Origin of the sequence: Mycolicibacter sinensis, assembly GCF_001667945.1 — a bacterium.
Classification (GTDB): Bacteria; Actinomycetota; Actinomycetes; order Mycobacteriales; family Mycobacteriaceae; genus Mycobacterium; species Mycobacterium sinense_B.
This window is the reverse complement of the sequence record NZ_LZJK01000153.1, coordinates 1-82740: the sequence shown is the minus strand read 5'-3', so window position 1 is coordinate 82740 and position 82740 is coordinate 1. Positions and strand designations below refer to the sequence as shown.

Annotated in this window: 83 protein-coding genes and 1 pseudogene; 60 read left to right on the top strand and 24 right to left on the bottom strand. The window is 69.4% G+C overall.

From position 1 onward, the window contains the following. Positions 1 to 217: 217 nt before the first annotated feature. Positions 218 to 877: a TetR/AcrR family transcriptional regulator gene (locus A5694_RS20010; protein ID WP_064924048.1), complete on the bottom strand. Its 660-nt coding sequence runs from the start codon at positions 875 to 877 to the stop codon at positions 218 to 220. A 76-nt stretch (positions 878 to 953) separates the two neighbouring features. Between A5694_RS20010 and A5694_RS20005 the strand changes: the two genes are divergently transcribed. Genes A5694_RS20005 through A5694_RS19995 form a run of 3 tightly spaced genes read left to right on the top strand, consistent with a single transcriptional unit; the run spans position 954 to position 4320 of the window. Next, positions 954 to 1715 (top strand): DUF1989 domain-containing protein, encoded by a 762-nt coding sequence (locus A5694_RS20005; protein ID WP_064924047.1) that lies wholly within the window; start codon positions 954 to 956, stop codon positions 1713 to 1715. Next, positions 1712 to 2329: an urea amidolyase associated protein UAAP2 gene (locus A5694_RS20000; protein WP_064924046.1), complete on the top strand. Its 618-nt coding sequence runs from the start codon at positions 1712 to 1714 to the stop codon at positions 2327 to 2329. Before A5694_RS20005 ends, A5694_RS20000 begins: the two co-directional genes overlap by 4 nt. Next, positions 2326 to 4320 (top strand): 5-oxoprolinase/urea amidolyase family protein, encoded by a 1995-nt coding sequence (locus A5694_RS19995; protein ID WP_064924045.1) that lies wholly within the window; start codon positions 2326 to 2328, stop codon positions 4318 to 4320. The genes A5694_RS20000 and A5694_RS19995 overlap by 4 nt, the downstream gene beginning before the upstream one ends. Here A5694_RS19995 and purU read toward each other — a convergent pair. Beyond that, positions 4317 to 5213, bottom strand: coding sequence for a formyltetrahydrofolate deformylase (gene purU / locus A5694_RS19990; RefSeq protein WP_064924044.1), 897 nt, complete (start codon positions 5211 to 5213; stop codon positions 4317 to 4319). The two genes, A5694_RS19995 and purU, sit on opposite strands and share 4 nt — an antisense overlap. A 141-nt stretch (positions 5214 to 5354) precedes the next feature. Here purU and sepIVA point away from each other — a divergent pair, with 141 nt between their 5' ends. Genes sepIVA through mutM form a run of 4 tightly spaced genes read left to right on the top strand, consistent with a single transcriptional unit; the run spans position 5355 to position 8292 of the window. After that, positions 5355 to 6092 (top strand): cell division protein SepIVA, encoded by a 738-nt coding sequence (gene sepIVA / locus A5694_RS19985; protein WP_019736840.1) that lies wholly within the window; start codon positions 5355 to 5357, stop codon positions 6090 to 6092. Between the two features lie 39 nt (positions 6093 to 6131). Continuing rightward, positions 6132 to 6737, top strand: coding sequence for a YceD family protein (locus tag A5694_RS19980; protein WP_064924043.1), 606 nt, complete (start codon positions 6132 to 6134; stop codon positions 6735 to 6737). Beyond that, complete coding sequence (gene rnc, locus A5694_RS19975; protein WP_064924042.1) at positions 6734 to 7453, top strand: ribonuclease III; 720 nt, start codon at positions 6734 to 6736, stop codon at positions 7451 to 7453. The genes A5694_RS19980 and rnc overlap by 4 nt, the downstream gene beginning before the upstream one ends. A 2-nt stretch (positions 7454 to 7455) precedes the next feature. Beyond that, a complete protein-coding gene (gene mutM / locus A5694_RS19970; protein WP_064924041.1) occupies positions 7456 to 8292 on the top strand; it encodes a bifunctional DNA-formamidopyrimidine glycosylase/DNA-(apurinic or apyrimidinic site) lyase in 837 nt (278 codons plus the stop codon). A gap of 7 nt (positions 8293 to 8299) precedes the next feature. On the opposite strand, the gene A5694_RS19965 is transcribed toward mutM, so the two are convergent. After that, positions 8300 to 9073, bottom strand: a complete 774-nt coding sequence (locus A5694_RS19965; RefSeq protein ID WP_064924040.1) for a PIG-L deacetylase family protein — start codon at positions 9071 to 9073, stop codon at positions 8300 to 8302. 483 nt (positions 9074 to 9556) lie between these two features. Between A5694_RS19965 and A5694_RS19960 the strand changes: the two genes are divergently transcribed. From A5694_RS19960 to A5694_RS19935, 6 genes are all read left to right on the top strand, one after another. Then, positions 9557 to 9871, top strand: coding sequence for a DUF4440 domain-containing protein (locus A5694_RS19960; protein WP_328589442.1), 315 nt, complete (start codon positions 9557 to 9559; stop codon positions 9869 to 9871). 48 nt (positions 9872 to 9919) lie between these two features. Further along, entirely contained in the window at positions 9920 to 10336 is a 417-nt protein-coding gene (locus A5694_RS19955) for an OsmC family protein (protein WP_064924039.1), read from the top strand. Continuing rightward, entirely contained in the window at positions 10323 to 10604 is a 282-nt protein-coding gene (locus A5694_RS19950) for an acylphosphatase (RefSeq protein ID WP_064924038.1), read from the top strand. Before A5694_RS19955 ends, A5694_RS19950 begins: the two co-directional genes overlap by 14 nt. A gap of 19 nt (positions 10605 to 10623) precedes the next feature. Beyond that, complete coding sequence (smc, locus tag A5694_RS19945) at positions 10624 to 14217, top strand: chromosome segregation protein SMC (protein ID WP_064924037.1); 3594 nt, start codon at positions 10624 to 10626, stop codon at positions 14215 to 14217. A 148-nt stretch (positions 14218 to 14365) separates the two neighbouring features. Beyond that, entirely contained in the window at positions 14366 to 15610 is a 1245-nt protein-coding gene (ftsY, locus tag A5694_RS19940; RefSeq protein ID WP_064924036.1) for a signal recognition particle-docking protein FtsY, read from the top strand. Between the two features lie 64 nt (positions 15611 to 15674). After that, positions 15675 to 16646 carry a glycoside hydrolase family 6 protein gene (locus tag A5694_RS19935; RefSeq protein WP_082952768.1) on the top strand — a complete coding sequence of 324 codons (972 nt, stop codon included), beginning with the start codon at positions 15675 to 15677 and terminating at the stop codon, positions 16644 to 16646. 33 nt (positions 16647 to 16679) lie between these two features. Here A5694_RS19935 and A5694_RS19930 read toward each other — a convergent pair whose 3' ends face one another. After that, positions 16680 to 17762 (bottom strand): class I SAM-dependent methyltransferase, encoded by a 1083-nt coding sequence (locus A5694_RS19930; protein ID WP_064924035.1) that lies wholly within the window; start codon positions 17760 to 17762, stop codon positions 16680 to 16682. Positions 17763 to 17944: 182 nt separating this feature from the next. Between A5694_RS19930 and A5694_RS19925 the strand changes: the two genes are divergently transcribed. Beyond that, a complete protein-coding gene (locus A5694_RS19925) occupies positions 17945 to 18574 on the top strand; it encodes a GntR family transcriptional regulator (RefSeq protein WP_064924034.1) in 630 nt (209 codons plus the stop codon). A gap of 251 nt (positions 18575 to 18825) precedes the next feature. Here A5694_RS19925 and A5694_RS19920 read toward each other — a convergent pair whose 3' ends face one another. Further along, positions 18826 to 19602: an SDR family NAD(P)-dependent oxidoreductase gene (locus tag A5694_RS19920; protein WP_064924054.1), complete on the bottom strand. Its 777-nt coding sequence runs from the start codon at positions 19600 to 19602 to the stop codon at positions 18826 to 18828. Between the two features lie 197 nt (positions 19603 to 19799). Here A5694_RS19920 and A5694_RS19915 point away from each other — a divergent pair, with 197 nt between their 5' ends. The 6 genes from A5694_RS19915 (at position 19800) to A5694_RS19890 (ending at position 28456) form a co-directional block, all read left to right on the top strand. Beyond that, entirely contained in the window at positions 19800 to 21131 is a 1332-nt protein-coding gene (locus A5694_RS19915; protein WP_234786431.1) for a PE-PPE domain-containing protein, read from the top strand. Positions 21132 to 21180: 49 nt separating this feature from the next. After that, positions 21181 to 22701 (top strand): hypothetical protein, encoded by a 1521-nt coding sequence (locus tag A5694_RS24195; protein ID WP_165605206.1) that lies wholly within the window; start codon positions 21181 to 21183, stop codon positions 22699 to 22701. Positions 22702 to 22734: 33 nt separating this feature from the next. Continuing rightward, the gene (locus A5694_RS19905) at positions 22735 to 24144 is read left to right on the top strand and encodes a phytoene desaturase family protein (RefSeq protein WP_064924052.1); all 1410 of its coding nucleotides are present in this window, start codon (positions 22735 to 22737) and stop codon (positions 24142 to 24144) included. Positions 24145 to 24304: 160 nt separating this feature from the next. Then, positions 24305 to 25777: an ammonium transporter gene (locus A5694_RS19900; RefSeq protein ID WP_109535770.1), complete on the top strand. Its 1473-nt coding sequence runs from the start codon at positions 24305 to 24307 to the stop codon at positions 25775 to 25777. Then, positions 25683 to 26021: a P-II family nitrogen regulator gene (locus tag A5694_RS19895; RefSeq protein ID WP_064924031.1), complete on the top strand. Its 339-nt coding sequence runs from the start codon at positions 25683 to 25685 to the stop codon at positions 26019 to 26021. Before A5694_RS19900 ends, A5694_RS19895 begins: the two co-directional genes overlap by 95 nt. A gap of 32 nt (positions 26022 to 26053) precedes the next feature. Continuing rightward, positions 26054 to 28456 carry a [protein-PII] uridylyltransferase gene (locus A5694_RS19890; protein WP_064924030.1) on the top strand — a complete coding sequence of 801 codons (2403 nt, stop codon included), beginning with the start codon at positions 26054 to 26056 and terminating at the stop codon, positions 28454 to 28456. 621 nt (positions 28457 to 29077) lie between these two features. Here the strand turns inward: A5694_RS19890 and A5694_RS19885 are convergent. Together A5694_RS19885 and A5694_RS19880 are read right to left on the bottom strand one after the other, a co-directional pair. Then, the gene (locus A5694_RS19885; protein WP_064924029.1) at positions 29078 to 30259 is read right to left on the bottom strand and encodes a PPE family protein; all 1182 of its coding nucleotides are present in this window, start codon (positions 30257 to 30259) and stop codon (positions 29078 to 29080) included. 28 nt (positions 30260 to 30287) lie between these two features. After that, positions 30288 to 31109 carry a PE family protein gene (locus tag A5694_RS19880; protein ID WP_064924028.1) on the bottom strand — a complete coding sequence of 274 codons (822 nt, stop codon included), beginning with the start codon at positions 31107 to 31109 and terminating at the stop codon, positions 30288 to 30290. Between the two features lie 337 nt (positions 31110 to 31446). Between A5694_RS19880 and ffh the strand changes: the two genes are divergently transcribed. Together ffh and A5694_RS19870 are read left to right on the top strand one after the other, a co-directional pair. Continuing rightward, positions 31447 to 33006 (top strand): signal recognition particle protein, encoded by a 1560-nt coding sequence (gene ffh / locus A5694_RS19875; protein ID WP_064924027.1) that lies wholly within the window; start codon positions 31447 to 31449, stop codon positions 33004 to 33006. A 1-nt stretch (position 33007) separates the two neighbouring features. Further along, positions 33008 to 34075 (top strand): amidohydrolase family protein, encoded by a 1068-nt coding sequence (locus A5694_RS19870; protein ID WP_064924026.1) that lies wholly within the window; start codon positions 33008 to 33010, stop codon positions 34073 to 34075. 11 nt (positions 34076 to 34086) lie between these two features. Here the strand turns inward: A5694_RS19870 and A5694_RS19865 are convergent, their stop codons facing one another. Beyond that, positions 34087 to 34959: a D-alanyl-D-alanine carboxypeptidase family protein gene (locus A5694_RS19865; protein ID WP_064924025.1), complete on the bottom strand. Its 873-nt coding sequence runs from the start codon at positions 34957 to 34959 to the stop codon at positions 34087 to 34089. Positions 34960 to 34996: 37 nt separating this feature from the next. On the opposite strand from A5694_RS19865, the gene A5694_RS19860 reads away from it, so the two are divergent. From A5694_RS19860 to trmD, 5 genes are all read left to right on the top strand, one after another. Beyond that, positions 34997 to 35416 (top strand): nuclear transport factor 2 family protein, encoded by a 420-nt coding sequence (locus A5694_RS19860; RefSeq protein WP_064924024.1) that lies wholly within the window; start codon positions 34997 to 34999, stop codon positions 35414 to 35416. 154 nt (positions 35417 to 35570) lie between these two features. Next, positions 35571 to 36062: a 30S ribosomal protein S16 gene (rpsP, locus tag A5694_RS19855; protein WP_064924023.1), complete on the top strand. Its 492-nt coding sequence runs from the start codon at positions 35571 to 35573 to the stop codon at positions 36060 to 36062. A gap of 8 nt (positions 36063 to 36070) precedes the next feature. Beyond that, positions 36071 to 36313 (top strand): RNA-binding protein, encoded by a 243-nt coding sequence (locus A5694_RS19850; RefSeq protein WP_019736217.1) that lies wholly within the window; start codon positions 36071 to 36073, stop codon positions 36311 to 36313. A gap of 11 nt (positions 36314 to 36324) precedes the next feature. Beyond that, positions 36325 to 36846 carry a ribosome maturation factor RimM gene (gene rimM, locus A5694_RS19845; protein ID WP_064924022.1) on the top strand — a complete coding sequence of 174 codons (522 nt, stop codon included), beginning with the start codon at positions 36325 to 36327 and terminating at the stop codon, positions 36844 to 36846. 3 nt (positions 36847 to 36849) lie between these two features. Then, positions 36850 to 37539 carry a tRNA (guanosine(37)-N1)-methyltransferase TrmD gene (gene trmD, locus A5694_RS19840; protein ID WP_064924021.1) on the top strand — a complete coding sequence of 230 codons (690 nt, stop codon included), beginning with the start codon at positions 36850 to 36852 and terminating at the stop codon, positions 37537 to 37539. A gap of 18 nt (positions 37540 to 37557) precedes the next feature. Here the strand turns inward: trmD and A5694_RS19835 are convergent, their stop codons facing one another. Continuing rightward, on the bottom strand, positions 37558 to 38454 hold the full coding sequence (locus A5694_RS19835) for a hypothetical protein (RefSeq protein WP_064924051.1): 897 nt from the start codon (positions 38452 to 38454) through the stop codon (positions 37558 to 37560). 390 nt (positions 38455 to 38844) lie between these two features. On the opposite strand from A5694_RS19835, the gene rplS reads away from it, so the two are divergent. From rplS to A5694_RS19780, 11 genes are all read left to right on the top strand, one after another. After that, positions 38845 to 39186: a 50S ribosomal protein L19 gene (gene rplS / locus A5694_RS19830; RefSeq protein WP_019736221.1), complete on the top strand. Its 342-nt coding sequence runs from the start codon at positions 38845 to 38847 to the stop codon at positions 39184 to 39186. A 69-nt stretch (positions 39187 to 39255) separates the two neighbouring features. After that, on the top strand, positions 39256 to 40104 hold the full coding sequence (gene lepB, locus A5694_RS19825; RefSeq protein WP_064924020.1) for a signal peptidase I: 849 nt from the start codon (positions 39256 to 39258) through the stop codon (positions 40102 to 40104). Positions 40105 to 40107: 3 nt separating this feature from the next. Further along, positions 40108 to 40827, top strand: a complete 720-nt coding sequence (locus A5694_RS19820) for a ribonuclease HII (protein WP_064924019.1) — start codon at positions 40108 to 40110, stop codon at positions 40825 to 40827. After that, a complete protein-coding gene (locus A5694_RS19815; RefSeq protein WP_012393608.1) occupies positions 40824 to 41129 on the top strand; it encodes a DUF2469 domain-containing protein in 306 nt (101 codons plus the stop codon). Before A5694_RS19820 ends, A5694_RS19815 begins: the two co-directional genes overlap by 4 nt. Before the next feature lie 41 nt (positions 41130 to 41170). Beyond that, positions 41171 to 41836, top strand: coding sequence for a GNAT family N-acetyltransferase (locus tag A5694_RS19810; RefSeq protein ID WP_064924018.1), 666 nt, complete (start codon positions 41171 to 41173; stop codon positions 41834 to 41836). A gap of 121 nt (positions 41837 to 41957) precedes the next feature. Beyond that, positions 41958 to 42329, top strand: a complete 372-nt coding sequence (locus tag A5694_RS19805; RefSeq protein ID WP_064924017.1) for a YraN family protein — start codon at positions 41958 to 41960, stop codon at positions 42327 to 42329. Further along, positions 42326 to 43837 carry a YifB family Mg chelatase-like AAA ATPase gene (locus tag A5694_RS19800; RefSeq protein WP_064924016.1) on the top strand — a complete coding sequence of 504 codons (1512 nt, stop codon included), beginning with the start codon at positions 42326 to 42328 and terminating at the stop codon, positions 43835 to 43837. Before A5694_RS19805 ends, A5694_RS19800 begins: the two co-directional genes overlap by 4 nt. Then, on the top strand, positions 43834 to 44970 hold the full coding sequence (dprA, locus tag A5694_RS19795) for a DNA-processing protein DprA (RefSeq protein WP_064924015.1): 1137 nt from the start codon (positions 43834 to 43836) through the stop codon (positions 44968 to 44970). The genes A5694_RS19800 and dprA overlap by 4 nt, the downstream gene beginning before the upstream one ends. Before the next feature lie 40 nt (positions 44971 to 45010). Further along, a complete protein-coding gene (locus A5694_RS19790; RefSeq protein ID WP_064924014.1) occupies positions 45011 to 45868 on the top strand; it encodes a siderophore-interacting protein in 858 nt (285 codons plus the stop codon). Between the two features lie 4 nt (positions 45869 to 45872). After that, a complete protein-coding gene (locus A5694_RS19785) occupies positions 45873 to 47033 on the top strand; it encodes an alpha-hydroxy-acid oxidizing protein (protein WP_064924013.1) in 1161 nt (386 codons plus the stop codon). A 31-nt stretch (positions 47034 to 47064) separates the two neighbouring features. Then, positions 47065 to 47964, top strand: a complete 900-nt coding sequence (locus A5694_RS19780; RefSeq protein ID WP_064924012.1) for a tyrosine recombinase XerC — start codon at positions 47065 to 47067, stop codon at positions 47962 to 47964. 79 nt (positions 47965 to 48043) lie between these two features. Here A5694_RS19780 and A5694_RS19775 read toward each other — a convergent pair. Beyond that, positions 48044 to 48508 (bottom strand): annotated as a pseudogene (locus tag A5694_RS19775) (M23 family metallopeptidase); the annotation flags it as partial. A gap of 257 nt (positions 48509 to 48765) precedes the next feature. Here A5694_RS19775 and rpsB point away from each other — a divergent pair. Genes rpsB through A5694_RS19760 form a run of 3 tightly spaced genes read left to right on the top strand, consistent with a single transcriptional unit; the run spans position 48766 to position 51870 of the window. Continuing rightward, positions 48766 to 49593: a 30S ribosomal protein S2 gene (rpsB, locus tag A5694_RS19770; protein ID WP_064924010.1), complete on the top strand. Its 828-nt coding sequence runs from the start codon at positions 48766 to 48768 to the stop codon at positions 49591 to 49593. A 15-nt stretch (positions 49594 to 49608) separates the two neighbouring features. Next, positions 49609 to 50424, top strand: coding sequence for a translation elongation factor Ts (gene tsf, locus A5694_RS19765; RefSeq protein WP_064924009.1), 816 nt, complete (start codon positions 49609 to 49611; stop codon positions 50422 to 50424). A gap of 36 nt (positions 50425 to 50460) precedes the next feature. Beyond that, the gene (locus tag A5694_RS19760) at positions 50461 to 51870 is read left to right on the top strand and encodes an amidase (protein ID WP_064924008.1); all 1410 of its coding nucleotides are present in this window, start codon (positions 50461 to 50463) and stop codon (positions 51868 to 51870) included. A 45-nt stretch (positions 51871 to 51915) separates the two neighbouring features. Here A5694_RS19760 and A5694_RS19755 read toward each other — a convergent pair whose 3' ends face one another. Genes A5694_RS19755 through A5694_RS19720 form a run of 8 tightly spaced genes read right to left on the bottom strand, consistent with a single transcriptional unit; the run spans position 51916 to position 59658 of the window. Further along, the gene (locus A5694_RS19755; RefSeq protein ID WP_064924007.1) at positions 51916 to 52338 is read right to left on the bottom strand and encodes a MarR family winged helix-turn-helix transcriptional regulator; all 423 of its coding nucleotides are present in this window, start codon (positions 52336 to 52338) and stop codon (positions 51916 to 51918) included. Positions 52339 to 52377: 39 nt separating this feature from the next. Continuing rightward, positions 52378 to 53850, bottom strand: a complete 1473-nt coding sequence (locus A5694_RS19750) for an NADH-quinone oxidoreductase subunit C (protein ID WP_064924006.1) — start codon at positions 53848 to 53850, stop codon at positions 52378 to 52380. Continuing rightward, positions 53850 to 55316 carry a proton-conducting transporter membrane subunit gene (locus A5694_RS19745; RefSeq protein ID WP_064924005.1) on the bottom strand — a complete coding sequence of 489 codons (1467 nt, stop codon included), beginning with the start codon at positions 55314 to 55316 and terminating at the stop codon, positions 53850 to 53852. Before A5694_RS19745 ends, A5694_RS19750 begins: the two co-directional genes overlap by 1 nt. Continuing rightward, positions 55316 to 55969: a hypothetical protein gene (locus A5694_RS19740; protein ID WP_064924004.1), complete on the bottom strand. Its 654-nt coding sequence runs from the start codon at positions 55967 to 55969 to the stop codon at positions 55316 to 55318. The genes A5694_RS19745 and A5694_RS19740 overlap by 1 nt, the downstream gene beginning before the upstream one ends. After that, on the bottom strand, positions 55966 to 56919 hold the full coding sequence (locus A5694_RS19735; protein WP_109535772.1) for a respiratory chain complex I subunit 1 family protein: 954 nt from the start codon (positions 56917 to 56919) through the stop codon (positions 55966 to 55968). Before A5694_RS19735 ends, A5694_RS19740 begins: the two co-directional genes overlap by 4 nt. A 5-nt stretch (positions 56920 to 56924) precedes the next feature. Beyond that, positions 56925 to 58844 carry a proton-conducting transporter membrane subunit gene (locus A5694_RS19730; protein WP_064924002.1) on the bottom strand — a complete coding sequence of 640 codons (1920 nt, stop codon included), beginning with the start codon at positions 58842 to 58844 and terminating at the stop codon, positions 56925 to 56927. A 14-nt stretch (positions 58845 to 58858) separates the two neighbouring features. Further along, positions 58859 to 59332 carry an NADH-quinone oxidoreductase subunit B family protein gene (locus A5694_RS19725; protein WP_064924001.1) on the bottom strand — a complete coding sequence of 158 codons (474 nt, stop codon included), beginning with the start codon at positions 59330 to 59332 and terminating at the stop codon, positions 58859 to 58861. Then, entirely contained in the window at positions 59329 to 59658 is a 330-nt protein-coding gene (locus A5694_RS19720; protein WP_109535768.1) for an ArsR/SmtB family transcription factor, read from the bottom strand. Before A5694_RS19720 ends, A5694_RS19725 begins: the two co-directional genes overlap by 4 nt. 177 nt (positions 59659 to 59835) lie before the next feature. Here A5694_RS19720 and pyrH point away from each other — a divergent pair, with 177 nt between their 5' ends. Genes pyrH through rlmN form a run of 4 tightly spaced genes read left to right on the top strand, consistent with a single transcriptional unit; the run spans position 59836 to position 63184 of the window. Continuing rightward, positions 59836 to 60585: a UMP kinase gene (gene pyrH / locus A5694_RS19715; RefSeq protein WP_064923999.1), complete on the top strand. Its 750-nt coding sequence runs from the start codon at positions 59836 to 59838 to the stop codon at positions 60583 to 60585. Between the two features lie 42 nt (positions 60586 to 60627). Next, positions 60628 to 61185: a ribosome recycling factor gene (gene frr, locus A5694_RS19710; RefSeq protein ID WP_064923998.1), complete on the top strand. Its 558-nt coding sequence runs from the start codon at positions 60628 to 60630 to the stop codon at positions 61183 to 61185. 22 nt (positions 61186 to 61207) lie between these two features. Then, positions 61208 to 62065, top strand: coding sequence for a phosphatidate cytidylyltransferase (locus A5694_RS19705; RefSeq protein WP_064923997.1), 858 nt, complete (start codon positions 61208 to 61210; stop codon positions 62063 to 62065). Positions 62066 to 62089: 24 nt separating this feature from the next. Further along, positions 62090 to 63184, top strand: a complete 1095-nt coding sequence (gene rlmN, locus A5694_RS19700; RefSeq protein WP_064923996.1) for a 23S rRNA (adenine(2503)-C(2))-methyltransferase RlmN — start codon at positions 62090 to 62092, stop codon at positions 63182 to 63184. Positions 63185 to 63190: 6 nt separating this feature from the next. Here rlmN and A5694_RS19695 read toward each other — a convergent pair whose 3' ends face one another. The 4 genes from A5694_RS19695 to A5694_RS19680 are packed head-to-tail and all read right to left on the bottom strand — an operon-like array spanning position 63191 to position 65419. Further along, entirely contained in the window at positions 63191 to 63442 is a 252-nt protein-coding gene (locus A5694_RS19695) for a DUF2631 domain-containing protein (protein ID WP_064923995.1), read from the bottom strand. Positions 63443 to 63493: 51 nt separating this feature from the next. Continuing rightward, the gene (locus A5694_RS19690) at positions 63494 to 64108 is read right to left on the bottom strand and encodes a TetR/AcrR family transcriptional regulator (RefSeq protein ID WP_064923994.1); all 615 of its coding nucleotides are present in this window, start codon (positions 64106 to 64108) and stop codon (positions 63494 to 63496) included. Positions 64109 to 64112: 4 nt separating this feature from the next. After that, on the bottom strand, positions 64113 to 64346 hold the full coding sequence (locus tag A5694_RS19685) for a hypothetical protein (protein ID WP_064923993.1): 234 nt from the start codon (positions 64344 to 64346) through the stop codon (positions 64113 to 64115). Continuing rightward, positions 64343 to 65419, bottom strand: a complete 1077-nt coding sequence (locus A5694_RS19680; protein ID WP_064923992.1) for an oxygenase MpaB family protein — start codon at positions 65417 to 65419, stop codon at positions 64343 to 64345. Before A5694_RS19680 ends, A5694_RS19685 begins: the two co-directional genes overlap by 4 nt. A gap of 169 nt (positions 65420 to 65588) precedes the next feature. On the opposite strand from A5694_RS19680, the gene A5694_RS19675 reads away from it, so the two are divergent. From A5694_RS19675 to A5694_RS19605, 15 genes are all read left to right on the top strand, one after another. Beyond that, positions 65589 to 66428, top strand: coding sequence for an AraC family transcriptional regulator (locus tag A5694_RS19675; protein ID WP_064924050.1), 840 nt, complete (start codon positions 65589 to 65591; stop codon positions 66426 to 66428). Continuing rightward, complete coding sequence (locus A5694_RS19670; protein WP_234786428.1) at positions 66409 to 66783, top strand: VOC family protein; 375 nt, start codon at positions 66409 to 66411, stop codon at positions 66781 to 66783. The genes A5694_RS19675 and A5694_RS19670 overlap by 20 nt, the downstream gene beginning before the upstream one ends. A 19-nt stretch (positions 66784 to 66802) precedes the next feature. Beyond that, positions 66803 to 67984, top strand: a complete 1182-nt coding sequence (gene dxr, locus A5694_RS19665; protein ID WP_109535767.1) for a 1-deoxy-D-xylulose-5-phosphate reductoisomerase — start codon at positions 66803 to 66805, stop codon at positions 67982 to 67984. Beyond that, positions 67981 to 69198, top strand: a complete 1218-nt coding sequence (locus A5694_RS19660) for a M50 family metallopeptidase (RefSeq protein ID WP_064923989.1) — start codon at positions 67981 to 67983, stop codon at positions 69196 to 69198. Before dxr ends, A5694_RS19660 begins: the two co-directional genes overlap by 4 nt. 13 nt (positions 69199 to 69211) lie before the next feature. After that, positions 69212 to 70363 (top strand): flavodoxin-dependent (E)-4-hydroxy-3-methylbut-2-enyl-diphosphate synthase, encoded by a 1152-nt coding sequence (gene ispG, locus A5694_RS19655; RefSeq protein ID WP_064923988.1) that lies wholly within the window; start codon positions 69212 to 69214, stop codon positions 70361 to 70363. A gap of 27 nt (positions 70364 to 70390) precedes the next feature. Then, entirely contained in the window at positions 70391 to 71242 is an 852-nt protein-coding gene (locus A5694_RS19650) for a GNAT family N-acetyltransferase (protein WP_064923987.1), read from the top strand. Positions 71243 to 71296: 54 nt separating this feature from the next. After that, positions 71297 to 73099, top strand: coding sequence for a penicillin-binding transpeptidase domain-containing protein (locus tag A5694_RS19645; protein WP_064923986.1), 1803 nt, complete (start codon positions 71297 to 71299; stop codon positions 73097 to 73099). A gap of 37 nt (positions 73100 to 73136) precedes the next feature. Beyond that, entirely contained in the window at positions 73137 to 73730 is a 594-nt protein-coding gene (locus tag A5694_RS19640; RefSeq protein ID WP_064923985.1) for a DUF1707 SHOCT-like domain-containing protein, read from the top strand. 20 nt (positions 73731 to 73750) lie between these two features. Further along, the gene (gene map / locus A5694_RS19635) at positions 73751 to 74608 is read left to right on the top strand and encodes a type I methionyl aminopeptidase (protein WP_064923984.1); all 858 of its coding nucleotides are present in this window, start codon (positions 73751 to 73753) and stop codon (positions 74606 to 74608) included. An 82-nt stretch (positions 74609 to 74690) separates the two neighbouring features. Then, a complete protein-coding gene (locus A5694_RS19630; protein WP_064923983.1) occupies positions 74691 to 75254 on the top strand; it encodes an alpha/beta fold hydrolase in 564 nt (187 codons plus the stop codon). Between the two features lie 92 nt (positions 75255 to 75346). Beyond that, entirely contained in the window at positions 75347 to 77086 is a 1740-nt protein-coding gene (locus tag A5694_RS19625) for an AMP-binding protein (protein WP_064924049.1), read from the top strand. A gap of 63 nt (positions 77087 to 77149) precedes the next feature. Further along, positions 77150 to 78514 carry a glutamine synthetase family protein gene (locus tag A5694_RS19620; RefSeq protein WP_064923982.1) on the top strand — a complete coding sequence of 455 codons (1365 nt, stop codon included), beginning with the start codon at positions 77150 to 77152 and terminating at the stop codon, positions 78512 to 78514. A gap of 13 nt (positions 78515 to 78527) precedes the next feature. Next, positions 78528 to 79241, top strand: coding sequence for a gamma-glutamyl-gamma-aminobutyrate hydrolase family protein (locus A5694_RS19615; RefSeq protein ID WP_064923981.1), 714 nt, complete (start codon positions 78528 to 78530; stop codon positions 79239 to 79241). Beyond that, entirely contained in the window at positions 79238 to 80599 is a 1362-nt protein-coding gene (locus tag A5694_RS19610) for an aldehyde dehydrogenase family protein (RefSeq protein WP_064923980.1), read from the top strand. The genes A5694_RS19615 and A5694_RS19610 overlap by 4 nt, the downstream gene beginning before the upstream one ends. Further along, positions 80600 to 81376: a 3-oxoacyl-ACP reductase gene (locus tag A5694_RS19605; protein ID WP_064923979.1), complete on the top strand. Its 777-nt coding sequence runs from the start codon at positions 80600 to 80602 to the stop codon at positions 81374 to 81376. Positions 81377 to 81380: 4 nt separating this feature from the next. Here the strand turns inward: A5694_RS19605 and A5694_RS19600 are convergent, their stop codons facing one another. Together A5694_RS19600 and A5694_RS19595 are read right to left on the bottom strand one after the other, a co-directional pair. After that, positions 81381 to 82052 (bottom strand): hypothetical protein, encoded by a 672-nt coding sequence (locus A5694_RS19600; RefSeq protein WP_064923978.1) that lies wholly within the window; start codon positions 82050 to 82052, stop codon positions 81381 to 81383. Positions 82053 to 82086: 34 nt separating this feature from the next. Continuing rightward, a partial coding sequence (locus tag A5694_RS19595) for an HNH endonuclease signature motif containing protein (RefSeq protein ID WP_131809621.1) occupies positions 82087 to 82740 on the bottom strand: 654 nt, incomplete at its 5' end.

Here is an 82740-nt window from a genome sequence, read left to right as displayed (position 1 = left end):
CGGTCAACTCCGCGAGTTCCTCGAATAGCACGTCAAGGCGCTGGGCGGGGCCCAACGTCTTGGTGCCGGATGGTGCGATCGAGGACATGGCTTCATCATCGCAGTAGGGTCCGACAGTTGGCTTTCGCGCGAGTCCGCGGGCGTGTGAGCCGGCGACAACAACGCCGAGTCGATATCGCCGGCGATACCGACGCATGTGACCGCGGCGTCCGGCGAGCTATCCCGGCGACAACCCCAAACGGTCCGCCGTGCCCTGCCGCATCCGCGCGAAACGACCACCGCAGCCCAGCACCCGCAACGCGGCCTCCGCGGTGGCCCACGGGTACTCCGGCGGACAGGCGCCGTCATCGGAGCGGCGGTTGATCACCGCCTCCACCAACCGGAACGCAAAGTCGTCGGCCTCGGCTGGTCCGTTGTGCTCGGCGATCACCACCCGCGACAGCTCCCGGTAGTAATCCCGTAACTGGCCCCGGCGCCGGCGGAACGCGGCGAAGCGCTCGACCCGAAGCTCCGGAAGCAGATACAGGGTGCCCAGATTCCAGCTGCCACCACATAGTTGGGTGGCGTCGGCGACGACGAGCGTGTGCAGCCGGGGCGCCCCGGGTCCGCCTTCGGCCAGCAGCTCGGCGGCCAGTGCGACCGAGGTGTCCACGGTGCCGGCCAGCAGCGCGTCGAGGATGTCGTCTTTCGCGGCGAAGTGGTGATACAGCGAGGCCTGCTGGATGCCGACACTCTCGGCGATGCGCCGGGTTGAGGTGGCGGCATAGCCGATGGTGGTGAACAACTCTGCTGCCGCATCAAGAATCTCATCGCGCGCGCTGTTGCCCGGCCGGCGAGACGCCACCAGCCGCGGACGTCCTCGTCGGTCGGTCTGCACGCCTTACTGCCTATCACGCGGCGGCCTTCGCGCCCTAAAAACTATCGATCGATAGAAAATGTGTTACCGTCCTGGCATGGACGAAGTACGCACCGACTCCACCCGCGGGGCCCGCTCGCACGCCCGCGCCCAGGCGCACCGGGCCCAGATGCGCATCCCGGTGGCCCCCGATGACGTCGACTCGTCGTCTTTGGTCTGGGCCGAGTCCATCCCGGCCAACGGCTACGCCACCAAGGTGCTGGCTCGGGGCAGCCGGATCCGGTTAATCGACGTCGACGGCGGCGCCTGCGCGCATCTGCTGCTGTATCGCGCTGAGGCGCCCTGGGAACGGCTCAACGTCGCCGACACCATGAAGGTGCCCTGGCAGGCCTACCTCGGCGCCGGCCATCCGCTGCTCTCGGACCAGGGCCGGGTACTGGCCACCGTCGTCGCCGACTCCTCGGGCCATCACGACATGCTCTGCGGGCCCGACGCCACCGGCCGCCAGCTGTTGCTGCTGGGTGCGATCAAACACGGCCTGGACATCCGTGACGTGGCCCCATCGGTGTCGCTGTTCCGCGGTGTCCGCGTCGAACCGGGTAGCGGGGCACTGGAATTCACCGGATCCGCGGGTGCCGGGGCAGCGGTCGACCTGCTGATCCACCTTCCGGTGTTGCTGGTGGTGGTCAACGCCGCGCACCCGTTGGATCCCGACCCGCCCGCGACCGCGCTGGACGTACTCGGCTGGAAAGCCGGCGAGCAGTTGGTGACACCGGCCAACCAGGACCCGGAGTATCTGCGCGCTCGGGAGAACACCGAGGCGGCGTGGGCCGCGGGAGCGGGGGAGCGGCGGTCATGACCACCCAGTTACCGGCCGTCTCCGACGAGGTGGTGCCGGCCCGGGCGCCCTGGTCGGCGGTGGTGCGCGCCGGGGATCAGCTGCAGATCATCGACCTGCACGGCAACCAGGCGGTGGACTGTCTGCTCTATGACGCCGCCGATCACACCCGGCGCTACAGCGCGCAAGCCACCGTCGCCGCCCAGCGCAACATCTTCGTGGGCACCGGTTCGGTGCTGCGCGCCGCTGACGGGACGGCGCTGATGACCGTCGTCGCCGACGATGTCGGGAACCACGACACCATCGCCGGGGCCTGCTCGCAGGAGTCCAACACGCTGCGCTACGGGCATCACACCGCCCACCAGCACGCCTGCGTGGAGAATTTCCTCGCCGAGGGCGCACGCTGGGGCTTAGGCAAGCGTGACATCGTCTCCAACATCAACTGGTTCATGAACGTGCCCGTCGAGGCCGATGGCACCCTGGGCATCGTCGACGGCATCTCGGCTCCGGGTAAGAGCGTGACGTTGCGTGCGGAGACCGACACCCTGGTGCTGGTGTCGAACTGTCCGCAGATCAACAACCCGTGCAACGGTTTTGACCCGACGCCGGTGCGCATGGTGATCAGGCGGAGATGATCGGCATCGAGGTGGTCCGGCCCGGGCTGTTCACGACGGTGCAGGACTGGCCCGGCCGGGTGGGCTATTGGCACGTCGGGGTTCCACCGTCCGGGCCGATGGACGACGTGTCGTTTCGGGTCGGCAACCAGGTGCTGGGAAACCCCGAGGGGGCGGCCGGCCTGGAATGCACCAAGGTGGGTCCCAGTCTGCAGTTCTCGAGCCCCGCCTGGGTCTGCGTGACCGGTGCCCCGGTGCCGGTCACCCTGGACGGCGCCCCGGTTCCGCAGTGGCAGTCGGTGCAGGTGCCCGCCGGCGGCGTAGTTGAGATCGGCACGATCGCCGGACCCGGTATGCGCTGCTATGTGCTTGTCGAGGGAGGACTCGTCGAGCCGGAATTCCTCGGCAGCGCAGCCACCTTCACCCAAGGCGTGTTCGGCGGGCATCACGGTCGCGCACTGCAAGAAGGCGACCAGCTTCGGGCCGCCGGCCGTAACGGTGCAGCGCCGGCACTGCACCGTGCGCCCGGGCAGAGTCAGCCCAGCATCGGCCGGCATTGGGAACTCGCGGTGACCGAAGGCCCGCACGCCGCACGAGAATTCCTGACCCGCGCCGACATGACCACCCTGACCACCACCGACTACACGGTGCACTTCAACTCCGACCGCACCGGTGTGCGGCTGGCCGGACCGAAGCCGCACTGGGCCCGCCCCGACGGCGGGGAGGCCGGCCTGCACCCGTCGAACATCCACGACACCGCCTACACCGTTGGGGCACTGGACTTCACCGGTGATACCCCGATCCTGCTGGGGCCCGACGGCCCCAGCCTGGGCGGCTTCGTCTGCCCGGTGACGGTAGTGCGCGGCGACCGATGGAAACTCGGCCAACTCGCGCCCGGTGACACCGTGCGGCTGGTGCCCGTCCGCGCGGACCACGCCCCGCCGGTGTCGTCGCTGGGCGCGCGCCGACGGGCGGCGCTGCCCGTTGTGCACTCCCGCTCCGGCGACGGTGACGACGGGGTATTGCAGCATCACACCGGACACGACGGGACCGCTGTCACGCTGCGGCGCGCCGGTGACGGCGGAATCCTGCTCGAATACGGCCCTATGACACTGGATCTGGCGCTGCGGGCACGCGTGCAGGTGCTCTACGACCAACTGCGGCAGCGTGAACTGCCCGGGATGCAGGAACTGACGCCCGGGGTGCGTTCACTGCAGGTCCAGTTCGACACCGAGCAGGTGTCGTGCGACGAGGTGGTCGCGGAGCTGGTGGGCATCGACGAAGCGCTGCAGGCCTGCGGTGAACTCGTCGTGCCGAGCCGGTCGGTGCGCTTGCCGCTGAGCTGGGATGACCCCGCCACCCACGAGGCGATCCGCCGTTACACCTACGGCGTGCGGCCCGATGCGCCATGGTGTCCGTCGAACATCGAATTCATCAGGCGCATCAATGGACTGACCGACATCTCGCAGGTCTACGACATCGTCTTCGACGCGCAGTACCTGGTGCTCGGGCTGGGCGATATCTACCTCGGCGCACCGGTGGCCACCCCGCTGGACCCGCGCCAGCGGCTGGTCACCACCAAGTACAACCCGGCCCGCACCTGGACCCCGGAGAACGCTGTCGGGATCGGCGGAGCCTACCTGTGCATCTACGGCATCGAGGGCCCCGGTGGCTACCAATTCGTCGGACGCACCACCCAGGTGTGGAACCACCGGCACGCCACCGCCGGCCTGTTCGATCCCGAAACACCGTGGCTGCTGCGCTACTTCGACCGCATCAGCTTCTACCCGGTACAGGCCGAAGAGCTACTCGAGATGCGTGCCGACATGGCGGCCGGCCGTGGCCGGGTATCGATCAGCGACGGCGAGTTCTCGTTGCCCGACTACCGCCGCTTCCTGACCGACAACGCCGAGACGATCGCCGAGTTCCGTCGCCAACAAACCGAGGCGTTCAGCGCGGAGCGCAACGCGTGGCACCGGGCCGGTGAAATCGGCGCCGCAGCAGCGGTTTAGAGCACCACCGTTTCATTGCCCACCCGGATCACCCGGTCCTGGCAGTGCCACTGCACCGCCCGTGACAGCACCGCCCGTTCCACGTCGGCGCCCAATCGCACCAAATCGCCCACACTGTGCGTGTGGTCCACCCGCACCACGTCCTGTTCGATGATCGGCCCCTCGTCGAGGACCTCGGTGACGTAATGCGCAGTCGCGCCGATCAGCTTGACGCCGCGTTCCCGGGCCCGCTGATAGGGGGCCGCGCCGATGAACGCCGGCAGGAAGGAGTGGTGGATGTTGATCAGCGGGCAGCCAAGCGCCTCGATGAACTCACCGGTGATGATCTGCATGTACCGGGCTAGCACGACCAAGTCCACGTTGCCGCACAGCAACTGCAGCTGACGCTGCTCGGCCTCGGCACGGATGTCGCGGTTGGCGGGGATGTGAAAGAACGGCACCCCGAACGGGCGCACCTGCTCGGCCAGATCCGGGTGGTTGGAGATCACCATCGCCACCGTCATCTCCAGCTCGCCGCGGCGGTTGCGCCACAGCAGATCCAGCAGGCAGTGGTCGGCTTTGGAGGCCATGATCGCCACCCGTTTCGGTTTGGCGGCCTCGGCGAACCGGTAGTCCATCGCGAACCGCTCGGCTACCGTGGCGCCGAACCGCCGGCGAAGGTCATCGATGGCGGCGGGCAGGCCGGGCAGGTGAAAGATCGCCCGCTGCACGAACGTCCCGCCCTCGGGCGCGGTCGAGTGCTGATCCAGCGAGATGATGTTGGCGCCGGCATCGGCCAGGAAGGCGCTGACCGCGGCGATGATGCCGTGGCTGTCGGGACAGCGCAGCAGCAATCGGCCGATGTCGGTCGCGGAACCGCTGGAACCTCGAGACTCCCCGGAACCGTTTGTCATGGCCGCCTTTCGCTGGTCCGGATTCAACGGGACAGGCTACCGGTGAGGCGGCCCAAAATCCGACACACCGAGTCGCTAACGCAGTCACATACGTAACAGAGGGCACACTAGTAACAACGACTATGCCTGGAGGGTGCTGCCGTGTACCGAGTGTTCGAAGCCCTTGACGAACTGGGCTCCATTGTTGAAGAAGCCCGTGGCGTGCCGATGACGGCCGGCTGCGTGGTGCCCCGCGGCGACGTCCTGGAATTGATCGACGACATTCGGGATGCGATCCCCGGCGAACTCGACGACGCCCAGGATGTGCTCGACGCCCGTGACTCGGTGCTCAACGAGGCCAAGGAACACGCGGACTCGATGGTCAGCTCCGCCACCGCCGAAGCCGAATCGCTGGTCAGCCACGCCCGGGCCGAGGCCGACCGGCTGCTGGCCGACGCCAAGGGTCAGGCCGACCGGATGGTGGCAGAGGCGCGCGGGCACAGTGAGCGGATGCTCGGCGAGGCCCGCGAGGAAGCGGCCCGGCTCAGCGCCACAGCCAAGCGCGAGTTCGAGACCGCCACCAGCCGTGCCCAGGCCGAATGCGACCGGCTGGTCGAGAACGGTAACGCCGCCTACGAGAAGGCCGTTCAGGAAGGCATCAAGGAGCAGCAGCGGCTGGTGTCGCAGAACGAGGTGGTGACCTCGGCGCGGGCCGAAGCCACCCGGCTGATCGACTCGGCGCACGCCGAAGCAGACCGGATGCGCGGCGAGTGCGACATCTACGTCGACGCCAAGCTGGCCGAGTTCGAGGACTTCCTCAACGGCACCCTGCGCTCGATCAACCGCGGTCGCCACCAACTGCGGACCGCCGCGGGCACCCACGATTACGCGACCCGCTGACCCGCGAACGCGGCAATGCCCGCTGCGTAGAATCGCGGCATGGCGAGGCACCCGGGTATTGGCGTGAAGGGCGGGCAGCGGCAGCTGCCTTCGCCGTTCGTGGTGAACGTCGCCCGGCTGGGCCGGCGTCCCGGCTCGATGATCGCGCTGCACGAGCAGCGCTCCAGCCGGGGCCGTATCGGGTTGGACCTGGTGGCGATTCCCCCGGACACCGCCGTCGAGCTGGATCTGCGGGTGGAGTCGGTGTCCGAAGGTGTGCTGGTGACCGGGGCGGTCTCGGCGGCCACCGCGGGCGAATGTGCGCGCTGCCTGCAGCCGCTGACCGGCGACATAGAGGTCGAGTTGACTGAGCTGTTCGCCTACCCGGACAGCACCACCGACGCCACCACCGACGACGACGAGGTCGGCCGGGTCGTCGCCGACGCCGTGGACCTCGAGCAGGCGATCGTCGACGCGGTCGGGCTGGCGCTGCCGTTGTCGCCGCTGTGCGATCCGGACTGTCCGGGACTGTGTCCGGACTGCGGGGTCGCGTTGGCCGGCGCCGAACCGGGACACCACCACGACAAGATCGATCCGCGCTGGGCCAAACTCGCCGGGATGGTGGGTCCAGGGTCGGCTCAGTCCACTGATGACGGTGACCGGTGAGCCGTCCCCGGCAGGCGGTGCTGGATGCGCTCGGGGTGGACTTGCCCGACGATCTGCTCACGCTGGCGGTCACCCATCGCAGTTTCGCCTACGAGAACGGCGGCTTGCCCACCAATGAGCGGCTGGAGTTCCTCGGCGACGCCGTGCTCGGCTTGACCATCACCGACGAACTGTTCCACCGCCACCCCGACCGGCCCGAGGGCGACCTGGCCAAACTGCGCTCCAGCGTGGTCAACACGGCGGCCCTGGCCGATGTGGCGCGCGGGCTGACCGAGGACGGCTTGGGCGCCCACCTGCTGCTCGGCCGCGGTGAGGTCAACACCGGCGGGGCCGACAAGTCCAGCATCCTGGCCGACGGCATGGAGTCGCTGCTGGGTGCGGTCTACCTCGAACACGGCATCGATACCGCGCGCGAAGTGATCCTGCGGCTGTTCGGGCCGCTGCTGGACACCGCGGCCACCCTGGGTGCGGGCCTGGACTGGAAGACCAGCCTGCAGGAGCTGACCGCGGCCCGCGGGCTCGGCGTGCCGAGTTACCAGGTCAGCTCGACCGGGCCCGACCACGATCGGGAGTTCACCGCCGTCGTCGTGGTGTCGGACACCGAATACGGATCGGGTGTGGGCCGGTCGAAGAAGGAAGCCGAACAGAAGGCGGCGGCCGCGGCCTGGACGGCGCTGGATGCGCTGGACCCGACCGACGACGCGCCGCCCGCCTGACGATGCCGGAGCTTCCCGAGGTCGAGGTGGTACGCCGCGGCTTGGACGCCCACCTGGTGGGCCGCACCCTCAGCGGCGTCCGGGTCCACCATCCACGTGCGGTGCGCCGGCACGAGGCCGGTCCCGCCGACCTGACCGGCCGGCTGCTCGGCGCCCGCATCACCGGCACCGACCGGCGCGGCAAGTATCTGTGGCTGCTGTTGAGCACCGACGAGGCGCTGGTGGTGCACCTGGGCATGAGCGGACAGATGCTGCTGGGGGAGTTGCCCGACACCAAGCACCTGCGGATCGCCGCGGTGCTCGACGACGGGACGAAGGTCAGCTTCGTCGACCAGCGGACCTTCGGCGGCTGGCAGCTCACCGAGCTGGTCACCGTCGACGGCAGCATGGTGCCGCTGCCGGTGGCGCACCTGGCCCGCGATCCGCTGGACCCGCGCTTCGACGCCGAATCGGTGGTGAACGTGCTGCGGCGCAAACACTCCGAGATCAAGCGTCAACTCCTCGACCAGACCGTGGTGTCCGGGATCGGCAACATCTACGCCGACGAAGCGCTGTGGCGTGCCGGCATCCGCGGCACCCGAATGGCCGACACGCTGTCGCGCCCGCGGTTGCGAGCACTGCTGCAGGCCGCCGGGGCGGTGATGGGTGATGCGCTGGCCGCCGGAGGCACCTCGTTCGATTCGCTCTATGTCAACGTCAACGGCGAATCCGGCTACTTCAGCCGGTCACTGGACGCCTACGGCCGCGAAGACCAGCCGTGCCGGCGGTGCGGGACGCTCATACGGCGGGCCAAGTTCATGAACCGCTCGTCGTACTACTGCCCGAAATGCCAGCGCTGACGCCGGGTCACTCGAAGATGTCGCGGTATACCCGCCCCGGCGGCAGCGTCGGGTCGACGAACCATTCCCGGCCGAAGATCAGCCCGGCGACCTGCGGTGGACATCGCATCAGCACCGCGAACAGGCGGGCCGCCGCGCCGCTGGTGCCGATCTGCGAACGGTGCGCGGCAAACGCGTCACGCTTCTGCCGGGCGTACCGAAAGACGTTGATCCGGTGGGTGATCGACGATCCCGGCGCGTAGGCGGTGCGAACCACGTCACGGCCGTACGGCGCCGGCAGCCGCAGCAGCCGAGCGGCGGCACTGATGCGGGCGAGCAACTCCCGGGGCATGGTGGCCTCCAGCACGCGTGGTGTCGCCGCGAGTTCGGCGGCCCGCTTGCCGACCTGATGCACCTGCACATGGTCCCGGTGGCCGTAGCCGCCGTTGGCCTGGTAGCTCAACAACAGATCCGCGGCTTCCTCGCGCAGGATGGCGGCCAGCCGCTGCGCGGCCTCCTCGGTGTCTGCGCGGGCGAACCTGACCCGGCCCGGGGGATCGGGATAGAACTGCGCACCGAAGCCGCTATCGGCATAGCCGAGGCATTCCAGCCGGTGTACGCCGAGCGCATCGGCGCTGGAACGTAGTTCAGCGAGGCGTTCCACGTCGTCGTTGTGCACCCGCCCATCTGTCGCTGTCACCACGACCACCCGATGTCCCTCAGCCGCCGCACGTGCCAGGGTCCCGCCGGTCAGCACCGCCTCGTCGTCGGGATGGGCGTGGAATGCGACGAGGGTGGCCATGAACGGTCAGTATGCCCCGGTGCGGTGCACTTTGCCGCGAGGCGGCTGCCGTCAGGTCCGGCGGTTTTGTCGAAAACATGCCGCAGGTGGGTCTTGACGGTGGTCAAGGACACCGACAACCCCTCGGCGATCGGCGTCAAGCCCTCGCCGCGCAGCACCAGCAGGGCCAGCTGCGATCTCATCCGTTGGGATGAGGCAATTTTGCGGCCGCAGTGCTTGCCTTGGGCGTGTGTTCGCAGCTGCATCACGGACACGAAGCCACCGATGACCCGAGGAGGTGTCAATCGTGTCGCGCGTGGTCATCGCACCGACTCCGAGCCGGCCCGACAGGGCCCGGACGTCACCGGAGGTGTGCCGGCAATGGCGCTGAAAGCTGGCCGGGACAACAGAATTTACCCATGAAAGGAATCGAAGGATGTCTGAGCAGAACATCGAACTGGAAGCGGTTATCAAGCATTCGCCAGCGGTGATACCGAAGCCTTGATGGCGCTCTTCGACGACGACATCGAATGGGTGCAACCGGGTGACAGCGCGGTGAGCGGAACCTACCGGGGCCAAAAGGAACTCAGCGAGTTCGTCACGGCTCTGGCCGCGAAGGCGCCGATGATCGCTCCGCACGCTTCCTGGCCGACGGCGACACGGTGGTGGTTCTCAGCGAGGCCTCGGTCGGTGGAGAACGCGGGCCACAGCGCCGAGGTTTACACCATCGGCAACGGCAAGACGCTGCGCGTCCAGGTATACGGGGACACCGCCATGATGGAACGCCAATACGGCAGAAAGAACGTCGCGGCACTCTGATCTCCCGCCGGCGTAGCCAGGCGACGGCCTGGCGGTGAAAATGTCCCCATGACGAAATTGTGGGTGGAACGAACCGGTACCCGGCGCTACACCGGCCGCAGTTCCCGGGGCGCGCAGGTGCTGGTCGGCAGCGAGGATGTCGACGGCGTTTTCACCCCCGGCGAACTGCTCAAGATCGCCCTGGCCGCGTGCACCGGCATGTCCAGCGACGCCCCACTGGCCCGCCGCCTCGGTGACGACTACCCGGCCACGATCCAGGTCTGCGGTCCGGCCGATCGTGAGCAGGAGCGTTACCCGCTGCTGGCGGAGACCCTGGAGCTGGACCTGTCAGGTCTGGATGACGCCGAGGTGCAGCGGCTGCTGACGGTGGTGCACCGCGCCGTCGAGCAGGTGTGCACGGTGGGCCGCACGCTGCAGTCCGGCACCGAGGTGCGTTTCGAGGTCGCCGACCGTGGCCGGCCCTGACGTGCGGCTCACCGCCTGGGTGCACGGCCACGTCCAGGGCGTGGGCTTTCGGTGGTGGACCCGGTCGCGGGCGCTGGAGCTGGGGCTGACCGGGTACGCCGCCAACCGCCCCGACGGGCGGGTGCAGGTCGTCGCCCAGGGGCTCCGCGCGGACTGTCAGCGCCTGCTGGAGTTGCTGCAGGGCGGCTCCACACCGGGCCGGGTAAGCACCGTCGTCGTCGATTGGTCCGATGCCGGCGAGCCGATCGACGGCTTCGCCGAACGCTAGACCGGTAGTCTCACACCCCGTGCACCTCAAGAGTCTGACGCTGAAGGGCTTCAAGTCCTTCGCCTCGCCGACGACTCTGCGCTTCGAGCCGGGTATCACCGCCGTGGTCGGGCCCAACGGGTCGGGCAAGTCCAATGTGGTCGACGCCCTGGCCTGGGTGATGGGGGAGCAGGGCGCCAAGACGCTGCGCGGCGGCAAGATGGAAGACGTCATCTTCGCCGGCACCTCCTCGCGGGCCCCGCTGGGCCGTGCCGAGGTCACCGTCACCATCGACAACTCCGACAACGCGCTGCCGATCGAGTACGCCGAGGTGTCGATCACCCGGCGGATGTTCCGCGACGGCGCCAGCGAATACGAGATCAACGGCGCCAGCTGCCGGCTGATGGACGTCCAGGAGCTGCTGAGCGACTCCGGTATCGGCCGCGAAATGCACGTCATCGTGGGCCAGGGCCGGCTGGCGCAGATCCTGGAGTCGCGGCCCGAAGACCGCCGGGCGTTCATCGAAGAGGCCGCCGGGGTGCTCAAGCACCGCAAACGCAAGGAAAAGGCGGTCCGCAAACTCGAAGCGATGTCGGCCAACCTGGCCCGGCTGACCGACCTGACCACCGAACTGCGCCGCCAGCTCAAACCGCTGGGCCGCCAGGCCGAGGTCGCGCGCCGCGCCGCCACCATCCAGGCCGATCTGCGCGACGCCCGGCTGCGGCTGACGGCCGACGACCTGGTCACCCGGCAAACCGAATTCGCCGGGACCACCGAAGCCGAGGCGGCGCTGCGCCGCGAACACGACCAGATCACCGAGCGGCTGACGGTGGCCGCCGACGAGCTGACCGCCCACGAGTCAGCGGTCGCCACCTTGACTCAGCGCGCCGAAGCCGCACAGCAGACCTGGTTCTCGCTGTCGGCGCTGGCCGAGCGGGTCAGCGCCACCGTGCGGATCGCCAGCGAACGCGCCCATCATCTCGACGAGGAGCCGATCACCACCGGCGGCGTGGACCCGGACGCGCTGGAGGCCGAGGCCGAGCAGGTGGCCGCCGCCGAGCAGCAGCTGCTGGCCGAACTGGCCGAGGCCGGTACCCGGCTCGAGGCCGCCCGCGCCGAGTTGGCAGAACGCGAGCGTCGCAGCGCCGAGGCCGAGAAGGCGCACCTGGCCGCGGTGCGCGCCGAAGCCGACCGCCGCGAGGGTTTGGCCCGGCTGACCGGTCAGGTGGAGACGATTCGGGCGCGCGTCGAGTCGATCGACGCCCACGTCGCACAGCTGTCGGCGCGCATCGAGGAGGCCGCCGCGCGCGCCCAGGCCGCCCAGGCCGAGTTCGAAACCGTGCAGGGCCGGGTCGGCGAGCTCGACCAGGGCGAGGTCGGCCTCGATGAGCAACACGAGCGGACGGTGGCCGCCTTGCGGCTGGCCGATGAGCGGGTCGCCGAACTCCAGGCCGCCGAGCGCAGCGCCGAACGGCAGGTCGCCTCCCTGCGGGCCCGCATCGACGCGTTGTCGATGGGGCTGGAACGCCGCGACGGCGCCGCTTGGCTGGCCCAGAACCACAGCGGCGCCGGCCTTTTCGGGTCGATCGCCAAGCTGGTCAAGGTGCGCTCGGGCTACGAGGCGGCGCTGGCCGCGGTGCTCGGGTCGGCCGCCGACGCGCTGGCCGCGGAGAACGCCGGTGCAGCCCGCGCGGCGCTGAACGCGCTGAAAAGCGCCGACGGCGGGCGGGCCGCGATCGTGCTGGGGGACTGGCCGCTGCCACCGCCCCCCGAGGGCACCAGGGCCCTGCCCGACGGCGCGCAGTGGGCGCTGGAGCTGATCGAGGCCCCCGACCGGCTGCGCGGCGCGATGACGGCCATGCTGTCGTCGGTGGTGGTGGTCACCGACCTGCCCGCAGCACTGGACCTGGTGGCCGCCCGCCCAGGGCTGCGCGCGGTGACGGTCGAGGGCGACCTGGTCGGCGCCGGGTGGGTCAGCGGCGGATCGGACCGCAAGCCGTCCACCCTGGAGATCAACAGCGAGATCGACAAGGCGCGCGCCGAGCTGGACGCCGCCGAAACGCAGGTCGGACAGCTCAGCGCGGCCCTATCGGGGGCCCTGGCCGAGCAGGCCACCCGCCAAGACGCCACCGAGCAGGCACTGGCCGCGCTCAACGAATCCGACGCCGCGATTGCCGCGACCCACGAGCAGCTGGGCCGACTGGGGCAAGAGGCGCGCGCCGCCGAGACCGAGTGGCGCCGCCGGCTGCGGGAACGCGAAGAGCTGGAGGCCGGGCGGGCGCAGGCCGTCACCGAACTCGGTGAACTGGAGGCCCGGCTGCGCAACGCCGAACAGGACGAGCCGACCGCCGCCGCGGAGCCGGTCGACCGCCAGCAGATCGCGGCCGCCGCCGAGGCGGCCCGCAGCGTCGAGGTGGAGGCCCGGCTGGCGGTGCGCACTGCCGAGGAGCGTGCCAACGCCGTTCGGGGCAAAGCGGATTCGCTGCGCCGGGCGGCCGCCGCCGAACGCGAGGCGCGGGTGCGCGCCGAACAGGCCCGTGCCGCCCGTGCGCTCGCCGCGACCACGGCCGCCGCGGTGGCCGACGCCGGGACGGCGTTGGCCCAGCGCCTGCAGCTGGTGGTGGTGGCGGCGGCGCGGATCAGGGACGGGCTGGCCGGCGAGCGCCAGCAGCGGGCCGCCGCGATGGCCGCGGTCCGCGATGAGGTGAACTCCCTGAGTACGCGCATCACCGCGCTCACCGAGTCGCTGCACCGCGACGAAGTCGCCAAGGCGCAGGCCGCGTTGCGGATCGAGCAACTTGAGCAGACGGTGCTCGAACAGTTCGGGATGAGTTCGGCGGATCTGATCGCCGAATACGGGCCCGATGTGCCGTTGCCGCCGACCGAGCTGGAACTCGCCGAATTCGAGCAGGCCCGGGAGCGCGGTGAGCAGGTGACCGCGCCCGCCCCGATGCCCTTCGACCGGCCCACTCAGGAGCGTCGTGCCAAGCGCGCCGAACGGGAACTGGCCGAGCTGGGCCGGGTCAATCCGCTGGCGCTGGAGGAGTTCGCCGCACTCGAAGAGCGCTATAACTTCTTGTCCACGCAGCTCGAGGACGTCAAAGCGGCCCGCAAGGACTTGCTCGACGTGGTGTCGGAGGTCGACGCACGCATCCTGCAGGTGTTCACCGATGCCTACGCCGACGTCGAGCGCGAATTCACCGAGGTGTTCGCCGCGCTGTTCCCCGGCGGGGAGGGCCGGCTGCTGCTGACCGACCCCAGTGACATGCTGACCACCGGCGTCGACGTGGAAGCCCGTCCGCCCGGCAAGAAGGTCAAGCGGCTGTCGCTGCTGTCCGGTGGGGAGAAATCACTGACCGCGATCGCCATGCTGGTTGCGATCTTCCGGGCCCGCCCGTCGCCGTTCTACATCATGGACGAGGTCGAGGCCGCGCTCGACGACACCAATCTGCGGCGCCTGCTGGCGCTGTTCGAGATGCTGCGGGCCCGCTCACAGCTGATCGTCATCACCCACCAGAAGCCGACGATGGAGGTCGCCGACGCGCTGTACGGGGTGACCATGCAGGGCGACGGGATCACCGCGGTGATCTCCCAGCGCATCCGCGGCGAGGAGCTGGTCTCCAGCCCGGGCTAGCTGTGATGTCCGGAATACCGTCCGGGCCCGGCGCCGTGGGTCGCCCGCAGCTGGATTGGCTGCGGAGTACCCGCGTCGGCGTCGTGGGCGCGGACTGCCGGGCACCACCGGCAGGCCATGCTCACCTTGGCCCTGAAACAATGGCGGGGTGACTGAAGGTCTCTGGATTGCCATCGCGGTCGCCGCCGCACTCGTCGTTATCGCCGCACTGATCTTCGGCCTGCTGCGCCACCGCCGGCGGCGCATCAGCTTGTCCGCGCCGCAGCGCGAGAGCCTGGACCGCTCGGGCGGCTACGCCGCCTCCTCGGATATCACGTTCAGCCGTACCGAGCCCCCGGCCCCCGTCATCGGAGACGACGCCACGGAGCCCCGGGATGCCCCCCGGCGCACGATCACCGAGGTCGAATTACCCGAAGCGCCCCCCGAACCCCCGGCAGCGCCCGCCGCCGTCGAGACCGTGGAGCCGGAGATCGAACCGGTGGACGGCCGGCTGCAGCGTCTGCGGGGCCGGCTGGCCAAGTCGCAGAACGCGTTGGGGCGCAGCATGCTCGGGCTGCTCGGCGGCGGAGACCTGGACGACGACTCCTGGCAGGACGTCGAGGACACCCTGCTGGTCTCCGATCTGGGGCCCACCGTCACCGAATCGGTGGTCTCGCAGCTACGCGAACGGCTGGCCGGCGGGCAGGTGCGCACCGAGGCCGAAGCCCGCGCGGTGCTGCGTGACGTGCTCATCGGTGAGCTGCAGCCCGGCCTGGACCGCTCCATCCGGGCGCTGCCGCACGACGACCACCCGTCGGTGCTGCTGGTGGTCGGGGTCAACGGCACCGGCAAGACCACCACCGTCGGCAAGCTGGCCCGCGTGCTGGTGGCCGACGGCCGGCGGGTGGTGCTGGGCGCTGCCGACACCTTCCGGGCCGCGGCGGCCGACCAGTTGCAGACCTGGGCGGCGCGGGTGGGCGCCGAGGTGGTGCGCGGACCCGAGGGCGCCGACCCGGCCTCGGTCGCCTTCGACGCCGTCGACAAGGGCGTGTCGTCCGGCGCCGACGTGGTGGTCATCGACACCGCCGGCCGGCTGCACACCAAGACCGGCCTGATGGACGAACTCGGCAAGGTCAAGCGGGTGGTGACGCGCCGCGCGGCGGTCGACGAGGTGTTGCTGGTGCTCGACGCCACCATCGGGCAGAACGGCCTGGCGCAGGCGCGGGTATTCGCCGACGTCGTCGATATCACCGGGGTGGCGCTGACCAAGCTGGACGGCACCGCCAAGGGTGGCATTGTGTTCCGGGTGCAGCAGGAGCTGGGGGTGCCGGTCAAGCTGGTGGGGCTCGGTGAGGGGCCCGACGACCTGGCGCCGTTCGAGCCGGCCGCCTTCGTCGACGCGCTGCTCGGCTGAGCAGGCCAGTATTCGATCGTGACCGTCTTGTGACCACGGGTCGGCCATAAGGTAATTTCTGCCTGTGCTCCCCTCAGCATTCGGCGCGATCGCGCGCTGCCTCACCCCCCTCTTGGCCGCTGCGACCCTGGCCGGCGCGGCCCCGGCACTGGCCGATGAGGGCAACCCGCTGGCCGGGATGCCCTTCTACGTCGATCCCGTCTCGAAGGCGATGCATGCGGCCAACGCGCAGCCGGAGAGCGCCGAGTTGGCCCGGGTGGCCAACACTCCGCAGGCCTACTGGCTCGACCAGGCGTTCGGGGTCGGTAGCGTCGGCGCGACGGTGGCCCGGCACACCGGGGCGGCGGCCGCGGCCGGTGCCATGCCGGTGCTGGTGCTCTACGCGATCCCGCACCGTGACTGCGGCAGCTACGCCGCGGGCGGATTCTCCTCCGGGGCGTCCTACCGCGCCTGGATCGACAGCGTCGCCGACGGGATCGGCGGCAACCCGGCCGCGATCATCGTCGAACCCGACGCGTTGGCGATGGCCGACTGCCTGTCAGGCGATCAGCGCCAGGAGCGTTTCGACCTGATCAGCTATGCCGTCGACACTCTGGGCCGCAACCCGGCGACGGCCGTCTACGTCGATGCCGGGCATTCGCGCTGGGTCAGCGCCGGCGAAATGGCCAACCGGCTCAACCAGGCCGGGGTGGCGCGTGCGCGGGGCTTCGCCCTGAACTCCACGAACTATTTCAGCACCGAAGAGGAGATCGGCTACGGCGAAGAGATCTCCGGGATGACGGGCGGTGCCCACTACGTGATCGACACCTCCCGCAACGGCAACGGCCCGGCGGAAGGCGATCCGTTCGGGTGGTGCAACCCCAGCGGACGGGCGCTGGGTACGCCGCCGACCGCCGACACCGCGGGCGCGCACGCCGACGCCTACCTGTGGGTCAAGCGGGTGGGGGAGTCCGACGGCAGCTGTGGTTCCGGTGAACCGGCAGCGGGCCACTTCGTCAGCGAGTACGCCATCAACCTGGCGCGCAACGCGGGCTGACCCAAGGCACCGAGCCCGGCGCCGCGTGCACCGTCACAGCTTGCGGGCGATGTAGTAGTAGTTCGACGGGTCCTCGTCGATCTCAGTGCATTTCACCTCGGTGAACCCGGCGTCGGCCAGCATCGACATGGCGAGCTGGCGGCCCCACATGGTGCCCAGTCCGGCACCGTCCAGCGCCAACGAGACGGGCATGCAGTGCATCAGGGAGACCGTGTAGCGGTAGGTGTTGGTGGGCACGCCGATGTTGTCTTCCAGCTGGCTTGATGCCCGCGAATCAGCCATCAGGAAGGTGCCCCCGGGCCGTAGGGATCGATAGATGTTCTCCAGCACCCGCGCCGGGTGTGCCTGATCGTGAATGGCGTCAAACGCGGTGACGAGGTCGTACGCCGAAGCGCGGTCGAACGTCGTCAGGTCGTGGCTCTCGAAGGTCGCATTCCGCAGTCCCCGTTGGGCCGCTTCCCGGGTCGCCCGTTCGATGCCTTCGGACGAGAAGTCGATGCCGGTGAAGCGGCTGTTGCCGAAGGCCGCCGCCATCACGTTGACGGCGTGGCCGCTGCCGCAGCCGAAATCGGCCACCTCCGCGCCGTCGCGCAGCCGTTGCGGTAAGCCGTCGACCAGCGGTAGGACGGTGTCGACCAGCGCAGTGTCGAACACTTCACCGCTGCGTTCTGCCATCACGGCATGGAAACGTGGGTAGTCGCTGTAGGGCAGCCCCCCGCCGTGCTGGAAGCACCCCAACACTTTCTGTTCGACCTCGCCGAGCAGGGCGATGTACTGCGCCACGCGCGCGAGGTTGGCGGACCCGGCAGCACGGGTCAACGCCGCAGCATGGTGCGGCGGCAGTCGATATGACGCGGTTGCGGCGTCGTAGTCCACCACACCGGCCACGGTTGTGCCCCCCAGCCACTCGCGGACATAGCGTTCGTTGAGCCCGGTGACAGCGGCGATCTCAGCGCTGGTCGCGGGTGCTGACAGGTTGGCCAACGCATCGAACAGGCCGCTTTGGTGACCGAGGCTCAGCAGCAGCGCAAGGCTGGCGGCGTCCAGCGCATCGGTGATCCGATCGGCGAACGCCGTTGCAGCGGCAGCAGATTCCTCCGGCTGATGCGCGCCCATTGGTGTTGTCACCGCACTCCTCAATTTCCCCGCGCCGGCAGGCGCAGCTCGCCGGATCAGGCCCGAGCTTCGAACCACAACTAGGATACTAGCGGTATCCTAGCGGGTGCGAACCGTCGGCCGGATATCATCTGCCGGGCCCAGGCTTGGACGCGAACCATCGAGATCCGGAGAGGAGGCGCATGGCCGCCGGGTCTACCAATTCCGCGCAGCACGCCCATGCGGTGATCCGCGCGGGCATCCTCAGCGGCGAATACCCCGCTGGGACCATGCTCAGCGAGTCGAGCCTGGCGGCGTCGATGTCGATGAGCCGAACGCCGGTGCGTGCGGCTCTGGGCCGTCTACAAGACGAGGGACTGGTGCGCATCTACCCCAAGCGCGGCGCGCTGGTATGCGAACTGAGTGTCGACGAGATCCGCGAGTCAGCCCAGGTGCGGCACGCCTTTGAATGCGCCGGGGTGCAACTCGCCGATCCGGAAGCTCGCCGACTCCTGGGTGCGCGTCTCCTGGGCAACCTTGACGGACAACAGGACGCATTGCGTCGGCGCGACTATCCGGGCTTCGCGGCCTTGGCCATGCAGTTTCACCGGGCCTTCGTGGAGCTTGCCAACAACTCCACGATGCTGGCGTTCTACGACCGCCTTCAGGACCGCCAGTATCTCTCGATCATGCGCAGCTCGACGGTCAGCGGAGACCCCGACCTTGTGCTGGCCGAACATCGGAGCCTGCTGCGTGATGCCGAATCCGGTGAGTGGATGACCTTCGCGACCCGGCTCCGCGAACACCAGTCACGCGGTAACGAGTTCGAATAGTCGACCGGGGCCCCGGGTGTGGCGGAGTCGGCTGGAGAGGACCGCATCCTTCGGCGTTCAAACGCGTCGCAATCGTGTCAGACAAGGGCCGCTCACGTTCGGCGCGCGCTGGAGTGGAGGATTCCCGGAGAGCTGGCGGTGTTCGGCCGTGACGAACTCGACCCCGCCACGGAATGGGCCGCCGGCTCAGTGATCAGGTGCCCGACGCAGAAGGCCCCCGATTACCGGGGGCCTTCGGGGTCGGAATCCGGCTACTTCGGCGGCATCCGGATGCCGCCGTCCACCCGGACGACCTCGGCGTTCATGTAGGAGTTGGTGAGCAGCTCGACCACCATCGACGCCAGCTCCTCGGGCTTGCCGAGCCGGTGCGGGAACAGCACGGACTCACCGAGTTTGGCCTTGAACGCCTCGGAGGCCTCGCCTTCGCCGTAGATCGGGGTGTCGATCAGGCCCGGTGCGACGGTGTTCACCCGGATACCGACCGCGGACAGGTCGCGGGCCACCGGCAGGGTCAGACCCACGACCCCGCCCTTGGACGACGAGTAGGCGGCCTGGCCGATCTGGCCGTCGAAGGCGGCAACACTGGTCATGTTGACGATCGCGCCCCGCTCGCCGGTGTCGGTCAGCTCGTTGCGGCTCATCGCGGTGGCCGCGATCCGGATGCAGTCGAAGGTGCCGACCAGATTGATGTCGAGCACCTTTTTGTACAGGTCCAGGTTGTGCGCCGACTCGAACTGGCCGTCTTTGCCGATGGTGCGCTGGGCCCAGCCGATACCGGCCGAGTTCACCAGTGCCCGCAGCGGTCCGAGGTCCGCCGCCGTGTTGACGGCGTCGATGATCTGCTCGGTGCTGGTCACGTCGACCGGCACGAACACCCCGCCGATCTCGTGGGCCAGCGCCTCACCCTTGTCGGCCTGCAGGTCGGCGACGACGACCCGGGCACCTTTGGCGGCCAACTGGCGGGCAGTCGCCGCACCGATTCCTGATGCGCCACCGGTAACGATCGCGCTTGCTCCATTAATATCCACGGCAGACACTTTACGCGGACGCCTTTCCGGCCCGGGTTTCGGCCGATGGAAATGGCCGACATTATCACTACGTCCCAATAAGCGAAGTTATGTCAGCCTGGCTGGCATTCCGCGGAACTACTGACTAAAACTGTTGCGGGTGATCTAATTTCGATCAGGTAACGGTTCGGTCGCAGGGTCAGGGGTTGGGAGCTTTCATGGCAGAACTGGTCGCGGCGTCGGGTCCGACCGGCGCGAGCGCGCCGCGTCGTAGACACGTACTCGTCGCTGCCGTAAGCGTTTTCGCCGTCTTCGCCGGCATACTCGGCCTGTCGCCGCTCACCGCCCGGTCGTCTGCCGCGTCAGCGCCGGCGGTGCAGTTGACCGGGGGATCCATCGCATTCGTTATGGGCGGCAGCGGGATTCCATTGCCGTCGGACGGTTATGTCAACGCCGCTAACCTCTTCTATTTGCAGCCGCACGGCTTCACCGGCACCGCGCAATCACTGTTCACGCCGCAGTTGTACTTCCCGGGAAACCTCTCGGAAGTCCAGGGCGCCCAGATCCTGGCCGAGGCGATCAACAAGGAGGTCGCCACCGGCGAAGTGAACGCCGAAAACCCGGTGTATGTGTTCGGCTACTCGCAGAGCGCGGCGATGTCGGCGATGACCATGGAGCAGCTCCAGCATCAGGGCGTGCCGGCTGAGGACGTCCACTTCGTGCTGGTCGGCAACGCCGCCAACCCCAACGGTGGCATTGTGGAAATGCTCAACCTATGGGGCGGCGACCTCACCTTCTGGAACGGATTGACCCTGGGGCACCCGACTCCGGACTACTACACCACCGACGTCTACACGATGGAATACGACGGGTACGCCGACTTCCCGAAATACCCGCTGAACCTGCTGTCCACGCTCAACGCCATCGCCGGCATGTTCTTGATCCACGACGGATACCTGGGGCTGAGCCACGAGGACATCGCCAACGCAATCCCCTTGGACTCCACCGACCCCTCGGGCCTGACCAACTACTACATGATCCCCACCGAACACCTGCCGCTGCTGGATCTGTTGCGGCTCAACCCGGTCTGGGGCAGCCCGTTGGCGGCTCTGCTGGAACCGAGCATGCGCATCCTGGTCAACCTCGGCTACGGCAGCCTCACCGAAGGCTGGAACCAGGGCCCGGCCAACGTACCGACCACCATCAGCTGGGACCTGCTGCCGAGCAACATCAGCCTGACCGACATCAACGCCGCGCTGTCCAATGCTTGGACGCAAGGGGTCCAGGACATGTTCAAGGAATTGCAGGACCCCAAGACCTACATCCCCGGGGGATTCCTTGGGGAGGAACCGTTCTCGATGCTGTGGACCGCGGCGCAGCGGGTGTTCTTCGACATGCAGGACGCCGGCTCGCTGTTCGGCGGTTCGGCAGAGGCCACCGACCCCGCGGACACCGACTTCCCGAACTCCCTCGGGTCTGTCGTGGACGGTAACCCCGACCTTTCGTGGATCGCCGACTTGCTCGGCCTCGACACGATCGACCCCGCCTAAGCCAGCCTCGGCCAGTCGGCGCAGCACAGTCTCAGAAAGGTCAATCCCCATGAATCGTCGTCATCGTCGCGCTACCGGGCAGCGTGGTCGCACCGCGGCCGGCCGGTTCTGTCGTGCCGTGGCGGGCGCCGCAGCGGCGTTGGCGCTGGCGCTGACGCCCATGGCGACCGCGCCGTCGGCCCAGGCGGATTTCGACGTCTTCGACCCCGGCACGTGGTTCGACCTGTCGGCGTTCGATCAGGTCGACATCGGCATGGCCAGCGCCGATCCGATCGATATCGGCTCGGTCGACTTCAATGCCTTCGAGCCGGCCGACTGGGCGCAGCTCTACCAGGACGCCTTCTACCTCCCCATCCACGATGCCCTGGAGAGCTTCCTGCATAACGCCGGTAACCAGCTGCTGATCGACCTGATCAATACGCCGTGGGTGTTGATGTTCGGCCGCGATCTGATCGGCGACGGCATCGACGGCTTCAACGGCGTCAACAACTCGCTATTCGGCTGGCTCGGTCTGGGCGACCTCGGCGACGGCGGCTTCCTCTTCGGTGACGGGGGCACCGGTGCCGCCGGCGTGGCCGGGATCAACGACGGCATGGGTGGCGCCGGCGGCGATGCCGGCTTGTTCGGTAACGGTGGTGCGGGCGGTCAGGGAGCCGCCGCCTACCTCGCCACCGACGGCACGGTGGTCGAAGCCGGTGCCGGTGGCCAGGGCGGCTCGGGTGGCTTGTGGTTCGGCGACGGCGGTGCCGGCGGCCAGGGCGGTACCGGGTTCCACGACACGCTGGACGGCTCGACGCTGGTGTCGCACGACGGCGGCGACGGCGGGGCAGGCGGCGACGCCCTGGCCGGTTGGGGCTTCGGCGGAGCCGGTGGCCGCGGCGGGTCGGGTTGGGCCGGGGTCAACGGATCCGAGGTCACCGCACTCAACGGCGGTGACGCGGGCAACGGCGGTGTCGGCGGCAAAGCCGGCTGGTTCCTGGGTATCAGCGGTGACGGCGGTGACGGCGGCGCCGGTGGAGCCGGAGCGGCCGGTGCCGCCGGCACGGCTTCTCAGCCGATGGGCGGCAACGGTGGCAACGGCGGCGACGGCGGTCGCGGTGGAGCGGCCGGCGCCAACAACGCATGGATCGGCGGGGCGGGCAAGGCCGGAGTAGACGGTGATGGCGGCGCCGGTGGCGCGGGCGGTGCCGGCTTGAACAACCCGCTCGGCGTGGGAGGCCGCGGCGGCGACGGTGGCTCGGGTGGAGCCGCCGGTCACGGCACCACCGGTGGCACCGGCGGCGCCGGAGGCGTCGGCGGTGCCGGCGGCAGCGGCCTGACCGGTGCTAACGGCGGTCGCGGCGGAAACGGCGGCGCGGCCACCAACCTGGTGGACAGTGCCGGGGGTGCCGGGGGTGCCGGTGGCGCCGGCGGTAACGGCATCGTCGGTCCCGGCGGCGACGGCGGGCACGGGGGCAACGGCGGAGCGACCGACGGAGCATCCGGTAGCCCCGGTGCGGCCGGTCTACCCAACGACGGCGGGACGGGTGGCGCCGGCGGCGCCGGCGGTGCACCGGGCAAGCACGCCTAGCGCCGCCGGGTGCTGCCGGCCGGAGGTGTCGGCGTGAGCACAGCGATTGTGGTGGGCGGCGGGCCCAATGGGCTCGCCGCCGCCGTGACCCTTGCCCAGCACGGCGTGCAGGTCACTGTGCTCGAGGCCGCCGACGAGGTCGGTGGTGGCACCCGCAGCAGCGAAGCCATCCTGCCGGGCCTGCTGCACGACGACTGCTCAGCGATCCACCCGATGGCCGTCGGCTCCCCGTTCCTGTCCAGCCTCGACGTGGACCGCTACGGCTTGCGGTGGCGCTGGCCGCAAATCGATTGCGCCCATCCGCTCGACGACGGCAGCGCCGGGGTGCTGTACCGCTCGGTCGAGCAGACCGCCGCGGGCCTGGGCCGCGACGGCGGCCGCTGGCGCCGACTCTTCGACCGCCCGGTCGCCCGGTTCGATGCGCTCAGCACCGACATCATGGGCCCCTTGCTGCGACTGCCGCACCATCCACTGACCCTGGCCCGGTTCGGCGCGCCCACGATGCTGCCCGCCGCGGCGTTGGCTCGCTGGTTTCGCACCCCGCAAGCCCAGGCCTTGTTCGCCGGCGTTGCCGCGCACGCGTTTCGGCCACTGCATTACCCGATGACCTCGGCGATCGGGCTGGGCATCCTCACGGCCGGCCACCGGCACGGCTGGGCGGTGGCCGCCGGGGGATCACAGGCGATCGCCAACGCCATGGCCGCCGCGCTGACCGAGCTGGGCGGCACCATCGAGACCGGGGTGCCGGTGACCTCTGCGGCGGAACTGCCGCCCGCCGACGTGACGCTGTTCGACCTGGCTCCTGAGGCTGTGGCCGGGATCCTCGGTGACCGGCTGCCGCCGCGGGTGTCCGCGGCCTATCGGCGGTTCCGGCGCGGGCCGGGGGCCTTCAAAGTCGACTTCGCCGTCGAGGAGGGTGTGCCGTGGACCAACCCCGACGCCCGGCTGGCCGGCACCGTGCACCTGGCCGGCCCGCACCGCGAGCTGGCTGCCACCGAACGCGACATCCACGCCGGACGCATGCCCGAGCGGCCCTTCGTCCTGGTGGGTCAGCAGTATCTGGCCGACCCGCAACGCTCCGTCGGCAACGTGCACCCGGTGTGGACCTACGCCCACGTGCCCAACGGCTACACCGGGGATGCCACCGCGGCGATCATCGCCCAGATCGAGCGGTTCGCCCCGGGTTTCCGCGACCGCGTCATCGGCCACACCGTGCGCAGCACCACCGAAATGTCGCGCTACAACCCCAATTTCGTGGGCGGTGACATCATGACCGGGGCAAAAGACCTCCGCCAGTTGACCTTTGGCCCGCGCGTGACGCTGTCGCCCTACAGTACGGGCATCCCCGGCGTGTATATCTGCTCGGCGGCAACCCCACCGGGGCCGGGCGCGCACGGCATGTGCGGCGCCAACGCCGCTCGCCTCGCGTTGCGCCAGCTGTAGCGAACATCCCTGCTGTCGCGGCCCGCATACGGCCCTGCTGTGTGAGCAGGTTGTGACATGCCCGCAACAGCGCAGCGCTGCAGGCGAAACAACAACTCCGCATTGTTTGACCAACTTGGTCTACGTACCGGGCAGCTGGTCGGCGAGGAGGTCTGGACTCTTGGATCGTTTTCCGATTATGGGGGTGCCGGACACCGGCGATTCCGCCTGGATGCTGATCAGCGCCGCGCTGGTACTGCTGATGACACCGGGCCTGGCGTTCTTCTACGGCGGGATGGTGCGCGCCAAAAGCGTGCTGAACATGATCATGATGAGCGTCAGCGCGATGGCGGTGGTGACCGTGTTGTGGGTGCTCTACGGGTACTCGCTGGCCTTCGGCGACGACGTGGGCAATGTGCTGGGCCGCCCCACCGACTACTGGGGCCTGAAGGGCCTGATCGGTGTCAATGCCGTGCCCGTGGGTTCGGGCGGCACCGGCTCGGCGGTTGAGATTCCGGTCGTCGGTACGGTGCCGCAGAACGTCTTCGTCGCCTTCCAGTTGATGTTCGCGATCATCACGGTGGCCTTGATCTCGGGAGCGGTTGCCGATCGGTTGAAGTTCGGAAGCTGGCTGCTGTTCGCCGCTCTGTGGGTGAGCGTCGTCTATTTCCCTGTCGCGCACTGGGTGTTCGCGTTCGACGGAGCGGCGGCAGCCCACGGCGGCTGGATCGCCAACAAGCTGCACGCGATCGACTTCGCCGGCGGCACCGCGGTGCATATCAACGCGGGCACCGCAGCGCTGGTGCTTGCCGTCATCCTGGGCCGGCGCCGCGGCTGGCCCGCGGCGATGCGTCCGCACAATCTCCCGTTGGTGATGCTCGGAGCCGCCATGCTGTGGTTCGGCTGGTATGGGTTCAACGCGGGCTCGGCGGTCAGCGCCAACGGTGTCGCGGGGTCGACCTTCATCACCACCACGGTTGCGGCCGCCGCGGCAATGCTCGGTTGGCTGTTGGCCGAGCGAATTCGAGACGGGCATGCCACGTCACTGGGTGCGGCATCGGGAATAGTCGCCGGTCTGGTTGCCATCACCCCGTCATGCGCCTCGGTGAACGTCGTCGGCGCGCTGGTGATCGGTGTCGTCGCCGGTGTCGCCTGCGCTTTGGCGGTGGGGTTGAAATACCGTTTCGGCCTGGACGATTCCCTTGATGTCGTGGGGGTGCACCTGGTCGGCGGGCTGGTCGGCACCGTGCTGGTGGGTTTCCTGGCGGCACCTGCGACCGCCGCGATCGCAGGCGGTGCCGGCGTATCGCCCGGCTTGCTCTACGGAGGCGGTACACAGCAGTTGTGGCGCCAGATCATCGGCGCGCTCAGCGTTGCGGCCTATTCGGCGGTGGGCACAGCTGCCGTGGCATGGATCGTCAAGTACACCATCGGACTGCGTCTGGACGCAGAAGCCGAGGCCTCGGGCATCGACGAAGCGCTACATGCCGAAAGCGGCTACGACTTCGCGGTCGACGGCAGCCCGGCCCCCGCCTACTCCGCCGAAGAGAGAAGAGAGTATGAAGCTGATCACCGCGATCGTGAAGCCGTTCACGCTGGAGGACATCAGGACCGGCCTGGAACAGGCGGGCCTGCAGGGTATGACCGTCAGTGAGGTTCGGGGTTACGGGCGGCAGAAGGGCCACACCGAGGTCTACCGAGGGGCGGAGTATTCGGTTGACTTCGTCCCGAAGTTGCGGGTCGAGGTACTGGTCGACGACGTTGCGGTAGAGCAGATTCTGGACATCATCGCGCGGGCGGCGCGCACCGGAAAGATCGGCGACGGCAAGGTGTGGGTGAGCCCGGTGGAGACGGTGATGCGGGTGCGTACCGGTGAGCGCGGAGCAGATGCCGTATGAGATCCGATCCGAGTTGACCTCGGTGGGCCGCGATGACGCAACGCGAAGGGAACCCCGCCACACGGTCGGTGCGATCTTCCCGCACCACCATGGATTTGGCGCGGGCACGGGCAGCGCTTCGCTCGGAGTCCGCGGGCCGGCTGGACTCCGTCGCGCTGCGTGATGAGTGGCGACGGCTGCACGAGCGCTGGTTGACCGCGAAGGCGACGGAGATCGGCATCGCGGCGGACAGCGGATTCGCGATCGTCGCGACCGGTTCGCTGGGCCGGTGCGAGTTGCTTCCCCACTCAGACCTGGACCTGCTGCTGCTGCACGACGGCAAATCCGCCGACGCCGTCGCAGAGGTTGCCGCGCTGTTGTGGTATCCGCTGTGGGATGCCGGAGTTCGCCTCGACCACAGTGTGCGCACCGTGGCCGAGGCGATCGAGGTCGCCGGTGCCGATCTGTTCGCCGACCTGGGCATGCTGGACGCGCGCCATATCGCCGGTGATGAACGGCTCTCGACGCAGCTGATCCACGAGGTGCGCCACCGGTGGCGGTACGGAATCCGCTCCCGTTACAGCGAACTCATCGAAACGACGCACGCACGGTGGCGGCGTAGCGGCGAAGTAGCGCATCGCATCGAGCCCGACCTGAAATGCGGACGCGGAGGGTTGCGCGACGTGCAGTTGCTTGACGCGCTGGCAATCGCGCACCTTGCGGACCGTGCGACGGTCTGCCGCTTGGAGGCCCGAGGAGGTTTGGTCGACGCGTCATACCTCCGGCTGCTGGATGTCCGTACCGAATTGCATCGAGTCTCCGGGCGCGGACACGACCTGCTGATGGCCCAGTACGCCGACGAGATCGGTGCTGCACTGCGCATCGGCGACCGGTACGACCTGGCGCGCAGCCTGTCCGATGCGGCGCGCACCATCACTTACCGCGTTGACATGGGCCTGCGAATCGCTGCCAACGCTCTGCCGAGACGCGGAATCTCAGCGGTGCGGCCGCGGCTGCGGAGACCACTGGATGACGGCGTGGTCGCATTCGCCGGAGAGGTGGTACTGGCCCGCGACGCCCGGCCTGAGCGCGATCCCGGTCTGCTGTTGCGGGTGGCGGCCGCCTCGGCCCGCACCGGATTGCCCATCGCGCCAGCCACGTTGAGCCGGCTGGCTAGCGATGCGCCCGACCTGCCGGTGCCGTGGCCTCGGGAGGCCGTCGACGACCTTTTGGTACTACTGGGCGCCGGCCCGGCGACGGTGACGACCATCGAGGCGCTGGATCGCAGTGGGCTGTGGGGCCGGCTGTTCCCGGAATGGGCGATGATCCGCGACCTGCCGCCCCGCGACCCTGTCCACATCTGGACCGTCGACCGTCATCTCATCGAAACCGCTTCTCGGGCTGCGGCGTTCACAACCCAGGTGGCACGTCCGGATCTGCTGGTCCTTGCGGCTCTGCTGCACGACATCGGCAAGGGCCGCAGCGGCGATCACAGCCTGATCGGTGCCGAGCTGGTGGCCCGGATCGGTACTCGGCTGGGCTTGTGGCCCTGTGACGTCACGATGCTCGCCACTTTGGTGACACATCACCTGCTGCTGCCGAAGGTCGTCACCCGGCACGATCTGAATGATCCGAACGTCATCGCCTGTGTTGCGGCGGCACTGGGCGGAGACGTAGTGACGCTCGAGGTATTGCACGCGTTGACCGTGGTCGACGCGCTGGCCACCGGCCCGGAGGCATGGAGCGGCTGGAAGGCAACTTTGGTCACCGACCTGGTTCGACGCTGCCGCCTCGTGATGGCCGGTGAGCCGCTGCCGCAGGGCGACCCGATCGACACCGAGTACGTCGTGCTGGCGAAGGCGGGTGATGTACACGTGGATCTGCGCCGCGACCCCGGTGGACGCACCTACCGCGCGGTCATGATCGCCCCCGCCCAGCGCGGTCTGCTGTCGAAGGCTGCGGCGGTGTTGGCGATGAATTCGTTGCGGGTGCACGCGGCGACGGTCAACATTCGGGACGGGTCGGCGATCACCGAGTTCGTGGTGTCTCCGCATTTCGGCGCCCCGCCGGTCGCCCAGCTAGTTGGCGAGCAGCTCCGTCTTGCGCTCTCAGGCGGTATCGACGTCCAGGCCAGGTTGCAGCGACGTCGGGACGAATCGCACCGGATCACCTGCGGTGAGGTTCCCGCCGGCGTCCCGGCGAGCGGCCCGGCGGCCCCGCCTCGCATCTTGTGGTTCGACAGCACGCCCGGCCGGCTGATCGTCGAAGTCCGCGCCGCGGACCGCCCCGGCCTCCTGGCACGGCTTGCCGCGGCGCTGGAACGGGCCGGCGCCGACGTCGTGTGGGCGAAGGTCACCACCAGGGGATCGACGGCAGACGACGTGTTCTGTGTCGTCCCGCCGGCGCCGATGGATCGAACGGTGATCGAGAAGCATCTGCTCAGCGCGTTGGTCTGAAGCTCTACTTTTCGCCATTGTTCAGGCCGCGGCCCGCCGTTTTCTGATGCCGAGCGGACGTGGAGTTCATCGATATTGCGGGGGTACCGATCAATTGTCGCCCGCGCATGAAGCAAAGCCGCTTGCCAGTTTTCTGTATCGCGCGCGAGAGATGCCCACGAATTAATCCAATAACGATTCGGTAGTTTACGTTCTCGCGAAATTAGATGCTGGGACCGCGCAAGGCACTGGGTGAGTGAGCCGCTGGGAGTCAGGAACTTGCCAGGAATGACCCGTAGCGTGTGAGCACGGTGAAACACGGGCGAAACATCGCGACGATGCGCGACGGCAGCAGGATGACGCGTGCCGGGCTGGCCGTAGCCGGCGCGGTCTTGGCCGTCGGGTTCAGCGGTGTCGGCGCGTTCGGCACCTCGGCGGCGACTTCACCGCCGAGTCGGGCGGTAGCGGCGCCGAGCGCAGGTTCTCCCGGTCCTCAAGCGTGCATCATCGGCCTCAACTGCGGCTGCATCCGCCACCGAACCTGTCCGAAGTATCGACGTCCGTCGGCCCCCATACCTGAGCCCCAGATGGAGGGCGAGGTCCCCGCGGTGAACCGAGACCACGGGGTCGCTCCGGCCGCTGTCAGACGAACACCTGCTTGGGCATCACGGTCGGCTTGACGCCGTAGCGGGGCAGACCCGAACCGAACCCGGAGCGTCCGGCGCAGGCCGCTGATCCGATCCCGGCCGGTACGGCGTGCATCGGCGCTGCCTCCTCGGCGGCAGCGGTCCAGCCCGAGCCGGTCGATGCCGCGACTTCAGTGCTCGCCGTCGCCGACCACGAGGCTGGCACCGACACCTCGCCGACGGTGGCGGCCTGGCCCAGTCCGGCCACCACCGGCGCCGCGCCGGACGCCATCACCCCCGCCGGTTGCGCCATGCCGGCCAGGACCGCCGGGCCCAAGCCGGCCGCGAGACCTTCGGCGCCGGTCACGTCGGATACCAGGCTGGCCGGCCCGGCCAAGGCCAAGGTGTGGCCCAGCGACACCGCAGTCGGGATTGCGGTACACACAAACCATGCCGCGGTGTTCACGCCTCCGTTGATGGCGTTCGAGAACAAGGGGGTGCCCAGGAAGAGGTCGACGGCGTTGCCGAGGGGCATGGCCGTCGACGTCGACGAGGCCAGCGGTGAGCTGACCGTCTGCAACGCCCCCTGCAGGGTCGTCAGGGCGTGGGCCAGTTCCTGCTGGAGGCCCCCGGCTGCAGTGGCGCCGGCGACCGCCGATCCGGCCGGGTTGGTGGGCTGCGGCGCCGGAGAGATCGGCGACAACTCTGCTGCGCTGGCCGACGCGGTGCTGTAGCCGAACATGGCCAGGGTGTCCTGCGCCCACATCTCCAGGTAGTGGGCCTCGGTGGCCAGGATCGCCGGGGTGTTCTGCCCGAGCAGATTCGATGCGACCAGTGCCGCCAGCTGTGCCCGGTTAGCGACGATCACGGGCGGGGGCACCGTCGCCGCGTGGGCGACCTCGAAGGCGGCCGCCGAGGCCATCGCCTGCGAACTGGCATGGTGGGCGGCAGCGGAGGTGGTGTTCAGCCAGGTCAGATAGGGGGCTACGGCGGCGGTCATCGCCGCCGCAGCCGGCCCCGTCCACAGTTCGCCGGTCAACTCTGAGATCACCGCCTGGGCGGACGCTGCCGAAGCCTCCAGCTCGGCGGCCAGGCTGCTCCACGCCGAGGCGGCCGACATCAGCGGCCCGGACCGGGCCCCGCTGTACATCCAGGCGGACACGGTCTCCGGGGGGAGGGCTCCGAAATCGAAAGACATGCGGGTATCCGATCCTCGTCGGGCGGGGCTAGACCGCGGGCTGCTTGGGTACGACGGTGGGCTTGGCGCCATAGCGCGGCGCGCCGAATCTTCCGATGCCGCGGTCGCCGGGTGCCGCCGACGGCAGGGCGGCCGGTACGGCTGCCAGGCTCGGCGTGGCGTGCGGGGCGACTGCGCTCGCGGTCGCCGGACGGGCCGGAGTGGCGCCCGCCGCGGCGGCGCCTTCGCCGGCCCAGTTCGGCGCGGCCGAGGCGCCCATTGCGGTGGCCTGTGCCAACCCGGCCGGTGTCGCACCCACGCCGGCCGCCGGCCCCGCCGCGCCGGCCGGCATGGCCTGGTCGAACCCGACCAGGCTCCCTGCTTCGGCGGCGACCTCTTCGGGAAAGTCGAGAAGACCGCCGCCGGCCAGGCCGAGCAGGGCCGAGCAGGCAGAGGCCCAGTTACCCATTCCGATGTTGCCGATATTGGCGGCGTTGCCGGACAGCAGCGAAGAACTGCCGCTGGTCGGGACGCCGAGGATGTCGGTCAAGAACCCCTGGATCGCCGCGTCCAGCGACGTCGCGGACTGGTTGGTCGCCTCGGCGGTGGAGTACGCAACGGCGTTCTGCCCAAGGGCACCCACGAGCTGCTGGTGAACGACCGCCGCTTGGTCGCTGATCGACTGGTAGAGGCTGCCGTAGGTCGCGAACACCGCCGCCTGCAGTTGGGAGACCGGGTCCGTACCCGCCGGGGCAATGGCGGTGGTGGGGATTCGTATCGAGGCGCTCCGTGCGGCGAGGGCTTCGCCGATGCCCTGCAGCTCGCCCGCGGCTGAGGTCATTGCTTCAGGCGCCGCTTTCACAAATGACATGTGTTCTCCTCGGAGCGAATCGAACCGGAAACCGAGAGATCCGATGGGCTGACTGTCGATGCGAGGAAGCATTGCAGAATTAGAGCGACCGCAGTGATCGGTAACATTTAATTAGCAGCTGAGTGCGTATCTTTAACGAAAACAAGCGGAGCGTGAAAGCTCTGAAACCCTTGTTTAACGGGCGCGAATCTCGCGATTAACTGTGCAATTTATCTAACCTCGCGGTCATAATACGTGTTCGGGATATCGCGGTGGCGGCGTCCGCTGCACCACGCGGTCTGCCGCGAGGTCCCCTTCGCCTGCCGGCTCGCGCGGGGAGCAGTTATAGGCTGGCTGCGTGTTTGAATCGCTCTCCGACCGGTTGACCTCGGCCCTGCAGGGACTGCGCAGCAAGGGACGTCTGACCGACGCCGACATCGACGCCACCGCGCGGGAGATCCGGCTGGCACTGCTGGAAGCCGACGTGTCGCTGCCGGTGGTGCGGGAGTTCATCGGCCGGATCAAGGACCGCGCCAAGGGCGCGGAGGTCTCCGGTGCCCTCAACCCGGCCCAGCAGGTCGTCAAGATCGTCAACGAAGAGCTCATCGGCATCCTCGGCGGGCAGACCCGCACACTCGCGTTCGCCAAGACCCCGCCGACGGTCATCATGCTGGCCGGTCTGCAGGGCGCGGGTAAGACCACTCTGGCCGGCAAACTGGCCACCTGGTTGCGCGGCCAGGGGCACACCCCGCTGTTGGTGGCCTGCGACCTGCAGCGCCCGGGGGCGGTCAACCAGCTGCAGGTGGTCGGGGAGCGCGCCGGGGTCGCCGTCTTCGCCCCGCATCCGGGCACCTCCGCGCAGGCGCACGAGGCCCAGATCGGCATCGGTGACCCGGTCGCCGTCGCCGCCGCCGGCCTGGCCGAAGCCAAAGCCAAACACTTCGACGTCGTCGTCGTCGACACCGCCGGGCGGCTCGGCATCGACGAGGAGATGATGGCCCAGGCCGCCGCCATCCGCGACGCGGTCCAGCCCGACGAGGTGCTGTTCGTGCTGGACGCGATGATCGGCCAGGACGCCGTCACCACCGCCGACGCCTTCCGCGAGGGGGTCGGCTTCACCGGTGTGGTGCTGACCAAGCTCGACGGCGACGCCCGCGGTGGCGCGGCGCTGTCGGTGCGGGAGGTCACCGGCGCGCCGATCCTGTTCGCGTCCACCGGCGAGAAACTGGAGGACTTCGACGTCTTCCACCCCGACCGGATGGCCAGCCGCATTCTGGGCATGGGTGACGTGCTGAGCCTGATCGAGCAGGCCGAGCAGGTCTTCGACGCGCAGAAGGCCGAGGAGGCCGCCGCCAAGATCGGCACCGGGGAGCTCACGCTGGAGGACTTCCTCGAGCAGATGCTGGCGATCCGCAAGATGGGCCCGATCGGCAACCTGCTGGGCATGCTGCCGGGGGCGGGCCAGATGAAGGACGCGCTGGCCGCCGTCGACGACAGCCACCTCGACCGGCTGCAGGCGATCATCCGCGGCATGACGCCCGCCGAGCGGGCCGACCCGAAGATCATCAACGCCTCCCGCCGGCTGCGCATCGCCAACGGTTCCGGGGTCAGCGTCTCGGAGGTCAATCAGCTCGTCGACCGGTTCTTCGAGGCCCGCAAGATGATGTCGTCGATGATGGGCGGGATGGGTCTGCCCGGGCTCGGCCGCAAGAGCAGTACCCGCAAAGCCGCGAAGGGCAAGGGCAAGAAGGGCGGCAAGAAGCGCGGGCCCACCCCGCCGAAGGTGCGCAGTCCATTCGGGCCGGGCATGCCGGCCGGTTTCCCGGATCTGTCGCAGATGCCCGAGGGGCTCAACGAGCTGCCGCCCGGGCTGGCCGATTTCGACCTGTCCAAGCTGAATTTCCCGGGCCAGAAGTAGTTTGGCGCTCCACGTTCGCGGCCGCGGGCTGCCCGATGAGACTCCAGTGGAGTACTGGATCGTCGAAGGCCGGGTCAGCCTCGAGCCGGTCGACGGCGCCCAGACCGTCTTCGCTGACGGCTGGATCCTTCCGGGCCTGGTCGACGCGCACTGCCATATCGGAATCGGTCCGGGCGGCCCGGTCGACGCTGACGAGGCGCTGCGCCAGGCCGAAACCGAGCGTCGTGCCGGGGTGCTGCTGATCCGCGACGCCGGCTCACCGATCGACACCCGCGGCTTCGATTCCCGCGACGACTTGCCGCGGATCATCCGCGCCGGGCAGCACCTGGCGCGCACCAAACGCTACATTCCCGGGCTGGGCCTGGACGTCGACGACGAGGCTGAACTGCCGGAAGCCGTTGCAGCCCAAGCCCGTCGGGGCGACGGCTGGGTGAAACTGGTCGGGGATTGGATCGACCGGGGGATCGGCGACCTGGCGCCGCTGTGGTCCGACGACGTGCTGAAGTCCGCCATCGATGCCGCGCACGCCAACGGGGCCCGCGTCACCGCGCACGTCTTCGGGGAGGATGCTCTGCCGGGGCTGATCAACGCCGGCATCGACTGCATCGAGCACGGCACCGGTATCACCGACGACATCATCGCGCTGATGCTGGCCCACGGCACCGCGCTGGTGCCGACGCTGATCAATATCGAGAACTTCCCCGGGATCGCCGATTCGGCGGCCAGGTACCCGACCTACGCCGCGCACATGCGGGCGCTGCATGCCAGCTGCCGCTCACGGATCGGCGCCGCCCGAGAGGCCGGGGTGCCGATCTACGCCGGCACCGACGCCGGCGGCATGATCTCCCACGGCCGGATCGCCGACGAAGTGCATGCCCTGACAGGTGTCGGGCTCAGCGCCACCGAGGCACTGGGCGCGGCCTGCTGGGCGGCCCGGCGCTGGCTGGGCGCGCCGGGGCTGGAACACGCCGCCCCGGCCGACCTGCTCTGCTTCGCCGAGGACCCGCGCGGCGGGCCGGACGTGCTGGGCCGCCCGGATCTGGTGATGCTGCGCGGCCGGGTGTACTGAGTCGCGCCGGCCTACAGGCTGCCGACGCCGCCGGAGAGCGGGCCCTGCGCGAAACCCCAGTCCAGCAACGCGGCGGCCTGATCCCAGTAGGTCGGGCCACCTTCGTGGATCAGCCCGTACATCATCGCGACCACCAACCGGCGGCCGTCACGCGCTGCCGCGCCGACGTAGGTCTTGCGGGCGGCGTCGGTGAAGCCGGTCTTGCCGCCGATCGCACCGGGGTAGCGGGCCAGCAGCTCGTTCATATTGACGATCGGCCGCTCGCCGGACTCGGTGGGAAACATCGCCGAGGGCTGCGCGGTGATCTGGGCGAACGCCGGGTTGGCCAGCGCCGCCCGGAAAATGGCCGCCAGGTCGTGCGGGGTGGTTGCGCCGGGGCCGCCGGGGCCGTCGAGGCCGGACGGCGTGCTGGCGTGGGTGGCGGTGGCGCCGACCGCGGCAGCCTTGGCGTTCATCTTCGCCACGGTCGCCTCCGGCCCGCCGAGCATGTCCGCGAGCGCGTTGGCGGCGTCATTGCCCGACACCAGCAGCAGGCCGTCGAGCAGCTGGCGCGCGGTGTAGGCGTGGCCGGGTTTGATGCCGACACAGTTGCACTCCACCTGCGTGTCGGCCGGGCTGGCGACCACGGTGTCGTCGAGGTTCAGCTCGTCGAGCGCCACCAGCGCGAGCAGCACCTTGATCGTGCTGGCCGGCGGGGTGACGGCGTACCCGTTCTGCTCGGCGAGCACCTGTCCGGAGTCCAGGTCGGCGATGAGCCAGTTCGGGGCGGGGCCGGCCGGAATCGGTGCCGAACCGAGGGGCTGGGCGACATCGGCGGAAGCGGTCACCGCGGTAGTGACGAACACGGTCAGCACAGCCGCGAGTGCGGCCAGAATTTTCCGCATGGCCGGTTACCTTACCGGCGTGGTGTTGAATCGAGGAATGCTGAGCCAGGCCGAAATGTCGGACCGGTGGCAGATCCAGCAGCTGCTGGTCGACTACTCCACCGCCATCGACACCCGCAACTTCGACGACCTCGACGCGGTCTTCACCGCCGATGCCTACATCGACTACCGCGCGATGGGCGGTATCGACGGGCGCTACCCGCAGGTGAAGGCCTGGCTGGCGGAGGTGCTGCCGAACTTCGCCGGCTACGCCCACATGCTGGGCCTGCCGTCGATCCGGGTCGACGGAGACACCGCCGCCGCGCGCACCTTCTGCTTCAACCCGATGGTCTTCGGTGGGGAGCAGCCGGCGACCATGCTGCTGGGCCTGTGGTACGACGACGAGTTCGTCCGGACCGACGGCGGTTGGCGGATGACCCGGCGCGTCGAGACCAAGTGCTTCGAGAAGCTGCCCTGAGGCGATTTCGGCGCAACGGGCCGGTTCTGGCACAATAGGCGGCTGTCCGCCGTGCGGTTACGTACCGCGCAGTGGTCATACACGCGAGGCAAAACCGGACACCGGCAAATCCGCCGGTATCGCTGAATTGCAGCGTGCTACCCAGGAGTGACTCATGGCTGTCAAGATCAAGCTCACCCGGCTCGGCAAGATCCGCAATCCGCAGTACCGCATCGCGGTCGCCGACGCGCGCACCCGCCGGGACGGCCGCTCCATCGAGGTCATCGGCCGCTACCACCCGAAGGAAGAGCCGAGCCTGATCGAGATCGACTCGGAGCGCGCCCAGTACTGGCTGTCGGTCGGGGCCCAGCCCACCGAGCCGGTGCTCAAGCTGCTGAAGATCACCGGTGACTGGCAGAAGTTCAAGGGCCTGCCCGGCGCCGAGGGCAAGCTGAAGGTCAAGCCGGCCAAGCCGAGCAAGCTGGAGCTGTTCAACGCCGCGCTGGCCGAGGCCGAGGGTGGTCCGACCACGGAGGCCACCACCGCCAAGAAGAAGAAGGCTCCCAAGGCGGGGGAGGCCAAGAAGGCCAAGGACGAGGCCACGGCTGAGGACGCCCCGGCCGAGGCCCCGGCTGCTGAGGCCGCCGAGCCGGCCGCCGAGAGCTGAGCGCGGTCGTGAGTGCCGTGGTGGCAGATGCCGTCGAGCACTTGGTGCGCGGCATCGTCGACAACCCGGATGACGTCCGGGTCGACATGGTGACCAACCGGCGGGGCCGCACCGTCGAAGTGCACGTGCACCCCGACGATCTCGGCAAGGTGATCGGTCGCGGCGGTCGTACCGCCACCGCGTTGCGCACCCTCGTTGCCGGTATCGGTGGACGCGGCATCCGCGTGGACGTGGTCGACACCGACCGGTAGCCGGCCGGCTCATGGAGCTGACGGTCGGGCGGGTGGTCAAAGCCCACGGCATCAGCGGCGAGGTCGTCGTCGAGGTCCGCACCGACGACCCCGAACTCCGGTTCGCGCCGGGCGCGACCCTGCACGCCCACCAGAAGGGCGGGCCGCCGCGCGACTACGTCGTCGAATCCGCGCGTCCGCACGGCGCGCGACTGCTGGTGCGGTTAGCCGGGGTCGCGGACCGCGACGGTGCGGATGCGTTGCGCGGCACCGTGTTCGTCGTGGACTCGGCTGAGCTGCCGCCGATCACCGAACCGGACACCTACTACGATCACCAGCTCGAAGGGCTCACCGTCTGCACCACGACGGGGGAGCGGGTCGGCACCGTCACCGAGGTGCTGCACACCGCCGCCGGCGAACTGCTGGCGATCAAGCGGACCGATGGCGGGGAGCTGCTGGTTCCGTTCGTCAGCGCGATCGTGCCGTCGGTGTCACTGGCCGACCAGACCGTGCAGATCGATCCACCCGACGGCCTGCTGGACCTGGGCGGGTAGTCGATGAGAATCGATGTTCTGACGATCTTTCCCGCTTATCTGGACCCGATCCGGCAGTCGTTGCCGGGCAAGGCGATCGAGTCCGGAATGGTCGAGTTGGGCGTTCACGATCTGCGGCGCTGGACCCACGACGTCCACCGCTCGGTTGACGACACCCCCTACGGCGGTGGGCCGGGGATGGTGATGAAGGCGCCGGTGTGGGGCGAAGCGCTTGACGAAATTTGTTCGCAGCAAACAGTTTTGGTCATCCCCACACCAGCCGGTGTACGGTTCGACCAGGCCACCGCCCAGCGGTGGAGCCAGGAACAGCACCTGGTGTTCGCCTGCGGCCGCTATGAAGGCATCGACCAACGGGTCGCCGATGACGCCGCCCGGCGGATGCGGGTCGAAGAGGTCTCGATCGGCGACTATGTGCTGGCCGGCGGCGAGGCTGCGGTGCTGGTGATGCTCGAGGCGGTGCTGCGGCTGATGCCCGGAGTGTTGGGCAATCCGGCGTCACGCCACGATGATTCGCATTCCCCCGACCGCGCCGGACTCTTGGAGGGGCCGAGCTACACCCGGCCGCCGAGCTGGCGCGGACTGGATGTTCCCGAAGTGCTGCTCTCCGGAGACCATGCGCGGATCGCTGCCTGGCGCCATGAGGCCGCGCTGCAGAGGACCAGGCAGCGTCGCCCGGATCTGTTGGGGGAGTAGCGAAGTCCAGATCCGGGTCTAGATCCGGCCGCCGGGGAAGATCGTCTTGACCGCCTGGGTGATCGTGGCACGCGCGGTGGCGTCGTCGCTGGGCTGGAGGGACTCGATCACCACCACGTAGCGACGGTCGGCGCCGACTACGCCGGTCGACAGGTGCATCCAGTTGTTGCCGATGCAGCACATCCAGCCCTGCTTGACGGCCACCGGCTCGTTGTACAGGCCCTCCGGAATCCCGAACCGCTGCGGGTAGCCGTCGATGCCGGTGGGGGTGGACTGCGCCAGGTCGTTGATGATCATGTCCGCCCGGTCCGCCGGCAGGCCGCCGGAGCCATTGAGCAGCATGTCGTAGTAGCGCGCCAGGTCCGGGGTGGTGCTGATGGTGTTCCACCAGGCACCGTTGGACGGCGGGGCGGTACCGGCCAGGCCGTAGCGGCTGGCCACCCGGGTGACGATCGCGTTGCCGCCGTGCAGGTTCCAGAACGTCTCGGCGGCCCCGTCGTCGGAGGAACGCAGCATGACATCCAGGGCGGCCTGGTCGTCGGCCGACAATGTGGCTTCGGACTGGTGGACCAGCAGGTCGTCGGCGATGAACAGCTTGGCCACCGAGGCGGTGGCGATGGGCCGTGTGTTGCCGTTGGTGACCAGTTGGTGCGAGATCCGGTCCAGCACGGCCACCGAGATGTTGGCACCGGCCTTGGCGGCTTCCTCGGTGGCGTCCTGCATGCGTGCCGCCAGCCCGTCGACCACCGCGGCCGGGGGGATCGCGGGTGCTCGGGGCGCTTCGATCGCGGTGGCCACCGGCGCCACCTCGGGCGCCCGGTACTGCGGGGGCCGGGTGGCGGCGGCGCCGTAGACCTTCTCGTCGCAGCCGAACACCACCGTCGACATCACCATGACGATGGTCAGCAGAAGCATCGATGGCCGCACGGCTGGTAGGCCTCCTCAACAGGCATCAGTCGGGTAATCGACATCTACGGGCTCGCCACACTTGCTGCCATCGGCCCGCCGGATAGGTTACCGCGGGCACGCCGCGATCGCGCGGTCCGCCTCTTCACCAGACTTATCACGATGCGGGCGGTTCCGGCGGCAACGACCAGCGGCGATTTGCGCGATTTCCCTGGTTGCGCCGCGTCTGGCACAATTGAGCAGTTGTCGCCCGGCAGTTGATTCTGCAGCCGGGGCCCGGCGTCTCGGGCACCGCACCATGCGACAATATGCCCGAACCCATCGGCTCGGTTACCGGCTGCACGCGCACCTGTGTGCGGGCCGGTCGGCAGCCGCGACCCGCGAGGAAGTGTTTCCGCAATGAACACGCTGGACATCGTCGACAAGGCGTCGCTGCGCGACGACATCCCGGCCTTCGCCCCCGGCGACACGGTCAACGTGCACGTGAAGGTGATCGAGGGCACCAAAGAGCGCATCCAGGTGTTCAAGGGCGTGGTCATCCGCCGCCAGGGTGGCGGCGTCCGCGAGACGTTCACCGTCCGCAAGGAGAGCTACGGCGTCGGCGTGGAGCGCACCTTCCCGGTGCACTCGCCCAACGTCGACCACATCGACGTCGTGGTCCGTGGTGACGTGCGCCGGGCCAAGCTGTACTACCTGCGTGAACTGCGCGGCAAGAAGGCCAAGATCAAGGAGAAGCGCTGACTTGCCCGTCCGGGCGGGTTCGCTCCGGTCGGTCTGCGGCGCGGCTGACGCGGTCACTACCCTGATCTCGTGACCGAAACCGCGGGCTCGTCACCCGAGAACTCTCCCGAGGCCGACCAGCCCGAGGTCGACCAGGCCGAGGCCGGCGCGCCGGAGGCACCCGCCGCCGAGGACCGCAAGCACAGCACGCTGCGCGAGTCGGTCGTGCTGGTGGCGATCGCGCTGGTGCTGTACTACCTGGTGTTGACGTTCGTGGCGCGCCCGTACCTCATCCCGTCGGAGTCGATGGAACCGACGCTGCACGGCTGCCACGGATGCGTCGGTGACCGGATCATGGTCGACAAGGTCACCTACCGGTTCAGCGCGCCGCGCCCCGGTGACGTCGTCGTCTTCCGCGGCCCGCCGTCGTGGAACGTCGGCTACAAGTCGATCCGCTCGGACAACACCGCGGTGCGCTGGGTGCAGAATGCCTTGTCCTTCATCGGGTTCGTCCCGCCCGACGAGAACGATCTGGTCAAGCGGGTCATTGCGGTGGGGGGCCAGACGGTGCAGTGCCGCAACGACACCGGCCTGACCGTCGACGGCAAGACCCTCGACGAGCCCTACCTGAATCCGGCCACCCTCATGGTCGACCCGATGGTCTATCCCTGCCTGGGCAACGAGTTCGGTCCGGTGACCGTGCCGGAGGGCCGGCTGTGGGTGATGGGGGACAACCGGACCCACTCGTCGGATTCCCGCGCGCACTGCGACACGGTGGCGATCCAGCCCGATCTGCAGCACCGGATCCTGTGCACCGGTGCAGACCTCGACGCCGGCACGGTGCCGGTGAGCAACGTCATCGGCAAGACCCGGTTCATCGCCTGGCCGCCGTCGCGTTGGGGACCGGTGAAAGCGATAAACCCGCAGCAGGAGCCTTAAACCATGGCCCCGGCTTGGCCGCCGCGCACGGTGATCCGCCGCTCACCGGGGTTGCGCACCCTGGAGTCGGCGCTGTATCGCAGTGGGCTGGGGCCGGTGGCCGGTGTCGACGAGGTCGGCCGCGGCGCCTGCGCCGGACCGCTGGTGGTGGCCGCCTGTGTGCTCGGGCCGGGCCGGCCCGCCGCGCTGGCGGCGCTCGACGACTCGAAGAAGCTCACCGAGAAGGCGCGGGAGCAGTTGTTTCCGGTGATCCGCCGGCACGCGCTGGCCTACCACGTGGTGTTCATCGCGCCGGCCGACGTGGACGCGCGCGGCGTGCACGCGGCCAATATCGAAGGCATGCGGCGCGCGGTGGCCGGACTGGCCCTGCGGCCCGGTTACGTGCTCTCCGACGGATTCCGGGTTCCGGGGCTGCCGATGCCCTCGCTTCCGGTGGTCGGCGGTGACGGTGTGGCCGCCTGCATCGCCGCGGCGAGCGTGCTGGCCAAGGTCACCCGCGACCGGTACATGGTGGCGCTGGAGGACCCCGGCTACGGCTTCGCCGAGCACAAGGGGTACTCCACCCCTGCGCACACCGCGGCGCTGGCGGCGTTGGGGCCGTGCAGTCAGCATCGCTACTCGTTCATCAACGTGCGCAATATGGCGGCGCTGGCCGCGGTGGCGACCCCGGTTACGGGGACAATGGGGACGACGAACCGAACAGAAGGACGGCTGAGCAGATGAGTGCCGAAGATCTCGAGAAGTACGAAACCGAGATGGAACTCTCGCTGTACCGCGAATACAAGGACATCGTGGGGCAGTTCAGTTACGTCGTGGAGACCGAGCGGCGGTTCTACCTGGCCAACAGTGTCGAGATGGTGCCGCGCAATGCCGACGGCGAGGTGTATTTCGAGCTGCGCCTCGCCGACGCGTGGGTGTGGGACATGTACCGGCCGGCGCGGTTCGTCAAGCAGGTGCGGGTGGTCACGTTCAAAGACGTCAACATCGAAGAAGTCGAAAAGCCCGAGCTGCGGCTGCCCGAATAACACCGCAGCGTCGCCGTGGAGTTGGGTCTAGGCTGGCAGGCATGACCGCTGTCGACCGTGCCGTCTCCCGTCGGGAAATCACCGATGCCCTGCTCAAAGCCATGGAACGCCGCCATGAGGTACTCGATGTGATCGTGGACTCCGACGACCGTGCGACTGCGGTGCAGGCGATCGCGAATCTGCTCGGCACCTCACCGGCGGGCTGCGAAGCGGTGATCGGAATGTCGCTGGATCAGCTGACCAAGGAGTCCCGCAGCCGGATCGCCGCGGAGCTCGAAGACCTGAACAACGAGTTGACGTTCACCCTCGGTGATCGCCCGGCGAGCTCCGGTGAGACGCTGCAGCTGCGCCCGTTCGCCGGTGCGGCCGATCGTGACATCTTTGCGCTGCGCACCTCCGACGTCGGCGCCAGCGGCGACGGGTCCGGCGGGCCGGCCGGGGGCCTCGACGACGAAATCCTCTCCGGGCTGTCTCGCGTCGATGACGAAGACGCCGCGTGGTTCGTCGCCGTCGACGGTGCGCAGAAGGTCGGCATGGTCTTCGGCGACCTCAACCGGGGCGAGGTCAACGTGCGGATCTGGATCCACCCCGAACACCGCAAGAAGGGCTACGGCACCGCCGCGCTGCGCCGTGCCCGCACCGAGATGGCCGCATACTTCCCCGGCGTGCCGCTGGTGGTTCGGGCTCCGGGCGCGCACGCCGGCTAGCGCTAGCCGGTCACCCGGCGGCTGTGGATGAAGTCGCCGCTGTGGACAAGTGACTGGGCTGCAGCGGTTTTCGGCGCGCAGCGGCTCGACGCTGTCGGTGCGATGACCGACCCTGGCCGGCATGACAACCATGACGCGCGCCGAGCTGGGGGCGCTTGGGGAACAGCTGGCCGTCGACCACCTGATCGGGCAGGGGTGGACGATCCTGGCCCGTAACTGGCGTTGCCGGTACGGCGAACTGGACGTGATAGCTGCCGATCCGGCGGCGCGCACCGTGGTGTTCGTCGAGGTGAAAACCCGCACCGGTGACGGGTTCGGCGGGCTGGCGTACGCGGTGCCACCGGAGAAGCTGCGCCGGTTGCGCCGGCTGGCCGGAGTGTGGCTCGCCGGCCAGCAATCGCACTGGGACACCGTCCGCATGGACGTGATCAGGGTGCGGATCGGGCGGCGCCGCGACCCGGAGATCGCCCACCTGCAGGGGGTGGGCTGGTGACACTGGGGCGGGCGTTCTCGGTCGCGGTGCGGGGCCTGGACGGACTGATCGTGGAGATCGAGGCCGACATCAGTTCGGGGCTGCCCGGGGTGCATCTGGTGGGCCTGCCCGACGCCGCCCTGCAGGAGTCCCGGGATCGCGTGCGGGCGGCGATCACCAACAGTGAACAGCATTGGCCGACATCGCGATTGACGCTGGCTCTGTCGCCGGCGACGCTGCCGAAGATGGGGTCGGTCTACGACATCGCCTTGGCCGCTGCGGTGCTCTCGGCGGACCGCGGCACACCCTGGCCCCGGCTGGAGAAGACGGTGCTGCTCGGCGAGCTGGCCCTGGACGGGCGGGTGCGGCCGGTGCACGGAGTGCTGCCGGCGGTGCTGGCCGCCAGGAACGACGGCTGGGCGCGCGCGGTGGTACCGGTGGACAATCTCGCCGAGGCCAGCCTGGTGGACGGCATCGATGTCTACGGGGTGGCGACGCTGGGGCAGCTGCACGATTGGCTGGACGGTTCGGCGCGGCTGCAGGAGCGGATCACCACGGTGGCGCCGGCCCTGCAACCGCCCGCCGACCTGGCGGAGGTGGTCGGTCAGGCCCACGCCCGGTTCGCTGTCGAGGTAGCCGCGGCCGGGTCACACCACCTGATGCTGACCGGACCGCCGGGTGTCGGCAAAACCATGTTGGCGCAACGCCTTCCGGGTCTGCTGCCGCCGCTGACGGAAAGCGAATCGCTGGAGGTCACCGCGATTCACTCGGTGGCGGGCCTACTGTCGGGCAGCGCACCGTTGATCACCCGCCCGCCGTTCATCGCACCGCACCACAGCTCCAGCGTCGCGGCGCTGGTCGGCGGCGGCTCCGGAATGGCGCGTCCGGGGGCGGTGAGCCGCGCGCACCGCGGGGTGCTGTTCCTCGACGAGTGTGCCGAGATCCGGGTCAGCGCCCTCGAGGCGTTGCGCACACCGTTGGAGGACGGCGAGATCCGCCTGGCCCGGCGCGACGGCGTCGCCCACTACCCGGCCCGGTTCCAGCTCGTCATGGCGGCCAACCCCTGCCCGTGCGCGCCGGCCGACCCGCGGGATTGCACCTGCAAACCGATGGAGAAACGGCGCTACCTCGGCCGTTTGTCCGGTCCGCTGCTGGACCGGGTGGATCTGCGGGTGCAGATGCATCCGGTGCGGGCCGGCGCGTTCTCCGCCGCCGACGGGGAGTCGACGGCCACGGTGCGGGCCCGGGTGGCAGCGGCGCGCGCCGCGGCGGCCGACCGCTGGCAACCGCACGGCTTTGGCACCAACGCCGAGGTCAGCGGAGCCTTGCTGCGGCGCAAGTTTCGGCTCAGTGCCGCCGCGATGGCCCCGCTGCGCACGGCGCTGGACCGCGGCCTGCTGTCGATCCGCGGCGCCAACCGCACTCTGCGGGTCGCCTGGACGCTGAGTGACCTGGCGGGCCGCAACTCACCGGGCCTGGACGAGGTCGCCACCGCCCTGAGCTTTCGTCAACCGGGGACGGCCCGATGAGCACCGACCAGACCACCCTGCGGGCCTGGGCGTACCTGTCCCGGGTGGCCGAACCGCCGCGGCCGGATCTGGCCGACCTGGTTGCCCGGGTCGGTCCGGTCGAGGCGGCAGAGCGGATCCGGCGCGGTGCCGTCGAACCGGAACTGGCCAAGCACACCGAGGCCAGACGCGAGATCGACTCTGCTACCCAGGATCTGGAACTGCTGGCCCGCCGCGGCGGTCGGCTGGTCACCCCAGACGACGAGGAATGGCCGGCACTGGCGTTCGCCGCCTTCGGCGGGGCCGCGGCCGCCCCAAAGCCGGGTTGCCGCCCACCCCTGGTGCTCTGGGCGATGGGCCCGGCGCGCCTGGAGGAGACCGCCGAACGTGCCACCGCGATCGTTGGGACCCGGGCCGCGACCGCCTACGGCGAGGTGGTGGCCGCGGACCTGGCCGCCGGGCTGGTCGAGCGCGACGTGGCGGTGGTGTCCGGCGGCGCCTACGGTATCGACGGTGCCGCACACCGCGCCACGCTCGCCGCGGACGGCACGACGGTGGCGGTGCTGGGCGGCGGCATCGACATCTGCTATCCGGCAGGCCATTCCGCGCTGCTGCACCGCATCGGCGGGCACGGTCTGCTGGTCAGCGAGTATCCGCCCGGAGTCCGCCCGGTTCGGCACCGGTTTCTGACCCGCAACCGGCTGGTGGCGGCGCTGGCCGGCGCGACGGTCGTGGTGGAGGCCGGACTGCGCAGCGGCGCGGCCAACACCGCCGCGTGGGCGCGGCTGCTGGGCCGTCCGGTGGCCGCGGTTCCCGGACCGGTGACCAGTGCGGCCTCGGCCGGCTGCCATGTGCTGCTGCGTGGCGGTGCCGAGCTGGTCACCCGGGCCGACGAGGTGATCGAGTTGGCCGGGCGGGTGGGGGAGCTGGCAGCCGACCCGCCCCGGCCGGTGACCCCGCTGGACGGACTCAGCGACACCGAACGTCAGGTCTACGAAGCGCTGCCGGGCCGCGGCGTGGCGACCGTCGATCAGGTCGCGGTCGCCTCCGGGCTCCCCCCGGCACAGGTGTTCGGGCCGCTGGCGATGCTGGAGGTGGCGGGCCTGGTCGAGCGCCGCGACGGCAGCTGGGCGATCGTCCGGGGCAACCGGTAGCTCGTATAGTCGGCGGGGCAGGCCAAGATGGGGAGGCAGCGTGGCAGGAAGACCGGTTCACACCTTCGCGGTAGTCCGCACCGAGCACCTCTCGGAACATATGGTGCGGGTGGTGCTCGGTGGCACCGGATTCGACACCTTCCGCCCGAGCGAGTTCACCGACTCCTACGTCAAGGTCGTCTTCGTGCGCAACGACCTCGATGTCGCCGTGCTCCCGCAGCCGTTGACGCTGGACAGCTTCGACGGCCTGCCGGCCGAAGATCGCCCGGTGATCCGCACCCTGACGGTGCGGCGGGCCGATCCGGTCGCCCGGGAGATCACCATCGACGTCTCGGTGCACGGCGACCACGGCGTCGTCGGCCCGTGGGCCACCGCCGCCCAGCCCGGCCAGCCCGTCTACCTGATGGGCCCCGCCGGCGCCTACGCGCCCGACCCGGCCGCCGACTGGCATCTGCTGGCCGGTGACGAGAGCGCGCTGCCCGCCATCGCGGCCGCCCTGGAGGCGTTACCGGCCGACGCCGTCGGCAAGGTGTTCATCGAGGTCGCCGGCCCCGAAGACGAGATCGCGCTGACCGCGCCGCAGGGCGTGCAGCTGAACTGGCTGCACCGCGGCGGACGTGCCGACCTGGTCGGGCAGGACCGGGCCGGTGACAACGCCCCGCTCATCGAGGCGGTTACCACCACCTTGTGGCTGCCCGGCCAGGTTCAGGTGTTCATCCACGGCGAGGCGCAGGCCGTCATGCATAATCTGCGGCCTTACATCCGCAAGGAGCGCGGGGTGGAGGCCAAGTGGGCGTCGATCTCCGGATACTGGCGGCGCGGTCGCACCGAAGAGACCTTCCGGCAATGGAAGAAGGAGCTCGCCAGCAAAGAAGCAGCCGAGGCTGCGGCAGACTAACCCCATGGCGTACGGGGACTACCAGTTCGAGATCTACCTGCAGGGCCTGGCCGGGGTGGTGCCCGCGCTGCCCATGACCTACACCGAGTTGGAGGCCAAGGCCGCCGCGGCGCTCTCCCCATCGGTGTGGTCATATGTGGCCGGCGGCGCCGGAGACGAGCGCACCCAGCGGGCCAACGTCGCGGCGTTCGACGGATGGGGGCTCATTCCGCGGATGTTCGTCGGCGCCGCGCAGCGCGACTTGTCCATCGAGATGTTCGGGCTGCGGCTGCCCGCCCCGATCTTCATGGCCCCGATCGGTGTCATCGGTATCTGCGCCCAGGACGGCCACGGCGACCTGGCCAGCGCAAGAGCGGCGGCGGCCACCGGTGTTCCGCTGATGGTCTCGACCCTGACCGCCGACCCGCTGGAGGACGTGGCCGCCGAATTCGGCGACACCCCAGGGTTTTTCCAGCTCTACACGCCGAAGAACCGGGAGTTGGCCGAAAGCCTGGTGCGCCGCGCCGAGGCGGCGGGATACCAAGCCATCGTGGTCACCCTGGACACCTGGATTCCGGGCTGGCGTCCCCGGGATTTGTCGACGTCGAACTTTCCGCAGCTGCGCGGGCACTGCCTGGCCAACTACTTTTCCGACCCGGTGTTCCGCGCCGGGCTGGCCCAACCGCCCGAAGAGAACCCGCAGGCCGCCGTGTTGTCCTGGGTGCAAACCTTCGGCAACCCGCTGACCTGGGACGACCTGCCGTGGCTGCGGTCGTTGACCGACCTGCCGCTGATCGTCAAGGGAATCTGTCACCCCGAGGACGCGCGGCGCGCCAAAGACGGCGGGGTGGACGGCATCTACTGTTCCACGCACGGCGGGCGCCAGGCCAACGGCGGGCTGCCGGCGCTGGACTGCCTCCCGGGCGTGGTGGAGGCCGCCGACGGGCTGCCGGTGCTGTTCGACTCGGGTATCCGCTCCGGCGCCGACATCATCAAGGCGCTGGCGCTGGGCGCCACCGCGGTGGGAATCGGCCGCCCCTACGCCTACGGGTTGGCGCTGGGCGGAGTCGGCGGGATCGTGCACGTGCTGCGCTCCCTGCTGGCCGAAGCCGACCTGATCATGGCGGTCGACGGTTATCCGTCACGGGTTGATCTCACCCCGGACACGCTGCGGCGCGTCACCTGAGCGTTTGAACGGCTTCTGCCACCGTGAGTCGGTGGACGAGATTCTCGAGGAGTTCGACGAGCACCTGGCTTTGGAACGGGGACGCTCCGAACACACCCGCCGTGCCTACCTCGGTGACCTGCGGTCGCTGTTCGCTTTCCTCGCCGAACGCGGACACCCTGGCATCGACGGCCTGAGCCTGCCGCTGCTGCGCAGCTGGCTGGCCCAGCAGGCCGGCGCCGGCGCGGCCCGCAGCACACTGGCCCGGCGCACCTCGACGGTCAAGACCTTCACCGCCTGGGCGGCCCGGCGCGGCCTGCTGGCATCGGATCCCGGGGCGCGGCTTGCACTGCCCAAAGCTCGCCGGACCCTGCCGGCGGTATTGCGCACCGACCAGGCGCACGCTGCCATGGCCGCCGCGAAAACCGGTGCACAGCAAAACGATCCGCTGGCCTTGCGGGACCGGCTGATCGCCGAACTGCTCTATGCCACCGCCGTTCGGGTCAGCGAACTGTGCGGCCTGGATGTCGACGACGTCGATCCCTCACGTCGGCTGCTGCGGGTGCTCGGCAAGGGCAACAAGCAGCGGACGGTGCCGTTCGGCGAGCCGGCCGCCGAGGCGCTGCAGGCCTGGCTGGCCCGCGGGCGTCCACTGTTGGCGACGGCGGAGTCCGGCCCGGCCCTGCTGCTCGGTGCCCGCGGTGGCCGGCTGGACCCGCGCCAGGCCCGTACCGTCGTGCACCAGACGGTCGCCGCGGTCGGCGGCGCCCCCGACATGGGGCCGCACGGGTTGCGGCACACCGCGGCGACTCACCTGTTGGAGGGCGGGGCGGATCTGCGGGTCGTGCAGGAACTGTTGGGTCACTCCAGCCTGGCCACCACCCAGCTCTACACCCATGTCACGGTCGCGCGGCTGCGGGCGGTGCACGAGCGGGCCCACCCCCGGGCCTAGCGCCAAAACGGGCGCCGAACGTCGGCTTGTGTCACGCTTTCTCCGGACACGCGTGCATCAACCCCACACTCGGCGGTCACGATAACGGCTTGAGCCGGATCGGGGTCGAGGCCAACAACCCCAGCGGGTCGATGTAGTCGGCCCGCGAGGCTGGCCCCCACATCGCGCCCCAATGCAGACACACCGCCGCGCCACAGCCGGGATGACCGGGAGCCAGCACCCCGATCACCGTCGTCGCCGTCACCCGCTGGCCCGGCCGCACCGATGCCGAAACCGGCTGATAGCTGGTGCGCAACCCGCCCGGGTGGGCCAGCGACACCACCGGCACGCCGCCCGAGAGCCCGGCGAACACCACGGTCGCGTCGCCGGCGGCATACACCGGCTGGCCCGCGACACCGGCCAGGTCCACCCCCCGATGTCCGCGCTGCCAATCCGGCCGCGGGGCGTCGAATTCCCGCACCACCGCCGGGCGCGGGCGCAGCGGCCAGTTCAGCCGCACCGGGTGGCCGTGGGCCGGCGCCGCCAGCAGCAACGCCGCGACCAGGAACAACGCCGTGCGTCGCATCCGCCCAGTTCACCCCGGCGGCCCCGAAACGGGCCAGTCACCGCTGTGGACAAAGCACCTGTTCGCGGCGTGTAAACTCACATGCGCGGTTCGCGTCAGCGGGCTGACTTCGCGTGTCTGCAGCACAACCGGTTGCCGGCGGTCCCCGACAGGGGTCCGGCAGCTCAGCAGGCACCAGGGCCCGGCCTCACCCGTCGCCGGGCGACAACCGACAACAAATAAGGAGCCATGGATCAATGGCTGTTGTAACCATGAAGCAGCTGCTTGACAGCGGCACCCACTTCGGGCATCAGACCCGTCGCTGGAACCCCAAGATGAAGCGGTTCATCTTCACCGACCGCAACGGCATCTACATCATCGACCTGCAGCAGACGCTGACGTTCATCGACAAGGCGTACGAGTTCGTCAAGGAGACCGTCGCCCACGGCGGCACCGTGCTGTTCGTCGGCACCAAGAAGCAGGCGCAGGAATCGGTCGCGGCCGAGGCCACCCGGGTCGGGATGCCGTACGTCAACCAGCGCTGGCTCGGCGGCATGCTCACCAACTTCTCCACCGTGCACAAGCGGCTGCAGCGGCTCAAGGAGCTCGAGGCCATGGAGCAGACCGGTGGCTTCGAGGGACGCACCAAGAAGGAGATCCTGGGTCTGACCCGGGAGAAGAACAAGCTGGAGCGCAGCCTCGGCGGTATCCGCGACATGAACAAGGTGCCCTCGGCCGTCTGGGTCGTCGACACCAACAAGGAGCACATCGCCGTCGGCGAGGCCCGCAAGCTGGGCATCCCGGTGATCGCGATCCTGGACACCAACTGCGACCCGGACCTGGTCGACTACCCGATCCCGGGCAATGACGACGCGATCCGCTCGGCGGCGCTGTTGACCAAGGTCATCGCCTCCGCGGTGGCCGAGGGCCTGCAGGCCCGCGCCGGTCAGGGCAACGGCGAGGGCAAGGCCGAGGCCGAGGCCGTCGAGCCGCTGGCCGAATGGGAGCAGGAGCTGCTCGCCGGTGCCACCACCTCGGCACCTGAGCCGGCCGCCGGCACCGACACCACCACCGACGCATCGTAGGAAAGGCACACCACAGTGGCGAACTACACCGCTGCCGACGTCAAGCGGCTTCGGGAACTCACCGGCGCAGGCATGATGGACTGCAAGAACGCGCTGGCTGAAAGTGACGGCGACTTCGACAAGTCCGTCGAATTGCTGCGGATCAAGGGCGCCAAGGACGTCGGCAAGCGCGCCGAGCGCGCCACCGCCGAAGGCCTGGTCGCCGCCAAGGACGGCGCGCTGATCGAGCTGAACTCCGAGACCGACTTCGTCGCCAAGAACGACGAGTTCAAGGCGCTCGCCGAGGAGGTCGTCACCGCCGCAGCGGCGGCCAAGACCTCCGACGTCGAGGAGCTCAAGGCTGCCAAGATCGGGGACCGCACCGTCGGTGAGGCAATCGAGGCGCTGTCGGCCAAGATCGGCGAGAAGCTCGAGCTGCGCCGGGTCGCCTACTTCGACGGCACCGTGGAGACCTACCTGCACAAGCGGGCCTCCGACCTGCCGCCGGCGGTCGGTGTGCTGGTTGAGTACACCGGCGCCGGAACCGAGGCGGCTCACGCGGTGGCGCTGCAGATCGCCGCGCTCAAGGCCCGCTATCTGACCCGCGACGACGTCCCCGCCGACGTGGTGGCCAACGAGCGCCGCATCGCCGAGGAGACGGCCAAGGAGGAGGGCAAGCCCGAGGCCGCCCTGCCGAAGATCGTCGAGGGCCGGGTGAACGGCTTCTTCAAGGACACCGTGCTGCTGGACCAGGCGGCGGTGTCGGACTCGAAGAAGACCGTGAAGGCGCTGCTCGACGAAGCGGGCGTGACCGTGACGCGGTTTGCGCGGTTCGAGGTCGGCCAGGCCTAGCCTGCCCAGCACGGGCGCTCTTGCTAGCGTCAGGACATGCACCATGTCCACGCCTTCGGTGACGACGCGCTCGGCGACTCCGACGCGGTCGGTCTGGTCGAGCGGATCCGATCGGGCGACGTGTCGCCCGCCGAGCTCGTCGAAGCCGCGATCGCCCGTACCGAAGCGGTCAACCCGCAGCTGAACGGCCTGGCCTACCAGGCGTTCGACCGGGCGCGCGCCGCGGCCGCGGCGCCGCGCGGCGGTTACTTCGGCGGGATCCCGACCTTCGTCAAGGACAACGTCAATGTTGCCGGGATGCCGACCATGCAGGGCACCGACGCGTGGCAGCCGCACGCCGCTGCCGCCGACGGCGATTTCGCCCGGCTGTACCTGGGCACCGGCCTGGTCGCGCTGGGCAAGACCCAGCTGTCCGAATTCGGGTTCAGCGCCGCCGCCGAGCACCCGCGACTGGGCGCGGTGCGCAACCCGTGGAACACCGACTACACCGCGGGGGCGTCGTCGTCGGGGTCGGCGGCGTTCGTCGCGGCCGGGGTGGTGCCGATCGCGCACGCCAACGACGGCGGCGGCTCCATCCGCATCCCGGCGGCCTGCAACGGTCTGGTGGGCCTCAAACCGTCGCGCGGCCGGCTGCCGCTGGACTCCGACCTGCGCGCCATGCCGGTGCGCATCGTCTACAACGGGGTGGTCACCCGCTCGGTGCGGGACACCGCGGCCTTCTACGCCGAGGCGGAACGGATCTGGCGCAACCCCAAACTGCCCCCGGTCGGTGACGTCCGGGCGCCGGGCAGTCAGCGGCTGCGGATCGCGGTGATCACTCAATCGATCCAGCGCGAGACGTCGGCGGAGATGCGCGAGCTGACGTTGAAGACCGCCGCGCTGCTCGAGGAACTCGGACATCACCTCGACTACGTCGACCGCCCACCGGTGCCGGGCTACTTCGCCGACGACTTCCTGCTCTACTGGGCGTTTTTGGCGACCGCGCTGGTGCGCGGCGGGCGGCGGATGTTCGGCCCGACCTTCGACCGCGGTCGGCTGGACAACCTGACGCTGGGACTGGACCGCCATGCCACCCGGCACCTGTACCGGCTGCCGCTGGCGATCGCCCGGCTGGCGAGCCTGCGCCGGCACACCGCACGGCTGTTCCGCAACTACGACGTGGTGCTCACCCCGACGCTAGCCCACGAGACCCCGAAGGTCGGCCACCTGGATCCCACCGCCGACTACCGGCAGATCATCGATCGGCTGATGGACTGGGTGGCGTTCACCCCGCTGCAGAATGCCACCGGGGACCCGGCGATCTCGTTGCCGCTGGCCGAATCGGCGGCCGGGCTGCCGGTGGGCATGATGTTCAGCGCCCACTTCGGTCAGGACGCCCGGCTGCTGGAGCTGGCCTATGAACTCGAGGCGGCGAAGCCCTGGCCCAGGATCACCGGCCGGGGCTAGCGGAGGTCGCAAGCGCGCGAAGCCGGGCGAAGCGGGCCGCCGCCATCAACACTGGTCGCCGATCTGCTCCAGCATCTGCCGGAACCGGTGCTGCTCGGCCGGACTCAGGGCCGCCAGCACCCGGCCGTCGGCGACCCGCACCGCCTCTTCCGCCTGGGTCAGCAGGTCGCGACCGGCGTCGGTCAGCGTCGCCGGCAGCGCCCGCCCGGACGGCACCGACTGCGGCCGGCTCACCGCGCCCCGGTTCTGCAGCCGGTGCAGCACGGCGTTCATGGCCTGCGGCGTGACGCTGATGTGGCGGGCCAACTCGGCGCTGGACAGCCCCGGGCGAAGCGAAAGCACTCGCATGCAGACGAATTCGGGAAGCGTCAGCCCCAACGGACCCAGCACCGCCGACACCTGCGGGCGCAGCACCGAGCTGACCCGGTACAGCAGATAGCCCAGCGGAGCGCTGTCCACGTCACCCATGTCAAATATCCTGACACACGGCGCAGCGGTCCCAAGCCGCTACAAGTCGTTTCCGGCGTACGACAGGTTGAAGCTCTTGTTCGTCAGCGGGAAGTCCGGGACGATGGTGTCGCCCATGGCAACCGGCAGGGCCGGCCAGTTGAACCAGGAGGGGTCGACGATCTTGGCGCGGGTGATGGCTCCGTCGGCGCCGATCTCCACCCGGTGCACGATGGTCCCGCGCCAGCCCTCGACGATGCCGACCCCGGACCCGGCCGCCGCCTCGGGAATCTCCCCCCGGATCTCGATCGGTCCGCGGTGGCCCTCGATCAGGTTGCGGCACAGCGCCACCGAGGCGGCGAATTCGTCGCGCCGAACCGTATAGCGGGCGAGCACATCGCCGGCTGTCGCCGACACCTCGGTTACCGGCAGGTCGGTGATCGGATGGTCGAGCCGGGCATCGGTGACCAGCCCGCTGGCCCGTGCCACATAGCCCAGCGTCGCTAGCGCTTCCGCGTCGCTTCGATGCAGCACCGAGGTGCCGGCGAACCGGTCATAGATCACCGAGTTGCCCAACGTCAGCTCAGCGATCTCAGCGACGTCATCGGCCAGGGTCTGCAGCCGGTGCGGGTCGGGGAGTGCCTGCAGCACAACGCCTCCCGGCCGGATCGCCCGCCGCAGCAACCGATCTCCGGTCACTTGCGCGTTGATCCGCAGCAGTTGTTCGCGGGCGTGTTGGGCGTGTGCATTGGCCAGGCCGAAGCCGACGTCGTTGGCCAGGGCCCCCAGGTCGGCGGCGTGGTTGTAGAGCCGCTCGAGTTCGACCAGCAGGGCGCGCAATCGATGCGCCGGATCCGGCAGCTGGACACCGAGGGCATCCTCAACGGCCAGGCTGTGCGCCAGCGCGTGTCCGGCAGAGGTATCGCCGCTGATCCGTTCGGCGAGCTCGACGGCGGCACCGGCGCCGCGGCCGGCAAACAGCCGCTCGATTCCCCGGTGCACGAACCACAGCCGCGCCTTGAGCCGCAGCACCGATTCCCCGATCACCGAGAAGCGGAAGTGACCCGGCTCGATCAGGCCGGCGTGCACCGGCCCGACCGGAATCTCGTAGACGCCGGCGCCTTCGACGTTGAGGAAGGGAAAGCGGCCCGCCGCAACGAAATCCGGCGGCGGCCCGGCGTCGTTACGCATCGGATGCCAATTCTCCGGCCAGTGCGCGTGGCGCACCAGGCGGCGCGGCTGCGGATGGCCGACCGGGGTGATCCCGTAGAGGTCCAGCATCTCCCGTTCGAAGCGGCCGGCCTGAAAAGACAACCGGGCCAGCGACGGTATCGATGGGTGCTGCGCCGGAACGGTCAGGGTCAGCTCGGTGCGACGGTCCGGCCGGCCGGCGAGGAACAGATACACCACGCGCAGGTGGTCGTACTCATCGTGGGCGGCCACCAGTGCGAGCCGGAAGCCGTCGGCCAGCAACCGTGCGGTCGTGTCGGCCAGCTCGGTGCCGGTGACCGCGACGCGGGAAACCGAAGCCATCACAGCGCCCCCAGTTGTGTTGCGGCGGTGGCGAACAGGTCGGTCAGCGGGCCCGCGGTCACGCCCAGGGCCAGTGCGGCCAGCACCCCGGTCACCAGTGCGGCCGCGACGGTGGCCGGCACCTGGATCGGCGGGCCGCCGGGGCTCGGTACACCCAGCAGCATGCGGCCGGAGTTGGCGATCAGCGCGGCGAACGCCACCAGAAGCGCCACCAGTGCCAGTCCCAGGGCCCACGCCAGCCGGGCGTCGGCCAGCGACATCGCGATCGCCAACTCGCTGGCGAACATCGCGAACGGCGGCAACCCGAGCAGCACCACCATCCCGGCCGCGAATGCGCCACCGACCAGCCGTGATCGGCCCAACACCGCGGTGATCTCGCTGATCGCCGTGGTGCCGTGGGCGGCCTGCAACTGGCCGCCGGCCAGGAACAGCACCGTCTTGCCCACCCCGTGCGCCAGCACGTGCAGGAGCAGTGCGGCGATGGCCGGCGCGGTGCCGGCGGCGGCGGCGACCGCGATCAGGCCCATCGTCTCCATCGACGAATAGGCCAGCATCCGTTTGAGGTCGGCGGTGACCGTCAGCAACAGCGCGGCGATGAGCATCGTCGCCAGCCCGGTGGTCAGCAGCGCGGCCCGCAGGAAAGCGGGGCCCGTCGCGGCGTCGATGATCGGCTTGATCCGGATCAGCACCGAGAACGCGACCGACAGCAGCACCCCGCTCATCAACGCCGAAACCGGTGCCGGCGCCTGACTGTGCGCGTCGGCCAGCCAGCTGTGAAACGGCGCCAGACCCATCTTCGCGCCGTAGCCGATCAGCAACAGTGCCCCGGCCAGCCGGGTGACCGCCGGGTCGAGACCGCCGGCATGGGCCACCAGGACGTCGAAGTGCAGCGCATCCTCGCCGCCGGCGCCGGCGTGGCGAGCGGCGAAGTGCAGCAGGACGGTGCCCAAAAACGCGATGGTGATGCCCACCGAACAGACCATGACGTACTTCCAGGTGGCCTCCAGCGCGGCACGGCTGCGGTGGTGCCCGACCAGAAACGCGGTGACCACCGTGGTGGCCTCGACGGCGACCCACACCACCCCGATGTTGTTGGCCGACACCGCAAGCGCCATCGCGGCCAGAAACGCCGGGGTGAGGATGCCGTACAGCCGTGCACCGCGCCGATCGGTCACCCCGCGGGCCAGCTCGGCGTCGAGGTAGCCGATGCTCGCCCAGGTGGCCAGGCTGCCGACGACCCCGATCACGATCAGCATGGTCACCGACAGTGCGTCGGCGCGCAGCAGGCCGTTCAGGGCCAGATGTGCCCGGTCACCGAGCCGAAACGCGAGGGCGATCCCGCAGCCGAGAATCGTCAGCGCCGACGCACACGTCGCGACTGCGCTGAGCCGGCGCCAGCCGGCCACAACCGAAAACACGGACGCCCCAACGGGTGCCAGAAGGGCGAGCAGCAGCAGAGGTGTCATCAGTCGCGCAGCTCCCGCAGCCGGTCCAGATCCACCCCACCGAAGGCGTTGCGCAATCGCCCGGTCAGCACACCGAGCACGATCAGCACGAACAGCACATCCAGCGACGCACCCAGTTCGACGATCAGCGGGACACCGGCGGTCAGCAGGAACGCGGTGGCGGCGATCCCGTTGTCCAGCATCAGCAGCCCGACCGCCTGCGAGATGGCATGGCGGCGGGTCGCCATCATGAACAGGGCGATCAGGACGGTGGCAATCGCGGCCGGGGCGGCGTTGGTCGCGGTGCTGCGCTGCAGGTCCACCACGGGCTGGGCGATCGCGAATGCCACCACCACCAGGGCGGTGACCACCAGCAGTGATGCGGCGATGCTGACCAGGGGAGTGGCCTCGCGGCGCTCTAATTCGGCGCCGAGCGCGCGGGCCAACAGCCCCGGCAGCGCGACGGCCCGCACGGCCACCACCACGACCCCGACCGCGATCAGGGCCCGATCCTGTTCGTGCACACCGCGAATCACCGGGATGGCGGCCAGTGCAGCACCCTGGGCGACGAGCAGTCCCCGCACGATCGCCGACAGGTCGCGGCGCCAGACGGCCAGCACCGCGGTCAGCAGCACCGCGCCGGCGGCCAGATCCAGCATGTTGTCGTAGCTCATCGGCCCGCCCCGGTGAAGAAGTTCGCCGCCGTCACCGCCAGCAACGCCAACAGGAAGGACCCGGCCAGCAATTCGGGCACCCGGAACAGTCGCAGCTTGGCGAGGAACACCTCGATAACGGCCAGCGCACTCGCCAGCAGAGCGACCTTGATCGCGATCGCACCGGCGCCCACCGCCAGGTCGACCGGGCTCGGATTCGCCCCGGCGATGCCCCACGGGAAGAACAGGTTGGCCAGCAGCGCCAGCAGCACCGTCAGCCGCATGCCGGCGGCCCACTCGACCAGGGCCAGCTTGGGACCGGCGTATTCCAGCACCATCGCCTCGTGCACCATCGTCAGCTCCAGGTGGGTCGACGGATTGTCCACCGGCAGCCGGCCGGTCTCGGCGACGATGACGATGCACAGCGCGACGAACGCCAGCGCACTGGCCAACGAGAACACCTGGCCGGGATGCGCGAGGGTGTTGCCGACGATGGCGCCCAGGTTGGCCGAGCCCGCCGGGATCGACAACGCGAACACCGCCAGCAGGATGGTCGGTTCGACCAGTGCTGCGATGGTGATCTCGCGGCTGGCGCCCATCCCGCCGAACGCCGTCGCGGTGTCGATCCCGGCCAGCGTGAGCGCCACGGTCCCCAGAAACAGCAGCCCCACCACGGTGATCAGGTCGGCGACCGGGTCCAGCGGCGAGTCGGTGGCCACCAGCGGTGCGGTGGCGACGATGACCAGCGTGGTGGCGGCCAGTGCGGCCGGCGCCGCGGCGAACACCCAGGTGGTGCCGCGCGGGTGGAGCAGCTGCTTGCCGAACAGCTTGCGCAGGTCACGCCACGGCTGCCAGATCCCGGCACCGGCGCGGCCCTCGGCCCGCGCCCGGATCTGGCGCATCAGGCCGATGACCAGTGGTGTGCCGACGACGACGCCGCTGACCTGGATGAAACCCGCCAGGTAGGCCATCGCGGTCATCGCGCCACCAGCAGGGCGATCAGCACGCCCAGCGCGCCGTAGGCCAGGTACAGGTGCACGCTGCCGGTGTGGGCGCGCCGGACCAGCTGCGCGGCCGCGGCGACGGCCTTCAGTACCGGGGCATACCAGCGGTCCTCGATGACGTCGGCGGACCGCGCTCGATAGGCGATCCGGTCGACCACATAGGTCGGCGCTGCCGGGCCGCTCACCTCGACACCGGTCTCGAAGCGCAGCACGTCGTCGAAGACCTGCTGCAGGGGTTGGGCGAAGGACGTCGCGGTGTATTGCATGCGCGGGGTCAGATCGTCGGCGCCGCACGCCCACAGCGGCACGGTGGCCGGGTCGGGACGATGCCGCGAGCGCCACCGGGCGCCGATCGACACCAGTAGGACGGCGGCGGCCAGGGTGGTGGCCAGCACGCCCGGGGCGATGGAACCGTGCAAGCCGGGCAGCTGCAGGAACGCCCCGAGCGTCGGGGCGTCGGTGAACGTCAGCGCGTCGAGCACCCGGTTCAGCATCGGAGCCACCGCACCGGGGGCGACGGCCAGCACCACACAGGCGGCCGCGGGCAGCGCCATCGCCGCGATCATCGTGACGGGGGATTCCCGCGCCGACGCAGCGGCGTCGGTGCGCGGGCGGGCCAGGAATCCGATCCCGAACGCCTTGACCATCGCGGCCACCCCCAGTCCGGCGGTCAGCGCCACCGCCGCGACCGCCAGCGGCGTCACCAGCGCGATGGTGGCGTCATGGCCGGGCCGGGCGTGCATCAATGACTGCAGCAGCAGCCATTCGCTGACGAAGCCCGCGCCCAACGGCAATCCGGCGGCGCCGAGCGCGGCCACCCCGAACAGCGCGGTGGTGACCGGCATCCGGCGGGCCAGGCCGCCGAGCCGGTCCAGGTCGCGCAGGCCGGTCGCGGTCAGCACGGATCCGGCCGCGAAGAACCCGAGGCTTTTGAACGCACTGTGGGCGATCAGGTGCAGCAGCGCCGCGGTGAGTGCCACCGCCGCGGCCGGCCGTGATCCGGCACCCGCCAGCAACATCGCGGCGCCCAACGCCAGGGTGATCAGCCCGATGTTCTCCGTCGTCGAATAGGCAAGCAGCCGTTTGAGATCGGTGGCCACCGAGGCCTGCAACACCCCGTACACCGCCGACGCGCCACCGGCGATCAGCAGCACCAACGCCCACCAGCGCGGACCGGGCCCCAACAGCTGCAGGTCGATGCGGATGATGCCGTAGACACCGAGATTGACCATGGCGGCGCTGAGCAGCGCCGAGACCGGGCTCGGCGCCTCCGGGTGCGCCCGCGGCAGCCAGGCGTGCAACGGCAGCAGCCCGGCCTTGGAGCCGAAACCGATCAGGGTCAACACGAATACGGTGTGGCGCACGCCGTCGGGCACCGTGCCGATTCCGCTGAAGTCGTCACCGGCGGCCGCCGCCAGGATGACCATCCCCAACAGCAGCGTCACGAAGCCCAGCTGTGTCATGACCGCGTAAATCAGCGCGGCCGAGCGCACTTCGCTGCGCTGCGCATCGGTGAGCACCAACACCAGCGACGTCAGCGCCATCAGCTCCCAGGCGAACAGGAACGTGGTCACCGATCCGGCCGCCGGGACGGCCAGCAGCGTGCCGACGAACACCGGCAGCGCCGTCAGCGGAATGGCACCGAACCGCTCGCGACGGCAGTAGCCGATCCAATACAGGCCGGCCGCCACCGCCACCGCGCCGGTCAGCACCATGAAAAAGCCGCCGACCGGCTCCACCCGCAGCTGCACGCCGGCCAGCGGAAGCAGCCAGCCGATCCGGACCGCCGGCACGGCACCGAACACGCCGGTCAACCCGACACCGACTCCGGCGGCGCCCACTCCGATCGTCGTCGCACCACTGAGCAACGGGCCAACCGCGTTGCGACGCATGGGGTGGGGCTCAGTCACCTTCCGGTCACCGACCGGAGCGCGGCGACGATCTGGTCGGGAGTGGGCGGGCAGCCGGGAATCTCGACGTCCACCGGCACGATCTCACCGACAGCGCCTACCGTTCCGTAGGCCTGCGCGAACACCCCGCGGTTCAGCGCGCAGTCACCGCAGGCGATGACCCGCCGCGGCTTCGGCGTGGCCCCGACGGTGTTGCGCAGCGGTTCGGCCATATTGCGGGTGACCACCCCGGTGACCAGCAGTGCGTCGGCGTGCCGGGGGGACGCGACAAGCCGGGCGCCGAACCGTTCGGCGTCATACACCGGGCCGAAGGCCCCGGCGATCTCGATTTCGCAGCCGTTGCACGATCCGGCGTCGACATGGCGGACCTGCACCGAGCCGGCCAGCCCGCCGGGTGGCTGGGCCGGAGGACGAGCACCGGCCGGTTCGGTGATCCGGCCGAGCCTCCGGATCCGCGAGAGCCAGCTCATCGGCCGGCCCGTAGATCGTCGAGAATCGCGATCTGATCGGCCAGCAGTCCGGTCAGCGCCTTGCGCGCCACCGCGAGCAGTTCGGTGATCACCGGTGAGGCGATGGAGTAGACCACTGTGTTGCCCTCCTTGGTCGCCATCACCACGCCCGCGCGCCGAAGCACGGCCAGCTGCTGGGACAGGTTGGACGCCTCCACGCCGATCTCGGGAAGCAGCTCGCCGACGGTTCGATCGCGTTCGGCGAGTAGCTCCAGTACCCGGATCCGGGTCGGGTGACCCAGCGTCTTGAAGAATTCGGCCTTCACCTGGTGCAGCGAGTTCGGCACGGGCCCACCATAGCAGCAGAAAGCCATCAATTGAAAAATTTTTCATCTGTTGTGATGTTGCGCGGTCTGGGTCTCGACCCCGGGCACCCTTTGACCGGCCCGGTAGGGCAGGATGACAGGTGCCGTCGCGACCGATTTCCGCGATGGCGCTGTCATGCGCGGAGCCCGAGGAGCCTGATGACGGAGCCGACGAGTACCGACCGGGTCTCACCGACCGGCCGCCCCCATTACTCCCGGGTGCTGCTCAAACTCGGTGGGGAGATGTTCGGCGGCGGGCAGGTCGGGCTTGACCCCGACGTCGTCGCCCAGGTCGCCCGCCAGATCGCCGAAGTGGTCCGCGACGGCGTGCAGGTCGCGGTTGTCATCGGCGGCGGCAACTTCTTCCGCGGCGCGCAGCTGCAGCAGCGCGGCATGGAGCGGATGCGCTCGGACTATATGGGCATGCTCGGCACCGTGATGAACAGCCTTGCGCTACAAGACTTCTTGGAAAAAGAAGGCATCGACACCCGGGTGCAGACCGCGATCACCATGGGGCAGGTCGCCGAGCCCTACATTCCGCTGCGCGCCCAGCGGCACCTGGAGAAGGGGCGGGTGGTGATCTTCGGTGCCGGCATGGGGCTGCCGTACTTCTCCACCGACACCACCGCCGCCCAGCGAGCGCTGGAGATCGGTGCCGAGGTGGTGCTGATGGCCAAGGCCGTCGACGGGGTGTTCACCGAGGATCCGCGGGTCAACCCCGATGCCGAACTGCTGACCGCGATCAGTCACCGCGAGGTCATCGACCGCGGGCTGCGGGTGGCCGACGCCACCGCGTTCAGCCTTTGTATGGACAATGGCATGCCGATCCTGGTGTTCAACCTGCTGACGGACGGAAATATCGCGCGGGCGGTCGCGGGTGAGAAGATCGGAACACTGGTCACCACCTGAGAAGTGGGGTACCACCCGCTTGCGGGGGAGAGGACGGCACAGATGATTGACGAGGCGCTCTTCGATGCCGAAGAGAAGATGGAGAAGGCCGTGGCGGTGGCTCGCGACGACCTGGCGACCATTCGCACCGGCCGGGCCAACCCGGGAATGTTCTCCCGGATCGTCATCGACTACTACGGGTCGCCCACCCCGATCACCCAGCTGTGCAGCATCAACGTCCCCGAGGCACGGCTGGTGGTGATCAAGCCCTACGAGGCGTCCCAGCTGGGCGCCATCGAGACCGCGATCCGCAACTCCGATCTGGGCCTGAACCCCAGCAACGACGGTTCGCTGATCCGGGTCTCGGTGCCGCAGCTCACCGAGGAACGGCGCAAGGAGCTGGTCAAGCAGGCCAAGGCCAAGGGTGAGGACGCCAAGGTCTCGGTGCGCAACATCCGCCGCAAGGCGATGGAGGAGCTGCACCGCATCCGCAAGGACGGCGACGCCGGCGAGGATGAGGTCGGCCGGGCCGAGAAGGACCTGGACCGCTCCACCCAGCAGTACGTGAGCCAGATCGACGAACTGGTCAAGCACAAAGAAGGCGAGTTGCTGGAGGTCTAACGGCCGTCAGCAGTCAAAACCCGTGACAGACAACGACACCGGTGCAGATACCGGTCACAAGCAGTCGCGGGCGGGACGCAATCTCCCCGCCGCGATCGTCGTGGGGGCGGTGCTCGGCGGGCTGCTGGTCTACACGCTGCTGTTCGCCCCGCGCTTCTGGGTGCTGATCCTGGCGGTGGCCACTCCGATCGCCACCCACGAGATCACCCGGCGGCTGCGGGAAGTCGGCTACGACGTGCCGTTCCTGCCGCTGGCGCTCGGCGGCCAGGCGATGCTGTGGCTGTCGCTGCCGTTCGGAGCCCGCGGAGTGCTCGGCGCGTTCGGTGCCACCGTCGTGGTCGCCATGATGTGGCGGCTGGTCGACCAAGGGCTGCACCACGCCCCGGTCAACTACCTGCGGGACATGTCGGCGATGATCCTGATCGCGGTCTGGGTGCCGCTGTGCATGAGCTTCGCGGCCCTGCTGGTCTTCCGCGACGACGGTCCGGGCCGGGTGCTGTGCCTGCTGTTCCCGGTGGTCTTCTCCGACATCGGCGGCTACGCCGTCGGTGTGCTGTTCGGCAAGCATCCGATGGCGCCGGCGATCAGCCCGAAGAAGTCCTGGGAGGGTTTCGCCGGATCGCTGGTGCTCGGTGTGGCCGCGGCGGTGTTCGCGGTGACGGTGTTCCTCGGCCGGCCGTGGTGGGTGGGGCTGCCGCTGGGGCTGCTGCTGGTGTTCACCGGGGTCTTCGGCGACCTCATCGAGTCGCAGGTCAAACGCGACCTGGGCATCAAGGACATGGGCCGGCTGCTGCCGGGCCACGGCGGGATCATGGACCGGCTCGACGCGCTGCTGCCCGCGGCCGTGGTGACCTGGATCGTGCTGACCGTCCTGCCCTGAGCCGCGGGCATACTGAAACGGATCATGAAGCCACAGCTGGTATTCACCGCACCGCGACGCGCCCTGCCGCCGCGGCACCTCGCCGACCTCGACCCGATCGGCCGCGCCGCCGCCGTCGCCGAACTGGACCTGCCGGCGTTTCGGGCCAACCAGCTGGCGAACCACTATTACGGCCGGTTGAACGCCGACCCGCAGCAGATGACCGACCTGCCGGCCGCGGTGCGCTCCGCGGTGGCCGACGCGCTGTTTCCCACCCTGTTGACCGCCGCGAGCGAGATCGAATGCGACGCCGGCGAGACGCGCAAGACGCTGTGGCGCGCCCATGACCACACCAAGTTCGAGTCGGTGCTGATGCGCTACCCGCGCCGCAACACCGTCTGCATCTCCTCGCAGGCCGGCTGCGGCATGGCCTGCCCGTTCTGCGCGACCGGCCAGGCCGGGCTCACCCGCAATCTGTCCACCGCCGAGATCCTCGAGCAGGTCCGCGCCGCCGCCGTCGAACTACGGGATCGTGATCACGGTCGGCTCTCCAACATCGTGTTCATGGGCATGGGGGAGCCGCTGGCCAATTACGCCCGGGTGGTGGCCGCCGTCCGCCGGATCACCGCGCCGCCACCCAACGGGTTCGGCATCTCGACGCGATCGGTGACGGTGTCGACGGTCGGGCTGGCCCCGGCGATCCGCAAGCTCGCCGATGAGGGTCTGGGCGTGACGCTGGCGCTGTCGCTGCACACCCCCGATGACGAGCTCCGCGACACCCTGGTGCCGGTCAACAATCGCTGGAAGGTCGCCGAAGCGCTCGACGCCGCCCGCTACTACGCCGATGTCACCGGCCGGCGGGTGTCGGTGGAATATGCGTTGATCCGCGACGTCAACGACCAGCCCTGGCGCGCGGACCTCTTGGGCCGCAAGCTGCACCAGGCGCTCGGCCAGTTGGTGCACGTCAACCTGATTCCGCTCAATCCGACACCCGGCAGTGACTGGGACGCCAGTCCCAAACCGGTGGAGCGGGAGTTCGTCCGGCGGGTGCGGGCCCAGGGCGTGGAATGCACCGTGCGCGACACCCGGGGCCGCGAGATCGCAGCCGCCTGTGGCCAGTTGGCGGCCGACAGCCAGTAGTGGGGTTCAGCGCAGCCAGCCGCGCTTGCGGCCGATGATGTCGCGCGCCACGACGAACAGCGACAGCGCGGCGAACCCGAGCAGGAAATAGTCTTCGACGTGGCCGATGTGGTTGCCCCGCAGCATCAGCAGCAGGAACCCGACGATGCCCAGGCCGACGATGTGCCAGGTGCGGTAATTGATCGCGCTCCAGCCCCACGCCGCGGACGGCACCTCGGCGGTGTCAACACCATGGCGCTCCACTTCGGTACTGGCCACTTCGACTCCTCACATTCACCCGGGTGACTGCGCAACATTCTGGCATACCGCCTAGATCGCAAACGTCCGGTAGGCGGCGCGGCCGACGATCTCGGCCAGGCTTTCGGGCGTCCACTGCTGCTCGGCATCGAGCAACATGCGGGCGGCGGCTTCACCGATGGCCAGGAACACCTCGGTGAGCGCGGCCAGCGTGCGCTCGGACTGTGCGCGCTGTTTCAGCAGCGGCCGCATCACCGTGGCGACCCGCTCGGTGAGCCGGGCCCGGCCCGAGACGACGGCGGCCGCCAGCACCGGGTCCTGGTCGGCGGTGAAGATGATCCGCCACGACGCCGGGCGCTCACGCACGGTGGACAGGAACGCGCAGAAGCCCGCGACGAACCGGTCCTCGACACTGCCGGCCCGCTGCGGCGGCAACTCGGCGAGCAGGCTGGTGAGCATCAGCTCGGTCTCCCGGTCGAGCAGTGCGGCCAGCACCTCGCCGCGGCCGTCGTAACAGGCGTACACCACCGGGCGGGTGACCCCGATGCGCTCGGCGATGGCCGCCATGGTCACCCCCGCGACGCCGTGGTCCGCCGCGATCTGCAAGGCGGCGTCGAGCACCTGCGGGCGACGGCGCTGTGGACCGAGATGCTCGGCGCGGGACCGGTTGGCGGCGGGTTCCGGCACCGGTTCAGCGTAGTTGGATATCGGCGATGATCAGTACCGGCCAGGCGACGATCTCGCCGAGAACGGAGAACACCTTGTCGGCGCCGCGGACCTCGCCCAGGTGCTGGTAATGGCTGCCGGCCCAGAACACTCCAATCACCAGGTAGACGCCGAGCAGCACCCATCCCAGGACGGCCAGGTAGAACAGCTGGCGGATGCTCAGCCGGCGGTCCAGCAGCTGCTGCAGCTCGCCGGTCATCGGATGCTTCCCAGGATCGGCTGGGACTCGATGAGCCCCTCATCGCTGGGTGCCAACCCTTCACCGAAGACCCGGTTGGCCTGCTTGGCCCGGAAGTCCAGGTGGGCCTGCGCCGGCACGGCGTAGCCGAAACGCTGTTGGGCCTCGCGCGGTGTCGTGGTGACCGGGTCGAGCGGCCGGATCGAACGCAGCACCCGGGTGCCGATCGGCAGCGTCATCGGTGAGATCAGCCGCAGCAGCATCAACTGCACGCGCGGGCTCAGGCTCAGCAAGGTGAACGCGGCACTGAGCGGGGGCACGATCAGCGCGTCGAGCAGCCGCGAGGTGCCCACCCCGCCCAGCCGGCGCATCCAGCGCGGCATGGTCGCCAGCGTGCCGCGGCGCAGGAACGCGGTGATGACCAGCGTGGCCGGCCACAGCAACCGCGGCAGCGACGGCGGCAGGATCACCTCGGCGTGCAGCAGGTGGGCCATCGCGCGCCGGGCGATGTCGGAGTTGATCAGCTGCGGGCGCATCTGCTCGAAGTACGCGCGGATGCCTTCCCGGGTGCGCGGCACGTCGGCCGGGTCGAGGGTCTGCAACTCGGCCGCCTTGGCGCAGTCGGCCCAGTAGGCCGCTTCCTCGTCGGCCGAGAGCGGGCCGGGCCCGTACTTCTCATAGGCGTACAGGATCGAGTGCCAGGCGGTGAGATGGATCCACAGCTGGGCGGCGGGGTCGTTGGCGTCGTAGTGCGCACCGGTGACCGGGTCGACGCCGATGGCCTTGGAGTGGATCCGCACCAGCATGTCGGCGGCCTCGACGGTGGTGCGGCTTTCGCCGAAGGCCACCATCGCGAAATAGCGCAGGGTGCGGTCGTAGCGGGTCCGCGGCCGGTCGTAGATCGCCTGGGTGTGGTCGACGGAGGCGACCAGCCCGGGGTCGAGCTCCTCGATGACCACGGCGCGCTGGAAACCGATCGACAGTGAGGTCGGGTAGCTCCACACCTTCCAGGTCACCGAGTCGGGGCCGAAGAATCCGTAATCCTCGGCGGGCTCGGCATCGGGCAGGGACAGCCATTGGCGCAGGGTGCTCACTTCGTCCGCCTTTCAGATTTCCTACAGTGTGTAGGATTCTGCATCGGGTGGGATGAGCCGTCAAGGGCCGGGTTACGGCGCTACGGTGGGCGCCATGGCCGCTGATGCCGCGCCGCAGATCTGGGATTTCGTGGTGGCTCCGCCGCGCTCCGCGCCGGGCGTGACGTCGATGGTGGGCTACCGCGCGCTCGACGTCCCCGACACGGTGCACCGGGGGCTGCCCTCGTCGACCTTGACCTTCATCGTCAGCCTGGACGACGGCGTGGAGGCCGCCGACACCGCGGAGGCCCTGCCGGCGGCCCGGCCGCATCCGGTCATTCTCGGCGGCCTGCACCTGCAGGCCAGCCACGTGCGCCAGCGTCGCGGCCAAGCGGGCATCCAGGTCGCCCTGCATCCGTTGGCCGCGCGGTCGGTGTTCGGCGTGCCGGCCGCGGAGCTGAGTGTGACCGACTTCGACGCGCTGCCGATGCTCGGCCGCGGCGCGCAACAACTGCATGAGCGGGTCGCCGACACCCGCCACTGGTCGCAGGCGTTCGCCTTGCTGGCCGACTACTTGACGACGGGCAGCCGCGGGCGCCCCAGCGCCGTGCGGCCCGAGGTCGCCTACGCTTGGCATCTTCTCGAGCGCAGCCGGGGGCGGGCTTCGGTCACCGCGATCGCCCAGCGGGTCGGGCTGAGCCAACGGCATCTGACCACGCTGTTTAACCGCGAGGTGGGCCGCACCCCGAAGACCGTCGCGCTGCTGATGCGCTTCGAATACGCCACCGCCCGGATGGCGGATGCGGCGCGCCGACGCCGGCGGGTCGACCTCGCCGGTATTGCCGGTGACGCCGGCTACGCCGATCAGGCGCACCTGACCCGCGAGTTCGTGCGGTTCGCCGGGGTGCCGCCGGGGATCTGGCTGTCCGAGGAGTTCCGGAACATTCAAGACGGTGGCCACCCGGTGCGCTCAGAGTGGTGCCATGACAACTTCGAATCCGACTGTTTGGTTGACACTGCAAGCGCATGACGCGCCGGGGCTCATCGACTACTACGTCGAGACGTTCGGCTTCGTCGTGACGGCCCGACACGGCGTCGACGGCGGCACCATCGAACACGCCGAGCTGGTCTGGCCCGAAGGCTGCGGCGGCATCATGCTCGGCAGTCACAAGCCCGGCAAGGTGTGGTGCCGCGAACCGGGCACTGCGGGCGGCTACGTCGTCACCAGCGACCCAGACCGGTTGTACGAACGCGTGCTGCAACACCAGGCCGAGGTGGTGCAGCCCCTGCGCGACACCGATTACGGGGCCCGCGAGTTCACCGTCCGCGACCCGGAGGGCAACTTGTGGAGCTTCGGTGACTACAGCGGGGAACCGCCGAGCTGATCTCGGGCACAATGGGCAGGTGAGTGTGTCTGCGGCGGGCCGCACCAGAGTTCTGCTGTTGGGCTCGACCGGTTCGATCGGCACCCAGGCGCTGCAGGTCATCGCCGCCAACCCGGACCGCTTCGAGCTGGTCGGGCTGGCCGCCGGCGGCGGCCACCCGGAACTGCTGGCCGCCCAGCGCGCCGAGACCGGCGTCACCGATATCGCTGTTGCCGACCCACGGGCCGGCGAAGCGCTCGGCGCCCCCTACCGCGGACCCGACGCCGTCACCCGGCTGGTGCAAGAGACCGAAGCCGACGTGGTGCTCAACGCCCTGGTCGGTGCCCTCGGACTGCGGCCCACCCTGGCCGCGCTGGCGACCGGGGCCCGGCTGGCCCTGGCCAACAAGGAATCCCTGATCGCCGGCGGGCCGCTGGTGCTGGCAGCCGCCGCGCCGGGCCAGATCGTGCCGGTGGACTCCGAACACTCCGCGATCGCGCAGTGCCTGCGGGGCGGCACACCCGACGAGGTCGCCAAGATCGTGCTGACCGCCTCCGGCGGACCCTTCCGGGGCTGGTCGGCGTCCGAGCTGGCGCACGTTACCCCCGAACAGGCCGGCGCCCACCCGACCTGGTCGATGGGGCCGATGAACACGCTGAACTCGGCGTCGCTGGTGAACAAGGGGCTCGAGCTCATCGAGACCCACCTGCTGTTCGGTGTGCCCTACGACCGCATCGACGTCGTGGTGCACCCGCAGTCGATCGTGCACTCCATGGTCACCTTCACCGACGGCTCGACGATCGCCCAGGCCAGCCCGCCGGACATGCGCCTGCCGATCGCGCTGGCGCTGGGCTGGCCGGCCCGGGTGCCCGGCGCGGCTGCGGCCTGCGACTTCACCTCGGCGTCCAGCTGGGAATTCGAGCCGCTGGACGATGCGGTTTTCCCGGCGGTTCAGCTGGCCCGCCACGCCGGTCAGACCGGCGGCTGCATGACCGCGGTCTACAACGCGGCTAATGAAGAAGCGGCGGCGGCCTTTCTGGCCGGGAGGCTCAGATTTCCCGCCATCGTCGACACCATCGCCGAGGTGCTGGCCGCGGCCGACCAGTGGGCCGCCCAACCCGCTACCGTGGACGACGTACTCGATGCGCAGCGCTGGGCCCGGGAGCGGGCAGCCCGTGTCGTCGAGGCGATAGCGATGAGAAAGGTCGGAAGCACCCGATGATGTTCGCGGTCGGCATCGCGCTGTTCGCGCTGGCCATCCTGGTGTCGGTGGCGCTGCATGAATGCGGCCACATGTGGGTGGCCCGGGCCACCGGCATGAAGGTGCGGCGTTACTTCGTCGGCTTCGGCACCACCTTGTGGTCCACGCGCCGCGGCGAGACCGAATACGGCCTCAAGGCGATCCCGGCCGGTGGCTTCTGTGATATCGCCGGCATGACCGCGGTGGAGGAACTGGCGCCCGACGAGGTCGACCGCGCCATGTACAAGCAGAAGACCTGGAAGCGGGTGGCGGTGCTGTTCGCCGGGCCCGGGATGAACTTCATCATCGGCCTGGTGCTGGTCTACACCATCGCGGTGATCTGGGGGCTGCCCAACCTGCACGCGCCGACCACCGCCGTCATCGGCGAAACGGCTTGTGTGGCACCGGAAGTCGTCAAAGGCGAGCTGGGAACCTGCTCGGGTCCCGGCCCGGCCGCGCTGGCCGGCATCCAGTCCGGCGACGTGGTGGTCAAAGTCGGTGACACGCCGGTGTCGACCTTCGAGGAGATGGCTGCGGCCGTGCGCAAACAGCACGGGGTGACGCCGATCGTCGTCGAGCGCGACGGCGCCACCCTCACCAAGTACGTCGACGTGACTCCCACGCAGCGCTGGATCGCCGACGGCCCCGACCGTGAGGCCGTCCCCAGCACCGTCGGCGCCATCGGCGTCGGCGCCGCCCAATTCGGACCGACCCAGTACAACCCGGTCACCGCGGTGCCGGCCACGTTCGCCTTCAGCGGTGACCTGTCGGTGCTGCTGGGCAAGTCGCTGGCCAACATCCCGTCCAAGGTCGGTGCGCTGATGCACGCGATCGGCAACCCGCACGGCGAGCGCGACCCGGAGACCCCGATCAGCGTGGTAGGCGCGTCGATCATCGGCGGCGACACCGTCGACCATGGGCTGTGGGTGGCGTTCTGGTTCTTCCTGGCGCAGCTGAACTTCATTCTCGGTGTGCTCAATCTGGTGCCGCTGCTGCCGTTCGATGGCGGGCATATCGCGATCGCGGTCTACGAGAAACTCCGCAACATGGTCCGGTCGGCCCGCGGGAAGGTCGCTGCTGCGCCGGTGAACTATCTCAAGCTGATGCCGGCCACCTACGTAGTCTTGGTAGTGGTGGTCGGCTACATGCTGCTCACCGTGACCGCCGATTTGGTCAACCCCATCAGACTGTTTTGACAGGAGAGCCCTCATGAGCGTCGGCCTAGGTATGCCGGCGGTGCCGGCGCCCACCTTGGCGCCGCGCCGTAAGACGCGCCAGCTGATGGTCGGCGGCGTCGGGGTGGGCAGCGACCACCCGATCGCGGTGCAGTCGATGTGCACCACCAAAACCCACGACGTCAACGCGACTCTGCAACAGATCGCGGAGCTGACCGCCTCCGGCTGCGACATCGTGCGGGTGGCCTGCCCGCGTCAGGAAGACGCCGATGCGCTGGCCGAGATCGCCCGCAAGAGCAAGCTGCCGGTAATCGCCGACATCCACTTCCAGCCGAAGTACATCTTCGCCGCGATCGATGCCGGATGTGCCGCGGTCCGGGTGAACCCGGGCAACATCAAGGAATTCGACGGCCGGGTCGGCGAAGTCGCCAAGGCGGCCGGCGCCGCCGGTATCCCGATCCGGATCGGCGTCAACGCCGGTTCGTTGGATCAGCGGTTCTTGGCCAAGTACGGCAAAGCCACCCCCGAGGCGTTGGTGGAGTCGGCGCTGTGGGAAGCGTCGCTGTTCGAGGAACACGGCTTCGGCGACATCAAGATCAGCGTCAAGCACAACGACCCGGTCGTGATGGTGGCCGCCTACGAGCAACTGGCCGAGCGCTGTGACTACCCGCTGCACCTGGGCGTCACCGAAGCCGGCCCGGCGTTCCAGGGCACCATCAAGTCCGCTGTGGCGTTCGGTGCGCTGCTCTCCCGCGGCATCGGCGACACCATCCGGGTCTCGCTGTCGGCGCCGCCGGTGGAAGAGGTCAAGGTCGGCAACCAGATCCTGGAGTCGCTCAACCTGCGTCCGCGGGGCCTGGAGATCGTGTCGTGTCCGTCGTGCGGCCGGGCGCAGGTCGATGTCTACACGCTGGCCAACGAGGTCACCGCCGGGTTGGAGGGCATCGACGTCCCACTGCGGGTCGCGGTGATGGGTTGTGTGGTCAACGGTCCCGGTGAGGCGCGCGAGGCGGATCTGGGCGTGGCGTCCGGCAACGGCAAGGGTCAGATCTTCGTCAAGGGCGAGGTGATCAAGACGGTTCCGGAGGCGCAGATCGTGGAAACCCTGATCGAGGAGGCGCTGCGGCTCGCATCAGAAATGGGCGAGGGATCCCCCGGCGGTTCACCGACCGTCGCCGTAAGCTGAACGCACCAGTACGCGGAAGGAGTCACGATGTCGGCTCCGCCGGATTTCCGTCTCGATCAGCGACGGGTGTCGGTCGTCCGCGATGCCGCGGCGGTCTGGCGGGTGCTCGATGCGGATCCGGTCGGCTCCTGCATGGTGGCCGCGCGGGTCGCCGACCACGGTGTCGACCCCCGCTCGATCGGCGGTGAGCTGTGGACGCGCGGCGGCGCGGACGAGTCGCTGTGCTACGCCGGGGCGAATCTGATCCCGCTGCGCGGGGCGCCGGCCGACCTGACCGCCTTCGCCGACAAGGCGGTCAGCTCCATCCGCCGCTGTTCGTCGCTGGTCGGCCGGGCCGAGTACGTGCTGCCGATGTGGCAGCGCCTCGCCGACGTCTGGGGCCCCGCGCGTGACGTGCGGGAGAGCCAGCCGCTGATGGCGCTGAGCACCATGCCGGGCTGCCCGATAGATCCCGAGGTGCGCCAGGTGCGCCCGGACGAGCTCGACGCCTACCTGGTGGCGGCCGTCGACATGTTCATCGGCGAGGTCGGGGTGGATCCGCGGGTCGGTGACGGCGGCCGGGCCTACCGCCGGCGGGTGGCCAACCTGATCGCGGCGGGCCGAGCCTGGGCCCGTTTCGAGCGCGGTGAGGTGGTGTTCAAGGCCGAAGTGGGTTCGCAGTCGCCGACGGTCGGCCAGATCCAGGGTGTCTGGGTGCATCCGGAACGACGGGGGCGCGGGCTGGGCTCCGGTGGCACTGCGATGCTGGCCGCGGTGATCGTCGGCACCGGGCGGATCGCCAGCCTGTACGTCAACGATTTCAATGCGGTGGCGCGCGCCGCCTACGAGCGGGTGGGCTTCACCCAGGCCGGAACGTTCGCCACGGTGCTGCTGGACTGAGCTCTCGGTGCGCCTCCGCGCGCCAACCGTGTCCATTTCGTAACATCAGCACCAATGGCAACAAAAACAACATCAGTATCGGCTGTGCTGTTGATGGTGCTCGCCCTGGCCGCCTGCACCCCCCGCCCGGACGGCCCGGCGCCCACCGCCGAGCGGTTCTTCGCCGCGCTGGCCACCGGCGACACGGCCGCCGCCGCCGAACTCAGCGACGACCCCTCCACGGCCCGCAGTGCCCTCAACGCCGCCTGGGCCGGATTGCAGGCCGAACACCTCGACGCGCAGGTACTGGGCGCGCGCTACAACGACGACACCGGGACGGTGTCCTACCGCTACACCTGGCAGCTGCCGAAGAACCGGACCTGGTCCTACGACGGCCAGCTCAAGATGGTGCGCAACGAAGGTCACTGGGCGGTCCGCTGGACGGCCACCGGCCTGTACCCCCGGCTGGGCGAGCACCAGACGTTCGCGCTGCGGGCCGACCCGCCGCGGCGGGCCTCGGTCAACGAGGCCGGCGGCACCGACGTGCTGGTGCCCGGCTACGTCTACCACTACGAGCTGGATGCCGGCCGGGCCGGGCAGAACCTGATGCGCACGGCGCGCGCGGTGGTCGAGGCGCTGCGGCCGTTCGACGACACCCTGGGCGACCCGCAGTGGCTGGCCGAACAGGCCAGCTCCTCGATCACCCCCCTGGACCTGATCACGCTGCGCAAGAACGACCACGACCGTGTCGAAGCCGCCATCGCCCACCTGCCCGGGGTGGTGATCACCCCGCGTCCGGATCTGCTGCCCACCGATGACCGTTTCGCCCCGGCGCTCATCGGCGAGGTGAAGAAGGCCGTCGCGGCGCAACTCGAGGGCGAGGCGGGCTGGCGCGTCGTGAGCGTCAATCAGAACGGTGTCGACGTCGCGGTGCTGCATGAGGTCGACCCGTCGCCGGCGCCGTCGCTGACCATCAGCCTGGACCGATCGGTGCAGCGCGCCGCTCAGAACGCGGTCAACACCCGCGGTGACAAGGCGATGATGGTGGTGATCAAGCCATCGACCGGCGAGCTGCTCGCGGTTGCCCAGAATGCTGCCGCCGACGCCGACGGGCTGGTCGCCACCACCGGCCTGTACCCGCCGGGGTCGACGTTCAAGATGGTCACCGCCGGCGCGGCGATCGAACGCGACATGGCCTCCCCGAATTCGATGGTGGGCTGTCCCGGCGAACTCGACATCGGCCAGCGCACCATTCCCAACTACGGCGGGTTCGACCTCGGCCTGGTGTCGATGTCGCGGGCCTTTGCCAACTCGTGCAACACCACTTTCGCCGAACTGGCCAGCCGGATGCCGCCGCGGGCGCTGTCGCAGGCCGCCAGCCGCTACGGGATCGGGGTGGACTACCTGGTGGACGGCATCACCACGGTCACCGGTTCGGTGCCGCCGACGGTGGATCTGGCCGAACGCACCGAGGACGGATTCGGGCAGGGCAAGGTGCTGGCCAGCCCGTTCGGTGTCGCGCTGGCCGCGGCGACGGTGGCCGCCGGCAAGACCCCGGTGCCCCGGTTGATCCAGGGACGGCCCACCGCGGTCAACGGCCCGGAGGCTCCTCCGGTGAGCAAGGAGATGCTCGACGGTCTGCGTCAGATGATGCGCCTGGTGGTCACCGACGGCACCGCGCGCGACATCGCCGGCTGCGGGCCGGTGTTCGGTAAGACCGGTGAGGCCGAATTCGCCGGCGGATCGCATTCCTGGTTCGCCGGCTACCGCGGCGACATGGCATTCGCCGCGCTGATCGTCGGCGGCGGCAGCTCGCAGTACGCGGTGCGGATGACCAAGGTGATGTTCGATTCGCTGCCGGACAACTTCCTGCTCTAAAGGCGCGCCCCCGCCGGCAGCGGTAAGTTGAGATGCCATGACCGGCATTGATGACGACGTGGCGGCGGTGCTGCGCATCTCGGATGCGGACCGCAACGGCACGCTGCGCCGCCTGCACAATGCGGTCTCCCTCGGGCTGATCGACATCGGCGAATTCGAGGAACGGGCGGCGCAGGTGTCGCAGGCCAGGCTGCGCTCCGAGCTCGACACGCTGATCGGGGACCTGCCCGGGCCGCGCGCCATCGTCACCTCGGCGGCCGACCGGGTCGAACTGCGCGGCTGGGCCGGCTCGCTCAAGCGGCACGGCGAATGGATCGTGCCGACCCGGCTGGCGTTGGTGCGGCGCCTGGGGTCTGTCGACCTCGACCTCACCAGGGCGCGTTTCGCCGGGCCGGTGGTCGTCATGGAACTGGATATGCGATTCGGCTCCGTCGGCATCCGGCTGCCCGACGGAGCGAGCGCCTCGATCGACGACGTCGAGGTCTATGGCGGCAGCGCCAAAGACCACCGCAAGGACGCCCCCGCCGAGGGCACACCGCATGTCGTGCTGGCCGGACGCGTGGTGTGCGGGTCGGTGGACATCCGGGGCCCACGGCGGCCCTGGCTCAGCCGGCAGCGGCTGCGCCGCTAGCGGGCCGTTAAGCTGGCGTAATGCCCGTTCGTGCCCCGCTTTCTCCCGGTGTGGTGTCTCCGACGCTGCCGGTGCCCCGCTCGATCCCGCGCCCGGAGTACGTCGGCCGCTCCACCGCCGCCGAGGGCAGCGAGCCGTGGGTGCAGACCCCTGAGGTGATCGAGAAGATGCGGGTCGCGGGCCGGATCGCGGCGGGCGCGCTGGCCGAGGCGGGCAAGGCCGTCGCCCCGGGGGTTACCACCGATGCCCTGGACCGCATCGCCCACGACTACATGGTCGACCACGGCGCCTACCCATCGACGTTGGGTTACAAGGGCTTTCCCAAGTCGTGCTGCACGTCGCTGAACGAGGTGATCTGCCACGGTATCCCGGACTCGACGGTGATCGCCGACGGTGACATCGTCAACATCGATGTCACCGCCTACATCGACGGCGTCCACGGCGACACCAACGCCACCTTTCTGGCCGGGGACGTTTCCGAGGAACACCGGCTGCTCGTGGAGCGCACCCGGGAGGCGACGATGCGCGCGATCAAGGCGGTCAAGCCCGGCCGCGCGCTCTCGGTGATCGGTCGGGTCATCGAGGCCTACGCGAACCGATTCGGCTACAACGTGGTCCGTGACTTCACCGGGCACGGCATCGGCACGACGTTCCACAACGGGTTGGTGGTGCTGCATTACGACCAACCCGAGGTCGACACCGTCATCGAGCCGGGAATGACCTTCACCATCGAGCCGATGATCAACCTCGGCGGCCTGGACTACGAGATCTGGGACGACGACTGGACGGTGGTGACCAGCGACGGGCGCTGGTCCGCTCAGTTCGAGCACACCCTGGTGGTCACCGACGAGGGCGCCGAGATCCTCACACTCGTGTGATTTCCCGGCTGTTTACTGTCGAGCTGCTGAGGACCTGCGAAAATCGCACCGATGCGGGCCCGCTGGCTGTAGCGTTGCGGAAATGCCTGGCACGATGATGACCATCGACGGGTTTCCGATCCCGGTCGATATCGCCGGCCCGCACACCGGGCCCGTCGTCGTCGTGCTCGCGGCCGCCCAACATCCGCTTACCTCGTACGACGCCGTCTGTCAGCGGCTGCACACCGCGTCGTTGCGCACCATCGTGATCGGCGCGGACCCGCGCCTGACGCCGAAGTCCGTGGTCGGAATCCTCGATTCGCTGGGAGTCCAGTGCGGCGTGCTCGTCGGTGACCGCACCGGTGGTGACAATGCCTGGGAGCTTGCGGCGACGCGCCCGGACCGCTTCACCGGCCTGGTGGTGCTTGACCGGGGACATCCGCGGGCGCCGGATCTGAACGGGGCGATCCGCGACGAACGCTGCCCACCGGTGGAGATCAACACGACCGTTCTGGTCAGTTCCCGGGCCTCGGCCTCGGTGGCCAGCGCCAGCCAGCGGTTCGTTTACGGCGACCACCGCCTGGTTATGCTGCCGGGGCGCCGCAGCGCGAGCGAGTTCACTGCGCAACTTGCGATGGAGATCGTGTTGCGGGCCAGTACCTGGTAGGGGTCGGCGGGAAGAGTATTTTCGGCATAGCCGAGCGTCATCGGGGGCGTCGGCTTCACAAAAATCGAATAATCATCCTTTGGGGGGTGCAAGTGTTGTCGTGGGGACATTCGATACCGGCACTGCTGCGTGAACGTGCTCAGCAGTGGCCGGACCGACCGGCGTACACCTTTATCGACTACGAGGTCGATCCAGCCGGCTACGCCGAGACACTGACCTGGTCACAGATCGCCCAGCGCACCGAGTCCATCGCCGTCGAGGTGGCCGCGGTGGCATCGCCGGGCGACCGTGTCGCGCTGCTCGCACCGCAGGGCCTGGAGTACATCGCCGGCTTCTTCGGTGCGATGGAAGCCGGCTGCATCGTGGTGCCGCTGCCGGTGCCGGCGTTCGGCAGCCACGATGAGCGGGTCACGGCGGCCCTCAAGGACTGTGCACCGGCAGCGGTGCTCACCACGTCGGCGGTCGTCGGCGACATTCAGGCGTGCATCGGTGCCCTGGGCGGAAACCCGCCGGCGATCATCGAGATGGATCTGCTCGACCTCGACTCGCCGGTGACCTGGAACGGGGCCGGGGCGCTGACCACCAAGACCGCGCTGCTGCAGTACACCTCCGGCTCGACCGGCTCGCCGCGCGGCGTCGTCGTCTCGCACCGCAACGTCTTCGCCAACATCGAGCAGGTGCTGGCCGATTACTTCGCCGACGAGGGGGGAGAGGCACCGGCCGACCTGACCCTGGTGTCGTGGCTGCCGTTCTACCACGACATGGGCCTGCTGCTCGGCGTCATGGGCGCCGTCACCCTGGGCCGCCAATCGGTGGTGATGAGCCCGATCGGCTTCCTGCAGAAACCGGCCCGCTGGATCCAGCAGCTGGCGATCAACCCCTGCTCGTTCACCGCCGGGCCGAACTTCGCCTTCGAGTTGGCCGCGCGCCGCACCACCGATGAGGACATGGCCGGTCTGGATCTCAGTGGCGTGCACACCATCTTGTCCGGCAGCGAACGCATCCACGCAGCGACCATCCGCCGGTTCACCGAGCGGTTCGCCCGTTTCAACCTGCCGGCCAATGTACTGGCGCCGTCTTACGGGCTGGCCGAAGCGATGGTCTACGTGGCTTCGGCGCCGCGCGCGAACCGGCCGGTGACCGTCCGGCTCGACTACGAGAAGCTGGTGGCCGGCACCGCAACAGCTGACCCCGCCGGCGCCGACCTGGTCAGCATCGGTGCCCCGCGCGCCTGCACGGTGCGCATCGTCGACCCCGAGACGCGTACCGAGCGGCCAGACGGTCAAGTCGGGGAGATCTGGATCCACGGGCCCAATGTCTCCAGCGGGTACTGGCACAACCCGGAGGCGACCGAGCGCACCTTCGGCGGGCGGCTCGACGTCCCGACCCCGGGCACACCGGCGCAGCCGTGGTTGCGCACCGGGGATTTGGGCGTCATCTACGACGGTGAGCTGCTGGTCGTCGGCCGCATCAAGGACCTGTTGATCGTCGACGGCCGCAACCACTACCCCGACGACATCGAAGCCACCGTGCAGGAACTCACCGGAGGCCGGGTCGCGGCGGTGCCGGTGACCGGGGACGGGCGCGAGCAGTTGGTCGTCATCGCCGAAATCAAGAGCCGGGGCACCCCGGATGAGGAAGCGCAGCGGATACAGACGCTGAAAAAGGATGTCGCCGCAGCCGTTTCGCGATCACACGGGGTACGGGTCGCCGATCTCGTGCTGGTCGCCCCCGGCTCACTGCCGATCACCACCAGCGGCAAGATCCGCCGATCGACGTGCGCCGACTGCTATCGGTCGCAGCAGTTCCGTCGGCTGGAGCCGATCGGCTGACGGCGGGCGGGTAGCCTGACAGCACTCAACGTCAGGGGGGACCGTCGTCGGTGAAGGAGCACAATGACCCGGCCCGCGATGCTGTCCCAAGTCGAACTGCAGCAGCTGGTCGGATGCGGCGAGATCGACACCGTGGTGGTGGCGCTCACCGACATGCAGGGCCGGCTGGTCGGTAAGCGGGTCGCGGCGCAGCACTTCCTCGACGAGGTCGCCGGGCACGGCGTGGAGTGCTGCAGCTACCTGCTGGCGGTCGACGTCGAGATGAACACCGTTCCCGGCTACCCGATCGCGGACTGGGGCACCGGGTACGGCGACCTGGTGCTGCGACCCGACTTCACGACGTTGCGGCGCATCCCGTGGCTGCCCGGCACCGCCCATGTGCTGGCCGACGCCTTCTGGCCGGACGGTAACCCGGTCACGGTGGCGCCCCGCCAGATCCTGGCGGGGCAGATCGCGCGGCTGGCCGAGCGCGGGCTGGTGGCTTACGCGGCAACCGAACTCGAGTTCCTGGTCTTCGACGACAGCTACCGGCAGGCGTGGGCTGGTGGTTATCGCGGCCTGACACCCGGGACGGACTACAACGCCGACTACGGCCTGGTCGCCGGTACCCGGTTGGAGCCGCTGCTGCGCGACATCCGCTTGGGCATGGCCGGTGCGGGCATGCGCTGCGAGGGCGTCAAGGGCGAGTGCCACACCGGCCAGCAGGAGATCACCTTCCGCTATGAGGAGGCGCTGGTCGCCTGCGACAACCACAGCGTCTACAAGAGCGGTGCCAAGGAGATCGCCGACCAACACGGCAAGAGCCTGACGTTCATGGCCAAATTCGACGAACGCGAAGGCAACAGCTGCCATGTGCACCTGTCGCTGCGCAGCAGCGAAGGCACCGCGGTGTTCGCCGATCCGGCTGCCCCGCACGGCATGTCGGCGTTGTTCCGCAGCTTTCTGGCCGGCGTGTTGGCCACCTTGGCGGAGCTGACGCTGTGCTACGCGCCGAACATCAACTCCTACAAACGATTCGTCGGCGGCAGTTTCGCTCCCACGGTGATCGGGTGGGGCCTGGATAATCGCACCTGCGCATTGCGGGTCGTCGGCCACGGTGATTCGCTGCGGGTGGAGTGCCGGGTACCCGGCGGCGACGTCAACCCCTACCTGGCGGTGGCGGCGCTGATCGCGGCGGGCCTGCACGGGATTGACAATGATCTGGAATTGCCCGACCCGGTCGACGGTGACGCCTACCGCGCCGGATTGCCGCACCTGCCCTCGACGCTGGCCGAGGCTGCCGAGGCGTTCGCCGAATCCACGGTGGCGCGCAAGGCGTTCGGCGATGACGTCGTCGCGCACTACCTGCACGGCGCGCGGGTGGAGTTGGACGCGTTCAACACCGCGGTGACGGACTGGGAAAGGGTCCGGGGTTTTGAACGGTTCTGAACCCGATCGCCCGGTGGTCGGCTTGACCACCTACCTGGACCGGGCGCAGACCGGTGTGTGGGATGTGCGCGCCGGCTTGCTGCCCGCCGATTACCTCGAGGGCATCACCGCCGCCGGCGGTATCGCGGTGCTGCTGCCGCCGCAGCCGGTGACGCCCGAGATCGCCGCACGGGTGCTCGACGGGGTTTGCGCCCTGGTGATCACCGGCGGCAGGGACCTGGACCCCTCCGGCTACGGCCAGGCCGCGCACGCCGAAACCGATCGGCCCGACCCGACGCGGGACGCCTGGGAGTTCGCACTGCTGGCCGAGGCGCTGCGGCGCGGGCTGCCGGTGCTGGGGATCTGCCGCGGTGCCCAGGTGCTCAATGTCGCATTCGGCGGGACGCTGCACCAGCATCTGCCCGACGTGCTCGGCAACGCCGGCCACCGGGCCGGCAACGGCGTGTTCACCCCGATGCCGGTGCGCACCGTGGCCGGTACCCGGCTGGCCGAGTTGATCGGCGAAACCTGCGTAGTGCAGTGCTACCACCACCAGGCGATCGCCGAGCTGGGTGACAAGCTGGTGGTCAGCGCGCGCGATGACGACGGTGTCATCGAGGCGATCGAGCTCCCCGGGGAGGATTTCGTGGTCGCGGTCCAATGGCATCCGGAGGCGTCACGCGAGGACCTGCGTTTGTTCACCGCGATCGTGGACGCGGCGCGCAACTATGCACAGGTGAACCGATGACCCACGACTTAGTCAACCCGGCCACCGGGAAGGTGTTCACCGCCGTCGAGCACCTCGACGCCGCCGCGGTCGACGACGCGGTGCGCCGAGCGCAGGCAGCGCAGAAGCGATGGGCGCGGCGCGCGCCGGCCGAGCGGGCGGCGGCGTTGCGGGCCTTCGCCGCGGTGGTCGACGCCCACGTCGAGGAGCTGGCCGCACTGGAGGTGACCAACGCCGGTCATCCGGTGGCGGCCGCCGAGTGGGAAGCCGGCCATGTCCGCGACGTGCTGCAGTTCTACGCGGCCAGCCCGGAACGGTTGTCGGGTCAACAGATACCGGTGGCCGGCGGGTTGGATGTGACCTTTCACGAGCCGCTCGGCGTGGTGGGGATCATCACCCCGTGGAACTTCCCGATGCCGATCGCCGCGTGGGGCTTCGCCCCGGCGTTGGCCGCCGGGAACGCGGTGTTGATCAAGCCCGCCGAGTGGACTCCGCTGACCACCCTGCGGCTGGGCGAGCTGGCCGTCGAATCCGGTTTGGAGCCGGACCTTGTGCAGGTGCTGCCCGGCCCGGGCGCGGTGGTGGGGGAGCGGCTGGTCACCCACCCGGAGGTGGCCAAGATCGTGTTCACCGGCTCCACCGTCACCGGCACCCGGGTGCTGGCCACCGCGGCGGCCGGGGTCAAGCGGGTCACGTTGGAGCTCGGCGGCAAGAGCGCCAACATCGTGTTCGCCGACTGCGACCTGGAGCGGGCGGCGGCGACGGCGCCCTACGGCGTGTTCGACAACGCCGGGCAGGACTGCTGCGCCCGCAGCCGGATCCTGGTGCAGCGCAACGTTTATGACCGTTTCATGGAGCTGCTGGAGCCCGCCGTGTCCGGTGTCGTCGTCGGCGACCCGACCTCGCGCGACACCGAGATGGGTCCGCTGGTGTCGCGGCCACACTGGGAGAAGGTGGCCTCGTATGTGCCCGATGACGCGCCGGTCGCCTTTCGTGGTCAGGCGCCGGACGGCCCTGGGTTCTGGTTCCCGCCGACAGTGCTGACCCCGGCGCCCACCGACCGTTGCGTCACCGAGGAGATCTTCGGCCCGGTGGTGACGGTATTGCCGTTCGAGGACGAAGCCGACGCCGTGGCGCTGGCCAACGACACGGTGTATGGGCTGTCGGGGTCGATCTGGACCGACGACCTCTCGAGGGCGCTTCGGGTGTCGCGGGCGGTGGAAGCCGGCAATCTGTCGGTGAATTCGCATTCCTCGGTCCGCTTCAACACCCCGTTCGGGGGCTTCAAACAATCGGGGCTGGGCCGCGAGCTGGGTCCGGATGCCCCCCTGGCCTTTACCGACACCAAGAACGTATTCATCGCAGTGAAGGAGATGTGAGTGACCGATCTGACCCAGCGCCTGGCCGGGCGGGTTGCCGTGGTGACCGGTGCGGGCGGCGGAATCGGCCTGGCGGCCGCCCGGCGCATGCACTCCGAGGGCGCCCGCATCGTGGTCGGCGACCTGGACCCGTCGGCGGGCGCCGCGATCGCCGATGAGTTGGACGGTCTGTTCGTGCCGGTCGACGTCTCCGATCAGACGCAGGTCGACGCGCTATTCGACACCGCGGCCGCGACGTTCGGCGCGGTCGACATCGCCTTCAACAACGCCGGTATCTCCCCGCCCGACGACGACCTGATCGAAAACACCGAACTGCCTGCCTGGCAACGGGTTCAGGACGTCAACTTGAAATCGGTGTACCTGTGCTGCCGGGCGGCACTGCGGCACATGACGCCGGCCGGGCGTGGCTCGATCATCAACACCGCGTCGTTCGTGGCGGTGATGGGCTCGGCGACATCGCAGATCTCCTACACCGCTTCCAAGGGCGGTGTGCTGGCCATGTCGCGGGAGCTCGGAGTGCAGTACGCCCGACAGGGAATCCGGGTTAACGCGCTGTGCCCCGGGCCGGTGAACACTCCTCTGCTGCAAGAGCTTTTCGCCGCCGACCCCGAACGGGCGGCGCGCCGGCTGGTGCACGTACCGGTGGGCCGCTTCGCCGAGCCGGAAGAGATCGCGGCCGCAGTGGCGTTTTTGGCCAGCGACGACGCATCGTTTATCACCGGCTCGACGTTTTTGGTGGACGGCGGGATCAGCTCGGCCTATGTGACCCCGCTGTAGGCGGTTAAGGCCCGTCGGCGTGCCGATGCTTGCGGCGGTGCCCGACTTGAGCGACGCATCTGTTGGCGGGACGCGCCACGGTCTCCCAACGCGGCGCCCACGTTTCGGGTTGCCGGAACCGGCAGGGGGTACGAAACTCAAACTCGTTCTCGCCGTTTCTCCGGTAGATCACCCGCATAAGCCAGGAGTTCATGTCCGCCACGAACCCTTTGCTTTCATATTCGCCGGTGCACAATGTGATTGATTCCCACATCATCCGCAGGCCAACCATCGCACTGCTGACATGCGACAGCTTCTCCTCGCTCCGGTTTCTGTCCACACGGCCGTAGGCCCACAGGATCGGGTCGGTACCACGTAGCGCCAGGTACGCATCGAAGTCGGTGCGCGGGTTATGACGTGTCCGCTGGAAGGTGATGGTGTTCGGGATGTCTGCTGAATCCGTCTCAATCATGTGTTCGTCGAACGTGACGCGCCACCATTCGTCCTGGCCTCCGACCTCTCCCCAGCCGCGAGCCGACGCCAGCAGGCTGGCCAGGTCATCGAGGCCGGGGACGGTGATGTCCTGGAGGCCGGGAACGAAGTCTTTCGCCGGAAATGCGGCGCGGCGTTTCGCGCCGGCAGCTACATACCGGAATTCTTCTGCGACGAAATCGGCGGTCAACGCCTCGGTCTTCATGCCTCCGGACGCTACGGCAGGCTACCGACAGTGACTAGGGCACGTCGTCGTCTTCGCTGTCGCGCAAGAGTTTTTCAGGGTGGTGGTAGTGGTTGGTGCGGGGTTGGCCGTGGTCGAGGTGTGGTGGTGGCAGGGTTTCGGTGGTGCCGTTGTGGAGTTTGCGGGTGGTCCAGCCGCCTGAGGTGAGCAGTTGGTGGTGGGGGCCGCAGCGCAGGCTGAGGGTGTCGATGTCGGTGCGCCCGGTTTTGGCGTAGTCGTTGTCGTGGTGGACTTCGCACAGGTAGCCGGGGATGGGGCAGCCCGGGTGGCTGCAGCCGCGTTCTTTGGCATACAGCACGATGCGCTGGGCTGGTGTGGCTAGGCGTTTGGTGTGAAACAGTGCCAGTTCTTTGGCGCCGTGGTAGATCCGCAGGTAGTGGTGGGCGTGGGAGGCCAGGGCGATCACGTCGCGCATGGGTAGCCAGCTGCCGCCGCCGGTATGGGCTTTGCCGGTGCCGGATTCCAGATCGGTCAGGGTGGTCGAGACGATGATGGTCGCGGGTAGTCCGTTGTGCTGGCCGAGGTCTGCGCTGGTCAGCAGGGCGCGGCCCATGGCGGTCAGGGCGTCGTGGTTGCGTTGGGCGGCGCTGCGCACATCGGCCTGGATCTGGGCTTGGCAGGGGGTGCCGCTGGTGCAGGGGGTGGGGGT

Excerpts from the sequence above, each read along its gene's own strand:
- A5694_RS20005 (WP_064924047.1), top strand. The coding sequence starts at position 954 with ATGGACGAAGTACGCACCGACTCCACCCGCGGGGCCCGCTCGCACGCC.
- A5694_RS20000 (WP_064924046.1), top strand. The coding sequence starts at position 1,712 with ATGACCACCCAGTTACCGGCCGTCTCCGACGAGGTGGTGCCGGCCCGG.
- A5694_RS19995 (WP_064924045.1), top strand. The coding sequence starts at position 2,326 with ATGATCGGCATCGAGGTGGTCCGGCCCGGGCTGTTCACGACGGTGCAG.
- purU (WP_064924044.1), bottom strand. The coding sequence starts at position 5,213 with ATGACAAACGGTTCCGGGGAGTCTCGAGGTTCCAGCGGTTCCGCGACC.
- A5694_RS19980 (WP_064924043.1), top strand. The coding sequence starts at position 6,132 with ATGGCGAGGCACCCGGGTATTGGCGTGAAGGGCGGGCAGCGGCAGCTG.
- mutM (WP_064924041.1), top strand. The coding sequence starts at position 7,456 with ATGCCGGAGCTTCCCGAGGTCGAGGTGGTACGCCGCGGCTTGGACGCC.
- A5694_RS19965 (WP_064924040.1), bottom strand. The coding sequence starts at position 9,073 with ATGGCCACCCTCGTCGCATTCCACGCCCATCCCGACGACGAGGCGGTG.
- A5694_RS19960 (WP_328589442.1), top strand. The coding sequence starts at position 9,557 with ATGGCGCTCTTCGACGACGACATCGAATGGGTGCAACCGGGTGACAGC.
- A5694_RS19955 (WP_064924039.1), top strand. The coding sequence starts at position 9,920 with ATGACGAAATTGTGGGTGGAACGAACCGGTACCCGGCGCTACACCGGC.
- A5694_RS19930 (WP_064924035.1), bottom strand. The coding sequence starts at position 17,762 with ATGGGCGCGCATCAGCCGGAGGAATCTGCTGCCGCTGCAACGGCGTTC.
- A5694_RS19925 (WP_064924034.1), top strand. The coding sequence starts at position 17,945 with ATGGCCGCCGGGTCTACCAATTCCGCGCAGCACGCCCATGCGGTGATC.
- A5694_RS19915 (WP_234786431.1), top strand. The coding sequence starts at position 19,800 with ATGGCAGAACTGGTCGCGGCGTCGGGTCCGACCGGCGCGAGCGCGCCG.
- A5694_RS24195 (WP_165605206.1), top strand. The coding sequence starts at position 21,181 with ATGAATCGTCGTCATCGTCGCGCTACCGGGCAGCGTGGTCGCACCGCG.
- A5694_RS19895 (WP_064924031.1), top strand. The coding sequence starts at position 25,683 with ATGAAGCTGATCACCGCGATCGTGAAGCCGTTCACGCTGGAGGACATC.
- A5694_RS19890 (WP_064924030.1), top strand. The coding sequence starts at position 26,054 with ATGACGCAACGCGAAGGGAACCCCGCCACACGGTCGGTGCGATCTTCC.
- A5694_RS19885 (WP_064924029.1), bottom strand. The coding sequence starts at position 30,259 with ATGTCTTTCGATTTCGGAGCCCTCCCCCCGGAGACCGTGTCCGCCTGG.
- A5694_RS19880 (WP_064924028.1), bottom strand. The coding sequence starts at position 31,109 with ATGTCATTTGTGAAAGCGGCGCCTGAAGCAATGACCTCAGCCGCGGGC.
- A5694_RS19865 (WP_064924025.1), bottom strand. The coding sequence starts at position 34,959 with ATGCGGAAAATTCTGGCCGCACTCGCGGCTGTGCTGACCGTGTTCGTC.
- A5694_RS19860 (WP_064924024.1), top strand. The coding sequence starts at position 34,997 with ATGCTGAGCCAGGCCGAAATGTCGGACCGGTGGCAGATCCAGCAGCTG.
- rpsP (WP_064924023.1), top strand. The coding sequence starts at position 35,571 with ATGGCTGTCAAGATCAAGCTCACCCGGCTCGGCAAGATCCGCAATCCG.
- rimM (WP_064924022.1), top strand. The coding sequence starts at position 36,325 with ATGGAGCTGACGGTCGGGCGGGTGGTCAAAGCCCACGGCATCAGCGGC.
- trmD (WP_064924021.1), top strand. The coding sequence starts at position 36,850 with ATGAGAATCGATGTTCTGACGATCTTTCCCGCTTATCTGGACCCGATC.
- A5694_RS19835 (WP_064924051.1), bottom strand. The coding sequence starts at position 38,454 with ATGCTTCTGCTGACCATCGTCATGGTGATGTCGACGGTGGTGTTCGGC.
- rplS (WP_019736221.1), top strand. The coding sequence starts at position 38,845 with ATGAACACGCTGGACATCGTCGACAAGGCGTCGCTGCGCGACGACATC.
- A5694_RS19820 (WP_064924019.1), top strand. The coding sequence starts at position 40,108 with ATGGCCCCGGCTTGGCCGCCGCGCACGGTGATCCGCCGCTCACCGGGG.
- A5694_RS19815 (WP_012393608.1), top strand. The coding sequence starts at position 40,824 with ATGAGTGCCGAAGATCTCGAGAAGTACGAAACCGAGATGGAACTCTCG.
- A5694_RS19810 (WP_064924018.1), top strand. The coding sequence starts at position 41,171 with ATGACCGCTGTCGACCGTGCCGTCTCCCGTCGGGAAATCACCGATGCC.
- A5694_RS19805 (WP_064924017.1), top strand. The coding sequence starts at position 41,958 with ATGACAACCATGACGCGCGCCGAGCTGGGGGCGCTTGGGGAACAGCTG.
- dprA (WP_064924015.1), top strand. The coding sequence starts at position 43,834 with ATGAGCACCGACCAGACCACCCTGCGGGCCTGGGCGTACCTGTCCCGG.
- A5694_RS19785 (WP_064924013.1), top strand. The coding sequence starts at position 45,873 with ATGGCGTACGGGGACTACCAGTTCGAGATCTACCTGCAGGGCCTGGCC.
- rpsB (WP_064924010.1), top strand. The coding sequence starts at position 48,766 with ATGGCTGTTGTAACCATGAAGCAGCTGCTTGACAGCGGCACCCACTTC.
- A5694_RS19760 (WP_064924008.1), top strand. The coding sequence starts at position 50,461 with ATGCACCATGTCCACGCCTTCGGTGACGACGCGCTCGGCGACTCCGAC.
- A5694_RS19755 (WP_064924007.1), bottom strand. The coding sequence starts at position 52,338 with ATGGGTGACGTGGACAGCGCTCCGCTGGGCTATCTGCTGTACCGGGTC.
- A5694_RS19750 (WP_064924006.1), bottom strand. The coding sequence starts at position 53,850 with ATGGCTTCGGTTTCCCGCGTCGCGGTCACCGGCACCGAGCTGGCCGAC.
- A5694_RS19745 (WP_064924005.1), bottom strand. The coding sequence starts at position 55,316 with ATGACACCTCTGCTGCTGCTCGCCCTTCTGGCACCCGTTGGGGCGTCC.
- A5694_RS19740 (WP_064924004.1), bottom strand. The coding sequence starts at position 55,969 with ATGAGCTACGACAACATGCTGGATCTGGCCGCCGGCGCGGTGCTGCTG.
- A5694_RS19735 (WP_109535772.1), bottom strand. The coding sequence starts at position 56,919 with ATGGCCTACCTGGCGGGTTTCATCCAGGTCAGCGGCGTCGTCGTCGGC.
- A5694_RS19730 (WP_064924002.1), bottom strand. The coding sequence starts at position 58,844 with ATGCGTCGCAACGCGGTTGGCCCGTTGCTCAGTGGTGCGACGACGATC.
- A5694_RS19725 (WP_064924001.1), bottom strand. The coding sequence starts at position 59,332 with ATGAGCTGGCTCTCGCGGATCCGGAGGCTCGGCCGGATCACCGAACCG.
- pyrH (WP_064923999.1), top strand. The coding sequence starts at position 59,836 with ATGACGGAGCCGACGAGTACCGACCGGGTCTCACCGACCGGCCGCCCC.
- frr (WP_064923998.1), top strand. The coding sequence starts at position 60,628 with ATGATTGACGAGGCGCTCTTCGATGCCGAAGAGAAGATGGAGAAGGCC.
- rlmN (WP_064923996.1), top strand. The coding sequence starts at position 62,090 with ATGAAGCCACAGCTGGTATTCACCGCACCGCGACGCGCCCTGCCGCCG.
- A5694_RS19685 (WP_064923993.1), bottom strand. The coding sequence starts at position 64,346 with ATGACCGGCGAGCTGCAGCAGCTGCTGGACCGCCGGCTGAGCATCCGC.
- A5694_RS19675 (WP_064924050.1), top strand. The coding sequence starts at position 65,589 with ATGGTGGGCTACCGCGCGCTCGACGTCCCCGACACGGTGCACCGGGGG.
- A5694_RS19660 (WP_064923989.1), top strand. The coding sequence starts at position 67,981 with ATGATGTTCGCGGTCGGCATCGCGCTGTTCGCGCTGGCCATCCTGGTG.
- ispG (WP_064923988.1), top strand. The coding sequence starts at position 69,212 with ATGAGCGTCGGCCTAGGTATGCCGGCGGTGCCGGCGCCCACCTTGGCG.
- A5694_RS19650 (WP_064923987.1), top strand. The coding sequence starts at position 70,391 with ATGTCGGCTCCGCCGGATTTCCGTCTCGATCAGCGACGGGTGTCGGTC.
- A5694_RS19645 (WP_064923986.1), top strand. The coding sequence starts at position 71,297 with ATGGCAACAAAAACAACATCAGTATCGGCTGTGCTGTTGATGGTGCTC.
- A5694_RS19640 (WP_064923985.1), top strand. The coding sequence starts at position 73,137 with ATGACCGGCATTGATGACGACGTGGCGGCGGTGCTGCGCATCTCGGAT.
- map (WP_064923984.1), top strand. The coding sequence starts at position 73,751 with ATGCCCGTTCGTGCCCCGCTTTCTCCCGGTGTGGTGTCTCCGACGCTG.
- A5694_RS19630 (WP_064923983.1), top strand. The coding sequence starts at position 74,691 with ATGCCTGGCACGATGATGACCATCGACGGGTTTCCGATCCCGGTCGAT.
- A5694_RS19620 (WP_064923982.1), top strand. The coding sequence starts at position 77,150 with ATGACCCGGCCCGCGATGCTGTCCCAAGTCGAACTGCAGCAGCTGGTC.
- A5694_RS19610 (WP_064923980.1), top strand. The coding sequence starts at position 79,238 with ATGACCCACGACTTAGTCAACCCGGCCACCGGGAAGGTGTTCACCGCC.
- A5694_RS19600 (WP_064923978.1), bottom strand. The coding sequence starts at position 82,052 with ATGAAGACCGAGGCGTTGACCGCCGATTTCGTCGCAGAAGAATTCCGG.